This is a genomic window from Pectobacterium actinidiae (assembly GCF_000803315.1).
GTDB lineage: Bacteria > Pseudomonadota > Gammaproteobacteria > Enterobacterales > Enterobacteriaceae > Pectobacterium > Pectobacterium actinidiae.
Genome location: NZ_JRMH01000001.1, coordinates 1957749 through 2073091 on the forward strand (window position 1 = coordinate 1957749; position 115343 = coordinate 2073091).

The following is a 115343-nucleotide window of genomic DNA, read 5'->3' on the forward strand; positions in this document are numbered from 1 at the left end:
AGGCCGCCGGCGACAAATTGCAGACGAGCCTGTTGAGCATTCAGGATGCGATTATGAATAATCCGCATAATCTGGAGTTTGTCGACAAACTGGTGTTTGACCTGCAAAACAAACTCGATCGCATTGTGAGCTGGGGACAGCAGACGATAGATTTGTGGATTGGTTACGACCGCCACGTACATAAGTTTATCCGTACCGCGATTGATATGGATAAAAACCGCGTCTTTGCCCAGCGGTTGCGTCAGTCGGTGCAGAGCTATTTCGATAGCCCTTGGGCGCTGACGTTCGCCAACGCAGATCGGTTGCTGGATATGCGTGACGAAGAGCTGACGCTGCGTAATGAAGAAGTAACGGGTGAACTGCCGCCGGAGCTGGAATACGAAGAGTTTAGTGAAATGCGCGAGCAGCTGATCGCGCTGGTCGAGCAGGCACTACATAAATATAAAGCACAACAGATTCCGTTGGATTTGAGTGAAGTGATGCGTGAATACCTCGCGCAGCATCCTCGCTCGCGGCATTTTGATGTTGCCCGAATCGTGGTCGACCAGGCAGTACGTCTGGGCGTAGCCGAAACAGATTTCACCGGATTGCCTGCATTGTGGCAGGCGATCAATGATTACGGAGCCAAGGTGCAGGCCCATGTCATCGACAAATATTGAACAATTTATGCCAGTGAAACTGGCGAACGCGCTGTCGAATAATCTCTTTCCTGCGCTGGACAGCCAATTGCGCGCCGGGCGTCATATTGGCATTGAAGAGCTGGAGAACCACGTATTTCTGATGGATTTCCAGGAGGTGCTGGAGGAGTTCTACAGCCGTTACAACGTGGAGCTGATCCGCGCGCCGGAAGGGTTCTTCTATCTGCGTCCGCGTTCCACCACGCTGATCCCTCGCTCGGTGCTGTCTGAGCTGGATATGATGGTAGGGAAAATTCTCTGCTATCTCTATCTGAGCCCGGAGCGTTTGGCGCACGAAGGGATTTTCAGCCAGCAGGAGCTGTATGAAGAGCTGCTGAGTCTGGCGGATGAAAGCAAACTGCTGAAGCTGGTTAACCAGCGTTCAACCGGTTCCGATTTGGATCGCCAAAAGTTGCAGGAAAAAGTCAGAACTTCACTTAACCGCTTACGTCGGTTAGGGATGATCTACTTTATGGGCAATGACAGCAGCAAATTCAGAATTACTGAATCGGTGTTCCGCTTCGGGGCTGATGTACGCAGCGGTGATGATGCCCGCGAAGCACAGCTACGCATGATTCGCGATGGTGAAGCGATGCCTGTTGAAGGTACGTTGTCGCTAAAAGATGACAGCGACGACAATGATCGCACCGATGATACCGCGCCAGAAACGGGCGAGGATGAATAAGAGCGTATCCCATTCCTACTGGGGTAGGCTCTGTGTTGAGGATGAACAGGAATGATTGAACGCGGTAAATTTCGCTCACTAACGCTGGTCAACTGGAACGGCTTTTTCGCCCGCACCTTCGATCTGGATGAACTGGTTACCACGTTATCTGGTGGTAACGGTGCTGGGAAATCCACCACGATGGCCGCCTTTATTACGGCGCTGATCCCTGACCTGACGCTGTTGCACTTCAGGAATACCACCGAAGCGGGCGCCACCAGCGGTTCACGCGATAAAGGTCTGCACGGTAAATTGCGCGCAGGCGTCTGCTACTCCACGCTGGATGTGGTTAACTCGCGTCATCAGCGCGTGCTGGTTGGGGTTCGCCTCCAGCAGGTTGCGGGACGTGACCGTAAAGTCGATATCAAGCCTTTCACCATTCAGGGATTACCGACGGCCATCCAGCCGACGCAAATTCTGACACAGGTGGTCGGCGATCGTCAGGCGCGCGTGCTCTCATTGCAAGAGTTGAAAGATCGCGTCGAGGAGATGGAAGGCGTTCAGTTCAAGCAGTTTAACTCCATCACTGACTATCACTCGCTGATGTTTGATTTGGGCGTGGTACCACGGCGTCTGCGTTCCGCATCCGATCGCAGCAAGTTCTATCGCCTGATCGAAGCATCGCTGTACGGCGGTATCTCCAGCGCGATTACTCGCTCGCTGCGTGACTACCTGCTGCCGGAAAACAGCGGCGTGCGTAAAGCGTTTCAGGATATGGAAGCCGCGCTACGTGAAAACCGCATGACGCTGGAAGCGATCCGTGTCACCCAGTCCGACCGCGATCTGTTCAAACACCTGATCTCTGAAGCGACGTCCTATGTGGCCGCTGACTACATGCGGCACGCCAATGAACGCCGTATTCATCTGGATGGGGCGTTGGAGCTGCGTCGTGACCTGTTCTCCAGCCGTAAGCAACTGTCGACGGAGCAATATCGTCATGTAGAAATGGCGCGGGAACTGGCAGAGCAGAGCGGTGCCGAAGGCGATCTGGAAACCGATTATCAGGCGGCCAGCGATCACCTGAATCTGGTGCAGACCGCCATGCGCCAGCAGGAGAAAATCGAGCGCTATAACGCCGATCTGGAAGAATTGAGCTATCGCCTCGAAGAACAGAACGAGGTGGTGGAAGAAGCACGGGAGCAGCAGGCGGAAAACGAAGAGCGTGCCGATGCTGCCGAGCTGGAAGTGGATGAACTGAAAAGTCAGCTTGCCGATTATCAACAGGCGTTGGACGTGCAGCAAACGCGCGCCATTCAGTACCAGCAGGCGCAACAAGCGCTGGAGCGCGCCCGCACGCTGTGCCAGTTGCCGGATTTAACGGCAGACAACGCGGATGAGTGGCTGGATAGCTATCAGGCGAAAGAGCAGGAAGCGACAGAGATTCTGCTGATGCTGGAGCAGAAACTGAGCGTGGCCGATGCGGCGCACGGCCAGTTTGAACAAGCCTATCAGTTGGTGAGCAAGATTGCCGGTGCAGTGAATCGCAACGAGGCCTGGCAGGTAGCGCGCGATTTGCTGCGCGACAGCTCTTCACAACGTTATCAGGCGGAGCGAGTACAACCGCTGCGGATGCGTTTGTCTGAGCTGGAACAGCGCCTGCGTGAGCAGCAGGATGCCGAGCGGTTATTACAGGATTTCAGCAAACGCAACGGTCAGGATTATCAGCCGGAAGCGCTCGAATCACTCCAGCAAGAACTGGAGGCTCGCATAGAAACGCTATCATCGCTGGTGGCGGAAGCGGGTGAGCGTCGCATGGCGCTGCGCCAGGAGTTGGAGCAAACCCAACAGCGCATTCAGAAGCTGACTGCGCGTGCGCCAGTTTGGCTGGCCGCGCAGGAAATGCTGACGCAACTGAGCGAGCAGAGCGGCGAAACGTTCGAAGATAGCCGCCAGGTAACGGAATTCATGCAGCAGTTGCTGGAGCGCGAGCGTGAAACCACGGTTGAACGTGACGACATCGCGGCTCGCAAGCGGCAAATCGAAGCACAGATCGAGCGGCTGAGTCAGCCCGGTGGTTCAGAAGATCCACGCCTGAACGCGCTGGCGGAACGCTTTGGCGGCGTGCTGCTGTCTGAAATTTATGATGACGTGACACTGGATGATGCACCGTACTTCTCGGCGCTTTATGGGCCTTCCCGCCATGCGATAGTGGTGTCCGATCTCTCGCTGGTGCGCGATCAACTTGCCGGTCTGGAAGATTGCCCGGAAGATCTTTATCTGATCGAGGGTGACCCGCAGTCGTTTGATGACAGCGTGTTTGCCGTTGAAGAGCTGGAACGTGCCGTCGTGGTGAAAGTCGCGGAGCGTCAATGGCGTTATTCGCGTTTCCCGGAAGTGCCGCTATTTGGCCGCGCCGCGCGAGAAATGCGTCTGGAAAGCCTGCGTGATGAGCGCGAAGCACTGGCTGAACAGTACGCGACGCTGTCGTTTGATGTGCAGAAAACGCAGCGCCTGCACCAGTCTTTTAGCCGCTTTATCGGTACGCATCTGGCTGTGGTTTTTGATGACGATCCCGAAGCGGAAATTCGTACGCTTAGTTCTCGTCGTGGCGAGCTGGATCGTGCGATGGCTAGCTTTGATGGCGAAAACCAGCAGCAGCGCCAGCAGTATGAGCAGGCGAAAGAAGCCAGCGCACAGCTGAATAAACTGATTCCGCGTATTAGCCTGCTTTGCGATGAGACATTGCAGGATCGTGTGGAAGAGATTCGTGCGGAACTGGATGAAACCGAAGAGTCTGCCCGTTTCATTCAGCAGCACGGTGTAACGCTGGCTAAGCTGGAACCGTTGGTGTCTGTCCTGCAAAGCGATCCGCAGCAGCACGAGCAGTTGCAGGAAGATTATACTCAGGCGCAGAACGCACAGCGGCAGGCAAAACAGCAGGCGTTTGCATTGACTGAGGTTGTGCAACGTCGCGCGCACTTTAGCTACGCCGATTCGGCTGGAATGCTGGGTGAAAATGCCGGTCTGAATGACAAACTGCGCCATCGTTTGGAACAGGCTGAGGCAGAACGGACAAAAGCGCGTGAGCAACTACGCCAGCATCAGGCTCAGCTGACGCAGTACAGTCAGGTTCAGGCTTCGCTGAAAAGTTCTTACGATGCTAAACAGGACATGCTGAAGGAACTGACGCAAGAGCTTCAGGATATCGGCGTACGTGCTGACGCGGATGCCGAAGCGCGCGCCCGTCAGCGTCGTGATGAACTACATGCTGCATTAAGCACCAATCGCTCGCGGCGTAATCAGTTAGAAAAACAGATTACCTTCTGTGAAGCGGAAATGGACAGTTTGCAGAAGAAACTGCGCAAGCTGGAACGTGATTATCACCAGATGCGTGAGCAGGTTGTTACGGCGAAAGCGGGCTGGTGTGCGGTTATGCGTTTGGTTAAAGACAACGGCGTTGAGCGCCGTCTGCACCGCCGTGAACTGGCGTACATGGAAGGCGATGAACTGCGTTCCATGTCGGATAAGGCGCTGGGTGCGCTGCGTCTGGCGGTAGCGGATAACGAACATCTACGTGATGTACTGCGGCTTTCCGAAGATCCGAAACGACCAGAGCGCAAAATCCAGTTCTATATTGCCGTTTACCAGCATCTGCGTGAGCGTATCCGTCAGGATATTATCCGCACCGATGATCCGGTAGAAGCCATTGAGCAGATGGAGATCGAGCTTAACCGTCTGACTGAAGAACTGACGGCGCGTGAGCAGATGCTGGCCATCAGCTCACGCAGTGTGGCAAACATCATCCGTAAAACGATCCAGCGTGAGCAGAACCGGATTCGGATGCTGAACCAGGGGCTGCAAGCGGTCGCGTTTGGTCAGGTGAAGAGTGTTCGTCTCAACGTCAACGTGCGCGAAACGCATACTACGTTGCTCAACGTCTTGTCCGAGCAGCAGGACATGCATCAGGATCTGTTTAACAGTAACCGTCTGACCTTCTCGGAAGCGTTGGCGAAACTGTATCAGCGCCTGAATCCTGAAATCGATATGGGGCAGCGCACGCCACAAACGATCGGTGAAGAACTACTGGATTACCGAAACTACCTTGAAATGGAAGTTGAGGTTAACCGTGGCGCGGATGGCTGGCTACGAGCGGAAAGTGGGGCGCTGTCCACCGGGGAAGCGATTGGTACTGGGATGTCGATTCTGGTCATGGTGGTACAGAGCTGGGAAGAAGAGTCTAAGCGCCTGCGTGGCAAAGATATTATTCCGTGTCGTCTGCTCTTCCTCGATGAGGCGGCGCGTCTGGATGCCAAGTCGATCGCGACGCTGTTCGAACTTTGCGATCGTCTGGAAATGCAGTTGGTCATCGCAGCACCGGAAAATATCAGTCCCGAGAAGGGAACCACCTATAAGCTGGTGCGTAAAGTCTACCAGAATAACGAGCATGTCCATGTGGTCGGGCTACGTGGTTTCGGAACGGAAGCGCCAGAGACGCAAGAACAAGCTTCGTAGTGCAGCGCGATAAATATTATCGTTGCCAGCGTGGTAGCACTTTTCCTCTATAATGATAAAGCCGCTTTTTAAGCGGCTTTATTTTTTTCGTAAATCGTTGCGTAAAGAGAAGGCTGACAGGGAATAGCTTCATCAAACACGTAAGATAATAACCAGAAGAAGAAGCAAAAATATTTTTCTCTTTATATACTGACGATAAAACGATTGCAGGCCGCAGAAGGATTTACGGTTTTATGTTGCAAGGTGGCGACCGTAATAACGGACGCTATATAAAAATGATCATATTTCATTCTTCATCGTTTTCTACAATAGAAAGCGAAAGAATGTGCTTACGCAGTGTGACCGTTTACGAGCGAATTCGGTTTGTTATTTCCACATCCAACGTGGATTGTCGTGAAGGCATAGTGATTAATGAGTACAGGGGATAAATGGATGTTGTTACATAAACGAAAAATGGTCAGGCTGCTGTTGCACGTGGGTTGTATTTGGGTTGGAAGCCTGTCTCCTTCGTTTTCGGTGCTGGCAGCCTCTCCGACGGTGTTATCAGGCTTATCGCAAGGCTCAGGTGTGGTGTCTGTAGAAAATAGCCGAGCAGGGCTTCTGGCCGCGCTGCCGCACGGTATGACGTTACATTATCTCTCTGATTTATCATCGCTTTATGCCCAACATCAGATGCAACCTATGTGGGCAGATAATCGCGCAGTTCAACAGTTTCAACAGCAACTGGCCGAATTGGCGATCGCCGGCGTACAGCCGCAGTTCACCACGTGGGTGACCTGGTTGACCGATCCGCAATTGACTGGGTTTGCACGTGATGTCGTGCTATCGGATGCGATGCTGGGTTATTTGCAATTCGTCTCTGGTGTCGAGCGTAGCGGTAACGACTGGCTGTACAGCAGCGTGCCTTACCGTTTGCAATCGCCAGCGCTCAATATCGTTTCTCAATGGCAACAGGCCGTAAAATCTGGCACCAGCGCAGCCTATGTCGTTTCGCTGGCACCGCAGCATTCGCAGTACGCCAAAATGCATGAGGCGCTGAAGACGATGCTGACGGACAATCGTCCGTGGCCGAGTCTGAATATGACGGAATCTCTGCGCCCGGAACAGCAGAGTCGGGAACTGGCGGTACTGCGTGAAATTCTGCAACGTACCGGTATGCTGTCGTCAACAGAGAGCATTACGCTGTTTAACGAAAATGCCGCCGCGACGACAGTCTCGACGGGACAGGCTCCGCTGGTCGATGGCAGCGGTACTATCGACGATCGTTATACTGGCGCACTGGTTGACGCGGTTAAACGCTTCCAGCATTGGCAAGGGCTCGATGATGATGGCGTTATTGGTAAACGTACGCGCGATTGGCTTAATGTGTCCCCGCAAATGCGCGCAACGCTGCTGGCGCTGAATATCCAGCGTCTGCGCCTGTTACCGGACAATGTTCATACCGGTATTATGGTGAACATCCCCAATTATTCCCTGATCTATTATCAGGATGGCGCTGAGCGTTTATCGTCGCGCGTCATTGTTGGGCAACCCAAGCGTAAGACACCGTTGATGAGCAGCTCGTTGTATAACGTCGTGGTCAATCCGCCGTGGAATGTTCCGACGACGCTGACTCGTCAGGACATCATTCCTAAAGTGGTGCGTGACCCAGGCTATCTACAGCGCCATGGCTACACGGTGTTGTCTGGCTGGAGTCAGGATGCTGAAGCGATCGATCCTTCAATGATCGATTGGCAGATGGTGTCAGCGGAGCGCTTCCCCTATCGCCTGCGTCAGGCCCCAGGTGCGAATAACTCGCTGGGACGCTATAAGTTCAATATGCCGAACTCAGAGGCGATTTATCTGCATGACACGCCTAATCACAATCTGTTCCAGCGCGATATCCGGGCGTTGAGCTCCGGCTGCGTGCGGGTTAATAAAGCATCGGAACTGGCTAGCATGCTATTGCAGGATGCGGGATGGAATAATAGTCGTATTTCTTCCACGCTGGATCAGGGGAATACCACCTTTGTGTCAATGAAACATCGGATTCCGGTCAACCTCTATTACCTGACCGCGTGGGTGGCTGAAGATGGCAGGCCGCAGTTCCGAACAGATATTTACAATTATGATGATACCGCTCGTGCCGGAACGAAAGTGCTGTCCAGAGCAGGGCTGTTGCTTCAGTAAGTATTGAAAATACGGGTATTAGTGGCATTACTATTTTATTGTTTTGCGGGGGATCGATGCGATCTTCCGCAAACCCCTTAGCAAAGCGGGTTGACTCACTTTTCTCTGGCAGTTAAGGTTCAAGGCGGTGCGTTTTGTGCCTCCTTTTATACCGTTTTTTAGCCAGGGTACTTGCTCTATGGATCACATTGACAATCATCGCCGTAAGTGGCTTGCACTGGGTGGTGCCGCGCTGGGCATCGCACTGCTTCCTGGTCAGGCATTTGCGACGTTATCTACACCCCGACCACGAATTTTGACGCTGAATAACCTGAATACCGGAGAGCGGCTGAAAACGGAATTCTTTGATGGTAAACGGTATAACAAGTCAGAACTTTCCCGCCTGAATCACTTTTTCCGCGATTATCGCGCAAATAAAGTCAAAACGATTGACCCCCAACTTTTTGATCAGCTTTATCGCTTACAGGTTATGTTGGGCACCAACAAGCCCGTACAGCTGATTTCTGGTTATCGCGCGATAGATACAAATAATGAATTACGTGCGCATAGCAGAGGTGTGGCAAAGCAGAGCTACCACACGAAGGGGCAGGCGATGGATTTCCATATTGAAGGCGTTCAGCTGGCCAACATTCGTAAAGCGGCAATGAAAATGCGTGCCGGCGGGGTTGGCTACTACCCACGCAGTGATTTCGTTCACATCGATACCGGCCCGGTCCGCACCTGGTAATTCGCTATCCCAGCGTTACTTTTTTGATACGGCTCGCGAATACATAGCGAGCCGTTCAGTTTATTCAACATGGAGTGATATGAAATATCAAATAGTCCCGGTGACGGCCTTTAGCCAGAACTGCACGTTGTTATGGTGCGAAAAAACGAATGAAGCGGCGATTGTCGATCCCGGTGGCGATGCCGAAAAAATCAAACGTGCCGTTGCGGATGCAGGGATTTCGGTTAAACAGATTTTGTTAACGCACGGTCATTTGGATCATGTCGGCGCGGCGGCGGAATTGGCTGAGCACTATCAGGTAGCAATTATTGGCCCGCAGATTGAAGATGCTTTCTGGCTGGAAGGGCTACCGGCACAGAGCCGCATGTTTGGTCTGGAAGAATGTGCGCCGCTGACTCCATCGCGCTGGCTACAGGAAGGTGATGAGGTTAGCGTGGGCGAGACGACGCTGGCAGTTTTCCACTGTCCGGGTCATACACCGGGCCACATTGTTTTCTTTGATGCAGAATCGCGTCTGGCACAGGTCGGCGATGTTATTTTTAACGGCGGCGTAGGGCGTACCGATTTTCCACAGGGAGATCATCAGGCATTGATCGCGTCCATCAAAAATAAGCTGCTGCCACTGGGTGATGATGTGACGTTTATTCCAGGACACGGTCCGATGTCAAACTTAGGACATGAGCGTAAAACCAATCCGTTCCTGCGTGAAGATGCCGCGATGTGGTAGTTTCTGTATTTCTTATCAGTAAAGGTCAGAAATGAAAAAGCCGACACGCTGTGTCGGCTTTTTTGATCGCAGAACGATCAGAGTACGGCAACAATCGCTTCGCAGAGCGGAGCCATGTTTTCTGGCGTCATTCCCGCAACGTTGATACGGCCAGAGTTCACCGCGTAAACGCCAAATTCATCACGCAGACGCAGAACCTGCTCTTTGGTCAAGCCGCTGAATGAGAACATCCCATTCTGGTTAATGATGAAGGAGAAATCCTGCTGCGCGCCTTTTTCCTGCAAGGTATTGACGAACAGTTGACGCATGCGTTGAATTCGCTCACGCATCGCCGTCAATTCCTGCTCCCAAATCGCTTTAAGTGCATCGTTGCCCAGAATGGTCGCAACAACGGTCGCACCGTGTGACGGTGGGTTAGAGTAGTTTGCGCGAATAGCGGCTTTCACCTGGCTGAATGCTTTGTCTGCTGTTTCGGCATTAGCGGCAACCAGCGTACAGGCACCGACGCGCTCATTGTACAAGCCGAAGTTTTTAGAGTATGAGCTGCATACAATCAGTTCATCGTGTTTTGCAGCGAAGAGACGCAGACCTTCCGCATCTTCTTCTAGCCCGCGGGCAAAGCCCTGATAGGCGAAGTCAAACAGCGGCAACCAGCCTTTCGCTACCGACAGTTCGGCCAGTGTTGCCCACTGCTCAGCGGTAGGATCGATACCGGTTGGGTTGTGGCAACAGCCGTGGAACAGCACCACATCACCTGCTTGTGCGGCGTTCAGGCTGTTCAGCAGGCCATCAAAATCCAGCGCATGGTTCGCTGCATCGTAGTAGTCATACTGGCATACTTCCAAACCGACAGCAGAGAAGACGTTATGGTGATTTGGCCAGGTTGGGTTGCTGATCCAAATGCGTTTCGCAGACGTTTGATTGGCAATGAAATCAGCGGCTACGCGCAACGCACCGGTTCCGCCTGGAGTTTGCGCCGTGCGGGCACGTTTGTCGGCAATAATGGCATTCTGCTTGCCAAACAATAACTCCTGCGTGCACTGACCGAATGCTGGCAGACCGTCAATGCCCAGATAGTTTTTGGTGGTTTCATTTTCCAGCAGATAGTGTTCTGCTTTTTTTACGCTGGTCAGAACCGGCGTTTTACCGGTTTCATCTTTATAGACACCAATACCCAGATTGATTTTATTCGCGCGGTCATCGGCGCGGAAGAGATCGGTCAGCCCGAGAATAGGATCGGCCGGTGCGGCAGAGATATTTTCAAACATTGCCAGAATGTTCCATAACTGAGATGAAATAAGAATTCTCAGAGTACCGTCAGTAAAAGGCTTTGCCAACCGTTGATGTTAAAAAGAAAGGGAAATAACAGGGAGGAGGAGAGAGACGAAATAAAAGACTGGTTAGGTGGGGATAATTGGCGCAGCGTGGCGTAAAGCAGAAACAAAAAAATGCGGGGAGCATTTTTCACTGGCGCTGGCTATGGACACTAAAGGGTTATCTGTGCGCAATAAAAAAGACAGAGCAAAGGCTCTGTCTTTTCATGCAATACGAACGATTAACTCGTTACGTTATGCTGCGACAACTTAGAACTGGTAAGTCAGACCCAGAGCAACAGTATCGTCATCGTTGACGCCGTATACGTTGGTGTCTTTGATCAGGTTGATCTGGTAGTCAACATAGGTGGACATGTTTTTGTTGAACGCATAGGTAGCGCCAACGCTGACATATTTAGTGATGTAATCATTTTTGTTGTTTACATCATCTTTAGCTTTGCCAGAAACATATGCTAGAGATGGAGTCAGACCGAAATCGAAGTTGTATTGTGCAACAGCTTCAAAGATTTTGGTTTTGTCTGCGAAACCATCAGTCAGAGCAACACCAGCAGGACCTGAAGTTTGACCGATATAAGATACGTTACGGTATTCACCGTAGGTAGCAGCCAAGTAGACAGCATTGGCATCATATTTCAGACCAGTTGCCCAAGCTTCAGCATTCTTACCACGGCCAGTGGTCGCATTGTTGTTCTGATTATCAGTGCGGTTAACTGCAGCATAAGATGCTACAACACCCAGACCGATATCTGAGTCGTAAGAAGAGGAGATACCCCAGCCGTCACCATTTTGCTCGTTAATGTTGCCACGGCTGTTAGTGCTATCGCTGTTGTTTTTACCTTGGTATTGAACAGCGAAGTTCCAGCCGTCAACCAAGCCGAAGAAGTTGCTATTACGGTAAGTTGCAACGCCAGTAGAACGACCGGTCAGGAAGTTATCGGAGTTGGATTGATCGCCACCAAACTCTGGCAGTACGTCGGTATAAGCGATACCGTCATATGCAACGCCCAGATTACGACCGTAGTCGAAAGAACCAGCATCAGCAAATTTCAAACCAGCAAAGGCATAACGAGTTTTATCGGAGTTAGAAGAACCAGAGCTTTCAGCTCTGTTGCCTTGGAACTGATATTCAAAACGGCCAAAACCAGTCAGTTGATCAGCGATCTGAGTTTCACCTTTGAAGCCCAGACGAGCATAGGTTTTATCGCCATCATTACCGTTGTTATCAGAGAAGTAGTGCAGACCAGTGATTTTACCAGTCAGATCCAGCTTGTTGCCGTCTTTGTTATAAACTTCAGCAGCGTTGGCTGCGCCAGCGACTAACAGAGCTGGGATTACTACTGCAAGAATGTTGCGTTTCATCATTATTACCCTCATTGGTGTTATTTAGACACCTGCCACTGCCATAAATAATTCTTTACGGAACTATTCCTGAAAGTTTGGTGTCTTCCTGTGTCTGAACGCAGTTTTCCATTCGCTCGCTAGTTAATCCACCCTAAAGATGCTACAAACTTCGCAATCGAGTAACAAATAGAAATAATATGTATCTAAATGTAAAATACAGGGAACTTTGTGAGACATAACAAAAATTAAAAAAAAAGAGCCGGGAAACCCGACTCTTCTTTTCTACATATTTGTTTTACTTATATTAAATTTTTATTTAGAAACTGGCATTCCGTGGAGTACGCGGGAAAGGGATCACGTCGCGCACATTCTGTACACCGGTAACATAAGCAATTAATCGTTCAAAACCTAAACCAAAACCGGAATGGGGAATGGTGCCGTAACGACGTAAATCACGATACCACCAGTAGTCTTCTTTATTCAGCCCCATCTCTTCCAGACGGCTATCCAGTTGAGCCAGACGCTCTTCACGCTGAGAGCCCCCGATGATCTCGCCGATTCCCGGTGCCAGAACATCCATTGCGGCAACTGTTTTACCGTCTTCATTCATACGCATGTAGAACGCTTTGATGTCTTTCGGATAGTTTTTAACGACGACCGGTGCTTTGAAGTGTTGCTCTGCCAGATAACGCTCGTGTTCGGAAGAGAGGTCAACGCCCCAGTAAACTGGGTTTTCGAACTGCTTCCCACAGTTCAGCAGGATCTCGACGGCTTCGGTGTAATCTACCTGTGCGAAATCGGAGCTCACGAATTTTTCCAGTCGAGTGATGGCTTCTTTATCAACACGTTCGGCGAAGAACGCCATATCATCGGCACGTTCGTCCAGCACGGCCTGGAAAACATATTTCAGCAGGTTTTCCGCCAGACCGGCCACGTCATCCAGAGAAGCAAACGCAACTTCTGGTTCGATCATCCAAAACTCGGCCAGATGGCGGCTAGTATTGGAGTTTTCTGCGCGGAAGGTTGGACCAAAGGTATACACGTTGGACAGCGCACAGGCGTAGGTTTCGCCGTTCAACTGGCCAGATACGGTCAGGAAGGCTTCTTTACCGAAGAAGTCTTCGCTGAAATCCACTTTACCTTGTTCGGTACGCGGCAGGTTTTCCAGATCGAGCGTGGAAACGCGGAACATTTCACCCGCGCCTTCGGTATCGGACGCGGTAATCAGCGGGGTAGACACCCAGAAGTAGCCGTTCTCATGGAAGAAGCGGTGAATGGCCTGTGCCAGCGTATGGCGAACACGTGCCACGGCACCGATCAGGTTAGTACGCGGACGCAAATGCGCGACTTCACGCAGGTATTCGATGCTGTGGCGTTTTGCCGCCATCGGGTAGGTATCGGGATCGTCAACCCAGCCGACGACGTTGACATTAGTGGCTTGCAGCTCGAAGCTCTGGCCTTCACCCGGAGACGCGACGACATTCCCCGTGATTTCTACGGAGCAACCGGTAGTCAGGCGCAGCACGTCATCCTGATAATTGGAGAGATTATTATTAACGACAGCCTGTAATGGATTAAAGCAGGAGCCGTCATAAACGGCGATAAAGGAGATACCGGCTTTAGAATCTCTCCGGGTACGTACCCAGCCGCGCACGGTGACTTCGCTGTCAACGGCGACACGGCCTTGCAGTACATCGACTACAGGCACTACGCTCATAAAATTCTCTCTTTAATTAATCGTGTTTAAGAAATATATCGTGGTTAAAACGCCAAATGGCCCAATCCGAGCCATTTGCTATGTTACTTGCGATGCAACAGGACACAAGCAGAAATCACCGGAATGGCGCGAAGTTTTCGCTCATGCTGGTGAATCTGCTGCAAAGTTGGTCAATACCCGCCATACTTCAAGTTTCATGTGCGTTGTCTGCGTTCAGTCACCCGAATCACTTACCTAAGTAAGCTCATCGGGATGCCTTCTCTTGCCGCCTTCCTGAAACTCGAATTATTTAGGGTATTAGGGGAGGGGGAGACGTTTCAACTGGCCTTTTTCACGCGGGGTAAGTCAAACGCTTTGCGTAACTCACACACGAAGTTCTGATCCTGACAGATGGTTTTACCCGGACTATCGGAGAGTTTTGCCACCGGCTTGCCATTGCATTCCACCAGTTTGATGACGATATTTAACGGCTTCACGCCGGGGATGTCACACGTCAGGCGGGTGCCCATGCCAAATACCAGATTCACGCGCTGCCAGAAATGACGATATAGCGTTAGCGCTTTATCCAGATTCAGATTGTCGGAGAAGACCAGCGTTTTGCTCATTGGATCGATGTTCAGACGCTGATAATGCGCAATGGCTTTCTCTCCCCACTCAACCGGATCGCCGGAATCGTGACGCAGCCCTTGGTAGGCTTCGGCGAACGACAAATCGAAATCGCGTAAGAAGGCATCCATAGTGATGCAATCGGTCAACGCAATCCCCAAATGTGTGGGATATTCACGTAGCCACATTTGTAGTGCGGCACGCTGGCTGTTTGCCAGTGTCGGACTTATCTGTTGATGGGCCTGAAACCACTCGTGCGCCTGTGTACCGACAGGTGTGATGCCTAAACGGCGCGCCAAATCGTAATTGCTGGTGCCGATGAGGTTAGGGAAATCGGCTCGCAGCGCCGTCACAATAGTCTGCTGGATATCGCGAGAAAAACGTCGGCGCGTGCCGAAATCCATTAGCTTGAATCGGCTGAGATCCACATCCGCGCTGTTCTGGTGGAAACGCTTCAATGAGGCAGACAGTTGGGCGAGCGCCTGCTCAGTCGTGACGTCAGACGAACGATCCCGATGTACGACTTCACTGATCACGGCCAGCAAGGGAACTTCCCACAAAATCACCTCACGCCACGGCCCGGTGATGCGGATATCCAGTTTACCAGCATGATTCTTGATCGACACCTGCTGCGGATTGAAACGGAAGTTCCGTAGCCAGTGGAGATAGTCCTGTTTAAAGAACGGCAGAGAAGAAAGATAGGTGAACTCATCGTCACTTAATGACAAGAAACGCATCAGATCGACCTGGTGGGCTATCTCATCAGCGTAAACGCCTAATAATTCATCACCGCGACAGCGAAATTCAGCCGCAACGTCGACATCATAATAATGATGATAGACCGCCTGTTGCATGTGCAGCTTGTAGGCGTCGGTATCCAGCAATGAGTGCAGAATCGGGGAAGTGTGCAAAGTCATAATGCGTTACAGCATCCTTGTAAGATGCTTATCCACCATCGGGACAATCAGCAATGTCCGGTCAGTATACCTTGATTATCCGTTTATTACATTACGACAACATAGCGAGACGTGCGGGAGTGAACCACGGTACGATGATTATCCTCATTATTTTGTCGTGGTAACATTAAGATAACAGGCTTAGACTTGATCTTTGATGCTTATGACGAGGTGGAAACTTTAAATGAATCAACAGCCGCAAATAAAATATCGCCATGACTACCGTGCGCCGGATTACACCATTACTGACATTGCACTGGATTTCGATCTCCATGCTGAAAAAACTCACGTAAAAGCGGTTAGCCAGGTGGTGTTGCAGGGCGACGCTGGCGCGCCGTTGAAGCTGGATGGCGAAGGGTTGACGCTGATTAACCTGAGCGTTGATGGCCAGCCGTGGACACATTACCAGCAGCAGGACGATGGCCTGATTCTGACGCAATTGCCCGCGCGTTTCACGCTCAGCATTGAAACGCAAATCAATCCTGCCGCCAATAGCGCGCTGGAAGGACTATATCTCTCTGGCGACGCGCTCTGTACGCAGTGTGAGGCCGAAGGATTCCGCCACATTACTTATTATCTCGACCGACCAGATGTACTGGCGAAATTCACGACGCGCATCACAGCGGATAAAGCGCGCTATCCTTATTTACTCTCTAACGGTAATCGTATCGCCCAAGGTGAGCTGGAGGGCGGCCGCCACTGGATTGAATGGCAGGATCCGTTCCCGAAACCGGCTTATCTGTTCGCGCTGGTTGCTGGCGATTTTGATGTCCTTCAGGATCGCTTCACGACGCGTTCTGGCCGCGATGTTGCGCTGGAGCTGTATGTTGACCGTGGCAACCTCGATCGCGCTGGCTGGGCGATGACCTCGCTGAAGAATTCGATGAAGTGGGACGAAGAGCGTTTCGGTCTGGAATACGATCTCGACATCTATATGATCGTCGCTGTTGATTTCTTCAACATGGGAGCGATGGAAAACAAAGGGCTGAACGTATTTAACTCCAAATACGTGCTGGCTAAGGCAGAAACCGCGACGGATAAAGACTATCTGAACATTGAAGCGGTGATCGGCCATGAATATTTCCACAACTGGACGGGCAACCGCGTCACCTGTCGCGACTGGTTCCAGCTTAGCCTGAAAGAAGGGCTGACGGTGTTCCGCGATCAGGAGTTCAGCTCCGATCTGGGGTCGCGCGCAGTGAACCGTATTGATAACGTGCGTGTGATGCGCGGTGCTCAGTTTGCCGAAGATGCCAGCCCGATGTCGCATCCGATTCGTCCCGATCAGGTGATCGAGATGAATAACTTCTACACGCTGACGGTCTATGAAAAGGGATCGGAAGTGATCCGCATGATGCACACGTTATTAGGTGAAGAGCGCTTCCAGGCCGGTATTCGTCTGTATTTTGAGCGTCACGACGGCAGCGCGGCGACCTGTGATGACTTTGTGCTGGCGATGGAAGATGCCTCCGGTGTCGATCTCACACAGTTCCGCCGCTGGTATAGCCAGTCAGGCACGCCGGTACTGACCGTGCGTGATGATTATGATCCGCAAACGCAACAATATCTGCTGAGCGTGAGCCAAAAGACCCCGGTCGGCGCCGATAAACAGCCGAAGCTGCCGCTGCATATTCCGTTGGATATCGAACTGTACGATCCGCAAGGGCAGGTCATTCCGCTACAGAAAGACGGCCAACTGCTGGCGTCGGTGCTGAATGTAACCGAATCCGAACAGACGTTCATTTTCGATCAGGTGCCTTGCCGCCCGATTCCTTCTTTATTACGTGAGTTCTCTGCGCCAGTAAAACTGAACTATGCCTGGAGCGATGAACAGCTGACGTTCCTGATGCGCCACGCGAGCAATGCCTTCTCCCGCTGGGATGCGGCACAGAGCCTGCTGGCTAACTATATCCGTCTGAATGTTTCTCGCTATCAGCAGAAACAACCGCTTTCTGTACCGATGCATGTTGTCGATGCTTTCCGTGGCGTGTTGCTGGATGAAAAACTGGATCCGATGCTGGCTTCTCAGATTCTGACATTGCCGAGCGAAAACGAAATTGCCGAGCTGTTTGATATTATCGATCCGACGGCGATCGCGGCTGTGCGAGAAAGCATGACGCGGACGATGGCGAAAGAGATGGCGGATGAATGGCTGGCGGTATATCACGCGAATCACGCGCCGCAATATCGTATCGAACACGCGGATATGGGCAAACGCGCGCTGCGCAACATCTGCCTGCATTATCTGGCATTCAGCGATGCGGATCAGGCGGACAAATTGGTGCAAGCGCAGTTCCGTCAGGCGGATAATATGACGGATTCGCTGGCGGCGCTGGCGGCTGCAGTTGAAGCGCAACTGCCGGTGCGTGATGAATTGCTGACGCAGTTTGATAACCGCTGGCATCAGGATGGCTTGGTTATGGATAAATGGTTTGTGCTGCAAGCCACCAGCCCGGCAGCCGATGTGCTGACCCGCGTGCGTGAGCTGCTGCAACACCGCTCGTTCAGCCTGAACAACCCTAACCGCCTGCGTTCGCTGGTGGGGGCGTTTGCGGCCTCGAATCCGTCGGCTTTCCATGCTGAGGACGGCAGCGGCTATCGTTTCCTGACGGAGATTCTAACTGACCTGAACACGCGTAACCCGCAAGTCGCGGCTCGTATGATCGAACCATTAATCCGTCTGAAACGTTATGATGCCAAACGTCAGGCGCAAATGCGTCAGGCGCTGGAGCAACTGAAGACGTTGGAAAATCTCTCTGGCGATCTGTTCGAGAAAATCAGCAAGGCACTGCAAGACTAATCCTGCCACGGTCATTCTTCTGTCACACGCGGTAGCTTGCCGCGTGTGACATTCTCCCTCGCGCTAATTTCTTACTTCCGCAAACGTTTTACTTTCCGTAGAGATGGCACTACCATCACCGACCGTGAATTCATAATCTTAGATTGTGACGATTATTTTTTGCGGAATGATAACGGTGGTAGGGGATAGAAGAGTAAAGCGTCCGCGCCAGGGATGGCGCGGCTCGAGCTTACAGGGAGGTACTTGCAGCGTCTTTACGATCTATCCCATACCACAGCGTGACGTACGTTATTATCAAGCGCTAATCCACTATTGCTTACTTCCAGCGTAGGCAAGATACCTTTGCGATAGGGATCTCAGGAGACAATATGTTCTATCCCGTTATCAAAAAAGCCCTGTTTCAGCTCGATCCAGAGCGTGCACATGAGCTGACCTTCCAACAATTACGCCGTATTACCAACACGCCTTTTGAATTTCTCGTCCGCCAATCCGTTCCGACTAAACCGGTTACCTGCATGGGGTTATCTTTTAAAAACCCACTCGGTTTAGCGGCGGGATTAGATAAAGACGGCGAATGTATCGATGCGTTAGGCGCAATGGGATTTGGTTTTATTGAAGTGGGAACGGTAACGCCGCGTCCACAATCCGGTAATGACAAACCGAGATTATTCCGCGTAGTGGAAGCGGAAGGATTGATCAACCGGATGGGTTTCAATAATAAAGGCGTGGATTATCTGGTCGAGAATGTAAAGAAAACACGCTTCGGCGGTGTATTAGGGATCAACATCGGCAAGAATAAAGATACGCCGGTTGAGCAAGGTAAAGACGATTATTTGATTTGTATGGATAAGGTTTATCCTCATGCTGGCTATATCGCTATCAACATTTCGTCACCCAATACGCCGGGATTACGTAGCCTGCAATATGGTGAAGCGCTGGACGATCTTTTGCTGGCGATAAAGAACAAGCAGACAGAATTAAAAGAGAAGCATCAGAAATATGTTCCCGTGGCGGTAAAGATCGCGCCGGATCTTTCTGAAGAAGAATTGATCCAAATTGCCGACAGTCTGGTTCGCCATAACATCGACGGTGTCATTGCCACCAATACGACGCTCGACAGAAAACTGATTCAGGGATTAAACCACTGCGGGCAAACCGGAGGATTAAGCGGACGTCCGTTGCAGACAAGCAGCACGGAAATTATCCGCCGTTTGTCACAGGAATTAGCGGGACGTTTGCCGATTATTGGCGTTGGCGGAATTGATTCTTTGGTTGCCGCACGCGAAAAAATGGAGGCTGGCGCATCGCTGGTACAGATATATTCAGGCTTTATTTTCCACGGTCCTCGCCTGATTAAAGATATCGTTACACATATTTAATCCGAAATGCCTTTCATTTTTAGCTGGGGGTTTATTTATCCCCCCAGCTAGTCTATATTTTATCCGTTTGCGTAAATAATCTATCAACCGATGTCTGATCTTCTTACCGCAACGTTTATGACGACGAACGATTATTGCAATGTAAGAAAACACAATCAGTCATTTCTGATATTTCTACTGTGAAGGCGAAGGGTAAATAATATGAAGTTAAAACCTGACGATAACTGGCGCTGGTATTTTGATAGTGAACACGATCGCCTAATGTTGGATTTGGCTAACGGCATGTTATTCCGTTCTCGTTTTCCGTCTAAAATGTTAACGCCGGATGCATTCAATGAATGTGCATTCTGTGTTGACGATGCTGCGCTATTTTTTACCTATAACGATAAATGTCAGAAAGCGGCACTGCATCGTGACCTTCAAGGCGAATTAGTTCTGAATGCGCTGGTCGCAAGCCGATTCTTAAAACCGCTTATGCCAAAAAGCTGGCATTTCATCCAACAGTCGGATGTTGTGGCCTATTCACCGCAGGCGGGTGATGTTGTACAGGTACAGCTCACTGAAACCCATGAAACGGCCTGTTTCCTGGTGGCAGAAGCCGGGGATAAAGCCTGTCTCTGTCTGCTGGCGCAAGAACAGCTGTCATTAAGTGGAAAAACCATGGGGCTGGGCGACGCCATAAAAATCATGCACGACAGGCTAATGCCTGCCGTCGTTCAGAATAGCGCTGAGTGGGAAACCATGCTGGGTGAAGGGACGTCGGCATTTGAGTATGCCAAGGTCGTCTAAACCACCTTGTCATACTTCAAGCTGCATGTGCGTTGGCTTGTCTTCGACTATTGCAGATGAAGGTCACTCTGCGGAATACAGCTACAGCTAAGAATCTCGCCGTTTTCCCTGATGGCACTTTGCTTCAGTGCGGAAACCTCCCCGCTGACTAACGTCAATTTACAACAACCGCACAGTCCTGCCCGACAAGAATAGGGGATGCGAATACCCTGTTGTTCCAACTGCTCCAGTAAAATCTGCTGATTGTTCCCTTGTAACGATTTTCCCTGATAGTGGAGGGTGACGACCTGTTCGCTTTTTTCGGGAACGACAAGGCTTTCGGCCACTTGACCGGAACCATAAGGGCGCGGCGGTTTGGTCGCTAAGACTTCCAGCGTGTCGCCTACGCGAATGATACCTGTATTTCTGGCGACCAGATTTTGTCCAAAATCCACATCGCCGTTCTCGGCAGTACGGAACGATTGCAGCGTTGCTAGCGGTTCTCCTGACGGGTGCTTACGGCCACGTTCGATACTAACGGTGGTGAAAATGCAGCGGCTACAGGGTTTGACGACGTCAAAAATAACCTCGCCAATACGAATGGTCTTCCAACTGTCTTCGGCAAAGGCCTCTGCGCCCGTCACGACCAGATTGGGGCGAAACTGTTCGATTTTGATTCCGGCGGAACAGCGCTGGCGTAGCGCCTGAAATGAGGCATCATTAATTAACAGAAACGGATAGCCATCGGCAAACGCCAGGGGAACGTCTGGATAATGTTTCACTCGCCGCGATGGTTCATTGCCCACCCAGCGAAGCTGTACGGCACGCTGAAAATAGTGGCTTAACCAGACATTGATCGCATCGGGCGCAATAAGTGCCGTGAAATGCGTTCCCCAAACCTCAGTTGGCTGAGGTGTCTCGGTGAAGTCGGCAAAACGAATAGTGGCCGTTTGACCATCCGGCGCGGCAATAAACAGTCCATCGGGTAACAAGGCGGGAGTATATAACACCATCTGCGGATACTGGCGGGCGGTAATAAATGTGCCATCAGGTTCAGTAATCATGAAGGCACGATCGTTCGCCAAACCGCTGACAGACGCCATCGCATGGGACAGTTGCAGCCCCCGCATCGATTTTACCGGATGAATATAAAGCCGCGTTACGCCAATCACTGACCTGTTCCTTGCCAAAGTAAAACGGCAACTTTATGACAAGCGTCTCGGATTAGCTATAATGCGCCTCAATTTCTTTTATGAATCTATTTTTTGGTGATAGTGACGACATGAATGCTTTGTTTGCCAGTACGGCGCGGGGATTGGAAGAATTATTAAAAAGCGAACTCGAATCATTGGGTGCGCAGTCCTGTGCGGTTGTGCAGGGCGGTGTCCATTTTGAGGGTGACAATCGCCTGCTGTACCAGAGCCTGCTGTGGAGCCGTCTGGCATCGCGCATTCTGCTGCCGCTGAATGAATTCAAAGTACACAGCGATCTGGATTTGTATCTGGGCGTGCAGGCGATTGACTGGTCAACGATCTTCAGTATCGATAAAACCTTTGCCGTGCATTTTACTGGTACCAATGAAGATATCCGCAACAGCCAGTACGGCGCGTTAAAAGTCAAAGATGCGATTGTGGATAGCTTCACGCGCAAAACCGGGCAGCGTCCCGATGTGGCGAAACAACAGCCGGATATTCGCGTTAACGTCTTTTTACAGCGTGATATGGCCAGCGTGTCGCTGGATTTAAGTGGTGACGGCTTACATCAGCGTGGCTACCGCGATCTGGCTGGGCTGGCACCGCTGAAAGAGAATCTGGCGGCGGCGATTGTGTTGCGCTCCGGCTGGCAGAGCGGCACGCCGCTGGTCGACCCGATGTGTGGTTCCGGTACGTTGCTGATCGAAGCGGCGATGATCGCGTCCGATCGCGCGCCCGGTTTGCATCGTACGCACTGGGGATTTAACGCCTGGTTAAAGCACGATGCCGAACTGTGGCGCGAGGTGACCGCAGAAGCTCAGGTGCGTGCTCGTCAGGGTTTGCAGGCGACGACGTCACGCTTCTTCGGATCGGATAACGATCGTCGAGTGATTGAGATCGCGAAAGCTAATGCGCGTCGCGCAGGCGTTGCCGAACTGATTTCTTTCGACGTGAGGGATGCCGCACAGCTAAAAAATCCACTGCCGGAAGGCCCGAAAGGTACGGTTGTCAGCAACCCGCCTTACGGTGAGCGTCTGGAAAGTGAGCCCGCACTGATCGCCCTGCATAATATGCTGGGTCGTAAGATGAAAAGCGACTTTGGTGGTTGGCAGCTCTCGTTGTTCAGCGCATCGCCGGAGCTGCTGAGCTGTTTGCAACTGCGTGCTGAGCGCCAATTCAAGGCGAAAAACGGCCCGCTGGACTGCGTACAGAAAAATTATCAACTGGCGGAAACACCGGGTGGGGCTGCTGGGCAAATCGCAGAAGACTTTGCCAACCGTCTACGCAAGAATCTGCGCAAGCTGGAAAAATGGGCGAAGCAACAGGGGATTGAGTGCTATCGCATCTATGATGCTGATCTGCCTGAATATAATGTGGCGGTTGACCGCTACGGCAGTTGGGTTGTCGTACAAGAGTATGCGCCGCCAAAAACCATTGATGCGCAAAAGGCTCGTCAGCGCCTGTTTGATGTGATCAATGCGACGCTGAGCGTACTGGAATTGCCGTCGAACCGTCTGGTGCTGAAAACGCGCGAACGTCAGAAAGGTAAAAACCAGTATGAGAAACTGGCGCAGAAAGGTGATTTCCTGCTGATGGAGGAGTTTGGCGCCAAGCTGTGGGTCAACCTGACCGACTACCTTGATACCGGTCTATTCCTTGACCACCGCATCGCCCGTAAAATGCTGGGTGAGATGAGCCGTGGCAAAGATTTCCTCAACCTGTTTGCCTACACCGGCACGGCGAGTGTGCATGCCGGACTGGGTGGCGCACGTTCGACGACTACCGTCGATATGTCACGCACCTATCTGGAATGGGCTGAGAAAAACCTGCGGGTGAATGGCCTGACTGGCCGTCAGCATCGCTTAATCCAGGCGGATTGTCTGTCATGGTTGCATAATGCCACTGAACAGTTTGATGTGATCTTCATTGACCCGCCGACCTTCTCAAACTCAAAACGGATGGAAGAGTCGTTTGATGTTCAGCGCGATCATCTTGCGTTGATGAAAGATCTCAAACGCCTGTTGCGCCGTGGCGGCACCATCATGTTCTCGAATAATAAACGCGGCTTCCAGATGGATAGTGCTGGCCTGACCGCGCTGGGCCTGAACGCCAAAGAAATTACCGCGCAGACCCAATCGCAGGATTTTGCTCGTAATCGTCAAATTCATAACTGCTGGCTGCTGACGCACGCCGGTGAGGAAAAGTAACCGATGTCTTTAATCAGTGTTTCAGGTGCGTGGCTGTCGTTCAGCGATGCGCCGCTGTTGGATAACACCGAACTCCATATCGAAGAGAATGAACGCCTGTGTCTGGTTGGCCGCAACGGCGCGGGCAAATCGACGCTGCTGAAAATTCTGGCCAAAGAAATCCCGCTGGATGATGGTCGTATCACCTATGAACAGGATCTGATTGTCGCACGCCTGCAACAGGATCCCCCGCGTGATGTTGCCGGTAGCGTCTTTGATTTTGTTGCCGAAGGGGTCGCCGCACAGGCGGATCACCTGAAAAACTATCACGCCATGTTGCGTCTGGTAGAAAGTGACCCGAGCGAAAAGAACCTGAATCAACTGGCTAAGTTGCAGGATATTCTGGAACATCAGGGTCTGTGGCAACTGGAAAGCCGCATTCACGAAGTGCTGGAGCAGCTTGGCCTGTCTGCCGATGCACCGCTGGCGTCACTTTCCGGTGGCTGGCTGCGTAAAGCTGCACTCGGTAGAGCGCTGGTGAGTTCACCGCGTGTGCTGTTGCTGGATGAACCGACCAACCATCTGGATATTGAAACGATTGACTGGCTGGAAACTTTCCTGAAAACGTTCCAGGGCAGCATTATCTTTATCTCCCATGACCGTTCGTTTATTCGCAACATGGCAACGCGCATTGTCGATCTTGACCGCGGTAAGCTAGTTTCCTGGCCGGGTAACTACGATAAATATCTGGAAGGTAAAGAAGAAGCGCTGCGGGTGGAAGATCTGCAAAATGCGGAATTCGATCGCAAACTAGCACAGGAAGAAGTGTGGATCCGTCAGGGCATTAAGGCGCGTCGTACCCGTAACGAAGGCCGCGTGCGGGCGTTGAAGGCTATGCGTCAGGAACGTGCGGAGCGTCGTGAAGTGATGGGCTCGGCGAAAATGCAGGTTGAAGAAGCCGCCCGCTCCGGCAAGATTGTGTTTGAGCTGGAAGATGTGAACTATCATGTTGATCAGGGTTCTCTGGGTGAAAAGAAAGTACTCACGCGCAATTTCTCCGCTCAGGTACAGCGTGGCGACAAGATTGCACTGGTCGGGCCGAATGGCTGCGGTAAAACCACACTGCTAAAATTGATGCTGGGTGGGCTAGAACCAGTCAGCGGCCGTGTGCACTGTGGCACGAAGCTGGAAGTTGCCTATTTCGATCAGCACCGCGCTGAACTCGACCCAGAACGTACGGTGATGGACAATCTGGCAGAAGGCAAACAGGAAGTGATGGTCAACGGCCGCTCACGTCATGTGTTGGGCTATTTGCAAGACTTCCTGTTCCATCCGAAACGCGCCATGACGCCGGTAAAAGCACTGTCGGGTGGGGAGCGTAACCGCCTACTGCTGGCGCGTTTGTTCCTCAAGCCCAGCAATCTGCTGATTCTTGATGAACCGACTAACGATCTGGACGTGGAAACGCTGGAGCTGTTGGAAGAGTTAATTGAGAGCTATCAGGGCACCGTTCTGCTGGTCAGCCACGATCGTCAGTTCGTCGATAACTCGGTTACCGAATGCTGGATCTTTGAAGGCGAGGGCAAGATTTCGCGTTTCGTCGGCGGGTATTACGATGCGCAACAGCAGCGTGCCACGGCAACGCCACTGCGAACGACGGCCGCTCCGACAGTCACCACGACAACGGCAGCAGCGAGCACCGCACCGTCCGCTAAACGCAGCACGGGGAAATTAAGTTATAACCAGCAGCGCGAATTAGAGCAACTGCCGCAGCATCTTGAGCAACTGGAACAGGAAATTGAGTCGCTACAGGCGCAAATGAATGACGCTGGTTTCTTTAACCGCCCACGCGAAGAGACGCAGCAGGTCTTAAGCGCTCTGGCGGAGGCCGAAAGCGCGCTGGAAACCTGTTTTGAACGTTGGGAAGCGCTTGAAGCACAGAAAAACGGCTAATCCATTCCGATTTCTGGCAAGCTTATTTCTCGAACGAGAACGGTGATAATGGGATAGAAGAGTAAAGCTTTTTTACGATCTACCCATTATCACCGCACGATGTACTTTACCTGTTCACTTATGGCATTGATGACGATGCTTTCAGTCAGAAGCTGACGAATTTTGAAGGAGAGGACGCGTGTGTTCCCTACACGATCGGCATGACTGTAATGCTCAACACGAGCATCGCCATGATGACTACATGCTTTGCCCGCAGTGCGACCTGCTGGTGGAGTTACCTGAGCTGTTACACGGCCAGAAGGCGACCTGCCCACGTTGCAAAACCGCACTAACCAGTCGCCAGACGGAACCGCGCAAGCGGCCTGTTGGCTATGCTGTGAGCGCACTGTTCATGCTATTGCTGGCAAACCTCTTCCCCTTCGTTTCTATGCGGGTGGCGGGTATCACCAGCGAAATCACCCTGATACAAATTCCCAAAGTGATGGTGGCCGAAAACTACGCCAGCGTCGCGACGCTGTTTATGCTTTTTGTCCAACTGGTTCCTGCTTTCAGTATGGCGACCCTCATCCTGCTTTGCCTGCACGCCTCGCTGCCGCTGGCATTGAAAAAAAGCATGGGCAAGATACTGTTTCATCTCAAAAGTTGGGGCATGGCGGAGATTTTCCTGGCTGGCGTGCTGGTCAGCTTTGTCAAACTGATGGCCTATGGTGATATCGGCATCGGCACCAGCTTTATACCTTTTGTCCTATTCTGTCTGTTGCAACTTTTGGCTTTCCAAAGCCTCGACCGCCGCTGGCTGTGGAATGACATCGTGCCGCCCCCCGCGCTACCCGCGCCACCGGTTCTGGGACAAAGCGGGCTATCACAAGGGTTGCGTTCATGCGCATGCTGCACCGCCATTCTGCCAGCCAACCAGTTAATCTGTCCGCGTTGCCACTCACGCGGACATGCTCGTAAGAAGCACAGTCTGCAATGGACGCTAGCCCTGCTGATTACCTCCATAATGCTCTATATCCCCTCGAATCTGATGCCGATCATGGTGACTGAAGCCTTCGGCGATCGCATGGGATCGACGATCATGTCGGGCGTCATCCTGTTGTGGGGTATGGGGTCTTACCCTGTTGCGATGGTGATTTTTGTCGCTAGCGTCATGGTGCCATCGCTAAAGATGCTGGCGCTAGGCTGGCTTTGCTGGCAGGCCAATGGCAAAACCAAACAAACGAAAGACAGTGAGCGGATGCATGTCATCTATGAGATGGTTGAGTTTGTTGGACGCTGGTCAATGATTGATGTGTTCGTTATTGCCGTCCTGTCTGCGATGGTACGTATCGGTCGTCTGATGAGTATTTATCCCGCCATTGGGGCGGTATTGTTCGCGGCCGTGGTGATTCTGACCATGTTTGCCGCGATGATGTTTGATCCCCGCTTGTTGTGGGATCGTCGCGATGATGTTCTTCATAAGGAGCCTGCCGTTGGCGAAAGATAACCATGCCATTGCGGATGTAGAAACGATTAAACGCTGGTCGCCGGTCTGGATTGTGCCGATTGTCACGGTACTGATCGGTGCCTGGATACTGTTTTACCATTTCAGCCATCAGGGGCCGCAAATTACGCTGATTACCAGCAACGCCGAAGGTATTGAAGCGGGAAAAACCGCCATCAAAAGTCGTAGCGTAGACGTTGGAGTGGTAGAGAGCGTGGTACTGAGCGACGACCTTCATCAAGTGGAAATCAAAGCGCGCTTGAATGACGGTATGGATAAACTGCTCAAACAGGACTCCGCTTTCTGGGTGGTGAAGCCGCAAATTGGTCGGGAAGGCGTTTCCGGTCTGGGGACACTGTTATCCGGTGCTTACATTGAGCTACAGCCCGGAGCCAGTAAAGATGATAAAAACGAGTTTACCCTGCTGGATGCGCCGCCGCTGGCGTCGCCGGATGCGAAAGGCATCAGGGTGATATTAGACAGTGAGCAGTCTGGGCAGTTGAATGCGGGCGATCCCGTTCTGTTCCGCGGCTATCGGGTGGGCTCGGTGGAAACCAGCGAATTCGATACGAAATCGCGTAAAATGCACTATCAGCTGTTTATCTCAGCGCCGTATGATGGTCTGGTCACCAGTAATGTCCGTTTCTGGAAAGACAGCGGCGTCACCTTTGATATGTCGGCACAGGGCATGCGCGTCGAAATGGGCTCGCTGACGACGCTGTTTAGTGGCGGCGTGAGCTTTGACGTTCCCGCTGGTTGGGAACTGGGTGAGCCAGCTAAAACGATGGCGCAATATCAGCTCTTTGATAACCAGCGTAGCATCCAGGATTCGCTGTATACCGAGTATAAAGAATTCCTGTTGTTCTTCAACGAGTCGATCCGCGGCTTGCAGGCTGGCGCCCCGGTGGAATTCCGAGGCATTCGTTTGGGTACGGTGGCTGAGGCGCCATTCTTCCCACGCAATATGCAACAGGATTTGGGCGATGACTACCGCATACCTGTACTGATTCGTATTGAACCAGAGCGTTTCGCGAAAAGGATAGGCGGGTCATTTGATATAGAGCAGCACTTGAAAGATGCTCCCTCACAGGGGCTACGTGCCTCAATGAAATCGGCCAATCTGTTGACGGGGGCGCTTTACATCGATCTCGATTTCTATCCCAAAGAAAAAACAGATAAAAAGATGCTCGTGATGGATGGTTACCCTATTTTGCCTACTATTGACGGTGGCCTCTCACAGATTCAGCAGAAGCTGATGACGGTGCTGGATAAGGTGAATAACCTGCCGCTGAATCCGATGGTCAATGAAGCCACGAAGACGCTGACGGAAAGCCAGGCAACGTTACGTGAAATGCAAAAAACGCTGGCGACGCTGAACAAGCTGACATCCAGCAAAGCAATGCAGGATCTGCCGGAAGATATGCAAAAAACGTTGCTTGAGTTGAATCGTAGTATGAAAGGCTTCCAGCCCGGTTCACCGGCGTATAATAAGATGGTGGCGGACATGCAGCGGTTGGATCAGGTGCTGCGCGAGCTACAGCCTGTGCTGCGTACCCTGAACGAGAAGAGCAATGCATTGGTGTTTGAGGCCTCGGGTAGTCAGGATCCTCAGCCGAAGAGGGCAAAATGATGATGAAAGCATGGACACTGGTTCTGGCGCTGGCATTGAGTGCGTGCAGCAGCAGTAATACGCAGAAAACGTACTATCAGCTGCCGACAATCGCGGATACCAACACGATGCAGGCTGCGGTGACTCAGGGGTATCCTCTATGGGTTGAACATGTCAGCGTGGCGGATTACCTCGTCAATGCTGGCTTGGTTTATCAGACTAACGATGTGCAGTATGTCATTGCCAGTAACAACCTGTGGGCCAGCCCGTTGGATCAGCAATTACAGCAGGCGTTGGTGACTAATCTAGGGAGTAAACTACCTGGCTGGGTCGTCACCACGCAGCCGCAGGGAAGCGAACAGGCTGTCCTGAACGTGGCTGTCACGGGCTTTCATGGCCGTTATGATGGCAACGTTATCGTTCGTGGCGAATGGATGCTGACCTATCAGGGAAAAGTGATTAAACGTCCCTTTAGCGTAGTGCTGCCACAAACGGAAGATGGCTATGACGCGCTAGTAAGAACACTGGCGCAAGGCTGGCAGCAGGTTTCCCAGTCGATTGCCCAGCAGGCTGGTACGCTGAAATAACGGTTACAGATGGTCGGTATTCTCCGGCCACGGTTTGCCACAATCACCGTTCTAAAAAATCAGGCCTCTAAAGATGTAATGTTGTGATTGCATTACGTTTTTAGAGGTTTTTTATTGTTTTCAACGAGTTAAGGTTCTGCTTTTTGAGTGGGGAAAATTCCTATTTTGGATCACAAATATGACATTGGCGTGAATTTTGCGCCTTGACCTTTGGCGTTAGAATCGGTATTGATAGTCTGTGGTTGCTTATAAAGTAATCATTGTTTTCTTTCCACCAGATAAATAATGAGGGAAATAAGGCATGAAGAGACAGAAACGCGATCGCCTGGAACGGGCTCATTCACGTGGTTATCAAGCCGGTATTGTCGGTAGACCAAAGGAATTTTGTCCTTATCAATCAATTAATGCCCGGTCTTACTGGTTGGGAGGCTGGCGAAAAGCCATGGAGGACAGGGCTGTTACCGCTTAGCGCGCCTTGTCATTAAAGGGAACGCCTCCGCTTCTGTGGAGGCTTTTGTTTTTAGGGGCTAAATACCCTGATTTTGCATCTCTCTCTGTTCAATCGACACAGAGATCAACTGGCGGAATCGATCGGTAAATACATGGCTTTGGATGACGAACCGGGCTTTATTGCTTCAGTAACGTCATTTACGCATTTATTTCGCTTTCGATCATTTTTCCCCAATTCCTTAGTCGTTATTGCTCGATTGTGGTTTTAAATTGAGCGAATAAGGTAATTGTTCATTATTTATTGTTAAAAAATCTATCATTACTACCTGAATGGTATGGCTCAAGGCGTCAATGTAGTGTAATTTTTTCTTCGGAATTTTCTGAAAATCAGTTAGGGATTAGAGAGAATAATATAGTGAAATTACGAACCAGAATTGCACTGCTATGCGGTACGACCTTGTTAGGAATGCTAATTTTATCTGCGGTGGCGCTGAATACACTCTATAACACGATGATGAGTGAACGCACCGGCCAGCTCTCTACGCTGGTTGAACTGGCTCATTCTGCTGCACAGAAGGCGTATGAGCTGGAGAAAAGTGGCCAACTGTCACGCGATGAAGCGGAGAAAGAGGCCAAACAGACGATTAGCCGTTTCCATCAAGGCGATCGCTATTTTTTCGTGCGTGGCTACACCAATGACGTGAACTATGTGCACCCGAATCCTAAGCGTATTGGCATCGTCGATGCGAATGGCGGTAAGGAAGCCGGAGAACGCTATCGCGCGTCACTTCAAGGCCATACGATCGGTACCGTGATTGCAGAAGGGACGCGTCCAGGGCAGCAAAATAAGGTTGAGAAACTTTATGCCGTCATTAAATTCGAGCCTTGGGACTGGACGATTGGCTACGGTGATTACATTGACGATATTCAGCAGACGTTCTGGCACAATGCGCTGATCTTGCTGTCTTTAGGTCTGATTTTGCTGTTAATCATTTCCGCGTTTGCATGGAATATGTTGCGTACGCTGCTGCGCCAGCTTGGCGGAGAGCCGCAATATGCGGTTGATGTCGTACGCGAAATCGCAGAAGGCAATTTACGCGTTGATGTTGAAACGAAACCGGGCGATCAAACCAGTATTCTCTACGCTATCCGCGCGATGCGCGACAACTTGTCACACTTGGTTAATCAGGTTCGCAGCAGCACAAACTCTATTGCCACGGCTTCGACGCAGATCGCCTCGGGCAATGGTGATTTGTCCGCCCGTACCGAGTCGCAGGCCAGCGCATTAGAGCAGACGGCAGCGGCGATGGAACAACTGACCGCAACGGTGAAACAGAATGCGGATAACGCGCGCTACGCGAATGAACTCGCCGTGTCAGCATCGGATGTGGCAGTACGCGGTGGGGATGTCGTCAGCCGGGTTGTCGTAACGATGGATTCCATTAGCTCATCATCGCGCAAAATTGTGGATATCATCGGCGTTATTGACAGTATTGCTTTCCAGACGAACATTCTGGCGTTGAATGCGGCGGTGGAAGCCGCGCGGGCGGGTGAACAGGGGCGTGGTTTCGCTGTGGTCGCGAGTGAAGTGCGCACGTTGGCGCAGCGCTCGGCATCCGCTGCCCGAGAAATTAAAAGTTTGATTGATGATTCTGTTGCTAAGGTGGGTGAAGGCACGGATTTCGTGAAGCAAGCTGGTGATACCATGAGTGAAGTGGTTGAAAGTGTGCATCGTGTCACGTCGATGATGGGCGAAATCAGTGTCGCGAGTGCAGAACAGCGTTCTGGTATTGAGCAGGTTAATCTCGCGATCTCGCAGATGGACCAGAGTACTGAACAGAATGCGGCGTTGGTTGAAGAAGCGCTGGCCGCCGCAAGATCGCTGAGCGAACAGGCACAGGATCTGTCACGCACGGTTGAACAGTTCCGCGTCGATGAATCGGCGGGCAACTATCTGGCGTTGGGATCAAGATAACAGGAACAAAACGGCAGGGTTCAATAATAGAGTGAACCCTGTCAACGCTTCTCATCCGTTCCAACGATATAAAAGAAAACGCCCTTAACTTACGTTAAGGGCGTTTTCTTTTATATGGCGGTGAGGAAGGGATTCGAACCCTTGATACGTTTTCACGTATACACACTTTCCAGGCGTGCTCCTTCAGCCTCTCGGACACCTCACCGGGGTCTCGCTGTATCGCATAGTAGCGGACGGCGCTAATGTAGGGAAATTGCCGAACAGCGTCAACAAACTTCTGCATCCAAGGCGCGCAATTAGCTAAAGTTAACGCAATTTGTTGCTTTGCTCACCGTTTTTCGTTCTTGCTCTCGTACATTCCCCTACCATGAGTCAAATGCTTATGTTTCGTTTGTGTTAACTATTGGTTGTGATTTTGCTCGCTGGCTGCGGAATACCCTTAAAAATGGTATGCTGATTTGCAAACGTTGACTCAGGAGAACCTATGTATCCCGTCGATTTACATATGCACACCGTTGCCAGCACACATGCTTATAGTACTCTGCATGATTACATCGTCGAAGCACAGCAGAAGAATATCCGACTGTTCGCCATTACCGATCATGGCCCGGATATGGCGGATGCGCCGCATTACTGGCACTTTATGAATATGCGCGTATGGCCGCGTCTGGTTGATGGTGTCGGTATCCTACGCGGTATCGAAGCGAATATTAAAAACACCGAAGGCGATATCGACTGTACTGGCCCCATGTTGGATCAGGTGGATGTGATCATCGTGGGCTTTCATGAGCCAGTTTTCCCACCGCAGGATAAAGACACGCATACTACGGCGATGATTGCGACCATGGCTCGTGGCGACGCGCATATCATTAGCCATCCTGGTAACCCGAAATTTCCCGTCGATATCCGCGCCATTGCGGAAGCTGCGGCGAAATACAACGTGGCGCTGGAGCTCAATAACTCCTCTTTTATGCATTCGCGTCAAGGCAGTGAGCCAAACTGTCGTGCAATTGCGGAAGCCGTTCGTGACGCGGGTGGGTTACTTTCTTTAGGTTCTGATTCCCATATTGCCTTTTCTCTGGGAGACTTTACCCACTGTGAACGCATTTTGCAGGAAGTGAATTTCCCGCAGGATCGGATATTAAACGTAAGCCCTCGGCGCGTGTTGGATTTCCTCGAACAGCGTGGAATGCCGGTTATTGCTGAGCTTGCTGATTTGTGACGGTGTCACTTGAAAACATTGTCACTTAAAATAAATAGGACTATGAATGAACGAGTTTTCTCTTGTGTGCCGCCTATTGGGCACGCTGTTTTATCGCCAGCCACAGGATCCTTTGCTGACACCGCTATTCACGCTGATTAAAGACGGGAAACTGGCGCAGCACTGGCCGTTAGAGCAGGATGCATTGTTGGCCCATTTGCAAAAGGGGCTGGATTTACCCGCAATGGCGGCGGATTATCAGGCGCTTTTTGATAGTGAAAATGGTGCGGTTTCACCGCTGCGTTCGTCCTATGAAAGCGACGCTGATGACGCGGAAATTCGTACCTTTTTACAACAACGTGGCATGCCGTTAAATGACGGCACGGTTGGTCATTTTGGTAGCTTGTTGCTTGCTGCGTCATGGTTGGAAGATCAGGCACAAGAAGACGAAACGGCGGCACAGATTACCCTGTTTGATGAGTATCTCTTACCCTGGAGCGATCGTTTCCTTGGTAAGGTGGAAAGCCACGCCACCACCGCATTTTATCGTACGCTGGCGATAGTGTGCCGTGAAGCGCTGGAAGCCATGCGAGATGAACTGGGCGAAAGCGAAGCAGAAGACGATGAGTCGGAAGCGGAAGAATAATACCGTGGTATGAAACCTATTGCGCCGATAGCAGACATGCGTGTGCTATCGGCGAGTTAGCGTTAGTCAGTAAACAGGATAACGATCTGGCCGGGTTTGATTTCGATGCCTTTCGCCATCTTCTTCGCCATCGACTCCGTTGTGCTCTTATCCGCATTCAGCACGTAAGCTGGTTTTTGGTCAAAATAGCTTTTTAGCGATTGATTAAGATACGGGCTTAGCGTTTTCATTACCGTCTGCATTTTTTCCGGCTGTACGGTGTAATCAACCAGTTCCATGTCTTTCAGGTAAATCGCGCCCTGCGTTTTATCAAATACCGGCTGTGCTTTCAGCGTAAGCTTCATGTCGGCAGCCTGATTGCCCAACAGGGACGAAATATCGACCTTGGCGTTACCCGTCAGTGTAACTTTCCCCGGTTCTGCCCGACCAATCTGGCTGGATAGCTCGGTCAACACGATATGGGCATCCACCACGCCAGGCACGCCCAGCTGTTTCTGATAATCATTGTGTTTTTGCAGGTACTCATTTACTTCCTGTTCACTCAGCGTGTATTGCGTGAGTTTATTACAGCCGCTGAGTGTAAAGGCCAGCAGCACTGCCGCTGTTGCCATCCATCCTGATTTTTTCATTATTCTGACCTCGTGATACTATTGACGCGCACACGAATTAACCGGTGGCGTGTGTTCATACGGGCAATCTGCTTGTGCTAGCAATCAACACAATTCCGCAGCGGCAGCGTGCGCCTGATGCATTGGGTAAACAATAGGATAGCACTGAAACAACAGAGAAACGCCGCTTCAGAACGAAGCGGCGGAGTAAAATCGAAGGGTTAGATTGCCAGACTGCTGAGTAGCGTTACCTGAGTCTGTTTTGCCATGTTATCTCGATAATCCGCAACGCGGGAAGGAGGGGTAACACCCGCAACGATGGACAACGAACGGAGTAACGGGAAGAGATCGATATCATCTGTTGATAGCACGCCGTTGCAGGCGTTTGGCTGAACAATTAGCGGATCCAGATCCTGTAAATCATTGTTCAATTTCTTAATCAGCCCCTGTGAATGGCTCAGGTGGTCAGCGAAATTACCTAGCTGGGCTTCCTTCTTATTAACAAAGTATTGCCGAGCGGAAGCGGAGGCAAACTCTTCAAAAGCCGCCTGAGCAAAACGGGGGATAATTAGGCGCGGTGTATACTCGGTGACTTTACGCAACCAGGCGGCGATGGCCGGATTGGTGGAGCCAGTTAGCAGCGGTTTACGGTCGTAGTGATCGATGTAATGAACGATGTCCATGCTTTCTGGCATGTAGCTACCATCGTCTTTTTGTAGAATGGGCACCATTTTCTGGCCGATCAGTCTCTCTGGCGTCGCCGCGTCATCATTCGCCAGTATTTGCAGTTCGACAGGGAGATTTTTAAGACCGAAGATCATGCGCGCTTTGACGCAGTAGGGACAGTGATCGTAAATGTAGAGCTTCATACGTCGTCTCCTAATATCACAAGGTATAGACAAAGGCCGCTGTGCGACCAAGCGTGTAACCCATTATCAAACAAGATCGGTCGAATGTACGAAAAGGCTTACGACGATAACAATTGTTTGAATGTATTAGGAAAGTATAGAAGGGCTTTACCGACGAGATCAAACTCGTCGGTAAAATTCGGACTAATGACCACCCAGCATCGCGGGCTCAATGCGGCGCTGATTGAACTGCCAATACAGTGCGGCTAACGTCAGGAACCCGATGGTGCCTAGCATGAACCACGGTAGTTCGGGTTGATTCAGCGCGTGTCCGGTATCGAATAACCAGCCGCCGCCGCTGTAACCAATCGCGCCACCGAGTGCTAACCCAAGTCGGCTGAAACCCATATAACTCCCTCGGGCTCTGGAATCCGCCAGAGAAGCGCTCAAGGTTTCGCGTGCAGGTTCGGCAATAATTGAACCTATGTAAAACAGGCTGATAAGCAGTAGCAGGGTTTGCAGTTCCGTTGTCATCCCGATCGGGAACATACTGACGGACATAATGAAAAGCCCGGCCATTAGACGTTGTTCCAGCCGGAAGCGCTTCTCGCTCCAGCGGGCGATAGGGTACAGCAGCGTTAACGACAGCGCCGCTTCAATGGCGTACATCCATTTCACCGCAGATGGCGTTCCGGAGATTTCGTTGACCATAATGGGCAACATCAACAGAACCTGCACGGCCAACATGTAGTAGCCCGTTAGCGTTAATACATACATCAGGAAACGGCGGTCGCGAATGACACGCGTCAGACCTTCCAGTATTGGCGTCTTGACCGTCGAGATGCGATAGGCCGGCAGCAGCCAGGCATTGAGTGCAGCGGCAAGCACAAAGATGACCGCGCCCGCCCAGCAGACGATCTCGAAATCATACTGGAGCAGCCAACTGCCGATGAGCGCACCGATAACGGCGCCAGCGCTGTCCTGCATCATTAACAGAGAGTAAAAACGACCGCGCTCTTGCGGACGAACCAGTTTGATAACCAGTGCGGTACGCGGTGGATCGAATAGCGTGCCGCCAAGGCCGGATAGCGCACAAGACAGCCAGAGCAGCCAAGGTTCATCGGCAATCGCCATGAACACAAAACCGGAGGCGCGCAGCAGCATCCCGGTAATAATCATCGGTTTGGCACCAAAACGATCAGCAATAGCCCCGCCGAAAATACCGAGCCCTTGCTGAATAAACTGGCGCAATCCTAATGCGATACCGACTAATAATGCGGCCCAGCCGAGATCGTCGACAAAACGAATGGAAATAAGGGGAAAGACAACGAAGAATCCCAAAACCACCAGCATATTGTCGAGCAATAAAAAATATTTACCCAAGCTCCGAGCTTGCGACATCAGAGGCATGTTTCACCACAACGAAGAAAGGAGGAAAATAACAGACGTGACTATTTTGTACTCTAATTAGACTTTGGTATAGCCCATTGTTGGATAATATTTTTTTATCGATTTAACGTTATGCGAGTAGCATTTCGGTGAGAAAAAATGGCTTTCCTGACTCAACTGCGCAATAACTCGGCGACGGGGATTTTACGTCTCTGAATTTATGTGGTTATAGTAAGGATTATCGGAAATACCGATATTTTCTGCTTATACAAAGCAGTCACTTTTTCAGCGGCGATGAATTTTACTTATCGATAACATGCAGAGACAGGGGGAAAAATGTTTGGCTATCGTTCAACGCCGGCAAGAGTGCAATTGACAACTGACAGGCTGGTGGTGCGTCTGGCCCATGAACGCGATGCCTGGCGTCTGGCCGAATACTATTCTGAAAACCGTGATTTTCTTAAGCCGTGGGAACCGGTAAGAGACGCGAGCCATTGCTATCCATCAGGCTGGCAGGCGCGGCTGAGCGTGATTAATGATATGCACAAGCAGGGCAGCGCCTACTACTTTCTCCTGTTGGATCAGAATGAAAACGAAGTGTACGGCGTGGCGAATTTCAGCAACGTGCTGCGGGGCTCGTTTCACGCCTGCTATCTGGGCTATTCGCTTGGTCAGAAATGGCAGGGGCAGGGGTTGATGTATGAAGCGTTGCAACCGGCAGTACGTTATATGCAGCGTCAGCAGCATATGCATCGCATCATGGCTAACTATATGCCACATAACCAGCGTAGTGGGAATTTACTGGCACGTTTGGGGTTTGAACGTGAAGGCTATGCGAAGAATTATCTGCTCATTGATGGCAAGTGGCAGGACCATGTATTAACCGCGCTGACCAACGCCGAGTGGAAGTCTCCGCGTTAAGGAAAAATGATGAAATACCAATTGGATGCTCGTGAAGCCCGCGTGATTGGTTGCATGCTGGAAAAGCAGATCACCACACCGGATCAATACCCGATGTCGTTAAACGGCATTACCACGGCCTGTAATCAAAAAACTAACCGCGAACCCGTGATGGAACTGAGCGAAAGCGAGGTTCAGCAAACGCTGGATTTACTTGTTAAGAAGCATTTCCTGCGTACGCTCAGCGGATTTGGTAATCGAGTCGTGAAGTATGAACATCGTTTTTGCAATTCTGAATTTGGTGATCTCAAGCTCTCGCCTGCGGAAGTGGCGCTGGTGACGACGCTTTTTCTGCGCGGCCCGCAGACGCCAGGCGAGCTGAGGACGCGTGCGGCGCGATTGTATGAATTTTCAGATGTCGGTGAAGCCGAGTCTACCCTTGAACAATTGCAACAGCGTGAGGATGGGCCGTTTGTCGTCCGGCTGGCGCGTGAAGCAGGGAAACGGGAAAGCCGCTACCAGCATCTTTTCAGCGGTGAGGTCAGTGATGCTGCCGCGCCCGAAGCGGACAGCGCAAGTGACAATTCACCGCTGGTCGAGCGTGTTGAGGCGTTAGAAAAAGAAATGGCTGAACTTAAACGCCAGCTTGCCGCGCTGTTAGCGTAATGAATCTGTATCAGGGAGAAAACGCGCCATGAGACCTCAGTTTACGCCTGTGGAACGTGTTGCAGAACATAGCATTTCAGAAAATAGTATTTCAGAACAGAGCGTCTCCACCCGACGTCCTCGTCTCGGCATCGTTGGGCTGGGCTCTATCGCGCAGAAAGCCTATTTGCCGATTCTCAGTCAGGCCGAGCGCTGGGAACTGGTCGGCGCGTTTTCTCCCGATCGGCAAAAGACGCAGCGAATTTGTCAGCACTACCGGATGACGAGCTTCTCGGCGCTGGATGCGCTTGCTGCGCAGTGCGATGCGGTCTTCGTCCATAGCAGTACTGCCAGCCATTTTTCCGTTGTGAGCCAACTGCTTAATGCCGGTGTCGATGTTTATGTGGATAAACCGCTGGCGGAGACGCTGGAGCAGGCGGAAGCACTGGTCGAGTTGGCAGAGCAACAGCAAAAAATCCTGATGGTTGGTTTTAATCGTCGTTTCGCGCCTTGCTATCAGCAGCTAAAACAGCGGCTGGATCAGCCAGCGTCGTTGCGCATGGATAAACACCGTATTAATGGCGTTGGGCCGCGGGATGTCCGTTTTACTCTGCTCGACGATTATCTGCACGTAGTGGACACCGCACTTTGGCTGGCGGGCGGCGACGCTCAACTGATTGATGGTGTGTTGCATGCGAATGCGGCCGGCCAATTGCTGTATGCCGAGCACCATTTCCAGAGCGGCGGCTGTCAGGTGACGACCAGCATGCACCGCCAGGCTGGAAGCCAGCGGGAGTGGGTTCAGGCCGTCACTCATGGCGGGCTCTATCAGGTGGATGAGATGTGTGAATGGCGTGAAGATCGCGAAGGAATAACGATCCGTCCGGCCGTGCCATCCTGGCAAACCACGCTGGAACAACGCGGATTTGTCGGTGCGGTACAGCATTTCATCACGGCCGTTGAACAACGGAAACCAGCGGAAACATCAGGTAACCAGGCATTACTGTCCCAGCGCATGATTGAAAAATTGCTGGGAAAAAGCTGAAAAGTTCGGCGGTTATGACAATGTTCGGTAGCTATTACACGCGCAATGCGTAGACTAGTCGCACCTCGCAATCAGGATGACCTCAACGGGTTAATAATCAGTCCTGAACCGTTCAGAACATAATCGATGAATTTACTTAAATCACTGGCTGCCGTCAGTTCTATGACCATGCTATCGCGCGTTTTAGGGTTTGTCCGCGATGCGATCGTCGCCCGTATTTTTGGTGCAGGTATGGCGACGGATGCCTTCTTTGTGGCGTTCAAGCTGCCTAACCTGCTGCGACGAATTTTTGCGGAAGGCGCATTTTCACAGGCTTTTGTGCCGATTCTGGCCGAATACAAAAGCCAGCAGGGTGACGAAGCCACGCGAACCTTCCTCGCTTATGTCTCTGGCATGCTGACGTTGATTCTGGCGTTAGTCACCGTGGCGGGGATGGTCGCCGCACCGTGGGTCATCATGGTGACCGCTCCCGGTTTTGCCGCGACGCCAGAGCGCTTTGAGCTCACTTCGGATCTATTAAGAGTCACGTTTCCCTACATCCTGCTGATCTCACTGACCTCCATGGTGGGGTCGGTGCTAAACACTTGGAACCGTTTCTCGGTTCCTGCGTTTGCACCGACATTGCTTAATGTCAGCATGATCGGCTTCTCGCTGTTTGCTGCCCCGTATTTTAATCCACCGGTGATGGCGCTGGCCTGGGCGGTGTTGGTTGGCGGTTTACTGCAACTCGGCTATCAGCTACCGCATCTGAAAAAGATTGGCATGCTGGTATTGCCGCGCCTGAAGTGGCGTGATCCGAGCGTCTGGCGCGTCATGAAGCTGATGGGGCCTGCGGTTCTGGGCGTCTCGGTGAGCCAGATTTCGTTAATCATCAACACCATTTTTGCTTCCTTCCTCAGCGAAGGGGCGGTGTCATGGATGTATTACGCCGACCGTTTGATGGAGTTTCCTTCCGGCGTTCTGGGCGTGGCGTTAGGGACGATCTTACTGCCGTCTCTGGCGAAGAGTTTTGCCAGTGGCAATCATGACGAATACTCCCGCCTGATGGATTGGGGGCTCCGCCTGTGTTTCCTGCTGGCGCTGCCGAGTGCGGTGGCATTAGGGATTTTGGCTAAGCCTTTAACGGTGTCGCTGTTCCAGTACGGCAAATTTAGCGCTTTTGACGCGTTGATGACCCAGCGTGCGCTGATTGCCTACTCAGTTGGGTTGATGGGATTGATTGTCGTCAAAGTGTTAGTGCCTGGTTTTTATTCCCGGCAGGATATCAAGACACCCGTCAAAATAGCGATAGTCACGCTGATCCTGACGCAGGTGATGAACCTGATCTTTATCGGCCCGCTGCAACATGCCGGTCTGGCGTTGTCTATCGGTCTGGCCTCCTGCCTGAATGCCGGACTGCTGTATTGGCAACTGCGTAAGCAGGATATTTTCCAGCCACAGCCGGGTTGGCGGGGTTTTCTGGTTCGCCTGCTGGCTGCCGTTATTGTGATGTCGTTGGTTTTGCTGGGCATGCTGTGGTGGATGCCCGCATGGGATGACGGCAATATGACGATACGTATTCTGCGTCTACTGCTGGTCGTGGTCGCAGGGGCGGGTTCCTATTTTGCCACGCTGGCGCTGTTGGGATTCCGTCCTCGGGATTTCGCCCGCCGTAGCGTGTGACAACGCTGAGTATTACGGAATAAAAAACGTAGGGAACGTTTTTCAATGTTGCACAGCAACGGCCCGTAGGGTGATGGACAAGGAGGTCCGTCATAAAAAAAACGCCATTGGTGGCAGCACCAATGGCGTTTTTGTTGTCACTTGATGGAGAATTACATCTTCTCGACGGTTTCGATGCCCAGCGTATCCAAACCTTGCTTCAACGTTTTCGCAGTCAGCAATGCTAGTCTCAGACGGCTTTGACGTACGTCGTCACTGTCGGCATTGAGAATTGGACAGTGTTCGTAGAAACCGGAGAACAGGCCTGCCAGATCGTACAGGTAGCTACACATCACATGCGGCGTGCCTTCACGGGCGACGGAGGTGATGGTTTCTTCAAATTGCAGCAGACGCGTGGCAAGCGCAAATTCTCGCTCATCGCTCAGCGTAATCGGCTGCGTTAAGCTGTCTTCCTGTATGCCTGCACGCTTGAAAATAGACGCGACGCGCGTATAGGCGTACTGCATATACGGCGCGGTGTTGCCTTCAAACGCCAGCATATTGTCCCAATCGAAAACGTAGTCTGTGGTACGGCTCTTCGACAGGTCGGCGTATTTGATCGCGCCGATAGAAACCACTTTCGCCAGCGCGGTTAATTCATCGCTTTCCATCTGTGGATTTTTCTCTGCGATGAGCTTCAGGGCGCGATCGTAGGCTTCATCCAACAACTCAGACAGTTTGATCGTTCCGCCTGCGCGCGTTTTGAATGGCTTACCGTCTTTGCCCAGCATCATGCCGAACATATGGTGTTCGAGGCTGACAGAATCAGGCACATAGTCGGCTTTGCGCACGATAGTCCAAGCCTGCATCAAATGCTGATGCTGACGAGAATCGATGTAGTAAAGCACGCGATCGGCGTTCAGGGTTTCATAACGGTATTTGGCGCAGGCGATATCCGTTGTGGTGTAGAGGTAGCCGCCATCCTTTTTCTGGATGATAACGCCCATCGGTTCGCCTTCCTTATTTTTATATTCATCAAGGAAAACGACCGTTGCGCCTTCGCTCTCAACTGCCAGACCTTTTGCTTTCAGGTCGGCAACGATGCCCGGCAGCATGTTGTTATACAGGCTTTCACCCATTACATCCTGTTTGGTCAGCGTGACGTTGAGGCGTTCATAGTTGATCTGGTTCTGCGTCATGGTGATATCGACGAGCTTGCGCCACATCTGACGGCAATACTCATCCCCACCTTGCAATTTCACCACGTACGCGCGCGCACGTTCGGCGAAATCGGCATCTTCATCGTAGTGTTTCTTCGCTTCACGATAGAACGCTTCGAGATCGGACAGGTCCATCTCGCTGGCGCTTTCGTTTTGCATTTTTTCAAGGTAGGCAATCAGCATACCGAACTGCGTACCCCAGTCACCGACGTGGTTGGCACGAATCACGTTGTGGCCTAAAAATTCCAGCGTACGGGCTGATGCATCACCAATAATGGTCGAACGCAGATGGCCGACGTGCATTTCCTTAGCGACGTTAGGGGCAGAGTAGTCAATCACAATCGTTTGTGGCTCAACTGGGGTTAACCCCAGTTTTGGTGCATTCAGGGCATTTTCAACCTGGTTCGCAACCCACTGCTTATCAAGAAAAATATTAATAAATCCCGGGCCTGCGATTTCTGTTTTTTCCGCAATGCCCTCCAGCGCCAATAATTGGACGACTTTTTCGGCCAATTGTCGCGGCGGCATGCCCAGTTTTTTGGCTACGGCCATAACGCCATTGGCCTGATAATCACCAAACTGTGCTTTTGCCGACTGACGAATCTGAGCTTCGCTGTCTGCTGGCGCGCCCGCGGCGGTTAACGCCTGGCTGACTTTTTCGGAGAGAAGAGCCTGAATATTCACCGGTTTACCTTAAATAAAAAATTAAGCCTTGCTTATACCATATTTGCCTTTCCTCGTCAGCAGACGGGGCGAGGCAACGGGATGTTCAGAAGAAAAAAACGGGTAAGCGGGAGATAAAGAGAGGAAACGATATGATAAAAATGGATAAGGAGAACACGACAAAAAAGAGAAAGTAGTTTTAAGTAGAATAAAAATAAATCAAATCGCGATCTTAACGTTTTTTTGACCGGCTATTTGAACCAATTTTATGTGAGTCTCTGGTTTTAAAATGACGAAAAATAGCATATGTCGCAACAGCGATAAGTGCGATGAATATAATGAGTAAAACCATGATGATATCTCAGCGTTATTATTTGTTTCCTTAATTTATACGTTTTCTTTTCGGCGTTCAATGGGGTGCGCTTTATTTAAGATTCCTCCCAGAATAGATTGCGATAAGTATCGCAGATTAACACTGGGTAAAAACGTTTCCGTTTATTAATCAAACGGTATCGTTGTCTTTTCTTTGCATTTAATGCGTTTCATGTAATGAAGGTGTAAATGAATGTACATGGAGAAAAATAGAATTTAATTAGGATATGTAATGGGTGTGATATTCTCACCGTGCAAATGGTGATTGATAATGTGAGATGCAGCGAGGAGTTGTACCCGATATGTTACCTGATGATTTGATAACGGATTTAACACGTTTTGAGCAGGAATTACAGGAATTGGCTGCTGTGCTACAGCTGGATTTAGGTGCATTTCATGCTGATCATATTTCGCTGCGCTGTCATCAGAACACGACGGCTGAATCATGGAAGGCGGCGCTGCTAAAGGTTGGCAGTCTGCTATCTGAAAACCAAATCAATGGCCGCACAATCTGCTTGTTTATACTGGATAATGCCATTTCGGTCGGCCCCTGGCAGATTGCCTGTATCGAACTGCCGTGGCCGGGTAAAAAGCATTATCCGCATGAAGGGTGGGAGCATGTGGAACTGGTGCTGCCCGGTGAGGCAGAAACGCTGCATCAGCGTGCGCTGGCCTGCTTGTCTGATGATGCGCTGCGTACGCCGGGAATCAAACTTAAATTCAGTTCTCCGCAAGGCGAAAAAGAGCGAATACCTAATCCGACACTGGCGGTAACCAACGGGAAAGTGACAATAAAATTTCATCCGTTTGATATACGCGATGTTGTCGCAAGCGAAATGTCGACGCTATAAAAATAGTGAAGAGTGCGTTTGTAGATCAATCAGAAAGACAACATTGGCTGAAAGGTAAAATGGCATGTCACGTTATTCAAGCCATTTTCTTTTACAGTGGAACAGATTAATAAAACTGTGGTTTATGTCATGTTTATTTCGGTAATGTATCGCGTTCATTGTGACTCCTGTCTCCTCACGATATGAATGCGAATGCCATAGTTATTACTTTAGTCGACGTGATGATTCGTCGACTTTTCGATCATTAAGAAAAGTGGTCTGGGAGTTTACATGGAGGAGCAGCGATGACGAAACTGGAAGTATGCTGTTATAGCGTTGATTGTGCGGTAACAGCAGCGCAGTCTGGTGCTGACAGAATTGAGCTCTGTGCAGGACAGCGGGAAGGTGGGTTAACGCCATCTTATGGTGTGCTGCGTGGTGCGCGTGAAAAGATCGCGATTCCTGTTCATCCGATTGTGCGCCCGCGAGGGGGCGATTTTTGCTATAGCGCGACGGAGTTTGCTGCCATTAAATATGACATCGAGCAGATTCGTGAGATGGGTTTTCCTGGGGTTGTTGTCGGTGTGCTCAGTGAGGAAGGGCATATTGATTTGCCTAAAATGCGTGAAATCATGGCGGCTGCTCAAGGGATGGCGGTGACTTTTCATCGTGCGTTCGATATGTGCCTGAATCCTTACATTGCACTGGAACAACTTACTGAACTTGGTGTATCGCGCATATTGACCTCTGGACAGCAGCAGACGGCGGAAAATGGGTTACGATTATTACGTGAACTAACACAGGCCAGTCGCGGTCCAATTATTATGGCGGGTTCCGGCGTGCGCTTGACTAACGTGCATAAATTTCAGCAGGCCGGTATCCGGGAGCTACACAGCTCCGCTGGCCAGTGGACCGCTTCACCGATGCGTTATCGCAAAATCGGCGTGTCGATGTGTTCGGATACGGAATTAGATGAGTTTAGCCAGTATTGCGTGGATGGCGATGTGGTGGAAGCAATGAAGCGGGCGGTCAGCCCTGATCATGAAATGCAGTACGTGTCATGACGTAATGAATTTCACGGTGTAGGGATAGATCGACAGCGTTGTTATAAACACCACATCGTCATTCTTCAATTTTGCCGCGCCGCATACCTTAAGGTGTGCATGGCAAGTACCAAGCCCCAGCGTGTTGTTGGGGCTTTTTTTGTCGAGAGCGGTAATTTAGCGTTGGTAGATGCCGGGTTTGCGGGCAACGAGTACGGCACGTACTGGTGCGGGGTAGCCTTCCACCGTTTTCGTTGGATCCTCAGGGTCGAGGAACTCGGCCAGCGACTCTGTAATCATCCAGTCTGTCCGGCGCTGTTCCTGCGTTGTCGTGGTGCAGATATCGACGACGCGGACATCAACAAACCCGCATTTCTCAAGCCATGTGGTCAAGGCCGCGGCAGAAGGGATGAAATACACATTACGCATTTGTGCGTAGCGTTCTCCCGGTACTAGTACCTGATTTTCATCGCCTTCAATGACCAGTGTTTCCAGCACCAGTTCGCCACCCTCCACCAGCTGATTTTTCAACTGCCACAGGTGATCGAGCGGGGAGCGACGGTGGTATAGCACGCCCATAGAAAACACAGTGTCAAACGCAGCAAGTTCGGGTAGTTGTTCAATACCGAGCGGCAGAACGTGCGCACGCTGATCGTCGCCAAGTAGCTTACGCACGGCTTCAAACTGGCATAAGAACAGCTGCATGGGATCGATACCCACTGCCATCGTCGCGCCTTCACCCACCATCCGCCACAGGTGGTAGCCACTTCCGCAGCCTACATCCAGAATCAGGCGATTCTTCAGCGGGCTGATATGCGGGAGAACACGCTGCCATTTCCAGTCAGAACGCCATTCTGTGTTGATATCCACGCCGTAAAGCGAAAAAGGGCCTTTACGCCAGGGCATCAGGTTACGCAGCAACTTTTCAATGCCTTCACGCTGGCCGACGGAAATATCGGGTTCCATGCGCGCCGTGACGCTGTCGTTCAAATCCAGGGCGGTTGGCGTTAACGACGGGAGGTGTTCCAGTGAGTTAAACCAGAGTTTGAACTTACCGTGCAACGATTCCTGCTGCCAACTGCTGAGCTGTGAAGGCAACGTGTTAAGCCAGTGGCTGAGCGGACCTTTTGCGATTTGCTGGTAAAAATTGCCGAAATCGATCACGCCTTTTCCTCTGCTTTCACGGCTAATAACGAGCCAAAATTAAAACACTGAAACCAAATCTCGCTGTGCTCAAAACCGGCATCTGCCAGTCGAGCCTTATGGGTTTCTACTGAGTCGGTCAGCATGACGTTTTCCAGCATACTGCGCTTCTGACTGATTTCTAACTCGCTGTAGCCATTTGCCCGCTTGAAATCGAGATGCATGTTGAACAGCAATTCACCGACATCTTTGTCCGCGAAATTGAATTTCTCAGAGAGCACCAGCACGCCGCCGGGATTGAGTCCTTGGTAAATACGCTTGATGAGCACCTGACGCTGGGAAGGTTCCAGAAACTGAAGGGTAAAGTTCAGCACCACCATCGACGCATTTTCGATATCAATGTTCAGGATATCGGCTTCTATAATCTCGACGGGCGTATCGGAACGGAAAGCGTCAATGTGGCTACGGCAGCGTTTCACCATTGCCGGAGAATTGTCTACCGCGATAATTTTGCAGTCTGGGACATGAATATTACGTCGCATAGACAACGTGGCCGCACCCAGCGAGCATCCTAGATCGTAAACGTGGCTATCCGGGCGGACGAAGCGTTCTGCCAGCATGCCAATCATCGAAATGATGTTGGAATAGCCGGGCACAGAACGTTGGATCATATCGGGGAACACGTCGGCAACGCGTTCGTCGAATGTCCAGTCGCCTAAGTTGGCAATTGGCACAGAAAAAAGCATATCGCGGTTTGGCATGGCAGAAAGTGTACTGAGAGTAATAAAGAGGCGCGCATTCTAGCAGAATACACCGTGGTCTTCACCTTCCACAGGCTGTGGACGCGGTTTTTGATTCCCGGACGCATCAATATCCGTGTGCCCGGGAGTGAATGGCCTCGTTCTTGTTTCACGCCATCAATACAGCGTGAAAACCAGATCCCAGGGGAGATAATAGAGGTTTGCGGCAATCATCAGGATGAGCGAGGCATAGGTTGCCGCCATACCTGAACGGCGCCAGCGGAATTCGCGATGCCGAAGGCCGTAGTAGTGAACTAAACGTCCAGTGATCAATAAAATACCGCAGAAGTGGATCATGATGATTAGGGCGCCGTTCATTTCCATCAGCACCAGCAGAATCGCCGCAATTGGAATGTATTCTACCGCATTGCCATGTACCCGGATCGCCGTTTGCAATTCATAAAATCCGCCGTCGCCATAAGCCACGCGATACTGCATTCTGAGTTTCACAACATCAATAGACAGCTTTATCAACAAGATTGCGCCAAGCACGATATAGAGCGCACTTACCATGTTTTACTCCGTAACCTAACCGAAAACGGCTTGCAGAATGATAGCTTTACCTAACGCAACTGTCGCCTGTAAAGGCGGATTTTTTTAGCGGAAATAGATTGCGTTGCAAAATTCTTTATAACCAAATGGGCTAACACATGGCTGTAGAGGATGGTTCAAAAGAGCGTCGCCTGCTGTGGCCAATCAGGTTGCGGCGGCAAGGTCGAGTCGATCTCAGCGAGCAAGGGCCAAAGCTGCTGCGCCAGCGGTGGGGCATCACCGATATCCGGCGTGTGAATAAAGAAGAAGGGATTTGCCTCGCGCCACTGCGGCAATTTGTTACGCCATGACTCGAACCAGCGAAGATTTTCTTCCAGCGTTTCACTGCCGATAAAACGAATCAGCGGCTGTGTGGCCGTCAGCACCGCGTGTACCGGCACACGAGGCTTCTTCCGCTGGGCCTCACGCATGGCGGCGCTCTCTGGTGCGGCGTGGTGAACCGGACGGCTATCGAGGATCACGCGGTTAATACCACGCTGCTGTAGCCCCTGATTCAACGCGCGTTCTTCATCACCCTTAGCAAAAAATAGCGGGTGGCGTACTTCTACACCGTAGCTAAACCCTCGCGGCAAGGTATCAAGAAAGCGCCACAAAACGGGCAACTGCGCGGGGCTGAAGGTGGCAGGGAGTTGCAGCCACAATTGTCCGATACGGTGTGCAATGGGTTCAAAGCATTGATAAAAAAGCCCGACATCGCTATCACAGTTCTGCAAGGCGGCTTTATGACTGATCGTTGAGGGAAACTTGAAGCAAAAGCGGAAGTTATCATGTGTCATATCACGCCAGCGTTCCACAACCTCGCGTGAAGGCAACGCATAAAAGGTCGTATTACCTTCAACACAGGTAAAATAGCGGCTGTAGTCGGCAAGATCGTTTAACCCCAACCGACTCCAGGCGGAATGCTGCCATTGCGGTAATCCGATGTACATCATCGCACCATCACGTCATTAAACCTCAATAGGATGGTGCAGATTATCGCGTAATTGTCAGCGCTGTGCGAGTGAACAAAGAGATCTCGTTTATAAAATCTCATCTGCCCACTGTGTTGCTTCCATGATCATGCTAAAGAAATTTTTCTCATCAATACCTAATTGGATTAACAGTTGCTCAAGTTCTTCCCATTCTTGCTGTTCGTATTTAGAGATTAACGTCAAATACACTGCAAGCTCGCCGGTATGATCCAATAAGCTCTGGTTGATTTTTTCCGATAGGGCGATTTGTGATAGCAGCAGCGGCATCGGGGAATCTAATACGGCATCAAGCAGCGACAATAATCCGCAGAGAAACGCCTCGGTGGTATCGTCCTTTAGGTTGAAGGAGGCATGCAATAACTCGAAGAACCTGGCGCGAATTAAGCTGGTGCGATAAAGCTCGCTGGGTTTATTTTCATTACTGTTGGTAATGCTAATTAAGGATACGAAACGTTTAAGCTCTCGCTGTCCAAGCAGCATCGCCATGGCGCGGAAAGACATCGAGGTTGTGGTGATACCAAAGCGAGTGTTGTATTTGATATTGGTGATGTGGCGCATCAATTTATAATAAAGCGACAGATCGGCACAGACCAATTCTTCGATCGTGGCATAGTTGATCTCAGGTTTATTGACCTCTCTTAGTAGCCTGACGGTATTGCTGGAGTTATTGACCAATTTTTTCGATTTGATCATTTCAGGTCGGCTGAAAAAATATCCCTGAAACAGTGAGATACCCAGCTTTTTACTTTGCAAGTATTGTTCATGCGTCTCTACTTTTTCAGCCAGATAGATTAATTTGCGCTGTGTGGTTCGTTTGATGAAGTTTTCAATGTCACCAAAGGTCGACAGGGTTAAATCGAATTTGATGATATCAATGTAAGGCAAAAATCGATCCCACTCTGAATCCATCGAAAAGTCATCCAGTGCAATTCTGAAGCCCTTTCTTTTTAGCTTTTTTACGGCAGCAAAGAGATCGTTGTTGGGGATCGAATTTTCAAGAATCTCAATAACGACTTTTTCCTGTGGCAATACTTCAGCTTGACCATTGATCAGCATCTGATGGGGGAAATTAATATAGTAAGGCTGTTCTTCAACCACAGATTTTGTCAGTGGATTGGTTAAGAACTGATCGGAGATAAGCTGTGCGGTTGCAAATTCAGGGCTGACGTCAGGAAATCTATTGGTGACGTCCATGCGAAAAAGTAACTCATAAGCAACGGTTTGGAGGTGTTGATTTAAAATGGGTTGACGGGCAACAAATGAATACATAGTTGTTCTCCATGTAAACCATACGCATTTGCCAGCAATAGGAACGCGCTTTTTATTAAAATTTTTATAAAAATAAGCAGTTACTTGGTAATTTTAGCAGGTTTTATTAAAAGGGAAGCTGGGGTCCACAAATCCTCACGCGATGTGTGTCGGTAAGTTCTGCCTCTTTGGACTGATGAGTGGGGTTTCCTCAGGCGTTCAGTTTTGCAACAACTCTATGCGGATTAGTGAACATTCCGTTAACCGAAACGGAAATTTCGTAAAAAGAGTAGGCGACAGCGTCGCAGAGCGTTACCTTCATGCTTATCGTTCGGGCGAATATCCTTTATAATAGCCGCCTTTTTTCATCGGACAGTAACCCAGAAAAACCATGCCGTGCAGCGAAAATGCCACTGTTTTTGCACTGTGATCTACCGTGTGAACGTGTGAGCTGGCGGGTGAGTAAAAGGACATCGTGATGCGTACTAATTATTGCGGGCAGTTGAATTCGTCCCATGTGGGCCAGGAAGTGACATTGTGCGGTTGGGTTAACCGCCGCCGCGATCTGGGTGGTTTGATTTTTATTGATATGCGTGACCGCGAAGGACTGGTTCAGGTGTTTTTTGACCCGGATCGTCAGGACGCATTTAAACTGGCATCCGAGTTGCGTAACGAATTCTGCATTCAACTTACCGGTGTCGTGCGCGCCCGTCCAGAAAGCCAAATCAACAAAGAGATGGCGACGGGCGAAGTCGAGATTTTTGCCAACGCACTGACGATCGTTAACCGTTCTGAAGCGCTGCCGTTGGACTCCAACCAAACCAATACCGAAGAAGCGCGTCTCAAATTCCGCTATCTGGATTTGCGCCGTCCTGAAATGGCGCAGCGCCTGAAAACGCGTGCGCGTATCACCAGTTTTGTGCGTCGTTTTATGGACGACCATGGCTTCCTGGACATCGAAACCCCGATGTTGACGAAAGCGACGCCGGAAGGCGCGCGTGACTATCTGGTGCCGAGCCGCGTACATAAAGGCAAATTTTATGCGCTGCCGCAGTCCCCACAGCTGTTCAAACAGCTGCTGATGATGTCCGGTTTTGATCGCTACTATCAGGTAGTCAAATGCTTCCGTGACGAAGACCTACGTGCTGACAGACAGCCAGAATTTACCCAGATCGATGTGGAAACCTCTTTCATGACCGCGCCACAGGTGCGTGAGGTGATGGAGAAGTTGGTGCGTGAACTGTGGCAGGACGTGAAAGGCGTCGATCTGGGCGATTTCCCGATCATGACGTTTGCAGAAGCCATGCGCCGTTTCGGTTCCGACAAACCCGATTTGCGTAACCCGCTGGAACTGGTCGACGTTGCCGATCTGGTTAAAGACATCGAGTTCAAAGTCTTCTCTGGTCCGGCAAATGATGCCAAAGGCCGCGTTGCCGCTATTCGCGTACCGGGCGGCGCACAGCTGAGCCGTAAGCAGATTGATGAATACGGCAAGTTCATTGAAATCTACGGTGCGAAAGGGCTGGCTTACATCAAGGTCAACGAGCGTTCCAAGGGTTTGGAAGGCGTTCAAAGCCCGGTAGCAAAATTCCTGAGTGAAGACGTTCTGTCTGCCGTGTTGGAGCGTACTGTGGCACAAGATGGCGACATCCTGTTCTTTGGTGCGGACAGCGCGAAAGTGGTGACCGATGCGCTGGGCGCGCTGCGTCTCAAGCTGGGTCGCGATCTGAGCCTGACGAAAGACAACAGCTGGGAACCGCTGTGGGTCGTCGATTTCCCAATGTTTGAAGAAGATGGCGAAGGTGGTCTTGCTGCGATGCACCATCCGTTTACTGCGCCGCGCGACATGCTGCCTGCTGAATTGGCGGCTAACCCGGTTTCGGCGATCGCCAACGCCTATGACATGGTCATTAACGGTTATGAAGTGGGCGGCGGTTCCGTGCGTATTCATAGCGGTGAGATGCAGCAAACCGTGTTCAGCATTCTGGGCATTGCCGAACAAGAACAGCGTGAAAAATTTGGCTTCCTGCTGGACGCACTGAAATATGGTACGCCGCCGCACGCGGGTCTGGCGTTTGGCCTTGACCGTCTGGTGATGTTGCTGACGGGCACCGATAACATTCGTGACGTTATCGCTTTCCCGAAAACGACGGCAGCAGCGTGTCTGATGACGGAAGCGCCAAGTTTCGCCAACCCGGCCTCGCTGGAAGAGCTTGCCATTGCGGTTGTTGTGAAAGGGAAAGCAGCTCAGGATGGAAAATCCGAGAACGAATAAGATGGTATACAAGCGACCCGTTTCGGTTCTGGTGGTGATCTATGCCCGTGATACCGGGCGGGTGCTGATGTTGCAGCGGCGTGACGATCCTGAATTCTGGCAGTCGGTAACGGGCAGTATAGAAGAAGGGGAAAGCGCGCCGTATGCCGCACAGCGTGAAGTCAAAGAAGAAGTTAACATTGATATTTCCGCGGAAGCGTTATCACTCTTTGACTGTCAGCGCTGTATTGAGTTTGAGCTATTTGCTCATTTGAGACGTCGCTATGCGCCGGGGGTCACGCACAATACCGAACACTGGTTTTGTCTGGCGTTACCTGCTGAGCGCGAGGTGCAATTATCCGAGCATCTTGCTTACCAGTGGCTGGATGTGCCCCATGCGGCGCAGTTGACCAAGTCCTGGAGCAACCGGCAGGCGATTGAGGAATTTGTTATTTATCCGGCCTGAACAGGCTTTTTTCGGAGATTTTTATGGCAGGTCATAGTAAGTGGGCTAACACAAAGCATCGTAAAGCAGCACAGGACGCCAAGCGCGGTAAAATCTTTACCAAGATTATCCGCGAACTGGTCACCGCAGCCCGTCTGGGCGGTGGCGATCCGGGGTCTAACCCACGTCTGCGCGCCGCGATCGATAAAGCACTGTCCAACAACATGACGCGCGATACGCTGAACCGCGCGATTGCCCGTGGCGTCGGCGGTGATGATGATGCCAACATGGAAACCATCATTTATGAAGGCTACGGCCCTGGCGGTACCGCTGTCATGGTGGAATGCCTGAGTGATAACCGTAATCGTACTGTTTCCGAAGTGCGTCACGCGTTTACGAAAACTGGCGGCAACCTGGGTACCGATGGCTCCGTTTCATACCTCTTCACCAAGAAAGGCGTCATTTCTTATGCGCCGGGTCTGGATGAAGATGCGGTGATGGATGCTGCGTTGGAAGCCGGTGCCGATGACGTTGTGACGTATGACGACGGTGCGATTGACGTCTTCACGCCGTGGGAAACGTTCGGTGATGTGAAAGATGCGTTGGATGCGGCAGGCCTGAAAGCAGAATCTGCGGAAGTGTCGATGATTCCGTCTACCAAAGCGGATATGGATGCAGAAACGGCACCGAAATTGATGCGTCTGATCGACATGCTGGAAGACTGTGACGATGTGCAGGAGGTTTACCACAACGGTGAGATCTCCGATGAGGTGGCTGAACTGCTGTAATGGCAGATCGATAATGCAAAGTAGAAACAGCTATCCACACGGGCGGAGCGGTACGATGACAGTCGTAGCACCATGGTAATCGTAGCACTATGACAATAATAGTAGGCATCGACCCCGGCTCGCGCGTGACGGGCTACGGCATCATCCGCCAGCAGGGGCGTCATCTGACGTACCTCGGTAGCGGCTGTATCCGTACTGTAGTGGATGATATGCCCACGCGCCTGAAGCTGATTTATGCTGGCGTCAGTGAAATCATTACGCAATTTCGTCCAGACTGTATGGCGATTGAGCAGGTTTTCATGGCGAAAAACCCGGACTCAGCCTTGAAGCTGGGGCAGGCGCGGGGTGTAGCTATTGTTGCCGGAGTGAATCAGGATCTGCCCGTGTTTGAATATGCGGCGCGGCTGGTGAAACAAACGGTGGTAGGAACGGGCGCGGCGGATAAAAAGCAGGTGCAGCATATGGTTCGCTCACTGCTGAAACTGTCAGCCAGCCCGCAGGCGGATGCTGCCGACGCATTGGCGATTGCCATTACGCACTGCCACTTTAACCAAAGCCTGCTGCGAACAACGGCGGTGAAAGTGAACCCGCTGGCAGGAAGACTGCGCTGAAACAGGAGGCTGGATATTCATCCAGCCTTTTTTATGTTATATACTCGTCATACTTCAAGCCATTCATTCCCTATGTAAAAGGAAGCGCAACGTGATAGGTCGTCTCAGAGGCATTATTCTGGAAAAACAGCCGCCGCAGGTGCTGATAGAAGCTAATGGCGTGGGTTACGAAGTCCATATGCCGATGACGTGCTTTTACGAACTTCCTGAACTCAATCAGGAAGCGATCATTTTTACCCAGTTTGTTGTCCGCGAAGATGCACAACTGCTGTTCGGTTTTAATGATAAGCAAGAGAGGGCGCTGTTCCGTGAGCTGATCAAAGTGAATGGCGTTGGGCCGAAACTGGCGCTGGCGATTCTCTCTGGGATGTCCGCGACGCAATTTGTCAGCGCCGTTGAGCGAGAAGAAATCGGAGCATTGGTTAAACTCCCTGGCGTAGGTAAGAAAACGGCGGAAAGGCTGGTTGTTGAAATGAAAGATCGCTTTAAGGGCTTGAGCGGCGATCTGTTCAATCCGGTCAGTGATATCCCGTTGGCATCGCCTGCTACGGCAGACAGTCGTGCTGGCGATCCCGAAGCAGAAGCCGCTGCGGCGCTGGTTGCGCTGGGTTATAAACCGCAAGAAGCCAGCCGTATGATCGCCAAAGTTGCGCGTCCTGATGCTGACTGTGAAACCCTGATCAGGGATGCATTGCGCGCGGCGCTGTGAGGTATTCATGATAGAAGCCGATCGTTTGATTTCTGCTGACGCTGTTCCCGAAGAAGAGTTTCTTGACCGTGCGATGAGACCGAAGCTGCTGAGCGAATATGTAGGGCAGCCACAGGTACGTGAGCAGATGGAGATTTTTATTCAGGCCGCCCGTAAACGTGGGGATGCGCTGGATCACCTGCTTATTTTTGGTCCTCCCGGTCTGGGTAAAACGACGCTGGCGAATATTGTTGCTAACGAGATGGGCGTGAATATGCGCACGACCTCGGGTCCTGTGCTGGAAAAAGCCGGCGACCTCGCGGCACTGCTAACCAACCTCGAACCGCATGATGTGCTGTTCATCGATGAAATTCATCGTCTGTCGCCCGTTGTGGAAGAAGTGTTGTATCCGGCGATGGAAGATTATCAGTTGGATATCATGATCGGTGAAGGGCCTGCTGCCCGTTCGATCAAACTCGATTTGCCCCCTTTTACGCTGATTGGTGCAACGACGCGAGCAGGTTCATTAACCTCACCGTTGCGCGATCGTTTTGGCATCGTGCAGCGTCTGGAATTTTATAATGTCGCCGATTTGCAGTATATCGTTGGCCGCAGTGCACAGTGTCTGGGGCTGGATCTGACGTCTGATGGTGCACTTGAAGTGGCGCGTCGCTCGCGGGGGACACCACGTATTGCCAACCGATTATTACGGCGGGTACGTGATTTCTCCGAAGTTAAGTCAGAAGGGGCGATTACTGGCACTGTGGCGACGCAGGCGCTGGATATGCTGGCGGTGGATACCGAAGGTTTTGACTACATGGACCGTAAGCTGCTGTTGGCAATTATCGATAAATTCATGGGCGGCCCGGTCGGTCTGGACAATTTAGCCGCTGCGATTGGCGAAGAGCGCGAAACGATTGAAGACGTGCTGGAGCCGTTTCTGATTCAGCAAGGGTTCATTCAGCGTACGCCGCGCGGTCGCATGGCGACGCAGCATGCCTATCGGCACTTTGGCTTAACGCGAGAAGAGTAGTGCCATCAGCGCACGTTTTCCTACAGTGTTTATATTCAGGGAGACCACGCGGTCTCCCTACGTTTATGTGATTAGAACCAGGCCTCCCACATTGCCCCAACGTTGAACGAATCGAGCTGCGTGTTGACGCCAGTCGCTGTCCGCGCGGTGTGTTGGTTATCGACTTCGCCGCCGGTGACGTAGAAGCGCAGCATTGGTCTGAACTCCGGCCCCATAGCGATCGAGACATTCTGGGACAGTGTCAGCTTCCACCCTTTGTTATCACCCCCCTGACCGTAATCTACATGTTGATAGCCTGCTTCAAGCCAGGTGGAATGCACATCATTCCAGAAATACATCGGGCGAACGATGGCATTGTAGTTACGACGATCGTCCTGACTGGCTGAATCATTCGAGTAGTCATGGTAGGCCAGGAGGTATTCGACCTGTGTTTGCGGTGTGAATGTGTATTTACCTTCAAAGCTGGCATAGAAGGTTTTCAGGTTATTCGTTTTGTTGTAAACGCTATTATCCGCATTGTCCGAATAGCGAGTGATAAACTGATTGAGGCTGTTCTTTCCCGTGTGGCTCAGAACCGCACCACCTTGCCAGGCTTTCAGACGCGCATCGCTATCTACCGCTTTCGAGTCAAACCCGTAGTTGGCGTACAGTGCAAGATCCAACGGCCCCAGCTTGATGCCGTGCACTTTGGATGTCAGTGCGTAATTGCCTTTATCGCCCGTACCGGAACTGCCGGTACAGCTGATGCGTGAGGGATTCGAATTATCGTCTATCACTTCAGGGTTACAAGATTCTACGGCACCGACGGCCGCCACATCGAATTGAATACCGCCAAGATCAACATTCTTTATTCCCGCGCCCTGGCCGTCATGGTTCATCCAGAAGTAGTCGTTAATACCTTGCTGTGGGCGCTGATGGAAATCACGTCCGGCCCAGAGATAGGCGTTTGGCTGAGAAGCGAAAAGGTTGGTGACGCCTGCGTAGGCTTTTTTCAGGTTAACCTCATCGCCCCAGTGGTCAATCATCACGACGACATCCCAAATTGCGCCGTTGTCACTCTTGAAAGCTTTGGAAAGCTGGAATTCACCGCCATTGCCTTCGTTGCCCAAACGGCCCAGTGCGGAGGCACCGTTATAGGAGCCGTCAACCGCGACATATTTCTGGTCACCGCTTTGGAATTGCGCACCGTAACGCGCATAGCCAGTGAAGTTGATGCCATAAGGTATCGCCATGTCAGGCGTCTTAGGGGCGTCCGGCGTGGTCAGCGGATCGACCTGTTTACTGGCAATGACGTCTAATTTAGCCTGACGCTCTGCCAGTGCTTTTTCTACGGCCTGAGCAACGATACGATCTAATTGCTCCTGAGTAATGGTTTCTTGTGCGAATGCGGAACCGGAGCAAAGCGCAGCCAGCACCGCCAGCGTAACGGGCAGTTTTTTAGAATTTGTCATAGTCATCTCAATTCGGTACGTTATTTTCAGACAATAACCATCTCGCTCTGATTGACGTGAATAATGACACGATGCTCAGAACAAGGTGATTGTTATTTTTTAAATGGGTACGGCGTAATTAAATAACTGACGTAATCGACCCTCCCTATAAGGGTATTAAAATGAACTATTACCTCTGGTAAAGATGAATGATTTCTTCTGATAATTCGCGAGCGAGCAGTGATGTCATTAAATGGTCTTGGGCATGCACCATAATTAATGTCATCGGCTGTCTGGCCTCTCCCGCATCCTGTTCGATCAGTTGAGTCTGCATATGGTGGGCTTTACGCGCATAACCATCGGCTTCCTTCAACAGATTTTTGGCGTCATCAATGTTACCTTTTCGCGCAGCCTGTAGCGCTTCAAAACACAGACTGCGCGATTGTCCCGCATTGACGATAATTTCCATTACTGCATCTTCTAATGTAATCATCATATGGCCTATTTTTATGTGAACGACTCTTCGCAGCATGTATTTTCTATGCCGCGTTTTTGAATGTCGTCTAGGTCGGGAAGTGCGAATAATAAAAACACTCCGACCCTGAACGATTTATTTGCTTTCTTCTATTTAATATCTGTCGTTGTTCTTATTAACCTCATTAATTACTGCTGGCTGTTTTCGGCAATGACAGATCGCCCTGTATTTTTTGCTCCTCACTTTTTATTAATGTGCGTTCATAAGCACGCAGGAACGGCAAATACATCAGCGCGGAAAACATCATGCAGAGCAGGCACATGATTAACGGGCTGAAACTCCAGTTTGCGGCCCACGATGCACCAATGGGGGCCGGTGTTGTCCACGGCGTTAACGACACCACCTGTGCCAGCCATCCCATCTTGGTGGCGGTGTAAGCCAGCACGGCGTTAACCATCGGTACAAGGACAAAAGGGAGGAACAGCATCGGGTTCATAATGATGGGAGCACCGAACATGATCGGCTCGTTGATGTTAAAGAAACTGGGTACGATGCCCATTCTGCCGATGGTTCGCAAGTGCGTGACCTTGCTGCGTAACAGCAGAAAGGCCAGCGGTAGCGTCGAACCGACGCCGCCAATCAACAGATAGTGATCCCAAAAGCCCTGTAGATAGATATGTGGCAAGACGTCGCCCGCTGCCAGCGCGGCCTGATTTACGGCTAGATTGGTCATCCAGAATGGATTCATGATACCCGTGACAATTAGCGAGCCGTGGATCCCTGAAAACCAGAAAAGTTGGCACAGAAGCACAGACAGAAGAATGGCGGGCAGCGAGTCTGAGGCGGAAACCAGCGGTGCCAGCAGGTGCATAATCGCTTCGGGAATGATCATGCCCGTTTGCGCTTCAATGAAGAGGTTGAGCGGATGCAGCGTCGCGACAATCACCAACACGGGGATGAGGATTTCAAACGAGCGAGCGACCCCAGTCGGCACTTCTTTCGGTAAGCGAATGGCAATGTTGTGCTGTTTCAGCGCCGCATAAACTTGGGTGGCGTAGATGGAGGTCAGCAAGGCGGTGAAGATTCCTTGTCCTGACAGATATTCGGTGGAAATTTTGTCATCGGCGTAAGGTGCGGCAACAAGCAGAAAAGCCATAAACGCCAGCAGACCCGACATCACGGAATCGAGATTAAGCTGTCTTCCCAGACTGGCACCCACGCCCACGGAAATGAAAAATGTCATCAAGCCCATGCTGAGCTCGAAAGGCAGCATCAACTGCTCGCGGTAGGTAATAGAAAAATCCAGCCAGGTTCGGGCAAATCTGATGGTCGTATCGGCAGAAAACGGAGGGAAAATAAACACCAGCATAAACGAACCGATGATCATAAAAGGTAACGCGGCGGTAAACCCATCGCGGATAGCGATCACATATTTTTGCTGCCCCAAACGCCCTGCAAACGGGGTAATCGATTGTTCGATAGCGGCAATCATGGATTGATATAAGGAACGCATGTGAACACCTTTTTCGTGTGTCGCCGTAGCAGTGACAGCTCGTCATCCAGTATGTTATCGCCACGATTTTCGCCGTAACTCGTTGTATATAAATACATTACGGAAATGTCGCGTGTGGCGGCCAGTGATTAATGTGAGCCTATGCCTGTTATTTTTCTTCCGCTGCGGACCGCATTTTCCGCCAAGCAGAATGTAAAAACTTATTGCTAAGATGATTGGATATCATATGGAAACCGTTTTCCATGCAAAGAAAAGAGAAGTGTGATGACCGTCAATATGTGATGATTTATGACGGTGTTAATTAGATTTACATCACATCTTATTGGCAGAAATACGCAATGGATGTTAAACGGATAATCGGTTTCCATGCTAGATGGAAACGGTTATACTGCGAAGCAGCGCAATGCGCGGTTGGTATTTAGGGTTTTGAGTCGGATTTAGCGTTTTCCAGGGGCAAATGATGTCTACAATCAACGATGTATCGCGTTTAGCTGGGGTGTCCAAAGCCACAGTCTCCCGGGTGTTGAGTGGTTCGCGCGGCGTAAAGGAAGCTAGCCGTCTTGCGGTGTTAAAAGCCGTTGATGAGCTTAAATATCGACCGAACGTCATCGCCCAGTCTCTGCTGAGTCAATCAACCGGATGTATTGGCGTCATTTGTGCTCAGGACAATATCAACCAGACGACTGGCTATCTTTATGCGCTGGAAAAACACTTTAGCCGACACCAAAAGCATCTCTTATTGCGGTTCGCCAGCAGCAGAGCAGAAGTGCTGAGTGTGCTTGATGAGCTTTCTAGCGGCCTGTGCGATGACATTTTAATTATCGGTGCGCGCTTTCCGCTGAATCTGCCCGATAAGGACGTCATTCTGATCGATTGTATGGAGGCTGATGCCACAAACAGTCTGCAATTTGATCACGCTTTCGCTACGGAAACGGCGTGTAATTACCTTATTCGGCAAGGAAGACGGCAAATTGCGCTGATCAACCCAGCCGCGAGCAGTTCAGCGGAACAGGTGCTTTTAGGGTATAAGCGTGCGCTGGAAAATAACTTCTTGCCGTTTAACCGCAACTTGATTTTTATGGATGCGTCTTCATCGTCATCGGTGGCGCTGCAAGTGCTGCTCAATAACAGCACGACGCTGAATTTCAATGCGCTTCTGGTGGCGGATGAGCTGGAAGCCAAACGTGTTATCACGCAGCTTCAGGCGTTTAATAAATCCGTGCCAAAAGACATCATGGTATTCAGTCTGGCAGGGTCTCTCGATATCCCGGGCATTCCTGCGATACCAGCCATTGAATATTCGATGGATGCGGTGGCGGCCAGAATTGTGTCGTGGCTCAATGAGAAAACACAGGATGTGCTGGGGTCGTATGTTTTGCGGGGGGATTTAATCATCCCAGATATGGCGAACCGGAAATAAACGCTATTCGTGCAGTCTTCAAAAGCCCTTCTGAATCATGTATTCGGAAGGGCTTTTTGCTATTGAGTTTTTGTACTATTGAGTGATTGATCGGCTAGACGGGTTGTCGCTTAATCAGGCTGACAATAAACAGCAGCGATGCGCACAGTACAACAGATGGCCCTGCGGGCGTATTGTAGCCCGCCGAGAACGCTAAACCGCCTGTTACGGCAATCATTCCAACAATAATCGCCATACCCGCCATTTGTTCCGGCGTCCGTGCGAAGCGTCTGGCACTGGCAGCAGGAATAATCAGTAGCGACGTAATGATCAGTGCACCCACAAATTTCATGGCGATACCAATCGTCAATGCGGTGGTCAGCATCAAGAGCAGCTTGGTGCGCTGTAGTTTTATGCCATCAACGTGCGCCAGCTCTGGGCTGATTGTCATAGAAAGGAGTGCGCGCCATTGCCAACACATAATGGCAATAACAACGATCACACCAGCAGCGATGATCCACAGATCCTCTGTCGTGACGGAGAGCAAATCACCAAACAGGTAAGCCATTAAGTCTACGCGCACATTATTCATCAAGCTGACGACAACCAATCCCAGCGACAGGGCGCTGTGTGCCATGATGCCGAGCAACGTATCGACGGCCAGATAGGGGCGTCGCTCCAGCCAGACGAGACCCAATGCCAGAATGAGCGTCACGGCAATAACGGCAGCAAACAGATTGATGTTCAGCAGCAGGCCGAAGGCAACGCCGAGTAAAGATGCATGCGCCAGCGTGTCACCGAAGTAAGACATCCGTCGCCAGACGACGAACGCACCAAGCGGGCCAGCCGCAATCGCCAGCAAAATCCCCGCCAGCCAGCCGGGAAACAGCAGTTCTATCATGCGTCGTTTCCACCTTGTCTTTTCAGAATGATACGTCCCTGTAGATCGTGACGATGATTATGATGATGGCGATAAATTGCCAGTTGTTCTGCGCCGCGGTGACCAAACATGGCTAAAAATTCGGGATGAAGCGAAACCACTTCAGGCGTGCCGGAGCAACAAACATGTTGGTTAAGACAAAGGACTTCATCGGTTTTGGCCATCACCAAATGCAAATCGTGCGATACCATCAGCACGCCGCAGTGGAATTCTTGCCGCAATTGGTTAATGAGGTCATACAGCGCCAGTTGCCCATTGACGTCGACACCCTGTGTCGGCTCATCCAGTACCAATAGTTGGGGCTGGTTAAGCAGCGCGCGTGCCAACAGCACGCGCTGGGTTTCGCCACCGGAGAGCTTTTGCATCGGCTGTTCCAGCAGGTGGGCGGCCTGAACCCGCTTAAGCGCCGGTAAAATATCCTGCTTTTTCACGCCGGGGCGCAGTTGCATAAAACGGTTGACGGTTAAGGGCAGGGTGGTATCCAAATGCAGCTTCTGCGGAACGTAGCCGATACGCAGAGTGGGATCCCGTACCAGCGAACCGGAGGTGGGGGTAAGTAGCCCCAATACCACGCGTACCAGCGTCGATTTCCCTGCGCCATTCGGTCCGAGCAGCGTCAGAATTCTGCCTGCCTGCAAGGTAAGAGAGATATCTGACAGCACCTTTCGGCTGCCAAATGTCACTGAAATAGTATTAAGTGATACCAATGTGGACATATAATTCGGTTTGCATAACCCATGTAACGTTATAATATAACAAACAACACAGCAAAAATCGATGGGATCGACTTTCATGCAGCAATCTATTCAGCAAAAAAAATGGTTAAAAAGTGTGTTTGTTGCCAGCGCACTACTCGCAAGCGGGATGTCAATCAGCGCGGCATCCGCTGCGGTCATTACATCAATTCGTCCTTTAGGATTCATTGCGTCGGCTATTGCCGATGGCGTGACGCCAACGGAGGTGTTGTTACCTGATGGCGCGTCGCCCCACGATTATGCCCTGCGCCCGTCTGATGTCCAGCGTTTACAGTCTGCTGAACTGGTGATTTGGGTTGGGCCGGAAATGGAAGCCTTTCTCGGGAAGCCGCTAGCGAAAGTTTCACCCGCAAAGCAGATTACACTTTCCGCGCTGCCCGCGATTAAATCTGAGCTGGAAAAAGAGGCCGGACACGATCATGAGGAGGGGCATGAACAGGCGCATGATGCCCATGAAGAAGGCCACGATCATAGCCATGCTGCCCATGATGACGACGACGATGGTCACCATCATGGCGAATATAATATGCACATTTGGCTGTCGCCGGAGATGACAAAACAGGCGGCAATTGCCATTCATGCAAAATTATTGGAACTTATGCCTCAGAATAAGGACAAACTAGACGCGAATCTGCTTTATTTCACGGATAAAATCGGGCAAGCAGATGAAAAAATTGTTAAGATGCTAGCGCCTGTGCAGGGTAAAGGCTATTTCGTGTTTCATGATGCCTATGGCTATTTTGAAAAACACTATGGATTAAGCCCCTTGGGTCACTTCACGGTTAACCCTGAAATCCAACCTGGAGCACAGCGTTTACATCAAATACGAACACAGTTGGTTGAGCACAAAGCCGTATGCGTTTTTGCTGAACCACAATTCAGGCCAGCCGTTATTAATGCTGTTGCCAAGGGAACCGACGTGCGCTCGGGTGTGCTCGATCCATTGGGAAGCAATATTGCACTGGGTAGAGATAGTTATGCCGATTTTTTATTGCAGCTATCGAACCAGTATGTGAGCTGTCTGGAGGAAAAATCATGAGGATACGAATAAGTGCAGCAGATAGTCCGAACTATCGCTCTGGCGTATAACAGCTTACCTCGACCCCATCGCGTCATGCTGGGGTCGCTTACCGTTGTCACATTGGCCGTTGCTGTTTGGCGGCCTTTTGTTTATCCCCACGTCGATGATGCCCCTGTCATCGTGAAAGATATCGATCTGGAAACCAGCCAACTGAGAACGTTGACGCCTGAAGCCAGTGAACCGATAGACCAACCCTCGCCAGATGACGAGATTCCACAAGATGAACTGGATGATAAGGTTGCCGATGAAGGCGGCGTACATGAGTACGTGGTCTCTACGGGCGATACCTTAAGCAGCATTTTGACGCAGTACGGCATTGATATTGCGGATGTCACCCAGCTTGCGGAACAGAATAAAGATTTGCGAAACCTGAAAATTGGTCAGCAAATTTCATGGGCTCTGGCAGAAAACGGCGACCTGCAAAGTTTGACCTGGCAGATGTCCCGCCGCGAAACACGCATTTATGAGCGTGTGGGTGCCGATTTCAAAGAGCGTATTGAAACGCTGAAAGGTGAGTGGCGCAACAGTGTCCTGAATGGCCGTGTCAGTGGTAGTTTCGTTAGCAGCGCAAAAAGCGCCGGTTTAACCAGCACGGAAGTGCGTGAAGTCATTAAAGCCCTGCAATGGCAGCTTGATTTTCGTAAATTACGCAAAGACGATACCTTCTCTGTCCTGATGTCCCGTGAAATGCTTGATGGTAAAAGTGAGCAGAGTGAGCTGGTCGGTGTTCGTCTGAATACGGGTGGAAAAGACTATTACGCTATTCGTGCAGAAGACGGTAAATTCTACGATCGTGAAGGTTCTGGCTTGACGCGCGGCTTTATGCGTTTCCCAACCATGAAACAATTCCGTATTTCCTCCAACTTCAATCCACGTCGTCTGAATCCGGTGACAGGGCGCGTCGCACCACATAAAGGTGTCGATTTTGCCATGCCAGTCGGCTCACCGGTTCTGGCCGTCGGTGATGGCGAAGTCGTGATCGCAAAACGCAGCGGTGCCGCGGGGAACTATGTTGCGATCCGCCATGGTCGTCAGTACACCACGCGCTACATGCATATGCATCGCATCCTGGTTAAACCGGGACAGAAAGTGAAACGTGGCGATCGTATCGGGTTGTCTGGTAACACCGGTCGTTCTACCGGCCCGCATCTGCACTATGAATTCTGGATTAACCAGCAGGCGGTAAACCCGTTAACGGCTAAACTGCCGCGTTCTGAAGGGCTGGCGGGTAAAGAGCGTCGTGATTATCTGGCACTGGTGAAGGACGTGGTACCGCAGCTTAAGTTTGATTAATTCGACTGAGCGTATGTTATGCCGGTGGCTTGCTGCCGGCATTTTCATTTATAGAGCATCTTACAGAATATGGGTTCCTGATTTTTTATCATCGAGCAGACGCGTTTTTGCGTAATTGTTGTTGGTGTTGCTAAACGCCGAACGGCAATTATGATTATGTTTATTGATTGATCTGAAGAGTTTAGGCATGGAAAAAGAAAAAAAATCGAACGCTGAATTTGTTCCCCAGTTTCAACGCGCCTTTTTTCATCCGCGCTATTGGGGCGTTTGGTTAGGCGTTGGTGTGATGGCGCTCGCTGCCTATGTTCCCGCGCGATTAAGAAATCCGGTTCTGGGTGGGCTAGGGCGTTTTGTTGGGAGAATATCAAAAGGCGCACGACGCCGAGCCCGTATTAATCTGCTGTATTGCATGCCGGAATTAACGGAAGCAGAGCGCGAAGCTATCATCGATGACATGTTTGCGACGGCTCCTCAGTCGATGATCATGATGGTGGAAGTGGGCATTCGTAATCCGAAGAAAATTGAGAAATATGTTCGCTGGCATGGCGAAGACATTCTGGATCGTATTAAAGCACAAGAAAAGAACGTGATCTTTCTGGTTCCGCATGGTTGGGGGGTTGATATCCCCGCGATGTTGCTGACCTCGCGCGGTCAGCGTATGGCGGCGATGTTCCACAATCAGAAGAATGCGTTGGTGGACTACTGGTGGAATCGGTTACGTCGTCGTTTTGGTGGCCGCATCCATGCGCGTAACGACGGTATTAAACCGTTTATCAGCTCCGTGCGCTCTGGGTGCTGGGGGTATTACCTGCCCGATCAGGATCACGGCGCTGAACACAGCGAGTTCGTTGACTTCTTTGCGACCTATAAAGCAACGCTGCCAGCTGTCGGACGGCTGATGAAAGTGTGCCGTGCTGATATCGTGCCGCTATTCCCGGTGTATAACGCTAAAGACGGCTGCCTGGATGTGTTTATTCGCCCACCGATGGACGATCTGGCGGATGCGGATGATGCATACATTGCACGGCGTATGAATGAAGAAGTAGAAATTCTGGTCAAACCGAATCCTGAGCAGTACACCTGGATTCTGAAGCTGTTGAAAACCCGCAAACCGGGTGAGATTGAACCGTACTGTCGGGATGATTTATATCGCAACTAGTTGATACTGTGTTACTAAGCGCGAGATGAATGGCAGGTAGTAGACTGACAGAAAGAGCGATAAAAAAGCCGGGCGAGAAATCGTCCGGCTTTTTGCTTGTATGACCGTCCACCACTTCAGCAGCAGAGCGGTTATAGCACTGATTATTCCACGCGCAGGATGCGGATCGTGTTGGTGGTGCCCACCGTGCCCATGATATCGCCCTGTGTGACGATGACCAGATCCCCAGACATCAGGAATCCTTTGTCGCGCAGTCGGATCACTGCATCATTGGCAGCGGCAACGCCGTCCGTGTAGCTGTCGAAATGTACGGGGGTGACGCCACGGTACAGCGCGGTCAGGTTCAGCGTATGTTCATGACGAGACATGGCGAAAATCGGCAGACCGGAACTGATACGGGACATCATCAGGGCGGTACGGCCAGATTCCGTCATGGCGATCAGCGCCGTAACCCCTTTCAGGTGGTTAGCGGCATACATGGAAGACATCGCGATGGATTCTTCCGTATTATCAAACTGCACGTCAAGGCGGTGTTTGGAGACGTTGATGCTTGGGATTTTCTCCGCGCCTAAACACACTTTCGCCATCGCCGCGACGGTTTCAGCCGGATACTGGCCCGCAGCGGTTTCTGCTGACAGCATCACGGCATCGGTGCCATCCAACACGGCGTTGGCGACGTCCATCACCTCGGCGCGCGTAGGCATCGGGTTGGTGATCATCGATTCCATCATTTGCGTAGCGGTAATGACCGCACGGTTCAACTGACGGGCGCGACGAATCAATTTCTTCTGAATACCCACCAGCTCCGGATCGCCGATTTCAACGCCCAGATCGCCCCTCGCCACCATCACCACGTCGGAAGCCAGAATAATGTCATCCATGGCAGCATCTGAGCAGACGGCTTCAGCACGTTCAACTTTTGATACGATCTTGGCGTGACAGCCCGCATCACGCGCGAGGCGGCGTGCGTAGTTAAGGTCTTCACCGGTACGAGGGAAAGAAACGGCCAGATAGTCGACGCCAATTTTTGCGGCAGTAATAATGTCGGCTTTATCTTTTTCCGTCAGCGCTTCGGCAGACAGACCGCCGCCGAGTTTGTTGATGCCTTTGTTGTTAGACAGCGGACCGCCAACGGTGACTTCGGTATAAACTTTCAGTCCTTCAACCTGAAGGACTTTCAACTGCACTCGGCCATCATCCAGTAACAGGATATCGCCAGGTACCACATCGCTCGGCAAGCCCTTGTAATCGATCCCGACTTTTTCTTTATCGCCTTCGCCTTTTGCTAAGCTGGCATCCAGCAAGAATTTATCGCCGATATTCAGGAAAATTTTACCTTCCTTGAAGGTAGATACACGAATTTTTGGCCCCTGTAGATCGCCAAGAATGGCAACGTGGCGGCCTAATTTAGCCGCAATTTCACGAACTTTGTTGGCACGTAATAGATGGTCTTCTGCTGTGCCGTGAGAAAAATTCATGCGTACTACGTTCGCGCCCGCACTGATAATCTTTTCGAGATTATTATCACGGTCGGTAGCGGGCCCCAGGGTGGTGACAATTTTGGTTCTTCTGAGCCGTCTGGACATGTATAACTCCATTCACTTGTGAAGCTGTAGTGTTGCGATTAAGCGTCGAATAACGGTGCAAAATGTCACTTTACAACAAAACTATTTCACCTGCGTTATCCGAACATCGTGTTGAGTCTGATTATCATACTGTACAGGTAATCCCCGCCATCTTTCCATGCCTGTAATCTGTGACCCTATCAAGATGAAACAGGTTGATGATACCGCTCATTTTTCATTACCCGTCATACTTCAAGTTGCATGTGCGTTGGCTACGTTCAGTCACCCGAATCACTTACTTGAGTAAGCTCACCGGGATTCCTTCCCTTGCCGCCTTCCTGAAACTCGAATTATTTAGGGTATTAGATATGACTAAAAACAAAGCATAACGTAAAACTTATCTATTATCTGAAGGGGTTAATCAATCGCTCGTCTTTATCAAAGCGTGACTCACGTAGTGCTTCTTTGACCCGTTTCAGGTTATCACGAAATTTTTCCCCGCGACGCAGTGTGAAGCCCGTCGCCAGAACATCGATCAACGTCAACTGAGCGATGCGGGACACCATCGGCATATAGACATCGGTGTCTTCAGGCACATCAAGCCGCAAAGCCAGTGACGCCTCACGCGCCAACGGCGTGCCGTCCGAAGTAATAGCGATAACGGTCGCATCGTTCTCGCGTGCCAGTTGCGCCATTTCGACCAGACTTTTGGTTCTGCCTGTGTGGGAAATCAATACCACGACGTCGCCGTCGCTGGAGTTCATACAGCTCATGCGCTGCATAACGATGTCATCGAAATAAACCACGGGGATATTGAAGCGGAAAAATTTGTTCATCGCATCGTGTGCGACAGCAGCGGAAGCGCCCAGACCAAAGAACGAGATTTTCTTCGCCTGTGTCAGCAAATCCACGGCGCGGTTGACGGCGGTGACATCCAGACTTGATTTCACCTGCTCTAAGCCAGCCATCGCGGATTCAAAAATTTTACTGGTATAGGCATCAACGCTGTCATCTTCTTCAACGTTACGGTTCACATACGGAGTACCGTTTGCCAGACTTTGTGCCAGATGTAGTTTAAAATCGGGAAAACCTTTAGTTTCAAGGCGGCGGCAGAAACGATTAACCGTTGGCTCGCTGACATCGGCCATTTTGGCTAAGGTCGCGATGCTGGAGTGAATGGCCGTCTGCGGAGTGCTCAGGATCACTTCAGCCACTTTTCTTTCTGATTTGCTCAAGAGTTCTAAGTGACTCTGGATTTTTTCCAGCATATTCATACGACAAGAGCCATGTAAGTTTTTTCCAATTTCAACTAAAGGTGCACTGGCATGCATTACGTGAAAAAATGCACGTCGTGAAAATATACTACGACCCTGTAGTGGTTGGCAGAGGGCAACAGGCTAAGTTGGGTCCCTTTTTTGCCAGAACATGACATGTGTCTAACTTTCAGAAAAGTAATCGGCTGTCAGAAACGACGAAAAATTTCGTTTTAGGGCGAATGCATAAGTGGCTTCAGCCACTGCACAGACCGATTTATGCATCGTTTTCAGTCAATACCGGCCAGTATTTAGCATTTTTATGATGGGTTTACTGGCTGTAGTCAAAAAGAGTACATTATCGCTGTAATAAAATTACAGCATCCTGCAACGAGGAGATGAACATGGCGGTAACTTCAACAGCCCAAGCGTGCGATCTGGTTATTTTCGGTGCTAAGGGCGATCTGGCACGCCGTAAATTGCTGCCCTCCCTTTACCAGTTGGAAAAAGCAGGTCACATCCATGCGGACACCAAAATTATCGGGGTGGGCCGTGCGGATTGGGATAAAGCGGAGTATACCCGAGTCGTGCGTGAAGCGCTTGACACCTTTATGAAAGAAGCCATCGACGATAAGTTGTGGGAAACGCTAAGCAGTCGGCTGGATTTTTGCAATCTTGATGTGGAAGACACCAAAGCCTTCAACAAACTGGGCAAGATGCTTGACCAGAAAAACCGTACCACCATCAACTATTTTGCGATGCCGCCCAGTACATTCGGTGCAATCTGCAAGGGGTTGGGAACCGCAGGGCTGAATAAAGAGCCCGCTCGCGTGGTCATGGAAAAACCGCTGGGTACCGATCTGGCGTCTTCTCGCGTCATTAACGATCAGGTCGCGGAATTCTTTAACGAATGTCAGGTTTACCGCATCGACCACTATCTGGGTAAAGAGACCGTTCTGAACCTGTTGGCGCTGCGTTTTGCCAACTCGCTGTTCTCCTCAAACTGGGATCACCGGACGATCGATCATGTGCAGATCACGGTAGCCGAGGAAGTTGGGATTGAAGGGCGCTGGGGCTATTTTGATAAAGCCGGCCAGATGCGCGATATGATCCAGAACCACCTGTTACAGATTCTGACGATGATTGCGATGTCGCCGCCGTCTGATTTGACGACTGACCGAATCCGTGATGAAAAAGTGAAAGTGCTGCGTTCACTGCGTCGTATCGACCGTTCCAACGTGCATGAAACGACGGTACGCGGCCAATATACTTCTGGTTTTGTTCAGGGACATAAAGTGCCGGGCTATCTGGAAGAAGAGGGGGCGAATAAAAGCAGCAGCACGGAAACCTTCGTCTCTATTCGTGTGGATATTGATGACTGGCGCTGGTCTGGCGTGCCGTTCTACCTGCGTACAGGTAAACGTCTGCCGACCAAATGTTCAGAAGTCGTCGTGTACTTTAAGAACCCTGCATTGAACCTGTTCCATGACTCTTACCAGCAGTTGCCGCAGAACAAGCTGATCATTCGCTTGCAGCCGGATGAAGGTGTGGAAATTCAGATTCTGAATAAAATTCCGGGATTAGAGCACAAGCACCGTCTGCAAACGGTGAAACTGGATCTGAGCTTCTCAGAAACCTTTAATCAGCAGCATTTAGCGGATGCTTACGAGCGTCTGCTGTTGGAAACCATGCGCGGAATTCAGGCGCTGTTTGTCCGTCGTGATGAAGTTGAAGAAGCCTGGAAATGGGTGGATTCCATCATGGATGCGTGGGCGATGGACAACGATGCACCGAAGCCTTATCAGGCTGGAAGTTGGGGACCGGTGGCATCTGTGGCGATGATTACCCGCGATGGCCGTTCCTGGAATGAGTTTGAGTAATTCTTTAATAATGCGTCAGTAATTAAGATGCTGAGAACGTTCGGCATCACACAGTTTTTAATGTATGGCTCACGGTGCGGTCGGACATCTGCGGTGACGCAGATCCCTGTGGCAGGGGCGCGCTATATAATTAATGATGCCTTCGGGCATGACTGGAGATAACTTTTGATGAAAAACTGGAAAACGAGCGCGGAACAGATTTTGACAACGGGTCCCGTTGTTCCTGTGATTGTGGTCAACAAACTGGAACACGCGGTGCCGATGGCAAAAGCGTTAGTCGCGGGCGGCGTTCGCGTTCTGGAACTGACATTGCGTACCGACTGCGCCATTGACGCGATTCGTGCGATTGCGAAAGAAGTACCGGAAGCCATCGTGGGTGCGGGCACGGTAACAAATCCTGAGCAACTGGCTGCGGTCGTTGAAGCCGGTGCGCAGTTTGCCATCAGCCCTGGCCTGACCGAGCCTCTACTGAAAGCGGCGACGGAAGGCAACATCCCGTTGATCCCGGGTATCAGCACCGTGTCTGAACTGATGCTGGGTATGGATTACGGCCTGCGTGAGTTCAAGTTCTTCCCGGCGGAAGCTAACGGCGGCGTGAAAGCGCTCCAGGCGATCGCAGGTCCGTTTGCTCAAATTCGTTTCTGCCCAACCGGTGGCATTACGCCGAATAACTACCGCGACTATCTGGCGCTGAAAAGCGTGCTGTGCGTAGGTGGTTCCTGGCTGGTGCCGAACGATGCACTGGAAAGCGGCGATTACGCGCGTATTACGGAACTGGCGCGTGAAGCGGTTGCAGGCGCGAAAGCGTAAGTTTGCTGGTTACTGAATGACGAAGGCCACTCACTGCGAGTGGCCTTTTTTATGACGGACATCCTTGCCCGTCACCCTGTGGGCCGTTGCTTTGCAACGTTGAAAAACGCTTCTGCGTTTTTTTATGGCAGGCATTTTATCTGTCGTCAGTGACGTCTGATTTCACTCCGTCAGCAATGGAACGTATCAGCCGCTAACTTTTACACCTGCCGCGACGCGCTTGGCGATTTCAACGGCATCGTCCGTGGTTTCCGCACTGGCTAACGCGACACCCATACGACGTTTGCCGCCGATATCCGGCTTACCAAATAGGCGAATTTGCGTATGAGGGATCAGTGCGTTTTCCAGCCCCTGATAACGCACGTTGTTGCTGTCCAGTTCCGGTAAAATCACGGCGGAAGCTGATGGGCCATATTGGCGAACTGCGCCAATCGGTAGCCCCAGAAACGCACGGACGTGCAAGGCAAACTCGGACAGATCCTGAGAGATCATTGTCACCATGCCGGTATCGTGCGGGCGAGGGGAGACTTCACTGAAAATAATCTCATCGCCGCAGACGAACAGCTCAACGCCGAACAGACCATAGCCGCCGAGTGCTTTCACGACATCGCTGGCTATCTTCTGTGCGCGCTCCTGCGCCAGTGCACTCATCTGCTGTGGCTGCCAGGATTCACGATAGTCGCCGTCTTCCTGACGATGCCCGATAGGCGCACAGAAATGAATGCCATCAACCGCGTGGATGGTGAGCAGTGTGATCTCAAAATCAAAATTAACCAATCCTTCCACGATGACGCGGCCGCCGCCTGCACGTCCACCCTGTTGGGCGTAGTTCCACGCCTGATCTAACTGCTCAGCAGAGCGAATCAGGCTTTGCCCTTTGCCAGAGGAACTCATGACCGGTTTAACAATACAGGGATAGCCAATCGCGTCGACAGCCTGACGAAAGCTCTCTTCGCTGTCGGCAAAACGGTAAGTGGAAGTGGGAACGCCGAGTGTTTCAGCCGCCAGACGACGGATACCTTCACGGTTCATCGTCAGGCGCGTCGCTTCGGCACAAGGAACAACATGGTGACCCTGCTTTTCCAATGTCACCAGCATGTCGGTTGCGATGGCTTCAATTTCCGGCACGATGTAATCAGGGCGTTCGGCTTCCACCAACGCTTTTAATGCATCGCCATCCAACATATTGATGACGTGGCTGCGATGCGCAACCTGCATGGCCGGGGCATCGGCATAGCGATCGACAGCAATCACTTCTATTCCCAAGCGCTGACACTCAATCGCCACTTCTTTACCTAATTCACCGGAGCCAAGCAGCATCACTCGTGTGGCATCCGCACGCAGGGCGGTTCCAATCGTTAACATAACCTTATACCTGATCGGGTTGTGAAAAATGGCCGCAGTATAAACGAAAACGTTTGCGTGCGCATTAAAGAGGGCATGCATTGGAATGCGGTGCGCAAAAGCGCACCAAGAAATAATGACGTGGCTTGGCATTGCTGGGCAATCGTGCCACTCTTCTTGCAAAGCGAAAATTTTATGTCAAGACAACGAGATCCGACGCCATGAAGACACCTCAAGCTGAAAAAAGACCCCATGCGCTAAGTACACATGGCGATACGCGTATCGACAATTATTACTGGCTGCGTGATGACCAACGTACCAATCCGCAGGTGTTGGACTATCTGAAGCAGGAAAACGCCTACAGCGAAGCCGTCATGGCACCCCATGAAGCACGAAAACGGTCGTTGTTTGACGAAATGGTCAAACGGATCCCGTCGACGGACATGTCTGTGCCGTATGTCAGAAAAGGCTATCGCTACCAAAGTCGCTATGAGCAGGGGAAAGAGTACGCCATCTATCTGCGTCAGCCTGAGCAAGCAACAGACGCGTGGGAAACGCTGCTGGATGGGAATCAACGTGCTGAGGGGCATGAGTTTTATAGTCTCGGCACGCTTGAGGTTAGCCCTGACAATTCGCTGCTAGCGCTCTCAGAGGATTTTTTATCACGTCGGCAGTACACGCTTCGTTTTCGCGATCTGAACAGCGGTGAGTGGCTACCGGATGTGATCGAAAATGTCACAGCGGGTGCGGAATGGTCGGCGGATTCGACGGTTTTGTATTACGTGCGCAAGCATGAACAAACGCTATTGCCGTATCAAGTCTATCGCCACCGTCTGGGGAGCGATCCGGCGCTGGATGAGTTGGTCTATGAAGAGAAAGACGACACCTATTACGTTAGCCTGAGTAAAACCACATCAGAGCACTACATCACCATTTATCTCAGTAGCACCACGACGACAGAAGTATTATTGCTCGATGCGACGCGGCCGGATGCCGTGCCGCAGGTATGCATCCCACGCCGGAAAGATCATGAATATGGCCTCGATCACTATCAGGACACGTTTTATCTGCGCTCCAACCGAGAAGGAAAGAACTTTGGCCTCTACCGTTCGGGCAGACCTGATGAGCAAACGCTGGAAACGCTGATTGCACCGAGCGAAAGTCGCGTGCTGGAAGGTTTTGAGCTATTCCGTGATTGGCTGGTGGTTGAAGAACGGGAGCGCGGTTTGACCAGCTTGCGCCAGATTCACTGGCAGACGCGGGAAGAAAAAGCGATCGCCTTTAATGATGCGAGCTATGTGACGTGGCTGTCGTACAACCCTACGCCAGAAACGACATTGATGCGGTATGGCTATTCATCAATGACGACCCCCAGCACGCAGTATGAATTGAATCTGGATACGGGCGAGCAGCAGTTACTTAAACAAGCTGAAGTGAAAGATTTCTCCCCGGATAATTACCGGAGCGAACGCTTGTGGATCACAGTTCGAGATGGTGTCGAGGTTCCCGTTTCTCTTGTTTATCATCGCGATCATTTTAGCCCAGGTAAGAACCCGATACTGGTTTACGGCTATGGGGCGTATAGCCATAGTATGGATCCGGATTTTAGCGTTAGCCGGCTGAGCCTCCTGGACAGAGGGTTTGTCTTCGCCCTAACGCACATTCGTGGTGGTGGTGAGCTGGGTCAACAGTGGTATGACGATGGCCGCCTGCTCAATAAAATGCACTCCTTCACCGATTTCATCGATGTGTCTCAGGCATTGATAGAAAAAGGTTATGGCGACAGGGACAACATGTTCGCCATGGGGGGCAGTGCGGGCGGACTATTGATGGGCGCGGTAGTGAACATGGCTCCCGATCTATTTAAGGGCGTTGTTGCTCAGGTTCCATTTGTTGACGTGCTGACGACAATGTTGGATGAATCTATCCCGTTGACGACCGGAGAGTATGACGAGTGGGGCGATCCGAATGAACAAATCTATTATGACTACATCAAGCAATATAGCCCCTATGACGGCGTTACCGCCCAACGCTATCCGCATTTGCTGGTGACTACTGGGTTACACGACTCTCAGGTCCAATATTGGGAACCGGCGAAGTGGGTGGCGAAATTAAGGGAAGTGAAAACGGACGATCGTTTGGTGCTGCTATACACCGATATGGATGCTGGGCACGGTGGAAAATCCGGCCGCTTCAAACGGTATGATGATATTGCGTTGGAATATGCTTTTATACTGATGGTGCTTGAAATGGCTGAGGAAGCGCGCGAATAAGGGCAAAAAACGATGTTATAAGGGTAAACCCACTTTCGGGTTTACCCGATCGACATGGGACATACTTAGGTTACATCATAACTCAGGTAATATCCGCCTGTGGTTTCTTCGCCCGTTTATCGGCTCGTTTTTCAGCGGCCGTTTTCAGGGGCTTCTTCTTACTGTTTTTTTTGCTATCCAGACCTTTACTCATATCTTGCCTCGCGTGATAAAAGGGTAGGTTGCCACTCCATTAACCTCCTGTGCGGGCCGAGATGCAAGCAGAAAATTGTTTTTGCTGTGTAAGAATGTAACCCGTGGAAAGGGATGTTTTCCACGGTACAAGCGGCATAGACTGGAATGAGGGGAGGCTATTTAGTCTTGGGTTCGTAGGGTAAACGAGAGAACTGCAGCGACCGCTGGCGGTAAAACATCACGCGTTCGCGAAAATAGTCACGCAAATGTTCAGGTTGTTCCCTCTCAACCACCTCTGGTATGACCGGCATATTGTAACGTTCTTTGAAGGCAACGCCTGACGCCGTCAAGTCTACGTTAATTTTATCCATATCTTCTTTGGACAATTCTGCCAAATTATATCCCATACCATTTTCTCCTGCCTATTGGCCACAGACTGATGCGTGTCACGGTAAAGTAGTGACAGGGAAATGGCAAGCGTTCACCTTATCATGTGGATGTTTATTATTCTCATTGCGAAATGGGAATCATTTTTAATACCAGTACGTCATAAATGATATAGCTTGTGGTTGTTATTTCTGATAATAAAAATGATTCGCAATAATATATTTACCCTAAGGGTTAAGTGATAATAAATATCAATAACATAAGGCATAATGAATTGATTTAATTGTGTTTTTTATTTGCTGATTATCAATGTTAATAAAGTGTTTTTTATTTTGTTTTTTCAGGCATAATGCCCTGAATAATTTCACCTGCCGGGAAAATAGGGAGTTAACATGTTAAAAAAAGAAATGATTCAGAAACTGAATGAACAACTTAATCTGGAGTTTTATTCCGCGAATTTGTATCTGCAAATGAGTGCATGGTGCGGTGACAAAGGTTTTGAAGGCGCATCCAGTTTTCTGAAGACGCATTCTCAGGAAGAAATGCAACACATGCAGCGCCTGTTTGACTACCTGGACGACACAGGAAGCCTGCCTATATTAGGCGCGATTGCTGCACCGCCGATTGATTTCGATTCACTGGCTGATGTCTTCAAGTTGACCTATGAACACGAACAGCTGATTACAGCAAAAATTAATGAGCTGGCACATGAGGCAATGGCGCAGCAGGATTACTCTACCTTTAACTTCCTGCAATGGTACGTTGCTGAGCAGCACGAAGAAGAGAAACTGTTCCGTTCTATTCTGGACAAACTTGCGTTAGTCAAAGCCAGCGAAGGCGGTCTGTTCTTCATCGATCAGGACCTGAAAAAAATGTCTGCGGCGGCACCGTCAGCCTAACGACAAGCGATGCTTCTGTCGGCCAATGATTGCTTGAATGACGCGGGATAATATTCTCCTTATCCCGCCATTTTCTCCTCCCGAACGACCTTTCTGGCAGTATCAAACTACCGATATTATTCCTGAAATCCGCACTCGACTTCACCTTCCTCAGTCGCTATGATCGCATCAGTCGTGATATACAACGTTATGTTTTATAAGGTTTGATGCTGTCTTTCTCTGGTTCGGATAAGGCTGCAAAACCCACACATCATTGTTTGAATACGCCATGTCGGGAATACATGATGAAGAAATTTTTGCTATCTATCGCGCTTACTTCACTTTCTGTGAATGCTTTTGCTGCCGCTAAACTGGCAAATATCAGCCGGTTTGAATACGGCGAACGCTGGGCTTTCACGCGTGAAGAAGTTCAACTGATTTGCCGCCCTGGCAATGCGCTGTATGCCTTACATACCGGGACGCTGATGCAATATCCGCTAAATGATGTTGCTATTGCGCAAATGAAGTCTGGGCAGGTGAGTGCGCAACCGATAGACGCGATCTGGCTGGACGATCCTAAGCATCCCGGACAGAAAAAAAGCCTTCAACCATTTATTGAACGTGCAGAGCAGCTTTGTCAGTCAGACGCTAAACCATGAAGTGATTGATTTACTTATTGATGTTAAATAATTACTTCTTTATGGTTAAGATAAAGTGTGAAATCTGTTCCATTTGTGATGATTGCGAATGGGTTAAGGCTGGAAAACGCGAGGGAGTTGGCTAAGCTTAAATCTACAGGGCTAGTACAGCTTGTATAAATGCCAACTTTTAGCGCACGGCTCTCCCAAGAGCCATTTCCCTAGACTGAATACAGGAATCGTATTCAGTCTTTTTTTTGCTTCGAAAAGCACTGAAATAAAGTAGCTAACCTTTCCTGTCTCTGACTTACCCCGTACGTTGTATGTTCTCATAAAATAGTGCCGGTGGGACTTCATATGACGGCTGTTTTTCTGATGCATTGGTTGGCTATCCTTGCCAATTAAGATGTCGGGGAGAGGCGAGTTTCGCCTCTGTGGGCGTTTTAAAGGTTTTTAAAAATAAACGCTTGCTAAAGATATTTATACATGCGTTAATGAGTGGTCGGTTTGATTCGCAGACCTAAAAAGCAGTTTAGTAAAGCAGTTCTCATTTCAAAGTGTTATCCATAGATATCCCTTCTTTTGAGCCTCCCTTATTGTTGCTAATTAAATTCTGTGCACAGGCCCTATTTGCCGGAAGGCGCTATAAAATTAAGGTAATTTCTATGTCTAATAAAATGACTGGTTTAGTAAAATGGTTTGACGCTGGTAAAGGTTTTGGTTTCATTACTCCTGACAACGGTAGCAAAGATGTATTCGTACATTTCTCTGCTATTCAGAGCAATGATTTCAAAACGTTGGACGAAGGCCAAAAGGTTGAGTTCACTATTGAAAATGGTCAGAAAGGCCCAGCAGCTGGCAACGTTGTCGCACTGTAAAAGTCGCGCGCAATAAGCCAAGTGAATTAATGTTTCTCTTGCGATAGCGATGATGGTTTAATCCGGAGCAGTCAAGAAAAGCACTCAGAACCCCTAGCATAACGCTGGGGGTTTTTGTTTTTATATCTCATAGCCGCTTACTGCATTTTATGTTCAGCACTCAGCAGCCTATATTGTTTTATTCCTCATCATCCGTAAGCATTCAGCTTCATTAATTTGTTGTATAGCGAACGGACATAATTCCTCTACCTTCATTATAAAATGGCTTTTATCACAATCTAATCGACAGGTTCATATCTCGTTTATGCAGTTATCGACTAAATTTATAGAACACGATGTGATAGGAGGACGCGATGACTGAGAAAAATACGGGTACGGGACACAAGGATGAAAACGATCATCCGGCAAAAGATGCGCCGAAAGATCAGGGTGAGATTCCGCGCAAACGTGATGACAGCAAAGACGATGTCGAAGATCCGTTTGATGCGAATAAGGATTAATTGGTTGGCGACAGGTTTCTGTCGCCAATGTACAGCGAAAGATTAGTGCGTTTTAGACGCTACAGTGACTGCTGAATCGGGAGTGAAATAATCGCTATCATCCACAATTGGAATATAAATCCTGACCCATTCAGTTCCTTCAACCATCTCCCAGCTATGTCCTTCTCCCTGCGTATCGGCGGCAATCAAGACTGTCCCGGGAGAAAGCAGAAAAGTGGAACCATCGCTGACCCGAAATTTCAATGTGCCTTTCAGCGTGATGACATATTGTTTGCGCGGTGCAGGGTGAACGTTCATTTCCCAGGCTTCAGTGGAATTACTGAGCCAAAATTTTTGTGCGGTGATTTTTTCCAGAGCAGGTACGCTGCCTGTTACGAAGGCCGAGTGATTGTCTGGTGTATTGATCAGTTTGATGGCCGGTATTCGGGTTTCCTCTGAATGAGTGGGAGAAGGCGTTGCGGAATAAGCAGTAACGGAAATCAATAATCCGGCAAGCGCCAGAAGAAAACGCGATGTCTTTTTCATTTAAATAAAATCCATATATTTACGCCCGATAGATGGGCGACTCTGTCTATGTCAGCCGTCTGTGCACACGTCTTACAATATCGTGGATGGTACTGTTGGAAGATATTCGTCACCAGATGATTAGAGCAATCACACTGATTGGTATATTGCTTGATTTGTTTATATTTTATTCATTCCGGTTCCGCAGTAGGATGAAACCTGTGATGAATAAATCAGTAGATGAAGGGAAGAGGTATGCAGATTTCAGCCAGCCGTTTGATGGCCACGATGCAAAGCGTATTGCAAAAAGCGGGATGTGAAGAAAACGAAGCTCGGACTGTCACCGAACACCTTGTGGCTGCTAACCTGAAAGGGCATGACAGCCATGGCGTGGGGATGTTGCCACACTATGTTGAGTTCATCGAGAAAGGCATCATGCAGCCGAATACTCCTGCGCGTTTAGTGCGTGATAGTGGGGCGGTGCTGCAATTTACCGGCGATCGCGGTTTTGGTCAGCGTACGGGTAAAGAAGCGATGCAGGCGGCTATCGATCGGGTAAAAACGACGGGCGTGTGTTTAATGACGCTGTCGTCTACCTGCCATTTGGGACGTATCGGCACTTATGGGGAAATGGCGGCAGACGCCGGACTGGTGTCGATACACTTCGTCAACGTTAACGATCTCGACCCCATCGTGGCTCCTTGGTGTGGCAGTGAAGCCCGTTTCGGAACGAACCCTATCTGCATTGCGTTTCCACCGACGGATCATAATGCGGCTTTTGTTCTGGATTTCGCCACCAGCGTGGTTGCACTGGGGAAAACGCGGGTCGCGTATCTGGCAGGCAAAACGTTTGATGAAGAAGTCATGCTGGATTGCCACGGTGTTTCCACTAACGACCCGAAAGTCATGTGGGAAGGTGAAAAACACGGAGCGTTGAAACCCATCGCGAAACATAAAGGTGGCGGGTTGATTTTAGCGGCGGAAATGCTGGCCGGGCTGTTGTCTGGCGGCGGAACGATTCAACCGGAGAATGCGCGTCAGGGGGCGATAGTGAATAACATGACGACGATTGTTATCGATCCCGCCAGTATGGTTTCTATGGCGTGGTTGCAGAAAGAATATGACGCGATGCTGGACTACGTTCGCACTTCAACGGCACCCGATCCGACACAGCCTATTTTAATCGCCGGTGAACCGGAACGTATTTCGCAGGCACAACGTAGTGTTGATGGTATTAACTTGTCCGATCAGGAGTGGCAGAAAATTGTGGAAGCAGGAATCGCTTTGGGGATGAATCCAGCCGAATTCGCGTTAATAGCATAATATTATTCAGGAGAAGACAATAATCGGGAGGGGGTACTGATGCGGGGATGGGTAATCGTTGTGGTGATATTGGGGGCGTTAGTCGCTCTGGCACCCTGGATCCAACGTCAACTCCCGCCCGGCTACGATCCCCTTTCTCCGCTGTCTGTCGATGACCCACCTACGTTTATTACCCGGCTAAAAATGAAGTCTGTCGCCAACGATCCTGAGGCCTGTCTGGCAGTATTAAAGCAGGCGCAGGTGAGCGGGCGCCTACGATTCTCCGAGGCCAATGACATCAATGGACAATGTCCGGTCGCGTCACCCGTACGGATACAAGGCTTTGGTGCGGTCGCGCTCAGTTCCAGTTTTCTTGCCAGTTGCCCGCTGGCGCTGAGTAGCACCATGTTTGTGGTGCAGGTTGCGGTGCCGCAGGCGCAGTCGCTTGGCACGTCGCTAGCGCGTATCGACCATATGGGCAGCTACGCCTGTCGAAATGTCTATCATCGACCGGAAGGACGTTTGAGCGAGCATGCGACGGCGGACGCGTGGGATATTGCCGCTTTTCGTCTCTCTGATGGACGGCAGATTAGCGTCCTGAATCAGTGGTCAGAAACCGACGATCGTGGCAGCTACTTGCGTACTACGTTCAGGGAAAGCTGCCGTTTTTTCGGTAACTCGCTGGGGCCGGAATACAATGCCGCACACGCTAATCACTTTCATTTTGGCATGCGCGGTTTTGGCGTGTGTCGATGAGAATACTCAGGCGGGAAAACTAAAAATCAGCGTACTCCTGGGCGGGGATCCAGAAGCCATCAATATACTCTTCAATGGGGAAGCAACCCGCGCGACGCAGGCGTTGTTCATCCATCGCTTGCAGACATTGCGCTTCGGTGTTGTAGGCACCGACGACCAAATCGTCACAGCCATGCCCGAGATAACAAACAAATATCACTAACGCAAACATGCCGCTCTCCAGACATTACCGATGTTCTTCTGTCAGAATAATTGTAGATGAAAATCAGTGAGGAAAGGGAGATTGGGCGGTTCATCAGGTGGTTTTATCGCCACCTGATGTAGAAACCGCATTTATTCTTTGGAAACAGGCTGGGCGGAGGCTGCGCCATCGCGCACTAAATCGCGCGGTAGGCTGTTTTTTATCCGGCTACTGATGCGTTTTGCTAGGCCGACAGGGGTGTTTTGGTAGGTTAAAATCAGCTCATCCGCAGTAGGAAGCGGTTCCGGATAGCTGTCTTTACCTTGAAACCACTCGCAGGCGATGTGTTCGGTCAGGGCGTAGGCATTGTCTGCGTTCGGATCGGCCAGCGCGACAATCGCTTCATGTTGCCAGCGGAAGCCTTTAGAGAAGCGTTCAGCAAGCTTAATACCAATACGTGAGAATTTGATATTGCCAAAAGCGGACGTTAGCGCAGTAGGGAAGAGCCAGATCTCGCTATCACGCTGCCACAGTTGAAGTACCGTCTCATCCCAGTGAATACCCTGTTTACCTGCCGCCTGTGTGAGTAATACAGAATCTTTGGGGGCAACGGGAGAAAACGGAAACTTGCCGACTTTATAACCCGGACGCGGCAGAGGGGGCACGCTGGTGGTTTTCCGTAATCGGGCAACAAAGAAGCCTTCGCTGTCATAAATCTGTGGGAAGACGTGCAGGAAGCCTTCTTCCGTTGTGGCGCGTTCGGCGTCGACGAAGAGATCGTGTAGCGATTCAAATTCGCACGCATCAGGAAACTGTGCCTGTAGCCAATGGCAGACCTGCTGGTTTTCGTGCTGATTCAGCGTGCAGGTAGAGTAAATCATCACGCCGCCGGGCTTAAGAGCATGAAACGCGCTCAGAATCAGATCGCGCTGTGTGTTAGCAATATCGGTAATACTCTCTTGCGACCAGTGGCTCATCGCCGCTGGATCCTTACGCACTACGCCTTCACCCGAACAGGGGGAATCCAGTAGAATCGCGTCAAAATACTCGGGCAGCGCCGCGCCGAAAACTCGCCCGTCGAAGTGTGTAATCGCGGTATTGCTGACGCCGCAGCGGCTGATGTTGGCATGCAACACTTTTACTCGGCTGGCTGAATACTCGTTGGCGACGATAGCGCCTTTATTATTCAGTCTAGCCGCAATCTGCGTGGTCTTAGAACCCGGCGCCGCCGCGACATCCAAGACCGTTTCCAGCGCATCGTTACGATGGAACAGGGCGCTGACGGGCAGCATGGAGCTGGCTTCCTGAATATAAAACAGCCCGCTCAGATGCTCCAGCGTATTGCCTAGCCGCGTATTTTCCTCTTCCGCATTTAACAGCCAGAAACCTTCCTGACACCAGGGAATCGGCTCAAGCTGCCAGCCATAGGGTTGCACGAGCTGAAGAAAGGCATCAACGTCGATTTTTAACGTATTCACGCGGATGCTCCGACGCAGCGGACGCTGGCAGGCGGCAATAAACTCCTCCATCGAAAGGGAGGAAGGCATGATGTCCCGCATTGTGTCGAGAAATTCAGCTGGCAGGCTGGCTGGGGTAAATTTTGCCACGGCGTGGTTCCGTACAGGTTATTCAGTAAAACGAGGGGAAGAAGCGGCGAAGTGTAGCACGGATCCTTCATACATCATGTGAAAACGGCAAAGGGTTGAGTGAAAACGACAGGGCGATTGTCGCCGCCCTGTCAGGTGATCGCGTTAATTATTCGGTGTCGGAATCGCCGTACCCCATTGCCGCCACTCTTTAGGCTCTTCGTTCCTCAGCAGGAAATGTTTTCCTTCCTGTGCCTTGGGGGAGAGCGGCGTGCTAGGTGGCGTGGCAAAAGCGATACCGCCGCGAATGAACTGCTGGAAGGTTCCGCTTTTGATGACGCCACCCGTTAGGCCGAATTCCAGATTGTAACCCGAAGCCAGCCAGAAGACGGAATTGTCGCGTACCAGATGCTGATAGCGTTTGCTAATGCGCAGCGACACAGCGATACGATCGGAAAGTGTGCCCAGCGACAGCCCGGTTACCGTGCCGACTTCAATACCGCGGAACAGCACTGGCGTACCGACCTGCAATGCACCCGCTTCCGGCGCATCAACGCTGATATTCAAGCCGTCCTGATAGCGAGAATCAGAGATCGTTGCCTGTTGCAGCTCAAAATTGCGCGTTACGCTGCCGTTACCCGGTTCGACGTTGATGTAAGGCTGGAATAGCGTCTCCAGATGATTCACACCGGCGGCGGAAATTTCTGGCGTGACGACCGAAAAACGCGTCCCTGAGCGGGCGAAGTTACGTACGTATTCAGGGTAGAGCACGGCCTGCACCAGCACTTCATTACGCTGTTCGGACAGCTTCAGCGAATCCAACTGACCGATATCGATCCCCAGATAGCGGATCGGCATGCCTGGCGCGAGTTTGCTGGCATCGTAGGTACGCAGAATGATGCGACTCCCCACGGCGCGTGCCGCTGTTTCGTTGTTGTACAGGACGCGCTTACCGCCTTTAATTTCCGGTGCGCCTTCCAGATTATCAAAACTGATCGCCCCCTTAAGCGCTCGGTTCAGCGGGGAAGCTTGCACGGTCAGACCCGACGTATTCAACTGCACACGAGCGCCGCCTTCTGCCCAGAACACGCTGTTTTCCGTCAGCAGTTTGCGGTGTTCAGGGCGAATATAAACCTCAACCTCAAAAGTGTCCGCCTTTGGCCGCACCCGCATGATTTCGCCTACCTGGAATTTACGGTACAGCACGATGGAGCCATCCTGAATATCCGGCAGGCTATCGGTCACTAAGGTGAGAGTAGGGGAAGGCGTGGCACCGCGAATGCCTTCCTCGGCTTTTTCAAGATCGCTAAACAGCGGGTAACGCGCCTGAACGTCACCTTTGCTGCCCGGTAAAACCTGAATACCGCCGCTGACCCATTCTTGCGCGCTGGCACCCAGCACTTGAATCCCATCCAGCCCCATCTTCACATTGACACGGCTGTTCACGATGAATTTGCTATCGCGGTGTAATAGCTGGCGATATTGCGGCTCGATCACCAAAAGGAAGCTGACACCCTGTTCGTCCAGCGTGCGCTTCACTACCTGACCAACCTGGACGCCGTGCAGTAGCACGGGTTGACCGCTATCGATGCCATAGCTTTGTGCGGCTGTGAGTTGAATAGAAAGCGCACCGGGCTGGGTGAGCTGCTGTTGCCCGCTGTCCAGCACGTTAAAATGCTGGCGTGGTTCGCCTTCACCGGGGATGAGCGTCAGCGTTGGGCCGCTCAGCAAGCGCGAAACATTCAGGTCGCTAAGCGAAAGCTGAGGTTTACTGAGTTCGATACGCGTGCCTTCGCGCATCAGAGACACTACGGAAGGATCGAGGATTAACTCTCCGCTGACCTTACCGTCGTTCGGGTTCAAGGTGATTTTATTCAGGGTACCGACCTCCAGCCCCTGATATATCAGCGGGGTGCGGCCTTCGGATAGGCTATCACCTGAAGGTAAGTCCAGCGTAATTTTCACTCCGCGCTGGCTTTGAGACAGATCGGGGTAGAGGCGGTAGGATTGCTCAGCGCCAGCACCTTCTCCCTCTTCCGGTGAATCGAACGCAATCGCGCCGTTAACCAGTGCCGCCAGATTTTCCATCTCAATTTTTGCGCCGCTGACGCTGATGTCCGCATTAAAACCAGATACATTCCAGAAGCGGCTATTTTTCTTCACCAAATGGGTGAAACGTCGCTCAACCAGAACGTCAATCATCACGCCGTTGCGATCCTGAGAGACCGTATAGTCGTAGACTTTCCCCACAGGAATTTTACGGTAGTAAACCAGTGAGCCGGTATTCAGTGAACCCAGGTCGTCCGCGTGGAGATGAATCATCAATTCTCCGGTATTCACACGGTATTTGGGCTGTGTATCCAGCGCGGAGAAGTGCTCTTGCGGCTCGCCAGAACCGGGCATCATCCCGATGTAGTTACCCCCTACCAGCGCGTCTAATCCTGAAACGCCGGCGAGAGAGGCTTTCGGGGTAACCAGCCAGAACTGCGTGCCGCTACGTAACGCTTCCTTCATATCGCTTTTGATACTGGTTTCGACCTGTATGGTGCGCAGATCTTCACTCAGCTTGATATTTTGTACCGTGCCGACTTCAACCCCTTGATAGCGCACGGGCGTACGCCCGGCGACAATGCCGTCAGCGGAGACAAAATCGATGGTGACCGTGGTGCCGCGCTCCTGCTGATTGGTGTAAATCAGCCAGCCAGCAATCATCAACGCAATCAGTGGCAGCAGCCAAAAGGGCGACAGGCGACGTTTGTTCTTCACAGTAGCTTCAGTTGGTGTCCCAGACATATTATCTTGCATTGTTATTCCACATCAGTGTTATCCCACATCAGTCGGCTATCCAGCCATTCAACGGCAAGGATAGTGAGAATCACCGCCGCGCCAAAGTAAAAAGCAGCAGGCCCCATGGTGAAAGCGAGTAATTGATCGCGGTTGACGAGCGACATCGTCAGAGCAATCACAAATAAATCGAGCATGGACCAGCGACCGATCCAGCGGATAACGCGCAGCATCTTCATACGCATCATTATGTTGCCTTCCGATCGGAGATGGATACTCACCAGCAGCCCGAACAGCACAATAACCTTAGTAAGCGGCACCAGAATACTGGCGATAAAGACCACCAGCGCGATCGGAACATTGCCTGATGCAAGCGAAAGAATACCGGAAAAAATCGTGTCCTCCGTACGAGTGCCGTTGACATAAATAATCGATATGGGCAACAGGTTAGCGGGGAACAGTAAAATTATAGAAGCAATGAGCGCAGCCCAGGATTTTTGCAGGCTTTGCCGCTGACGCAGGCGAAGTGGAATATGGCAACGGGGGCAGCGCCCCCGGTTGTCGGGTGAACTGGTAAAATGACAGGAAAGGCAGATTCGGTAGCGATCGGGTGAAATCAACGGCCTCATGCGCGGATAAAACCGCTGCCAAAGCTGGTCGGTATTTAAGTGAATCAGCGTCAATAGGCTTAAAATCATGAGCGCCAGAAAGGCGACCAGCCCGATTCCTGCCTGGACATCCGCGAACTCACGGACTTTGATAGCGGCAACGGCCATGCCGACCAGATAGATATCCAGCATCATCCACTCCTTTAGCCGTTGCAGCATGAGCAGGATGGGGCGCAGATTCATTCCGATTCGGGGCGCAAAAAACAGGTATAGCAGAGAAAAAACCAGTGTCAGCGGTGCGCCAACGGTACAAAAGGCGACCATACTTGCCGTGATCGGATGCCCTTGACGGGTGATTTGCCAAATGCCTTCAAACAGGCTGGCATTGATGGTGACGCCCAGCAGTCGAATACTGATCAACGGTTCAGTGAAGGCAAATGGCATCAGTACCAGCATGGCGACGGCCATCGCAGCCAGACGAGAAATACTCCAATCTCTGCCTGAACTGACTTTGGCATCGCAGCGTGGACAATTCGCCGTTTGGGTTCGCTTCAACTGCGGTAGCGCAAAAAAGGCATCGCATTCCGGGCAGCGATGATAGCGATCGACAAGCGGTACGGTACTTTTTGCCCCCTCGGTTAACGGCGGCCGGGGAGAAGGAAACGGCGCAGGGCTGGCTATACTGTGTATTTTCATCTTTCCTGCGATCCGATAGAAGGTGTTAAGTCTACGATGGATAACGTATTCACTGCTATTCAGTGTAACTGAATGATAAATTCATAAAAGGCTCTACCCGTCATCTTTCAAGTTGTAGGTGTGTTGGCTTCCCTTACTTACCCCAGTCACTTACTTGAGTAAGCTCTAGGGGATTCCTGCGGTTGCCACCTTCCTGCAACTCGAAATCTATAGGGAATCTGATCTCTGACCGATATTATTTTACAGGTGGAAATAGCACGATATGCACGACAACGGTACAGTAAAGCGGATGATTCTTCGCGCGAAGGCGCTCATCTTATGGCATTCTGTAACCGATGCTAGTGCAGTCTGTGTGCAAACTGTTCGCACTGTTTTGAAAAGACAACGATATACTTTATGAATAAAACAAGTATGAATAAACCAGAATTTTATCAGGATCTCATTCGTGACATGTCATCGCTTATTGCGGATGAAAACCGTTTTATTACCATTTTATCAAACAGTAGTGCGCTGCTGTTTGAACGTTTGGATGGGGTTAACTGGGCAGGGTTTTACCTGTTGGATAACGACACGCTTTTCCTGGGACCGTTTCAGGGCAAGGTTGCTTGTGTGCGTATTCCGGTTGGCAAAGGAGTATGCGGTGCGGCGATAGCTGAAAATCGCATTCAGCGCGTGGATGATGTCCATGCGTTCCCTGGTCATATCGCCTGTGATGCCGCGAGTAATGCTGAAATTGTGCTACCGCTTGTCGTTAACGGGCAACCGATTGGCGTTCTGGATATTGACAGTACCCTTTATCAGCGTTTTGACGCCGATGATGAAGAAGGGCTGAAGGCCGTAGTGAGCGTACTTTGTGCTCAACTGGAAGCGAGCGATGTGATGACATTCATCAATTCTCTCACGTTGAGACAAGGTTAACGTGGCAATTGCCGATGGCGTCATTATAATGACGCCTGTTCATGCCTGCGCCGGTTGGCAAACCCGTTGTAATCAGGAAATTTCATGGAAAATCAACCTAAGTTGAACAGTAGTAAAGAAGTCATTGCCTTTTTGGCAGAGCGGTTCCCGCTTTGTTTCACCACTGAAGGTGAAACTCGTCCGTTAAAGATCGGTATTTTTCAGGATCTTGTTGAGCGTGTGCCGGAGTCCGATAACGTCAGTAAGACGCAATTACGCTCTGCGCTGCGTCTTTACACCTCAAGCTGGCGATATCTGTATGGTGTAAAATTGGGTGCCCAACGTGTCGATCTGGATGGTAACCCATGCGGTGAGTTGGAACAGCAGCATGTCGATCATGCTCGCAAGCAATTGGAAGAAGCAAAAGCGCGAGTTCAAGCCCAGCGTGCTGAGCAACAGGCGAAAAAACGTGAAGCGGCCGGAGAATCGGCAGACGCGGCACGTACCCCTCGTCCCGCTCAGAAACGTGCGCCGCGCCGTGATGCTTCAAACAATGCATCCCAAAACCGTGCATCTCAAAACCATGCACCGCGTAAACCACGTCAGCCTTCTTCCGGCCAATCGCAGTCCTCTTCTCAGCAATCTGCTAATGCTCAAGCTCGTCAGGCAAAGCCTGCCAGCAATGAGCGTCAACGGGTTGCGGTTACGGATGTTTCCAAACTGCAAATCGGTCAGGAAATCAAAGTCAGAGCCGGCAAAGACGCCATGGATGCCACCGTGCTTGAAATTGCCAAAGGCGAAGTCAGAGTACAATTGGCTTCTGGACTGGCAATGATTGTACGCGCAGAACACTTGCAGTTCTGATACGGAGGCCAACCTGGGCATGAACAACTTAGTCAGAATAACCGCCATCGCAGGCTTACTGCTGGCGGGCACAAGTTTTGCAAATGAAAACATTACGCGTGTTGAACAGATTCCTCAGCTACATCAGGAGCCTCAACATGCTACCGTGAGCGACAGGGTGGCCTCACGTTTCCTGCGTTCGCACTATCGCCAGTTTATGCTGGATGCGCAGTTCTCTGAGAAAATTTTTAATCGCTACCTCAATATGCTGGACTACAGCCACAACGTGCTGTTGGCCTCTGATGTGGCTCAATTTTCTGGGCAAAAAGCCCAGTTGGGCGACGCGCTGAAATCCGGTCAACTGGATATGCCGTACGCGTTGTACAATCTGGCGCAGAAGCGTCGGTTTGAGCGTTTTCAATATGCACTGTCGCTGCTGGATAAACCGGTCGATCTGACGGGCAATGAGTCGTTTGAGCTCGATCGCAGCAAAGCCCCTTGGCCGCAGAACGTGGGTGAACTTAACCGCCTGTGGGATGCCAAGGTAAAATATGACTGGCTCAGCCTGAAGCTGACCGGTAAAGATGATAAAGACATCAAAGAGACGCTGACCAAGCGTTACCAGTTTGCTATTCGCCGCCTGGCGCAGAGCAACAGCGAAGATGTTTTCCAACTTGTCATGAACGCCTTTGCGCGTGAAATTGACCCGCATACTAGCTATCTGTCACCGCGTAACACCGAGCAATTCAATACCGAAATGAGCCTGTCGCTCGAAGGGATTGGCGCGGTGTTGCAGATGGATGACGACTACACCATGATCAATTCTATGGTGCCCGGTGGTCCGGCAGCGAAAAGCAAAAACATTACCGTCGGTGACCGCGTGGTTGGCGTCGGCCAAAACGGCAAGCCGATGGTGGATGTTATCGGCTGGCGTCTGGATGATGTCGTTGCGCTGATTAAAGGGCCGAAAGGCAGTAAGGTACGTCTGGAAATCCTGCCGGCTGGCAAGGGGACGAAAACCCGTATTGTCACGCTGACGCGTGAACGCATTCGCCTTGAAGACCGTGCGGTGAAAATGTCCGTCAAGACGGTCGGCAAGGATAAAGTCGGCGTGCTGGATATCCCCGGTTTCTATGTCGGCCTGACGGATGACGTGAAAGTTCAACTCCAGAAGCTGGAAAAACAGAACGTCAGCAGCATTGTGATTGACCTACGGACTAACGGCGGCGGTGCACTGACGGAAGCGGTAGGGCTTTCTGGCCTGTTTATCCCCGGCGGCCCGGTGGTTCAGGTGCGCGATAACAATGGCAAAGTGCGCGAAGACAGCGACACCGACGGTATTGTGTATTACAAAGGCCCGCTGGTGGTGCTGGTAGACCGCTTTAGTGCTTCCGCTTCTGAGATCTTCGCCGCAGCAATGCAGGATTATGGCCGCGCTTTGATCGTGGGTGAACCGACGTTTGGTAAAGGCACCGTGCAGCAGTATCGCTCGCTGAATCGGATTTACGATCAGATGCTGCGTCCTGACTGGCCAGCGCTGGGTTCCGTGCAATATACGATTCAGAAGTTCTATCGTATTGACGGCGGCAGTACGCAGATGAAAGGCGTGACGCCTGACGTGATGATGCCAACCGGCACGGAAACGGTAGATACTGGCGAGAAGTTCGAAGACAATGCGCTACCGTGGGACAGTATCAAAGCGGCCAACTACACGAAGAGCGGCGATCTGAAGGCGCTGATTAGCCAACTGAATGAACATCATCAGGAGCGTATCGCCAAAGATCCTGAATTCCAGTATGTCGCGCAAGATATTGCCCGCTACAATGCGATGAAGGATAAGCGTAATCTCGTCTCGCTCAATCTTGTCCAGCGCGAGAAAGAGAATGACGATGATGAAGCGATGCGTCTGAAACGGATTAACGATCGGCTGGCGAGAGAAGGTAAAAAACCGCTCAAATCGCTGGAAGATCTGCCGAAAGACTATCAGGCTCCCGATCCTTATCTGGATGAAACGGTGAAAATCGCTAACGATTTGGCACAGGAAGAAAAAGAGTAATACGCTAAAATCGTTCTGATCACCTGAGATCATCAAGCGCCTTGTAGGTTTATCCCACAGGGCGCTTTTTTTGAACAGAGTCGTTGTTTCTGACGATGATGGTTGTTAAGCGTGACGGAACAACTGCGCTGTACCGTCAATGACGGATTAACGAATCTTGGTTGGCGAGCAGCCAAAACGGGTTTTAAACCGTTCGGAAAAACGCGCTGAGGATTTATATCCGCAGGCTTCGGCCAGACGCTGCATACTCCATGATGTCGTCTGTACCAGCATCATCGCGTGTTGCATACGCGTCTCCAGTAACAGTACTTCGAAACGTGTTTGCTCGGCAGATAGCCTCCGGCGCAGCGTAGCCTCGCTCATTGCCAGTAATCGACCCGCAGACTGCGCGGTCCAGTGGCGATCCGGCTCTTCGCTGATAAGCGTACGCAGTTGTGCCGTAATACCAGGATGCGGCGGTGCGCCAAAGCGGTATCCCCGTTCCGACAGTGCCAGCAGCATATCCATCAGCCGCAGTTCGAGGCGCGATTCATTAAGCTTGTTGCCTGTTATCCCTTCAACCAGATGTTGTAATGCGCTGATAAGATCGTCATCTAATTCGAGAGTAGTGAAGGGGCGTGGAGGATAAGTCAAAGCGCATTCATCAGGATAGCGATGATAAAAACGCGCCAGAAGCGTGGGGGAAAACGTCAGAAAGATCGACCGGAAAGCGGAGTCGTGACCACCGGGTATTTTCGTTAGATCGGCACTTGCGTCAGGCGTAATCAGGCAGAGCTGAGACGGCGTATCGATAACCGTCGCTGTATCCTGCTCAAGAATGGTTAATTGACCAGAGAGAACCAGCAGAAGCGTGGCCTCATAGAAAGGGAAACGCGTTGTCTGCTGCGGCGTACGCAAGTGGGGTTGAGCGAGCGCGCACAGGCCATACCGCTGTAGCGGCTGGCCTGATGGCAATCGCCAGTCCGCCTCTACAATGAGAGACGGAGAAGTGGGGCGTAAAGCGGTCACGCTCATAGCCCGCTATTCTTATAACACGTCATTATCATCGCTTATTATCACAACAATGCGGGATTCAGCGTATACAGCCCGGTGAGTGTCGCTTCTGCCAACACTGGCGCGTTAGCCAGTGCAGCACGGACATTTGCCCCGTTAAGTTCACCTTCTATTGCTAAAGAAGGCGTCGCGAGAGCATAAAGTGTGAAGATGTAATGGTGGACGATCGCATCGTTCCACGGCGGACAAGGGCCATCATAGCCATAGTAAGTGCCTTTCATCTGGTCGTCCGTGGCAAACCAAGCCGTGTAATCATTGATGCCGTGTCGGAGCCCTGTCGGCGCATCTGGTCCCGCTTTACCACGTGGCGTGATCCCAGTGGAATGCGAGGCGGCAGGAATTTCATTAACGCTGGCAGGAATGTCGATCAATAGCCAATGGTAGAAATCGACACGCGGCAGAGAGGCGCTCACCTCGCGGCCTTCCTGATTCACATCGTCACCCCGGCTGGGTACATCCGGATCGTGGCAGATCAACACGTAAGACTGTGTCCCTTCGGGTGCGCCGTGCCAGGCAAGGTGGGGATTGTGGTTAGAAGACAGTGCAATGTGGCTAGTTGCGTCCGGTACGGCAAAGGCAAATTCGCCCGGGATAGTGTCGCCGTCCTGAAAACTGTGGCTGGAAAGTTGCAGCATGGTGGTACTCCTTATCGTGATTCCGGTGGGTGTGGAATCATTATAGAAGAAGCTGCGCGCAATTATTTTCCTAATGCCGTCAGGATAATGCTTTTAGCTGTCAATTTGATGGTTTTAGATGCTTTGAAGCAATAAGGCTGCTAAAGCTGCCGATAAAATTATCTGTGAAATTAAAACGGTGGTAATGGAATAGAAGAGTAAAGCGTTTGCGCAATGGACAAAAACGTCAGGAACGTTTTTGAACGTCGCTTGCGACTGCCCTGAAAGGGTGAATCTCAGGGATGAGATTCATATCTGCGCAACCCGAGCGTACAAGGACGTATTCACAGCGTCTTTACGATCTATCCATTACCACCGCTCGCCAGGTGATAATGGACGCTGTTGTGATTAATCGCGATTAACGACCCGCTTTTAGCTGCTGGAAGTAGGTTTCATACAGCGTGCTGGCGCTGCCGACGTCGTTCTGCCATTCGCCTTTCGCGATGGTTTCATCATCCGGGTACAGTGTTTTGTCCCCTGAAACCTCTGGTGGCAGTAATTTTTTCGCTGCCAGATTTGGCGTTGGATAGCCGATGGTTTCCGCAACCTGTGCCGCCACTTCCGGGCGCAGCAGGAAGTCGATCAGCTTCATCGCGCCGTCAACGTTTTTGGCATTGGCCGGAATCGCCAGACTGTCCATCCAGAAGATACCGCCTTCTTTCGGCCAGATGACATCCAGCGGTGTCCCTGCCTGACGCGCCACGTAGGCAGAACCGTTCCACACCATACCCAAATTGACTTCACCCTCAATGAACGGGTTGCCGGGGTTATCTGAATTGAAGGTCAGTACGTTCGGCATCAGGGCCTGTAGCTCTTTATAGGCTGCTTCAATCTCTTTAGGGTCGGTGGTATTCGCAGAGTAACCCAGTTTACGCAGAGCGATTTGGAACACCTCACGTGCGTCGTCTGTAAGCAGCAGGCTGTTTTTGTACTTCGTATCCCACAAATCGGCCCAACTGCTGACGCTGGCGGGGTCAATCATTTCATGGTTAATGCCAATCGCCGTTGCGCCCCAGATGTAGGGAATGGAGTAGTCGTTATTCGGGTCGAAGGATTTGTGCAGCAGGTTCGGATCGAGATTATGGAAGTTGCTGAGCTTGCTGGTATCAATCTTTTGCAGCATACCTTCTTTGCTCATCTTGGAGATGAAATAAGTTGAAGGTACGACCAAATCGTAAGCGCCATCCTTATAGGTCTTCAGCTTGGCGTACATGCTCTCGTTGGATTCATAGGTGGAGTAAATCACCTTGATGCCCGTTTCTTTAGTGAACTGTTCCAACAGACCTGGCGGCACGTATTCGGTCCAGTTGTAGAAATAGAGTGTTTTGCCATCGTTGGCGTTGGCGGTGCTGATGCCAAACGCCATCGCGCAGGCTGCCAGTAGGTGTGGCCACTTTTTCATGATGCTTACCTCCTAGTCCCAAAGGAAATACCTGCTGATGTCAGCAGATATGAAAAAACGATGTTCATCGCGTAAGCCGCCACCTTATTTTCCGGTGCGATCGCGTAAAATCAGCTGGCTACTGATCACCAGCACGAGCGACAGAATGAGCAAAATCGTTGCCAGCGCGTTGACTTCAGGGGAGACGCCGACCTTCACCATCGAGTAAATCTTCAATGGCAGAATCTCATACGCGGGCCCGGTGACAAACGAGGACACGACTACATCATCCATCGACAGTGTAAAGCTGAGCAGCCAACTGGCGGCCACGGCCGGCATGGCCAGCGGCAGAATGATTTTGCGCAGAATAATAACTTCACTGGCACCTAAATCGCGCGCGGCTTCCAGCATCCGTACGTCAAACCCTTTCAGGCGTGAATAGACGGTGACCACCACAAACGGCAGGCAGAACGTAATGTGGGAAAACAGCAGCGACCAAAATCCGAGCGATATCCCCAGCAGCATGAAGAGCACCAGCAGCGAGATCGCCATTACGATATCCGGCGACATCATCACCACGAACAGCATGCCGCCGACAAAAGGCTTGCCGCGAAAGCGGTAACGATATAGCGCGACGGCCGTCAGGGATCCTATCAGCGTGGCGAACGTGGCGGAAAAAACGGCCATCGTCAGTGAGTGTTGCGCGGCCTGAAGCAGGCTGTCGTTGTTTATCAGCAGCCGATACCAGTCCAGTGTAAATCCCTGCCAGTTGATGCCGAAACGCGCCTGATTAAACGAGTTCACGATCAGAATGACGATCGGGATGTACAGGTAAGCGTAAATGATGGACATAAATCCACCGCGGATTAAGCGTCCGGTCATTCCAGCTCTCCTTTTTTATTCATCAGGCGAGCTGTACGGTAGTAGATAAAGAGCAGCACGCCCATGACCAGCGTCAGGCAGATGCTGGTGGCTGCACCAAACGGCCAGTCGCGGATATTGAGGAACTGGCTTTTAATGACGTTACCGATCAGCAAATTCTTGGCACCACCCATCAGATCGGCAACGAAGAACAATCCCATTGCAGGCAGTAGTACCAGCAGGCAGCCCGCGATAATCCCTGGCATGGTCAGCGGGATGACGACGCGAATGAAGGTTTGCCATTTATTGGCACCCAGATCGCGGGCAGCTTCAAGGTAGGATTTATCAAGTTTTTCAATGCTGGAGTAGAGCGGTAGCACCATGAACGGCAACAGGATATAAATCAGGCCGAGAATCACCGCTTCCGAGGTATACATAATCCGCAGTGGCGTATCGATAAGGCCTGTCCAGAGCAGAAATTCATTCAGGTGGCCGCGTGTACTCAGAAAGATTTTCAGGCCGTAAATGCGGATCAGCGAGTTGGTCCAAAATGGCACAATTAGCAGGAACAGCATCAGCGGCTGAATTTTTTTCGGTAAACGCGCCAGAATAAAGGCAAACGGATAGCCGAGCAGCAGACAGCAGAGCGTGGCGATAATGGCCATGTTCAGCGAATGCAGCAGCACGGAGGTATAAAGCGGATCGGCCAGTCGCGTGTAGTTTTCCAGCGTAAAGACCAGGCTGACGAAGTGGGTGTCATCGCGCGTCAGAAAACTGGTACCGATGATCATCAGGTTGGGCAGGAAAACGAATAGCACCAGCCAGGCCACGATGAGTGTGATAATGATATTTTGAAAGCGTTTACGCGACTTCTTCATCGTGCAGGACGACCTCCCAACTTTCCACCCAGGTGACGTCTACTTTCTGGTTGAGTGAATGGTCGAAGTCGGGATCGTCTTCGTTAAAGAACTCGCTGACCATGACCATCTTGCCGTTTTCCAGCTCGATGTTGGATTCCAGCGTCATGCCTTTATAGTTGCGTTCGCGCACATAGCCCACCATGCCTTCTGCCTGCATGCCGTCGCCCAGCTCTTCGACGCGCAAATCTTCCGGTCGCAGAAGCACGTTGAGGTGTTGGCCGATGTTGACCGGAAAGCTGACGGTGATAACACATTGGTGGCCTTCGACCTGCGCGCGCACCCGCTGTTCGTCCAACAGCTCCAGCACCACAGCATCAAAGATATTGATTTCACCGATAAAGCTGGCGACGAACAGATTTTTCGGCTCTTCGTAGATTTCACGCGGTGTGCCGTCTTGCTCGATCCGTCCATCGCGCATTACCACGATGCGGTCGGACATGGTCAGCGCTTCTTCCTGATCGTGCGTGACGAAAATAAAGGTGATACCCAGTTTACGTTGCAGCGCCTTCAGTTCGTTCTGCATCTGTTTACGCAGTTTATAATCGAGCGCGGACAGGGATTCATCCAGCAGCAAAACTTTCGGTTGATTGACGACGGCGCGGGCGATGGCCACGCGCTGTTGCTGTCCGCCGGACAACTGGTGCGGGCGACGCTGCGCCAGCTCCTCCAACTGCACCATTTTTAGCGCATCAATCACGCGTGGCGCAATCTCTGCGGCGGGCGTTTTCTGCATGCGCAGGCCGAATGCCACGTTCTCAAACACGCTGAGGTGAGGGAACAGGGCATAGCTTTGGAATACGGTATTAACGTGCCGCTGCTCGGCGGGCTGATGGGTGATGTCCTGCTTTTCTAGCATGACGTTGCCGCTATCGACCGTTTCCAGACCGGCAATCAAACGCAGTACGGTGGTTTTGCCGCAGCCGGATGGCCCGAGGATCGTCAGAAACTCACCATTATTAATGGTGAGATTAAAATGTGAAATGATGTCTTTACCATCAAAGCCTTTGTGGACGTTGAGCAATTCAACGACCGGCACAGTCAGGGAGTTTTCTTTCATTAAGGTATAGCTCTATTTCCTGATTTGGCCGATCAACGGCATCTCCGTTGCGATCGTACCAAGGGTTATCACCTTTCAGCCAGCGTGCGCAGTTAAGGGCGGCATTTTACGGGAAACGCTCCCTAACGCCAACTTGTGTGGCTCCACTTCTACCAATCGATGTGTGAATGGTGACAATTCAGTCAATGAATCCGCGCACATGTTTCCTGATTGTTATCTGATTTCGATGTTCTTCGTGACGCGGCCGCTACTTTTTGGCCTGAATTCTGATCTGACAGTTTGTTAAATCGGGAAAAAACTGACCTGACGCAATATCTACTGGGTTAGCCCTATCCATAATGCTTTTCAGGGTTCAGGGGGTATAAATAAGATGGATAAATTACTCGACAGATTTTTGAATTACGTTTCATTTGATACACAGTCTAAATCCGGCGTTCGGCAGGTGCCGAGCACCGACGGTCAGTTGAAACTGGCGCGAGCGTTGCAGCAGGAACTGCTCGAATTGGGGTTTGAGCAGGTTGCACTGAGCAAGCAGGGTTGCCTGATGGCGACGCTTCCGGCAAACGTTGCCTGGCCCGTCCCTGCGATTGGCTTTATTTCTCATATGGATACGTCACCGGATTTTAGCGGTAAGAATGTTAATCCGCAGATTCTGGAAAACTACCGCGGCGGCGATATTGCTTTAGGCGTGGGGGATGAAGTGCTGTCACCCGTGATGTTCCCGGTGCTGCACCAACTACTGGGGCATACGTTGATTACCACAGACGGCAAAACCCTGCTGGGAGCGGATGATAAAGCGGGGATCGCGGAGATTATTACTGCCCTGGTGCGTCTGAAAAAGAGCCAGCTACCGCACGGCGATATTCGCATTGCCTTTACGCCTGATGAAGAAATTGGCAAAGGGGCGCAGTTTTTTGATGTCAAAGCGTTTAACGCACAGTGGGCCTATACCGTGGACGGTGGGGGTGTAGGCGAGCTGGAGTATGAGAATTTTAATGCCGCGTCGGTTCAGGTGAAAATCGTGGGCAACAATGTGCACCCCGGTAGCGCTAAAGGCGTGATGGTGAACGCCTTGACGCTGGCCTCGCGCTATCACCAGCAGGTACCAGAGAGTCAATCGCCGGAGCAGACGGACGGTTATCAGGGGTTCTATCATCTTCACAGCATGAAAGGCTCTGTGGAGCGTGCAGACTTGCATTACATCGTCCGCGATTTTGACCGCAACGGCTTTGAACAGCGCAAACAGACGATGCTGGATATTGCGGAAAAGGTCGGCGTGGGGCTGCACCCTGATTGTTATATTGATGTCACGATTACCGATACTTATTACAACATGCGTGAGCAGGTTGAGCAGCATCCGCACATTATTGCGTTGGCGCAGCAGGCGATGCGGGATTGCGGTATTGAGCCGAATATGAAGCCGATTCGCGGCGGCACCGACGGCGCACACCTGTCATTTCAAGGGCTACCGTGCCCAAATCTGTTTACCGGCGGCTACAACTATCATGGCAAACACGAATTTGTCACGTTGGAAGGTATGGAAAAGGCGGTGTCTGTGATTATGCGTATTGCTGAACTGACGGCACTGCGCGCGAAGCCGTAAGTGTTTCCATTTTGCAGAGATGAATAAGGCGGGACATTCCCGCCTTCTCTTTGTACTGACCCGTATTCAAGATGGGTCTTAATCCGCGAAGTACCAGTAACCGCTGTTGATCAACACCGTAAGCTGCGCGAGGAAAGAGGGATCTTCCAGCGCGTCGCCCAGCAGTTCTGCGCCAATAGCAGGGTGTTCAGCCAGCGCAAACAGCGCCGCCTTGTGCGTACTGTTCACCTTTTCCCCGTTAACGAAGCAGCTATCGCCAACACAGATGACCCGCAGGCCACCTAAACGACGCAGCGGTTCACCCTGTTGCAGATAGTCATATACTTCGCCAGCCTGATAAGGCGGCTCCGGCGGTGAGAGATCGAGCTCGTGACGGGACTGGGAAATAAACTCGCCAAACCAGTTCTGGAAATGCTCTGGCTGCTGCACCAAATCCAACATCATTTTTTGCAGCGCATCCAGCTCTTGCGGCAGTACGCTGGCGATATGATCGCGGGATGGCACATCAGGATCGCTATAGCGATAGCTGCCGAGTTCACGGGAAAGCACATAATCCGCAAAGCCACTCACCAGTTCGCGAGCGTTCGGCGCACGGAAACCCACTGAGTAGTTCAGCGAGTTCTCCAGCGAATAGCCTTCGTGCGGGAAACCCGGTGGAATGTAGACGATATCACCCGGTTCCAGCTCCTCATCAATAATGGCGTCAAACGGATCGACCTGAAGTAGGTCAGGATGAGGGCAGTGCTGCTTCATCGGTATTTTTTCACCGACACGCCAGCGGCGACGTCCCGTACCCTGAATGATGAAAACATCATACTGATCCAGATGCGGTCCTACGCCACCGCCGGGAACGGAAAACGAAATCATCAAATCATCGGTACGCCAGTCCGGCAACTGTCGAAAAGGCTGCATCAAGGCAGAAGAGGGCTCATGCCAATGATCGACGGCCTGCACCAATAGCGACCAGTTGCTTTCCCCCAGATGATCATAGCTCTCGAAAGGGCCGTGGCTTACCTGCCAGCGTCCGTTCTGATGGCTGACCAGACGGCTATCAACCTCATTTTCCAACGCCAGGCCGGCGAGTTCATCGGGGGAAATCGGATCGATAAAATGCGTGAAACCGCCTTTAATCAGGAGCGGACGTTTTTGCCAGTAGTTCGCTAAAAAATCCTGCCAGTCGAGATTGAGCTGATAGTCCATACTGTTTTCCAGAAACGTGTTTTGAGGAAATGACTGTTCTTGAAGATATGATTTTTCTTGAAATAATCAGTATTTTAAAACAATCAGTATTTTGGCGATAAGTATATACTCTAAATAATTCGAATTTCATGCAGGCGGCAAGAGAAGGACAAATTCGTCAGGAACGAATTTGACCAGCCAACGGCTGGCCTTCGGTGAGAGACAGGATGTCTCTCATTTCATCCCGATGAGCTTACTCAGGTAAGTGATTCGGGTGAGTGAACGTAGCCAACGTACATGCAACCTGAAGTATGACGAGTATAGCGGAAGCATCGCGCGCTGTACCGCCTTTCACGCCTCATTCTGGCTCAGGTTCTGGCGGGAGAAGATGGCTTCGACTCGGGCACCACCCAGTGCGCTGTCGCTGATGAGTATCTCACCCTGATACTGTTCGATAATGTCGACGGCAACGGCAAGGCCGATACCTTGTCCGGGGCGCATACGGTCGGCGCGTTGTCCACGCAGGAAGATCATTTCGCGCTTGCTTTCGTGAATGCCGGGGCCGTCATCATCGATAATCAGATGCAGTTTGTGATCGGAGTATTGCACGCTAATTTCGACAAACTCCAGGCAGTACTTACAGGCGTTATCAAGAATATTGCCCATGACCTCCATAAAATCATTCTTCTCGCCCACGAAGGTCAGTTCTGGCGGAATATCGAGCGTTAACACCACGCCCTTGCGCTGATACACCTTATTTAATGCAGAACACAGGCCATCCAACAGGGCTGGAACGGAGTGTACTTCACGTATCAGTAGATTGTGTTCGGATCGCACGCTGGCGCGATGCAGGTAATAGCCAATTTGCTGCGAAATGCGGCTGATCTGGGACAGCATAATAGGCTCTGCCTGATCGATAGTGATCTCTTTGCCGGTTCGCAACGCACGTAACGTGGTCTGTAAAACCGCCAGTGGCGTTTTTAAACTGTGGGTAAGGTCGGTGAGCGTTGTACGGTATTTATGGTAGCGCTGGCGTTCATTATTCAGCAGGATATTCAGGTTTTTTACCAGGCTGAACAATTCGCGCGGCGGATTCTCATCCAGTTGATCGCGCGTCCCTTTTTCCAGCTCGGCGATCTGTCTGACCAGATGCTGAATAGGACGCAGGCTCCAGTGAGCACCCAGCCACAGCAGGGGAAGTACTAGCAGAAGGTTGGCGATCAACACATAGCTGAACCATTCCCACACCATATCTTCCTGCTGGAGTTCTTGAGGGATGCGATCGACCACCACAATCGTGATGGAAGGGAGATGCTCGGTCTTTGGGTAAACGTTCACGGCGATGGAGTGTGTTAACGCATTGCTATGCGCGCCATTCAGCGCCCGCAAGCTGCTCAGCAGTAACGTATTGCCCGTTAATACCGCGCTACTGGTGTCAGTATCGGTATCCAACTCGTGATAGGCCGTCTTGCTCAACCACTCCGGCTTGATTAGCGCTTCTAGTTCAGGAACGTGCTTTTCGCGCCAGAGCACGTTGCCATGCTCATCGTATATCAACACCAGCGTGGGGAAATTGATATCAACGTCGGGGGGCGTGACGATATTCAACTGATTATCACGCCACTGTGCGAGGCTGTAATAGAGATTACTTTCACCGCGCAGCAGGCGGAATGAGGTTTTATCAAAGTTGACGCTGTAACCGATAATCGCGACGACGCCATAGGCGAGCGACAGCGCCAGTACGATGGCCGCTGTCGCAAGTAAAAAACGAATACGAAGCGAGAAGGGCGGCTTCTTATTGCTCATACTGAGCCTGAGGGGGTATCAATATCAAAGCGATATCCTTGTCCGCGCACGGTAGTAATCACATCCGGTGCCTCTGCCTGCTGAATTTTCTTGCGCAATCGTCCCATCAGCACATCAATGGTATGACTTTCGCGCAGTTCAGCATCTGGGTACAGTTGCAGCATCAGCGACTCTTTGCTTACGACTTTTGCTTTGTTGCGAATCAACGTTTCGATAATCGTGTATTCAAACGCGGTGAGCTTGATAGGCGATCCGTGGATCATCAGCTCGCGGCGCGATAAGTCTATCTCAAAGGGTGGCAGGCTGATGACTTGCGATGCTAGCCCGCTGTTGCGTCGCATCAGTGCCTGCAAGCGCGCCACGACTTCTTCCATATGGAATGGCTTGGTCACGTAATCGTCCGCACCGGCTTCCAGCACCGCGACTTTGTCCTGCCAGCCTTCACGGGCGGTCAGAACCAGAATCGGGAGCTTGACCTGGTGAGCGCGCCAGCGACGGATCATGCTCATGCCGTCTTCATCGGGCAACCCGAGGTCGATAATCGCGATGTCCGGCATATTCTCATGCAGAAAATAATCCGCTTCTTTGGCGTCAGACGCTGCGTCAACCTGATGCCCCATTTCGTTCATCTGAACGGTTAAATGGTGGCGCAATAATACATTATCTTCAACGACCAGAATTCGCATCGCTATATCCTCTGTCGAATAGAAATGGCCATGTTTATCGAAATACTGCTATGTACCATGTCTTTCATGTCTGTCGCTCCCACGTATTCAACATTATACGCAGGGAACGTTATTTATTTTATTTGTTAAATTATCCACAGAGAGGGTAAACCGGGTTTAAACGGGCTGGAAATGACAGAGAACGGGCGGGCAAGATGCCCGCCGGAGAGTACAAACAGACGTGAGGGGGCTTATTTCAGGTCGTCGACCATCGCGATAGCACGGCCGATATAGTTGGCGGGTGTCATCGCCTTCAGGCGTGTTTTTTCTGCTTCTGGCAATTCAAGACCATCGATAAATTCCTGAATACCAGCGGCATCAACGCGTTTACCACGCGTCAGTTCTTTCAGTTTTTCGTACGGTTTTTCAATCCCGTAGCGACGCATCACGGTTTGGATTGGCTCTGCCAACACTTCCCAGTTGTGATCCAGTTCGTCAGCCAGACGATCGCGGTTCACTTCCAGTTTGCTAATGCCTTTCATCGTGGCCTGATACGCAATCAGCGCATAGCCCACGCCAACACCCAGATTACGCAGCACGGTAGAGTCGGTAAGGTCACGCTGCCAACGGGAAACCGGTAACTTGCTAGCCAGATGCCCCAGAACGGCGTTCGCCAGACCCAGGTTGCCTTCCGAGTTTTCGAAGTCAATTGGGTTAACCTTATGCGGCATGGTAGAGGAGCCGATTTCACCAGCGATGGTTTTCTGCTTGAAGTGATTCAGGGCAATGTAGCCCCAAATATCACGGTCAAAGTCGATCAAAATGGTGTTGAAACGCGCGATGCAGTCAAACAGCTCGGCGATGTAATCGTGCGGTTCGATCTGCGTAGTGTACGGGTTCCAGTTGATGCCCAGCGAGGTAACAAAACTTTCGCTGAACTGGTGCCAATCCACTTCCGGATAAGCCGCTAGATGAGCGTTATAGTTACCGACGGCACCATTAATCTTGCCCAGAATCTCAACCTGTTGCAGTTGGCGATATTGGCGATCCATACGGTAAGCCACGTTAGCGAACTCTTTACCGATGGTGGATGGCGTAGCGGGCTGGCCGTGCGTACGGGAAAGCAGCGGGATATCGCGATATTCCTGTGCCAGCGTTTTCAGCGCATCAATGATTTGACGCCAGTGTGGCAGGATGACGTCGCGGCGAGCGGTATCCAGCATCAGCGCATGAGACAGGTTATTGATGTCTTCTGACGTACAGGCGAAATGGATGAATTCGTTGACGGCGTGCAGCGCCGGAACAGCGGCAACTTTCTCTTTCAGAAAGTACTCAACGGCTTTCACGTCGTGGTTGGTTGTACGCTCGATCGTTTTGATGCGCGCTGCATCTTCTTCGCTGAATTCGGCGACAATTTTATCAAGGAAAGCGTTTGCGTCAGCATCAAATGCAGGAACTTCCTGGATCTCTGCACAGGCTGCCAGTTTTTGCAGCCAACGTACTTCAACCTGCACACGGAATTTCAGCAAACCAAATTCGCTGAAAATGGTGCGCAACGTGCTGACTTTATCGCCGTAGCGTCCATCAATAGGGGAAACGGCGGTCAGTGAGGATAATTCCATCGCAAGCAACTCCTGAGATTGGTTTCAATAATGATTAATTCGATAAGGACAATGAATAAGTAACAATAATCAATTTCATGACGCTGGCGCGAATCACACCAGCGTCGATCATAGCGGCAAGAATACCATCAAACGGATGGGCAACGCGCCAATATCTGTTTCGCTTCTTTGACCAACTGGCTGCGTGAAAACATCAGTTGCAAGCGTCCGCCGCCAATCTGTTGCCAGAGCACCGTAGAGCGGATGCCGGCCAGTAGCGCAGCACGCACTTTAGCCTGCACCTGGCTGTTTTTCAGCACGTCCGGTGAACCGGTAACCTGAATACGTGGCCCCAACGTACTGATGACATCCACATAAATTGCAGCCAATGCGCTCACAATCGTCTCGGAAAGCAGGTCGAAATGCTCCAGTTGGCGCTCCAACTGTCCGATGCGCTTGCCCAATTCGTCAAGTGCGGCCGACTTCGCATTCAGCTTGCGTTCTAACGCAATCAGGCTGAAAGCGTAGCGCGATAGCTCGGCCCCCGCGCCCTTATTGCTGCTGCTATTCAGAATGCCTAGCAGTGTTTCTAGCCCAACTTTCAGGTTTTGCTCGTCATTACCGTAAACGGCCAGCGTAGACACTGGATTGAGATTCAAAACGCTGTTCAGCGAGGTATGCAGCACGTCGTTATTACAGCTCCCCGTGTGGGCCAACTGTTGGACTAAGTGTGCCGACTGACAAACGCCCGCGAGTGCTAGCGTGATTTCATAATAATTCTTAGCCACGGTTACTCCTGTAAGCGTTCTTCGATGATGCCGCCGCCAAGGCAAACGTCGTCCAGATAAAATACGGCAGATTGGCCTGGCGTCACGGCTGCGACGGGCTCATCAAAACGCACAGTAATGCGATCGTCGCCAAGTGGAGTGACGGTGCAGGGGATATCCGCCTGACGGTAACGGGTTTTCACCGTACAACGTAATTCTGCGGTGAGCGGCTGACGGTCGACCCAGTGTAGCTGCTGTGCGATTAAACCGTACGACATCAGACGAGGGTGTTCGTGACCCTGCGCGACATAAAGAATATTGTTGGCGACATCTTTATCCACCACGTACCAGGGATCTTCGCCGCCATCTTTGACGCCGCCAATACCCAGACCTTTGCGTTGCCCCAACGTGTGGTACATCAGCCCTTGATGCTGTCCCATCGGTTTGTTGTCGTCGACGGACAGAATCGGGCCGGGCTGTGCAGGTAGGTAACGCGCCAGAAAATCAGTGAATTTACGCTCGCCGATGAAGCAAATACCGGTAGAGTCTTTCTTCTTCGCCGTTGCCAGTTCAAGCTCTTCGGCAATTTTACGTACCTGCGGCTTTTCCAGCTCGCCGACAGGGAACAGACTTTGTGCGATCTGTTCGTGGCTCAGCGTATAAAGAAAATAGCTCTGGTCTTTGTTGCCGTCCATGCCGCGTAGCAAACGGCTTTTACCGTCAACGTCGTGACGACGGACATAGTGGCCTGTCGCGATATAGTCTGCGCCGAGATCCTCGGCGGCGAATTCTAGGAAGGCTTTGAATTTGATTTCTTTATTACACAGGATATCGGGATTGGGGGTACGACCGGCTTTGTATTCTTCAAGGAAGAGTTCAAAAACGTTGTCCCAATATTCGGCGGCGAAGTTGACGGTATGTAATTCGATACCCAGCTTGTCGCAAACAGCCTGTGCATCGGCAAGGTCTGTGGCCGCTGAGCAATATTCCGTATCGTCGTCCTCTTCCCAGTTCTTCATGAACAGGCCTTCAACATGATAGCCCTGTTGCTGTAACAGGTAAGCGGAAACGGAGGAATCAACACCGCCGGACATACCGACAATCACTTTTTTCTGGCTGTTATCTGACATGGGAGTCTCACGAACTGAAATTTACTAACGCATTGATGCGAAAAACAAGCGGCATATTTTAGCATGTTGAACCGAGCGCTGCATCGCTATTCCTGCCGGGCGTGGTGAAGTCCACTCACGGCAGGAATAGCAAGGTGCCTAAAATGGCCAGTTAAACGCGCCCAATACGGTTAACGGATAGCGTTCTGGCTGCTGGTAGCAGCGAATGCTTTCGGCCACCAGCGGTGAACGAAGCTGATGAGAATGCAGAATGTCCTCGGCGGTCAGCCAGCGGCAGCACTCGATGTCGCTGTCGTGCGGCTCGGTATCGACCCGTGCAGGCAGATCGAGCGCGAAGCAAAAGCGCAGAAACGGTGTGCTGTCGGGGGCGATCCATTGGTGCAGACGCAGGAAACTTTGCGGCGTGGCCTGAATGCCCGTTTCTTCCCACAGCTCACGGCTCGCAGCCTGAATCAGCGTTTCGTCGGCTTCCAGATGGCCTGCAGGCTGGTTCCACAATAATTTGCCGTTAATCAGCTCTTCAACGACCAGAAAATGGTTTTCTGCCTGTACTACACAGGCGACTGTTACATGAGGCTTAAACATCCGTTATCTCCTTCCATTCTCCGGGTAACAGGTTTTCTATGGTTTGATTGGCCATGCCGTATCGAATCAAACGCAGTGTAGGATACCCGATATTCGCCGTCATACGACGGACTTGCCGATTACGGCCTTCATACAGCGTGATTTTTAACCAGCAGTCGGGAATGCTTTTACGCTCGCGTATGGGCGGATTACGCGGCCACAGCCAGTCTGGCTCCGGTACGATCTCCGCCCCTGCGGGCAGCGTTTTTCCGTCATTCAGGTTGAGACCGGTACGAAAGCGCGTCAGTGCGGCGTCGTCAGGAATACCTTCGACCTGTACATAGTAAATTTTGGCTGTTTTCTTCGTCGGTTGGGTTAGCTGTGCCTGAAGTTTGCCGTCATTGGTGAGAATCATCAGGCCTTCGCTGTCGCGATCCAAACGCCCGGCGGCATAAATACCGCTAACCGGAATGTAATCTTTCAGCGTTTGGCGTCCAGCCTCGTCAGTGAATTGCGGCAACACATCGAAGGGCTTATTGAATAAAACGATGCGGCGCGGCGTGTTGTCAGGCTGCCTTTTTCTTGCTGGCTGTGAGCTGAATCGTTTAACTTTGTGATTTTTAACAGAGAATTTATTCATCATCTTTATAGTCGCGGATAACAAAAGCATTATACTCAAATGGTTTGCGATTGGCGCGGGCTAAATATTCAAGTAGTATTGACACGCATCTTACAAGTCATTAACAAAATTGCGCTCGAAGGAGAGGTTAATGGAAAGCAAAGTAGTTGTACCGACAGAAGGTCAGAAAATCACGGTTGATGCTCAAGGTAAACTGGTTGTTCCAAACAACCCGGTCATTCCGTTTATCGAAGGCGACGGCATCGGTATTGATGTAACGCCAGCCATGATCAACGTCGTTGACGCCGCCGTGAAGAAAGCCTATCAAGGCAAGCGCGCGATTTCCTGGATGGAGATCTATACGGGTGAAAAATCCACGCAAGTCTACGGTAAAGATGTCTGGCTGCCGGAAGAAACACTGGATTTGATTCGTGAATATCGTGTGGCGATTAAGGGCCCGCTGACAACGCCAGTCGGCGGCGGTATCCGTTCTCTGAACGTTGCACTGCGCCAACAGTTGGATCTGTACGTTTGCCTGCGTCCGGTACGCTACTACGAAGGTACACCTAGCCCGGTTAAACAGCCTGAGCTGACCGACATGGTGATCTTCCGAGAAAACGCTGAAGACATCTATGCAGGTATCGAGTGGAAAGCGGGTTCTGCTGAAGCAGACAAAGTGATCAAATTCCTGCGTGAAGAAATGGGCGTTAGCAAAATCCGTTTCCCTGAGCAGTGTGGTATCGGCGTGAAGCCGTGTTCTGAAGAAGGTACCAAACGTCTGGTTCGCGCTGCTATCGAATACGCGATCACCAACGACCGTGATTCCGTCACGCTGGTGCACAAAGGCAACATCATGAAATTCACCGAAGGCGCGTTCAAAGACTGGGGCTACCAGTTGGCGCGTGAGGAATTCGGCGGTGAGCTGATCGATGGCGGTCCGTGGGTGAAAATCAAGAACCCGAACACTGGCAAAGAGATTATTGTAAAAGACGTGATCGCCGATGCGTTCCTGCAACAAATCCTGCTGCGTCCTGCTGAATACGACGTGATCGCTTGTATGAACCTGAACGGTGACTACATTTCTGATGCTCTGGCAGCACAGGTTGGCGGTATCGGTATTGCACCGGGCGCGAACATTGGTGACGAATGTGCACTGTTTGAAGCTACACACGGTACCGCACCGAAATATGCGGGTCAGGATAAAGTGAACCCTGGTTCCGTGATTCTGTCCGCTGAAATGATGCTGCGTCACCTGCAATGGTTCGAAGCGGCTGACCTGATTGTTAAGGGTGTTGAAGGCGCGATCAAGAACAAGACCGTGACTTACGATTTCGAACGTCTGATGGAAGGCGCTAAGCTGCGTAAATGTAGCGAGTTCGCGCAGGACATTATCGATAACATGTAATCTGCTGTTCAGCGCAGATGAATATCAGGGGCCAATTTGGCCCCTTTTTCTTTATGGATGGCCAATGCTCTGTGAACCGGGAATAAGCCGGAAGTACATGTGTTCGGGAATCGGGCTGTCCCAACCACCGATGTACATCGCAAAGCCGATCATACCGAAAAGAATGCCGAGTACCAGTACTGTCATCGTGATACCGGACAGTGCAGTTTGTCGCCATAGCGGTTTGGTTGTTTCTCGGCCTTTTTCCTGCGAACATGAGGGCTTCATCAGCGAGAAATGGAGCGTTGATGCTACCGGGCAGGATTCGACGCAGGTCATGCAGGCCGTGCATTCTGCCGTTCTCACCTGAATCAGTTTATCCACCGGAATGTTAGATGGACAGGCTTTGGCGCACTTGCCACAGTCGATACAACGGGCGGCATTGCGACGAATCTTGAAGGGGGACAGCAGCGAAAATACCCCCATGAGCGCACCGTAAGGACAGAGGTAACGACACCAGAAATGGTGGACAAACAGGCTGGCAAAGATGAAGAGAAAAACGCAGACCAGTGTGATGGTGCCGATATTGCGGAAGAAGCCGAGCATTTTGACGTCGGCGATCATGCCGTAGGGCGACATCAGGAACATATAAATCCCCTGTGCCGGCATCGATAAGGCGATATAGAGGAAAAAACCTAATAATAGATATTTTAGGCTGCGCAATGGAATATCCAGCCATTTTGGGAGAATGAAATGGCGGCCAACTATTTTTTTCCCCAATACACCTACCCACTCGGAAATCGTGCCGATAGGGCACAACCAGGAGCAGAACGATTTTTTCAGCAAGAGGCTGGTGAGAATAAATGCGAGAAGTAATAGCATTGACGCAAGGTGGATAGGGGGGAAATCACCCGTCTCCCAGGTGAACTTCACATTCATCAATCCGGCAATTGGCAGCCAGCCTTCAATACCACCGGGCCTCGACATATAAAGGCTCGTGCCGCCGGTTTCAAAGTAGCGTACCCAAAAATAGAAGGTGATGCCGATATAAACGTTGATCGCCAGTAGCAGGATTTGCGTTGCTCTGCGCCAGGTCAGTGCATTGCGCCAGTCATTCCAGGGAAGTTTACCGCCAGTGGTTCCGGGGCGGCGTTGCCACCGCTTTCTTGCTTTCTCGCTCATTGCTCTCAATTGCCCCATTTATTTTTTTCACTCGGCGTTTTCAATACACCAAAGGGATCGTGGGGCAACGTTATCACGCTCGGAATGGTGAAAAATTGATTTATGCATTGTAAATGCATGTTTGTGATTTTTTTTAGTTGATTGATTTGAATAAAAAACGCGGAAAGCGTGCGGGAGAGTGATGTTTATAAGAGCAATACGTTAGAGATATAAAAAAGAATGGATACGCAAACGTATCCATTCTATTAATTACCAGACGGTATTATCTTTGAATATATCGGTCATACTTCAAACGGGGTATGTTTCCCAACGTCAGCTTGTAAGAATACCTTGTTACATTCGCACAATTATTTTGATGTAGGTTATTTTTATTAAAAACAAAGATTATAGTTATTATTAAATTATCTATTTTTTATTTTAATTAGCGCCTGAGGTTTTAAATCATGGTTTTTTGCATTACGCTTGAGTGTGCTGTTTTGCCTGTAGTTCCTCTTTTCGCATCGTTCTGACAATTTTATAAATCCATTGCAGTGAGACATTATATTTTTTAGCCAAAGCGCTGTGATTGCGTCCGTCAAACTCTTCATAAATTTGAAGATCGCGTTGAGACGCGCGCCAGGAAATTCCCATCGGGAAATAAACGTTTTGCCCGCCCCATACGGTCATCATATGTTTGGCAACGGCATTGCCGACTAACTCGGCGGTTTGTGGATCTAACTCCGTGACGTTTTTGACCGTATCGGCAACGTGTTGAGAAAGTTCGACCAGAAGCTCAGGACCTTTACTGCGAAATTGTGGTTCAGTCATAAATCACCCTATTGTTATGTGTGTTGTTACTGACGTGAAAACTGGGTTGTTACTTTTGCAGGTATGTCCTGCTGTTATGTGTTCATTTAAAACTATAGTTGTTTTTATGTCAACATCTTTAGTTTTAATTTGAGTTGTTTTGGGTTGTAAAAAGAAATGACAATCCGCGAGGCTATACGCAAAAGAGGCCAGATGAGGGGCAAAAAAAATCCCGCCACAGGGCGGGAAATAAACAACATAGACAGGATGAATAACACAACATCAACAAGGGTTGATGAAACAATAGCACGGGGATTGTATAAAACTGTTGTGCGCAGGTAAGGTTACTTGGGCGGGGGTAAACCTTTTTTAGCGCTGAAACGTTTAGTGGTGAAGCGGTTACTGGCAACTCTTTTATTGGCAAAACATGTATTGATAAAACAAGCCGGTGTCCGTATTGGTTCACCGGCTTTGATGAGAGAAAAAGAGAGTGCGTGCTATGGCGCGTGATATCGCCAATATCGGGCTACAGCAGCACCGAATACCAGAACACGCGGCCAATGATCTCGACGTCGGATTCGTAGGCTTCTTCGTCAGCCTCGCGATTGAAGCTATGGATGACGAGAAGACCGCCGGGTTTGCGGTAAAGCTGTTTGATTCGTTTTAGTTTGTCGTTGCCGCCGCCTTCCTGAGCGATGGCATAGAGCTTTCCATCAATGATGCGTTTGTTGTTGGTATCAACTGCGACAGTCGTTCCATCAGGGATGATGGGTTCCATGCTGTCACCGGCAGCCGGGAAGCAAAGAACGCCTGAACCGTCGGTATTTGCCCCAACCTTACGCAGCGTTGCTTTAGAGAAACGGAGCTTAAAGCCGTTGTAATCCTCACTTTGAATGCGTCCGTCGCCGCAAGCAAACTCAATATCCTTTAAAAAAGGCACTTCCACCTCGTCCTCTGATAGTTCTGTCGTGCTGTCCCAAGCTGATACGGTGCCCCATTCGGATTTTGGCGGAATGCTTGGTTCCTGGAGCGAACGAGCTACTTCGCTGCTACGCATTGGGTCTTCGCCGTTTGCCAACCATTCAGGACGAACATGTAGTGCATTGGAAAGCTCAACAATCTTGGTTGTCTGCGACGCTTTCCCCACCTCGATCTTCTGTATGGCGGCCTGAGATACGCCAATCATGTCGCCAAGTGCTTTTTGGCTAAGCCCTTGTGCAGTTCTGGCGGTCTTTAATCGTTCTGCAAGTGTCGTTTTCATCCGTTCAATGTACAACCTAGGTTGTCATTTATCAAGCGGGTATTAATCTTGTTTAAAAAAACTAAGGTTATTTTACATCGCTGTGTGCAAAAAATACGCATAAATGCAACATTGAAAACAATTTAAGTTGTTTTTTCTGGGCGGACGCATCCTGGATTCAGGAGATAACATCAAAGTAGGCGCTATCGCTCTATTATCAAAAATCCTAATAAGTATCAGGCAGTCATAGTATCGTCTTATTCCACCCCTGATTTGCTTTAAACGTGAGCGTCACTTGATCTAAATCACAATCTTAACGTATGCATTTTGCTTTTATGGAAATCCCGTTGTGGGAAATATAACCAATAAATTCGTTTCATTAAGCATACGCATGACTGCGTGTCGCGGAGGATGTATGTTTGTAATTCGCACGTGTTTAAGTCTGTTTGGTGGTGATACAGTAATTATCCGGTGTGCTAATACATTTGAAGTGCAAATGAGCAATGGTGAACAGGACGCGATGACCGAAGAAAATAGTACGACGCAGGACTCTATTTGCTGTCATGCGGAAGGCGAAGTGTATTTAACGGTGCCTTATACAGGGATTTGGGATGTCGTGATCCGAGCGAAAAATGATACGCCTGAGCATTCAATAACCTATTTCCCCGCCTGATGATTTTTTGGGTTGGTTATATTCTGTTAATAACTTGATAATATGTTGTCGTTATCCGGTAGCGAGTATTTGAATATACCAACCATTCTTCCTTTCTTTTCTGACCGTATCGCTCAACGCTGTGAGTACGTCGGTATCTTTCTATTCCGCTTTTCATCTATTATCTTAATCTATGCTTCCACTTGTTATTATTCATGATTTGCAGGGAGGATAGAGTCTGGATCTTTTGCCATACTCATACTCAGTTACCACGCATTTTGACTCTTGGCAAGATAGGGGGCTGTGGTTTGCTAACGTTGGCTTGCTGTTCTTATCGTGCTCATTGCTGCAATATTTTGGATTTATCGCTAAATTTTTGTCTAATTTGAACATTAATACGGTGGGAGGGGGGAACCCATGAGTCGTGCCCCAATAAGCAAAGATGAAGACAAACGTCTTGCTGCTCTTCGTGAGTATGGAATTAAGAACGTATTATTTGACCCGAGTCTGAGCAACCTGATTAGTCTGGCCGCTAACATTTTCAGCGTGCCTATCGTTTTGGTGTCATTGGTAGAGGCAGAGCGCCAACTGTTTGCCGCCAGTGTGGGCGTTCCTTTTTGCGAAACGCCTCGCGATATCTCTTTTTGTGCACATACGATCCTAAAGAAAAAAATCATGGTCGTGCCCGATGCACTTAAGGATGCGCGTTTTAAAAATAACCCACTGGTTGTGGGCGTTCCCTATATTCGTTTTTATGCGGGCATTCCATTAATTACGCCGTCGGGGCATGCCATCGGCACCTTGTGCGTTGTCGATTTAAAACCCAGAACGACATTTACCAAACGTGATGAGCACAATTTGCAGGATCTGGCTTCATTAGTCATGGACAAGCTGGAAATGCGACGTCTGGAACTGGCGCGCAAAGCCAGTCAGGTACGTTTTGAAAATATTGCCAATACCTCGCCTGATACCATTTTGTGCGTTAATGAGAAGGGGATGATCACCTTCTGGAATACCGCAGCGGAACATATGCTGGAATATACCGACGAGGAGATTATTGGTCGCAGTATTAATACCATCGTGCCCGATGCCTTTGTCGTACAGCTCAATCACCTGGTCACGGATCGGGATTCGCTGATGAAAGGCGTAACGCTGGAACTCAATGTACAAGCTAAGGGCGGTAGCCTGGTTCCAGTCGAATTGTCGGTCTCTATGTGGGAAGACAACGACAATATTAGCTATGGTGCGATATTGCGTGACATTACAGAACGGCGGCGCAATGAAGAACGGCTGTTTTTGCTGGCGCATCTGGATCCGTTAACCGGGTTGGCAAACCGGACGTTGCTGACATCTAATCTGGAAACCGCGCTCAAGAATGAACCTGCGGTTTGTATCATGATGGTCGATCTGGACGGGTTTAAAGATGTGAATGACAGTCTGGGGCATTCCAGCGGCGATAATATTCTGGTGCATGTCGCAAAAAAAATAAAAGCCACGGTTCGCTCCGGTGATGTTGTGGCGCGAATGGGCGGTGATGAGTTTGCGCTGCTGTTTCCCGGTCTGAATGACAAAAAGGTTGCGGGCAAAATTGCCGAGCAAATTATCCATGAAATTTCGCAGGCGATGATTATTGACGATCATCAAATCAATATTAGTGCCAGTATTGGCGCGGTGCTATACCCAGAATATGGGTTGACCGTGCAGGATCTGTTGACCAGCGCGGATTTAGCACTGTATCAGGCGAAATCTGAAGGTCGAAACTGCTACCGCTTTTTTACGCGCGAACTGCTTGAGATCTTTCAGGCCAAGCATGCTTTCCAGTTAGAATTTGTGCGCGCTTATGAGCAGCATGAATTTGAGATGTTTTATCAGCCACAGGTCAAATTGGCGACAAATGAGATTGTTGGTGCAGAGGCGCTGTTGCGCTGGCGTCATCCGGAAAGAGGGCTGCTGAGCCCTGCTGCATTTATTACTGCACTGGAAAACGGCCCGTGGGCAGAACGAGTCGGGGATTGGATCGTCGAAACGGCATGCAGGCAGGCGGCGGAATGGTGCCAAGCGAGCAACAGCTATTTTCGTATCAGCATTAATCTTTTCAGCGCACAGTTTCGTACTGGTATGTTGGCGCAAAAGATTATGGATATTCTTGCGCGTACAGGGTTACAGCCAAGTTCGCTGGAACTGGAAATCACGGAAAATATCATCCTGCGGTACGATGAAAGTATGCTGCAGCCGTTAAATACGTTGCGTGAAGCGGGAATCGGTATTGCCTTTGATGATTATGGAACGGGCTATGCGTCGCTCAGTATGCTGAAAAACTACCCAGTGACCCGGCTGAAAATCGATCAAACTTTTGTCAGGACGATGTGCGAGTCTCCGCCGGATGCGTCTATTGTCCGGGCGATCTTGTATCTCGGGAAAAGTTTCGGTCTGGGGGTGATTGCAGAGGGCGTGGAAACATTAGAGCAGAGTGAGCGTCTGCGGGGTAAAGGATGTGAGGAGGCGCAGGGGTATCTGTTTGGGCATCCGATGCCTGCGGAGGAATTTACCCAGTTACTGAAACTGAATAAGCCAACAGACGTTTAAGCAAGATAAACGAGTCACCGCTGTACCATCCCGCCTCCCCAGAAAGCCAGCGTCCGCTGGCTTTCATATTTTGCGTTCCCCACGCGGTTCACAGACTAAAAAGTGGAATCCGGATCACATTTTTTCTATAGTGCTGGCTCGTAACCCTGTACCGGATGTCCCGTGCACGAAATATTTGAGATGCTCCTTGCGGTCTTCGACCGCGCCGCGCTGATGCTGATTTGTCTGTTTTTCCTGACAAGAACGAGTCAGTTCCGGCAATTACTGCAAAAAGAGCAACACTCGCCAAGAGAGCGGGTGACGGTGACGGCTATCTTTTCACTGTTTGCGCTGTTCGGTACGTATTCCGGCATTAATGTTGAAGGGTCGCTCGTCAACGTACGCGTGATTGCCGTGATGTCCGGCGGTATTCTCTTCGGCCCTTGGGTGGGGATTGCGACCGGTATCATTGCGGGAGTGCACCGTTATCTCATTGATATCGATGGCATCACCTCCGTACCTTGTCTGATTACCAGCATCATCGCTGGTATCACTTCCGGCTACATCAATAAGAAAGTTAAAAAAGAGCAGCAGTGGAGCATCGGGATTCTGGGCGGCATGCTGTGTGAATCGTTAACGATGCTGCTGGTCGTCGCATGGGCGACACCAATCGAATTAGGGCTGGATATTGTTTCAAAAATTGCGGTGCCGATGATTCTTGGCTCCGTTTGTATTGGCCTGATCGTCCTGCTGGTGCAAAGTGTGGCGAATGAAAAAGAGGTTATTGCCGCCAGACAGGCCAAACTCGCGCTGGATATCGCACATAAGACACTGCCGTATTTCCGCAATATCAACAGTGATTCGCTGACGGCTATCTGTAGGATCATTCGCACTGAAATTAATGCAGATGCGGTGGCGATAACAAACACGCAGCACATTCAGGCGTATGTAGGGATTGGGGAAGAAAAGTATAATATTGGTCACGATATTATTAGCCCGATGACACAGCAGGCGATTCATGACGGGAAAATCATCATTAAAAATAATGATGAACAGCATCTGACGCCGGAAATCCATTCGATGATTGTCATCCCTCTGTGGGAACATGGGCAGGTGACCGGCACGCTGAAAATCTATTATCGCCATGCGCATAAAATTACCTATTCATTACGCGTAATGGCCGTGGGTTTATCGCAAATCATGTCAACGCAAATTGAAGTGTCACGCACCGAACAACTGCGTGATATGGCAAATAAAGCGGAGTTGAGAGCGCTGCAAAGTAAGATCAATCCGCACTTTCTTTTTAATGCGCTGAATGCGATCTCCTCGTCTATTCGTATTAATCCCGATACCGCGCGGCAACTGGTGATTAACCTGTCTCGCTATTTGCGCTACAACCTCGAACTCAACGACGATGCG

Annotated in this window: 96 protein-coding genes and 1 tRNA gene (2 of these 97 cut by a window edge); 51 read left to right on the forward strand and 46 right to left on the reverse strand. The window is 50.8% G+C overall.

The features are described from left to right. From mukF to KKH3_RS08265, 6 genes are all read left to right on the forward strand, one after another. Positions 1–659, forward strand: the 3' end of a protein-coding gene (mukF, locus tag KKH3_RS08240; protein ID WP_039357999.1) for a chromosome partition protein MukF. 667 nt of this gene lie to the left of the window's left edge; 659 of the gene's 1326 nt are visible here — the last part of the coding sequence; its start codon lies beyond the left edge, outside the window; the stop codon is at positions 657–659. Next, entirely contained in the window at positions 640–1362 is a 723-nt protein-coding gene (gene mukE, locus KKH3_RS08245) for a chromosome partition protein MukE (protein ID WP_039358002.1), read from the forward strand. Before mukF ends, mukE begins: the two co-directional genes overlap by 20 nt. Before the next feature lie 51 nt (positions 1363–1413). Continuing rightward, positions 1414–5853, forward strand: a complete 4440-nt coding sequence (gene mukB, locus KKH3_RS08250) for a chromosome partition protein MukB (RefSeq protein WP_039358005.1) — start codon at positions 1414–1416, stop codon at positions 5851–5853. Between the two features lie 432 nt (positions 5854–6285). Then, positions 6286–8022: a L,D-transpeptidase gene (gene ldtD, locus KKH3_RS08255; RefSeq protein ID WP_039358008.1), complete on the forward strand. Its 1737-nt coding sequence runs from the start codon at positions 6286–6288 to the stop codon at positions 8020–8022. Positions 8023–8200: 178 nt separating this feature from the next. Then, positions 8201–8749: a peptidoglycan L,D-endopeptidase MepK gene (mepK, locus tag KKH3_RS08260; protein WP_010277035.1), complete on the forward strand. Its 549-nt coding sequence runs from the start codon at positions 8201–8203 to the stop codon at positions 8747–8749. A gap of 79 nt (positions 8750–8828) precedes the next feature. Next, positions 8829–9476, forward strand: coding sequence for an MBL fold metallo-hydrolase (locus tag KKH3_RS08265; protein WP_039358012.1), 648 nt, complete (start codon positions 8829–8831; stop codon positions 9474–9476). Positions 9477–9553: 77 nt separating this feature from the next. On the opposite strand, the gene KKH3_RS08270 is transcribed toward KKH3_RS08265, so the two are convergent. The 4 genes from KKH3_RS08270 to pncB all read right to left on the reverse strand — a co-directional run bounded on the left by KKH3_RS08270 (position 9554) and on the right by pncB (position 15391). Beyond that, complete coding sequence (locus KKH3_RS08270) at positions 9554–10744, reverse strand: amino acid aminotransferase (protein ID WP_039358014.1); 1191 nt, start codon at positions 10742–10744, stop codon at positions 9554–9556. Positions 10745–11059: 315 nt separating this feature from the next. Next, entirely contained in the window at positions 11060–12172 is a 1113-nt protein-coding gene (locus tag KKH3_RS08275) for a porin (RefSeq protein ID WP_039358017.1), read from the reverse strand. A 295-nt stretch (positions 12173–12467) separates the two neighbouring features. Beyond that, positions 12468–13868, reverse strand: coding sequence for an asparagine--tRNA ligase (gene asnS / locus KKH3_RS08280; protein ID WP_039358020.1), 1401 nt, complete (start codon positions 13866–13868; stop codon positions 12468–12470). Between the two features lie 317 nt (positions 13869–14185). After that, complete coding sequence (gene pncB / locus KKH3_RS08285) at positions 14186–15391, reverse strand: nicotinate phosphoribosyltransferase (RefSeq protein WP_039358022.1); 1206 nt, start codon at positions 15389–15391, stop codon at positions 14186–14188. 223 nt (positions 15392–15614) lie between these two features. On the opposite strand from pncB, the gene pepN reads away from it, so the two are divergent. From pepN to KKH3_RS08300, 3 genes are all read left to right on the forward strand, one after another. After that, a complete protein-coding gene (gene pepN, locus KKH3_RS08290) occupies positions 15615–18230 on the forward strand; it encodes an aminopeptidase N (protein ID WP_039358025.1) in 2616 nt (871 codons plus the stop codon). 368 nt (positions 18231–18598) lie between these two features. After that, on the forward strand, positions 18599–19609 hold the full coding sequence (pyrD, locus tag KKH3_RS08295) for a quinone-dependent dihydroorotate dehydrogenase (RefSeq protein WP_039358028.1): 1011 nt from the start codon (positions 18599–18601) through the stop codon (positions 19607–19609). A 201-nt stretch (positions 19610–19810) separates the two neighbouring features. Further along, positions 19811–20398 carry a cell division protein ZapC gene (locus tag KKH3_RS08300; protein ID WP_039358029.1) on the forward strand — a complete coding sequence of 196 codons (588 nt, stop codon included), beginning with the start codon at positions 19811–19813 and terminating at the stop codon, positions 20396–20398. Between the two features lie 47 nt (positions 20399–20445). Here KKH3_RS08300 and KKH3_RS08305 read toward each other — a convergent pair whose 3' ends face one another. Then, entirely contained in the window at positions 20446–21549 is a 1104-nt protein-coding gene (locus tag KKH3_RS08305; protein ID WP_039358031.1) for a YcbX family protein, read from the reverse strand. Positions 21550–21659: 110 nt separating this feature from the next. Here KKH3_RS08305 and rlmKL point away from each other — a divergent pair, with 110 nt between their 5' ends. The 7 genes from rlmKL to KKH3_RS08335 all read left to right on the forward strand — a co-directional run bounded on the left by rlmKL (position 21660) and on the right by KKH3_RS08335 (position 31813). Continuing rightward, entirely contained in the window at positions 21660–23777 is a 2118-nt protein-coding gene (rlmKL, locus tag KKH3_RS08310; protein WP_039362286.1) for a bifunctional 23S rRNA (guanine(2069)-N(7))-methyltransferase RlmK/23S rRNA (guanine(2445)-N(2))-methyltransferase RlmL, read from the forward strand. 3 nt (positions 23778–23780) lie between these two features. After that, positions 23781–25709 (forward strand): ABC transporter ATP-binding protein, encoded by a 1929-nt coding sequence (locus KKH3_RS08315; protein ID WP_039358033.1) that lies wholly within the window; start codon positions 23781–23783, stop codon positions 25707–25709. A gap of 178 nt (positions 25710–25887) precedes the next feature. Next, entirely contained in the window at positions 25888–27195 is a 1308-nt protein-coding gene (pqiA, locus tag KKH3_RS08320) for a membrane integrity-associated transporter subunit PqiA (protein WP_072034517.1), read from the forward strand. Further along, positions 27155–28822, forward strand: coding sequence for an intermembrane transport protein PqiB (gene pqiB / locus KKH3_RS08325; protein ID WP_412458868.1), 1668 nt, complete (start codon positions 27155–27157; stop codon positions 28820–28822). The genes pqiA and pqiB overlap by 41 nt, the downstream gene beginning before the upstream one ends. Next, positions 28822–29388, forward strand: coding sequence for a membrane integrity-associated transporter subunit PqiC (gene pqiC, locus KKH3_RS08330; protein ID WP_039362287.1), 567 nt, complete (start codon positions 28822–28824; stop codon positions 29386–29388). The genes pqiB and pqiC overlap by 1 nt, the downstream gene beginning before the upstream one ends. Before the next feature lie 301 nt (positions 29389–29689). Next, positions 29690–29857 (forward strand): ribosome modulation factor, encoded by a 168-nt coding sequence (gene rmf, locus KKH3_RS21675; protein ID WP_010276992.1) that lies wholly within the window; start codon positions 29690–29692, stop codon positions 29855–29857. A 396-nt stretch (positions 29858–30253) separates the two neighbouring features. Further along, on the forward strand, positions 30254–31813 hold the full coding sequence (locus tag KKH3_RS08335) for a methyl-accepting chemotaxis protein (protein WP_039358039.1): 1560 nt from the start codon (positions 30254–30256) through the stop codon (positions 31811–31813). A gap of 115 nt (positions 31814–31928) precedes the next feature. Here KKH3_RS08335 and KKH3_RS08340 read toward each other — a convergent pair. Continuing rightward, positions 31929–32018, reverse strand: a tRNA-Ser gene (locus KKH3_RS08340). A 279-nt stretch (positions 32019–32297) separates the two neighbouring features. Between KKH3_RS08340 and KKH3_RS08345 the strand changes: the two genes are divergently transcribed. Both KKH3_RS08345 and KKH3_RS08350 read left to right on the forward strand, forming a co-directional pair. Further along, complete coding sequence (locus tag KKH3_RS08345; protein WP_039358041.1) at positions 32298–33035, forward strand: phosphatase; 738 nt, start codon at positions 32298–32300, stop codon at positions 33033–33035. Between the two features lie 46 nt (positions 33036–33081). Beyond that, entirely contained in the window at positions 33082–33660 is a 579-nt protein-coding gene (locus KKH3_RS08350) for a TorD/DmsD family molecular chaperone (protein ID WP_039358043.1), read from the forward strand. 62 nt (positions 33661–33722) lie between these two features. Here the strand turns inward: KKH3_RS08350 and KKH3_RS08355 are convergent, their stop codons facing one another. The 3 genes from KKH3_RS08355 to mdtH all read right to left on the reverse strand — a co-directional run bounded on the left by KKH3_RS08355 (position 33723) and on the right by mdtH (position 36526). Next, on the reverse strand, positions 33723–34289 hold the full coding sequence (locus tag KKH3_RS08355; RefSeq protein ID WP_039358045.1) for a lipoprotein: 567 nt from the start codon (positions 34287–34289) through the stop codon (positions 33723–33725). 200 nt (positions 34290–34489) lie between these two features. Beyond that, entirely contained in the window at positions 34490–35137 is a 648-nt protein-coding gene (gene grxB / locus KKH3_RS08360; RefSeq protein ID WP_039358047.1) for a glutaredoxin 2, read from the reverse strand. 183 nt (positions 35138–35320) lie between these two features. Then, positions 35321–36526 carry a multidrug efflux MFS transporter MdtH gene (gene mdtH, locus KKH3_RS08365; protein ID WP_039358051.1) on the reverse strand — a complete coding sequence of 402 codons (1206 nt, stop codon included), beginning with the start codon at positions 36524–36526 and terminating at the stop codon, positions 35321–35323. A 315-nt stretch (positions 36527–36841) separates the two neighbouring features. Between mdtH and rimJ the strand changes: the two genes are divergently transcribed. From rimJ to murJ, 4 genes are all read left to right on the forward strand, one after another. Further along, a complete protein-coding gene (gene rimJ, locus KKH3_RS08370) occupies positions 36842–37426 on the forward strand; it encodes a ribosomal protein S5-alanine N-acetyltransferase (RefSeq protein WP_010306801.1) in 585 nt (194 codons plus the stop codon). A gap of 9 nt (positions 37427–37435) precedes the next feature. Then, a complete protein-coding gene (locus tag KKH3_RS08375) occupies positions 37436–38071 on the forward strand; it encodes a YceH family protein (RefSeq protein ID WP_039358054.1) in 636 nt (211 codons plus the stop codon). Positions 38072–38099: 28 nt separating this feature from the next. Beyond that, positions 38100–39095: a Gfo/Idh/MocA family protein gene (locus tag KKH3_RS08380; protein WP_039358055.1), complete on the forward strand. Its 996-nt coding sequence runs from the start codon at positions 38100–38102 to the stop codon at positions 39093–39095. Positions 39096–39221: 126 nt separating this feature from the next. Next, a complete protein-coding gene (gene murJ / locus KKH3_RS08385; protein ID WP_039358058.1) occupies positions 39222–40757 on the forward strand; it encodes a murein biosynthesis integral membrane protein MurJ in 1536 nt (511 codons plus the stop codon). Positions 40758–40909: 152 nt separating this feature from the next. Here the strand turns inward: murJ and argS are convergent, their stop codons facing one another. Continuing rightward, positions 40910–42640, reverse strand: a complete 1731-nt coding sequence (gene argS, locus KKH3_RS08390; RefSeq protein WP_039358062.1) for an arginine--tRNA ligase — start codon at positions 42638–42640, stop codon at positions 40910–40912. Between the two features lie 653 nt (positions 42641–43293). Here argS and KKH3_RS08395 point away from each other — a divergent pair. Together KKH3_RS08395 and cutC are read left to right on the forward strand one after the other, a co-directional pair. Continuing rightward, positions 43294–43842 (forward strand): VOC family protein, encoded by a 549-nt coding sequence (locus KKH3_RS08395; protein ID WP_039358065.1) that lies wholly within the window; start codon positions 43294–43296, stop codon positions 43840–43842. A gap of 284 nt (positions 43843–44126) precedes the next feature. Next, positions 44127–44885: a copper homeostasis protein CutC gene (gene cutC, locus KKH3_RS08400; protein ID WP_039358068.1), complete on the forward strand. Its 759-nt coding sequence runs from the start codon at positions 44127–44129 to the stop codon at positions 44883–44885. 156 nt (positions 44886–45041) lie between these two features. Here cutC and cmoB read toward each other — a convergent pair whose 3' ends face one another. The 5 genes from cmoB to KKH3_RS08425 form a co-directional block, all read right to left on the reverse strand. Beyond that, complete coding sequence (gene cmoB, locus KKH3_RS08405) at positions 45042–46028, reverse strand: tRNA 5-methoxyuridine(34)/uridine 5-oxyacetic acid(34) synthase CmoB (RefSeq protein WP_039358071.1); 987 nt, start codon at positions 46026–46028, stop codon at positions 45042–45044. Next, the gene (gene cmoA, locus KKH3_RS08410) at positions 46025–46768 is read right to left on the reverse strand and encodes a carboxy-S-adenosyl-L-methionine synthase CmoA (protein ID WP_010306764.1); all 744 of its coding nucleotides are present in this window, start codon (positions 46766–46768) and stop codon (positions 46025–46027) included. Before cmoA ends, cmoB begins: the two co-directional genes overlap by 4 nt. Positions 46769–46924: 156 nt before the next feature. Beyond that, positions 46925–47320 carry an MAPEG family protein gene (locus KKH3_RS08415; RefSeq protein WP_014915147.1) on the reverse strand — a complete coding sequence of 132 codons (396 nt, stop codon included), beginning with the start codon at positions 47318–47320 and terminating at the stop codon, positions 46925–46927. Positions 47321–47475: 155 nt separating this feature from the next. Continuing rightward, complete coding sequence (locus KKH3_RS08420) at positions 47476–48288, reverse strand: DUF72 domain-containing protein (protein ID WP_080756525.1); 813 nt, start codon at positions 48286–48288, stop codon at positions 47476–47478. Between the two features lie 90 nt (positions 48289–48378). Then, on the reverse strand, positions 48379–49599 hold the full coding sequence (locus KKH3_RS08425) for an EAL and HDOD domain-containing protein (RefSeq protein ID WP_039358077.1): 1221 nt from the start codon (positions 49597–49599) through the stop codon (positions 48379–48381). A 457-nt stretch (positions 49600–50056) separates the two neighbouring features. Here KKH3_RS08425 and aspS point away from each other — a divergent pair, with 457 nt between their 5' ends. From aspS to ruvB, 6 genes are all read left to right on the forward strand, one after another. After that, the gene (aspS, locus tag KKH3_RS08430; protein WP_039358081.1) at positions 50057–51853 is read left to right on the forward strand and encodes an aspartate--tRNA ligase; all 1797 of its coding nucleotides are present in this window, start codon (positions 50057–50059) and stop codon (positions 51851–51853) included. A 1-nt stretch (position 51854) separates the two neighbouring features. Next, the gene (gene nudB / locus KKH3_RS08435; protein ID WP_010275904.1) at positions 51855–52298 is read left to right on the forward strand and encodes a dihydroneopterin triphosphate diphosphatase; all 444 of its coding nucleotides are present in this window, start codon (positions 51855–51857) and stop codon (positions 52296–52298) included. A 23-nt stretch (positions 52299–52321) separates the two neighbouring features. After that, positions 52322–53065 (forward strand): YebC/PmpR family DNA-binding transcriptional regulator, encoded by a 744-nt coding sequence (locus KKH3_RS08440; protein WP_010275900.1) that lies wholly within the window; start codon positions 52322–52324, stop codon positions 53063–53065. 89 nt (positions 53066–53154) lie between these two features. Next, the gene (ruvC, locus tag KKH3_RS08445) at positions 53155–53676 is read left to right on the forward strand and encodes a crossover junction endodeoxyribonuclease RuvC (protein WP_039358083.1); all 522 of its coding nucleotides are present in this window, start codon (positions 53155–53157) and stop codon (positions 53674–53676) included. Between the two features lie 91 nt (positions 53677–53767). Beyond that, the gene (gene ruvA / locus KKH3_RS08450) at positions 53768–54385 is read left to right on the forward strand and encodes a Holliday junction branch migration protein RuvA (protein WP_039358085.1); all 618 of its coding nucleotides are present in this window, start codon (positions 53768–53770) and stop codon (positions 54383–54385) included. 7 nt (positions 54386–54392) lie between these two features. Next, entirely contained in the window at positions 54393–55397 is a 1005-nt protein-coding gene (gene ruvB, locus KKH3_RS08455; RefSeq protein ID WP_039358088.1) for a Holliday junction branch migration DNA helicase RuvB, read from the forward strand. A 71-nt stretch (positions 55398–55468) separates the two neighbouring features. On the opposite strand, the gene KKH3_RS08460 is transcribed toward ruvB, so the two are convergent. From KKH3_RS08460 to KKH3_RS08470, 3 genes are all read right to left on the reverse strand, one after another. After that, positions 55469–56848, reverse strand: coding sequence for a carbohydrate porin (locus KKH3_RS08460; RefSeq protein ID WP_039358091.1), 1380 nt, complete (start codon positions 56846–56848; stop codon positions 55469–55471). 169 nt (positions 56849–57017) lie between these two features. Beyond that, positions 57018–57320, reverse strand: coding sequence for a PTS lactose/cellobiose transporter subunit IIA (locus KKH3_RS08465; RefSeq protein ID WP_039362288.1), 303 nt, complete (start codon positions 57318–57320; stop codon positions 57018–57020). Positions 57321–57486: 166 nt separating this feature from the next. Beyond that, entirely contained in the window at positions 57487–58815 is a 1329-nt protein-coding gene (locus KKH3_RS08470; protein ID WP_039358094.1) for a PTS sugar transporter subunit IIC, read from the reverse strand. Between the two features lie 460 nt (positions 58816–59275). Here KKH3_RS08470 and KKH3_RS08475 point away from each other — a divergent pair, with 460 nt between their 5' ends. Beyond that, positions 59276–60235, forward strand: a complete 960-nt coding sequence (locus tag KKH3_RS08475) for a LacI family DNA-binding transcriptional regulator (protein ID WP_039358097.1) — start codon at positions 59276–59278, stop codon at positions 60233–60235. 94 nt (positions 60236–60329) lie between these two features. Here KKH3_RS08475 and znuB read toward each other — a convergent pair whose 3' ends face one another. Next, on the reverse strand, positions 60330–61115 hold the full coding sequence (znuB, locus tag KKH3_RS08480; protein WP_039358099.1) for a zinc ABC transporter permease subunit ZnuB: 786 nt from the start codon (positions 61113–61115) through the stop codon (positions 60330–60332). Then, positions 61112–61870, reverse strand: coding sequence for a zinc ABC transporter ATP-binding protein ZnuC (gene znuC / locus KKH3_RS08485; protein ID WP_039358101.1), 759 nt, complete (start codon positions 61868–61870; stop codon positions 61112–61114). The genes znuB and znuC overlap by 4 nt, the downstream gene beginning before the upstream one ends. Positions 61871–61946: 76 nt before the next feature. On the opposite strand from znuC, the gene znuA reads away from it, so the two are divergent. The 3 genes from znuA (at position 61947) to lpxM (ending at position 65442) form a co-directional block, all read left to right on the forward strand. Next, positions 61947–62948, forward strand: coding sequence for a zinc ABC transporter substrate-binding protein ZnuA (gene znuA, locus KKH3_RS08490; protein WP_039358103.1), 1002 nt, complete (start codon positions 61947–61949; stop codon positions 62946–62948). Positions 62949–62960: 12 nt separating this feature from the next. Beyond that, complete coding sequence (gene mepM / locus KKH3_RS08495) at positions 62961–64283, forward strand: murein DD-endopeptidase MepM (RefSeq protein ID WP_039358106.1); 1323 nt, start codon at positions 62961–62963, stop codon at positions 64281–64283. Between the two features lie 187 nt (positions 64284–64470). After that, on the forward strand, positions 64471–65442 hold the full coding sequence (gene lpxM / locus KKH3_RS08500; RefSeq protein WP_039358109.1) for a lauroyl-Kdo(2)-lipid IV(A) myristoyltransferase: 972 nt from the start codon (positions 64471–64473) through the stop codon (positions 65440–65442). Positions 65443–65585: 143 nt separating this feature from the next. On the opposite strand, the gene pyk is transcribed toward lpxM, so the two are convergent. Both pyk and KKH3_RS08510 read right to left on the reverse strand, forming a co-directional pair. After that, positions 65586–67028 carry a pyruvate kinase gene (gene pyk / locus KKH3_RS08505; protein ID WP_039358110.1) on the reverse strand — a complete coding sequence of 481 codons (1443 nt, stop codon included), beginning with the start codon at positions 67026–67028 and terminating at the stop codon, positions 65586–65588. A 383-nt stretch (positions 67029–67411) separates the two neighbouring features. Further along, entirely contained in the window at positions 67412–68281 is an 870-nt protein-coding gene (locus KKH3_RS08510) for a MurR/RpiR family transcriptional regulator (protein ID WP_010275858.1), read from the reverse strand. A 383-nt stretch (positions 68282–68664) separates the two neighbouring features. On the opposite strand from KKH3_RS08510, the gene zwf reads away from it, so the two are divergent. Both zwf and KKH3_RS08520 read left to right on the forward strand, forming a co-directional pair. After that, positions 68665–70140: a glucose-6-phosphate dehydrogenase gene (gene zwf / locus KKH3_RS08515; RefSeq protein WP_039358113.1), complete on the forward strand. Its 1476-nt coding sequence runs from the start codon at positions 68665–68667 to the stop codon at positions 70138–70140. Positions 70141–70308: 168 nt separating this feature from the next. Further along, positions 70309–70950 carry a bifunctional 4-hydroxy-2-oxoglutarate aldolase/2-dehydro-3-deoxy-phosphogluconate aldolase gene (locus tag KKH3_RS08520; protein ID WP_039344379.1) on the forward strand — a complete coding sequence of 214 codons (642 nt, stop codon included), beginning with the start codon at positions 70309–70311 and terminating at the stop codon, positions 70948–70950. A 186-nt stretch (positions 70951–71136) separates the two neighbouring features. On the opposite strand, the gene purT is transcribed toward KKH3_RS08520, so the two are convergent. Next, on the reverse strand, positions 71137–72315 hold the full coding sequence (gene purT / locus KKH3_RS08525; RefSeq protein ID WP_039362290.1) for a formate-dependent phosphoribosylglycinamide formyltransferase: 1179 nt from the start codon (positions 72313–72315) through the stop codon (positions 71137–71139). A 200-nt stretch (positions 72316–72515) separates the two neighbouring features. On the opposite strand from purT, the gene KKH3_RS08530 reads away from it, so the two are divergent. Then, entirely contained in the window at positions 72516–74567 is a 2052-nt protein-coding gene (locus KKH3_RS08530) for a S9 family peptidase (RefSeq protein ID WP_039358116.1), read from the forward strand. Between the two features lie 350 nt (positions 74568–74917). On the opposite strand, the gene KKH3_RS08535 is transcribed toward KKH3_RS08530, so the two are convergent. Next, complete coding sequence (locus KKH3_RS08535) at positions 74918–75148, reverse strand: DNA polymerase III subunit theta (protein WP_039358118.1); 231 nt, start codon at positions 75146–75148, stop codon at positions 74918–74920. Positions 75149–75520: 372 nt separating this feature from the next. On the opposite strand from KKH3_RS08535, the gene ftnA reads away from it, so the two are divergent. The 4 genes from ftnA to KKH3_RS22250 all read left to right on the forward strand — a co-directional run bounded on the left by ftnA (position 75521) and on the right by KKH3_RS22250 (position 78022). Further along, a complete protein-coding gene (gene ftnA, locus KKH3_RS08540; RefSeq protein WP_039358120.1) occupies positions 75521–76027 on the forward strand; it encodes a non-heme ferritin in 507 nt (168 codons plus the stop codon). 281 nt (positions 76028–76308) lie between these two features. Further along, the gene (locus tag KKH3_RS08545; RefSeq protein WP_080756526.1) at positions 76309–76665 is read left to right on the forward strand and encodes a YebY family protein; all 357 of its coding nucleotides are present in this window, start codon (positions 76309–76311) and stop codon (positions 76663–76665) included. Between the two features lie 644 nt (positions 76666–77309). Next, positions 77310–77522, forward strand: a complete 213-nt coding sequence (gene cspG / locus KKH3_RS08555; protein WP_010275831.1) for a cold shock protein CspG — start codon at positions 77310–77312, stop codon at positions 77520–77522. A gap of 353 nt (positions 77523–77875) precedes the next feature. Continuing rightward, on the forward strand, positions 77876–78022 hold the full coding sequence (locus KKH3_RS22250; RefSeq protein ID WP_167371717.1) for a hypothetical protein: 147 nt from the start codon (positions 77876–77878) through the stop codon (positions 78020–78022). A gap of 42 nt (positions 78023–78064) precedes the next feature. Here the strand turns inward: KKH3_RS22250 and KKH3_RS08560 are convergent, their stop codons facing one another. Then, positions 78065–78547, reverse strand: a complete 483-nt coding sequence (locus tag KKH3_RS08560; RefSeq protein ID WP_039358128.1) for a cupin domain-containing protein — start codon at positions 78545–78547, stop codon at positions 78065–78067. Between the two features lie 234 nt (positions 78548–78781). Here KKH3_RS08560 and KKH3_RS08565 point away from each other — a divergent pair, with 234 nt between their 5' ends. Continuing rightward, a complete protein-coding gene (locus tag KKH3_RS08565) occupies positions 78782–79849 on the forward strand; it encodes a malate/lactate/ureidoglycolate dehydrogenase (protein WP_039358130.1) in 1068 nt (355 codons plus the stop codon). Between the two features lie 39 nt (positions 79850–79888). Further along, on the forward strand, positions 79889–80584 hold the full coding sequence (locus KKH3_RS08570; protein WP_039358133.1) for an extensin-like domain-containing protein: 696 nt from the start codon (positions 79889–79891) through the stop codon (positions 80582–80584). A gap of 19 nt (positions 80585–80603) precedes the next feature. Here KKH3_RS08570 and KKH3_RS08575 read toward each other — a convergent pair whose 3' ends face one another. The 4 genes from KKH3_RS08575 to yebS form a co-directional block, all read right to left on the reverse strand. Further along, complete coding sequence (locus tag KKH3_RS08575; protein ID WP_010302631.1) at positions 80604–80795, reverse strand: YdfD/YebW family protein; 192 nt, start codon at positions 80793–80795, stop codon at positions 80604–80606. Between the two features lie 122 nt (positions 80796–80917). After that, positions 80918–82372 (reverse strand): 16S rRNA (cytosine(1407)-C(5))-methyltransferase RsmF, encoded by a 1455-nt coding sequence (gene rsmF, locus KKH3_RS08580; protein WP_039358136.1) that lies wholly within the window; start codon positions 82370–82372, stop codon positions 80918–80920. 144 nt (positions 82373–82516) lie between these two features. Further along, on the reverse strand, positions 82517–85156 hold the full coding sequence (locus tag KKH3_RS08585) for a PqiB family protein (RefSeq protein WP_039358139.1): 2640 nt from the start codon (positions 85154–85156) through the stop codon (positions 82517–82519). Positions 85157–85158: 2 nt separating this feature from the next. Continuing rightward, on the reverse strand, positions 85159–86439 hold the full coding sequence (gene yebS, locus KKH3_RS08590) for a membrane integrity lipid transport subunit YebS (RefSeq protein WP_039358142.1): 1281 nt from the start codon (positions 86437–86439) through the stop codon (positions 85159–85161). Positions 86440–86850: 411 nt separating this feature from the next. Here yebS and KKH3_RS08595 point away from each other — a divergent pair, with 411 nt between their 5' ends. The 3 genes from KKH3_RS08595 (at position 86851) to prc (ending at position 90235) form a co-directional block, all read left to right on the forward strand. Further along, on the forward strand, positions 86851–87357 hold the full coding sequence (locus tag KKH3_RS08595; RefSeq protein ID WP_039362291.1) for a GAF domain-containing protein: 507 nt from the start codon (positions 86851–86853) through the stop codon (positions 87355–87357). Between the two features lie 84 nt (positions 87358–87441). After that, a complete protein-coding gene (gene proQ / locus KKH3_RS08600) occupies positions 87442–88200 on the forward strand; it encodes an RNA chaperone ProQ (RefSeq protein ID WP_039358144.1) in 759 nt (252 codons plus the stop codon). A gap of 19 nt (positions 88201–88219) precedes the next feature. Next, positions 88220–90235, forward strand: a complete 2016-nt coding sequence (gene prc, locus KKH3_RS08605; protein WP_039358147.1) for a carboxy terminal-processing peptidase — start codon at positions 88220–88222, stop codon at positions 90233–90235. 147 nt (positions 90236–90382) lie between these two features. Here the strand turns inward: prc and KKH3_RS08610 are convergent, their stop codons facing one another. The 6 genes from KKH3_RS08610 to potA form a co-directional block, all read right to left on the reverse strand. Beyond that, the gene (locus KKH3_RS08610; protein WP_039358149.1) at positions 90383–91249 is read right to left on the reverse strand and encodes a helix-turn-helix transcriptional regulator; all 867 of its coding nucleotides are present in this window, start codon (positions 91247–91249) and stop codon (positions 90383–90385) included. A gap of 41 nt (positions 91250–91290) precedes the next feature. Then, positions 91291–91923: a YbhB/YbcL family Raf kinase inhibitor-like protein gene (locus KKH3_RS08615; protein ID WP_080756527.1), complete on the reverse strand. Its 633-nt coding sequence runs from the start codon at positions 91921–91923 to the stop codon at positions 91291–91293. 397 nt (positions 91924–92320) lie between these two features. After that, a complete protein-coding gene (gene potD / locus KKH3_RS08620) occupies positions 92321–93364 on the reverse strand; it encodes a spermidine/putrescine ABC transporter substrate-binding protein PotD (protein WP_039358152.1) in 1044 nt (347 codons plus the stop codon). A gap of 84 nt (positions 93365–93448) precedes the next feature. Beyond that, a complete protein-coding gene (gene potC / locus KKH3_RS08625; RefSeq protein WP_039358155.1) occupies positions 93449–94225 on the reverse strand; it encodes a spermidine/putrescine ABC transporter permease PotC in 777 nt (258 codons plus the stop codon). Beyond that, on the reverse strand, positions 94222–95082 hold the full coding sequence (potB, locus tag KKH3_RS08630; RefSeq protein ID WP_039358158.1) for a spermidine/putrescine ABC transporter permease PotB: 861 nt from the start codon (positions 95080–95082) through the stop codon (positions 94222–94224). Before potB ends, potC begins: the two co-directional genes overlap by 4 nt. Next, positions 95066–96181, reverse strand: a complete 1116-nt coding sequence (gene potA, locus KKH3_RS08635) for a spermidine/putrescine ABC transporter ATP-binding protein PotA (RefSeq protein WP_039358162.1) — start codon at positions 96179–96181, stop codon at positions 95066–95068. The genes potB and potA overlap by 17 nt, the downstream gene beginning before the upstream one ends. 370 nt (positions 96182–96551) lie before the next feature. Between potA and pepT the strand changes: the two genes are divergently transcribed. After that, on the forward strand, positions 96552–97784 hold the full coding sequence (gene pepT, locus KKH3_RS08640; RefSeq protein ID WP_039358165.1) for a peptidase T: 1233 nt from the start codon (positions 96552–96554) through the stop codon (positions 97782–97784). 78 nt (positions 97785–97862) lie between these two features. Here the strand turns inward: pepT and KKH3_RS08645 are convergent, their stop codons facing one another. The 8 genes from KKH3_RS08645 to rluE form a co-directional block, all read right to left on the reverse strand. Next, entirely contained in the window at positions 97863–98984 is a 1122-nt protein-coding gene (locus tag KKH3_RS08645; RefSeq protein ID WP_039358168.1) for a ribosomal protein uL16 3-hydroxylase, read from the reverse strand. A gap of 330 nt (positions 98985–99314) precedes the next feature. Beyond that, positions 99315–100769 (reverse strand): two-component system sensor histidine kinase PhoQ, encoded by a 1455-nt coding sequence (phoQ, locus tag KKH3_RS08650; protein WP_039358171.1) that lies wholly within the window; start codon positions 100767–100769, stop codon positions 99315–99317. Continuing rightward, positions 100766–101455, reverse strand: coding sequence for a two-component system response regulator PhoP (gene phoP, locus KKH3_RS08655; RefSeq protein ID WP_039358175.1), 690 nt, complete (start codon positions 101453–101455; stop codon positions 100766–100768). Before phoP ends, phoQ begins: the two co-directional genes overlap by 4 nt. Positions 101456–101685: 230 nt before the next feature. Next, the gene (gene purB, locus KKH3_RS08660) at positions 101686–103056 is read right to left on the reverse strand and encodes an adenylosuccinate lyase (RefSeq protein ID WP_039358177.1); all 1371 of its coding nucleotides are present in this window, start codon (positions 103054–103056) and stop codon (positions 101686–101688) included. Positions 103057–103184: 128 nt separating this feature from the next. Next, positions 103185–103823: a high frequency lysogenization protein HflD gene (gene hflD / locus KKH3_RS08665; protein WP_039358179.1), complete on the reverse strand. Its 639-nt coding sequence runs from the start codon at positions 103821–103823 to the stop codon at positions 103185–103187. A gap of 2 nt (positions 103824–103825) precedes the next feature. Beyond that, on the reverse strand, positions 103826–104932 hold the full coding sequence (mnmA, locus tag KKH3_RS08670; protein WP_010275749.1) for a tRNA 2-thiouridine(34) synthase MnmA: 1107 nt from the start codon (positions 104930–104932) through the stop codon (positions 103826–103828). A gap of 138 nt (positions 104933–105070) precedes the next feature. Further along, positions 105071–105517: an NUDIX hydrolase gene (locus tag KKH3_RS08675; protein WP_039358180.1), complete on the reverse strand. Its 447-nt coding sequence runs from the start codon at positions 105515–105517 to the stop codon at positions 105071–105073. After that, a complete protein-coding gene (gene rluE / locus KKH3_RS08680) occupies positions 105510–106136 on the reverse strand; it encodes a 23S rRNA pseudouridine(2457) synthase RluE (RefSeq protein ID WP_234991516.1) in 627 nt (208 codons plus the stop codon). Before rluE ends, KKH3_RS08675 begins: the two co-directional genes overlap by 8 nt. A 130-nt stretch (positions 106137–106266) precedes the next feature. Between rluE and icd the strand changes: the two genes are divergently transcribed. Beyond that, positions 106267–107520 (forward strand): NADP-dependent isocitrate dehydrogenase, encoded by a 1254-nt coding sequence (gene icd, locus KKH3_RS08685; RefSeq protein WP_039358185.1) that lies wholly within the window; start codon positions 106267–106269, stop codon positions 107518–107520. Between the two features lie 51 nt (positions 107521–107571). Here icd and KKH3_RS08690 read toward each other — a convergent pair whose 3' ends face one another. The 3 genes from KKH3_RS08690 to KKH3_RS08700 form a co-directional block, all read right to left on the reverse strand. Next, positions 107572–108681: a 4Fe-4S binding protein gene (locus KKH3_RS08690; protein WP_039358188.1), complete on the reverse strand. Its 1110-nt coding sequence runs from the start codon at positions 108679–108681 to the stop codon at positions 107572–107574. 456 nt (positions 108682–109137) lie between these two features. After that, complete coding sequence (locus KKH3_RS08695) at positions 109138–109488, reverse strand: Mor transcription activator family protein (RefSeq protein WP_010297884.1); 351 nt, start codon at positions 109486–109488, stop codon at positions 109138–109140. Positions 109489–109993: 505 nt separating this feature from the next. Continuing rightward, the gene (locus tag KKH3_RS08700; protein WP_039358192.1) at positions 109994–110728 is read right to left on the reverse strand and encodes an XRE family transcriptional regulator; all 735 of its coding nucleotides are present in this window, start codon (positions 110726–110728) and stop codon (positions 109994–109996) included. Positions 110729–111122: 394 nt separating this feature from the next. On the opposite strand from KKH3_RS08700, the gene KKH3_RS08705 reads away from it, so the two are divergent. From KKH3_RS08705 to KKH3_RS08715, 3 genes are all read left to right on the forward strand, one after another. Then, positions 111123–111380 carry a hypothetical protein gene (locus KKH3_RS08705; RefSeq protein ID WP_039358195.1) on the forward strand — a complete coding sequence of 86 codons (258 nt, stop codon included), beginning with the start codon at positions 111123–111125 and terminating at the stop codon, positions 111378–111380. 396 nt (positions 111381–111776) lie between these two features. Beyond that, positions 111777–113945: a sensor domain-containing phosphodiesterase gene (locus KKH3_RS08710; RefSeq protein WP_039358199.1), complete on the forward strand. Its 2169-nt coding sequence runs from the start codon at positions 111777–111779 to the stop codon at positions 113943–113945. Between the two features lie 162 nt (positions 113946–114107). Further along, positions 114108–115343 carry the 5' portion of a sensor histidine kinase gene (locus KKH3_RS08715; RefSeq protein WP_039358204.1) on the forward strand. 510 nt of this gene lie beyond the right edge of the window, so 1236 of the gene's 1746 nt are visible here — the first part of the coding sequence; the start codon lies at positions 114108–114110; the stop codon falls past the right edge of the window.

What these genes read in the sequence shown, in the direction of transcription:
- ftnA (WP_039358120.1), top strand. Translation starts at nt 75,521, where the DNA reads ATGTTAAAAAAAGAAATGATTCAGAAACTGAATGAACAACTTAATCTG.
- KKH3_RS08545 (WP_080756526.1), top strand. Translation starts at nt 76,309, where the DNA reads ATGATGAAGAAATTTTTGCTATCTATCGCGCTTACTTCACTTTCTGTG.
- KKH3_RS08300 (WP_039358029.1), top strand. Translation starts at nt 19,811, where the DNA reads ATGAAGTTAAAACCTGACGATAACTGGCGCTGGTATTTTGATAGTGAA.
- KKH3_RS08315 (WP_039358033.1), top strand. Translation starts at nt 23,781, where the DNA reads ATGTCTTTAATCAGTGTTTCAGGTGCGTGGCTGTCGTTCAGCGATGCG.
- KKH3_RS08610 (WP_039358149.1), bottom strand. Translation starts at nt 91,249, where the DNA reads ATGAGCGTGACCGCTTTACGCCCCACTTCTCCGTCTCTCATTGTAGAG.
- KKH3_RS08595 (WP_039362291.1), top strand. Translation starts at nt 86,851, where the DNA reads ATGAATAAACCAGAATTTTATCAGGATCTCATTCGTGACATGTCATCG.
- KKH3_RS08470 (WP_039358094.1), bottom strand. Translation starts at nt 58,815, where the DNA reads ATGCGTTCCTTATATCAATCCATGATTGCCGCTATCGAACAATCGATT.
- KKH3_RS08675 (WP_039358180.1), bottom strand. Translation starts at nt 105,517, where the DNA reads ATGTTTAAGCCTCATGTAACAGTCGCCTGTGTAGTACAGGCAGAAAAC.
- KKH3_RS08575 (WP_010302631.1), bottom strand. Translation starts at nt 80,795, where the DNA reads ATGTTTGCGTTAGTGATATTTGTTTGTTATCTCGGGCATGGCTGTGAC.
- mepK (WP_010277035.1), top strand. Translation starts at nt 8,201, where the DNA reads ATGGATCACATTGACAATCATCGCCGTAAGTGGCTTGCACTGGGTGGT.
- ruvB (WP_039358088.1), top strand. Translation starts at nt 54,393, where the DNA reads ATGATAGAAGCCGATCGTTTGATTTCTGCTGACGCTGTTCCCGAAGAA.
- KKH3_RS08520 (WP_039344379.1), top strand. Translation starts at nt 70,309, where the DNA reads ATGAAAAACTGGAAAACGAGCGCGGAACAGATTTTGACAACGGGTCCC.
- purT (WP_039362290.1), bottom strand. Translation starts at nt 72,315, where the DNA reads ATGTTAACGATTGGAACCGCCCTGCGTGCGGATGCCACACGAGTGATG.
- znuB (WP_039358099.1), bottom strand. Translation starts at nt 61,115, where the DNA reads ATGATAGAACTGCTGTTTCCCGGCTGGCTGGCGGGGATTTTGCTGGCG.
- KKH3_RS08560 (WP_039358128.1), bottom strand. Translation starts at nt 78,547, where the DNA reads ATGAAAAAGACATCGCGTTTTCTTCTGGCGCTTGCCGGATTATTGATT.
- mdtH (WP_039358051.1), bottom strand. Translation starts at nt 36,526, where the DNA reads ATGCCTCTGATGTCGCAAGCTCGGAGCTTGGGTAAATATTTTTTATTG.
- cmoA (WP_010306764.1), bottom strand. Translation starts at nt 46,768, where the DNA reads ATGCCAAACCGCGATATGCTTTTTTCTGTGCCAATTGCCAACTTAGGC.
- KKH3_RS08265 (WP_039358012.1), top strand. Translation starts at nt 8,829, where the DNA reads ATGAAATATCAAATAGTCCCGGTGACGGCCTTTAGCCAGAACTGCACG.
- KKH3_RS08270 (WP_039358014.1), bottom strand. Translation starts at nt 10,744, where the DNA reads ATGTTTGAAAATATCTCTGCCGCACCGGCCGATCCTATTCTCGGGCTG.
- cutC (WP_039358068.1), top strand. Translation starts at nt 44,127, where the DNA reads ATGACGAAACTGGAAGTATGCTGTTATAGCGTTGATTGTGCGGTAACA.
- prc (WP_039358147.1), top strand. Translation starts at nt 88,220, where the DNA reads ATGAACAACTTAGTCAGAATAACCGCCATCGCAGGCTTACTGCTGGCG.
- KKH3_RS08510 (WP_010275858.1), bottom strand. Translation starts at nt 68,281, where the DNA reads ATGAATATGCTGGAAAAAATCCAGAGTCACTTAGAACTCTTGAGCAAA.
- KKH3_RS08350 (WP_039358043.1), top strand. Translation starts at nt 33,082, where the DNA reads ATGAACGAGTTTTCTCTTGTGTGCCGCCTATTGGGCACGCTGTTTTAT.
- KKH3_RS08355 (WP_039358045.1), bottom strand. Translation starts at nt 34,289, where the DNA reads ATGAAAAAATCAGGATGGATGGCAACAGCGGCAGTGCTGCTGGCCTTT.
- ruvC (WP_039358083.1), top strand. Translation starts at nt 53,155, where the DNA reads ATGACAATAATAGTAGGCATCGACCCCGGCTCGCGCGTGACGGGCTAC.
- KKH3_RS08570 (WP_039358133.1), top strand. Translation starts at nt 79,889, where the DNA reads ATGCGGGGATGGGTAATCGTTGTGGTGATATTGGGGGCGTTAGTCGCT.
- KKH3_RS08460 (WP_039358091.1), bottom strand. Translation starts at nt 56,848, where the DNA reads ATGACAAATTCTAAAAAACTGCCCGTTACGCTGGCGGTGCTGGCTGCG.
- KKH3_RS22250 (WP_167371717.1), top strand. Translation starts at nt 77,876, where the DNA reads ATGACTGAGAAAAATACGGGTACGGGACACAAGGATGAAAACGATCAT.
- potA (WP_039358162.1), bottom strand. Translation starts at nt 96,181, where the DNA reads ATGAAAGAAAACTCCCTGACTGTGCCGGTCGTTGAATTGCTCAACGTC.
- rlmKL (WP_039362286.1), top strand. Translation starts at nt 21,660, where the DNA reads ATGAATGCTTTGTTTGCCAGTACGGCGCGGGGATTGGAAGAATTATTA.
- KKH3_RS08530 (WP_039358116.1), top strand. Translation starts at nt 72,516, where the DNA reads ATGAAGACACCTCAAGCTGAAAAAAGACCCCATGCGCTAAGTACACAT.
- phoP (WP_039358175.1), bottom strand. Translation starts at nt 101,455, where the DNA reads ATGCGAATTCTGGTCGTTGAAGATAATGTATTATTGCGCCACCATTTA.
- potB (WP_039358158.1), bottom strand. Translation starts at nt 95,082, where the DNA reads ATGAAGAAGTCGCGTAAACGCTTTCAAAATATCATTATCACACTCATC.
- KKH3_RS08475 (WP_039358097.1), top strand. Translation starts at nt 59,276, where the DNA reads ATGTCTACAATCAACGATGTATCGCGTTTAGCTGGGGTGTCCAAAGCC.
- pqiC (WP_039362287.1), top strand. Translation starts at nt 28,822, where the DNA reads ATGATGAAAGCATGGACACTGGTTCTGGCGCTGGCATTGAGTGCGTGC.
- KKH3_RS08700 (WP_039358192.1), bottom strand. Translation starts at nt 110,728, where the DNA reads ATGAAAACGACACTTGCAGAACGATTAAAGACCGCCAGAACTGCACAA.
- znuC (WP_039358101.1), bottom strand. Translation starts at nt 61,870, where the DNA reads ATGTCCACATTGGTATCACTTAATACTATTTCAGTGACATTTGGCAGC.
- pyrD (WP_039358028.1), top strand. Translation starts at nt 18,599, where the DNA reads ATGTTCTATCCCGTTATCAAAAAAGCCCTGTTTCAGCTCGATCCAGAG.
- KKH3_RS08710 (WP_039358199.1), top strand. Translation starts at nt 111,777, where the DNA reads ATGAGTCGTGCCCCAATAAGCAAAGATGAAGACAAACGTCTTGCTGCT.
- KKH3_RS08345 (WP_039358041.1), top strand. Translation starts at nt 32,298, where the DNA reads ATGTATCCCGTCGATTTACATATGCACACCGTTGCCAGCACACATGCT.
- rmf (WP_010276992.1), top strand. Translation starts at nt 29,690, where the DNA reads ATGAAGAGACAGAAACGCGATCGCCTGGAACGGGCTCATTCACGTGGT.
- mnmA (WP_010275749.1), bottom strand. Translation starts at nt 104,932, where the DNA reads ATGTCAGATAACAGCCAGAAAAAAGTGATTGTCGGTATGTCCGGCGGT.
- KKH3_RS08425 (WP_039358077.1), bottom strand. Translation starts at nt 49,599, where the DNA reads ATGTATTCATTTGTTGCCCGTCAACCCATTTTAAATCAACACCTCCAA.
- KKH3_RS08645 (WP_039358168.1), bottom strand. Translation starts at nt 98,984, where the DNA reads ATGGACTATCAGCTCAATCTCGACTGGCAGGATTTTTTAGCGAACTAC.
- KKH3_RS08615 (WP_080756527.1), bottom strand. Translation starts at nt 91,923, where the DNA reads ATGCTGCAACTTTCCAGCCACAGTTTTCAGGACGGCGACACTATCCCG.
- KKH3_RS08535 (WP_039358118.1), bottom strand. Translation starts at nt 75,148, where the DNA reads ATGGGATATAATTTGGCAGAATTGTCCAAAGAAGATATGGATAAAATT.
- pncB (WP_039358022.1), bottom strand. Translation starts at nt 15,391, where the DNA reads ATGACTTTGCACACTTCCCCGATTCTGCACTCATTGCTGGATACCGAC.
- KKH3_RS08705 (WP_039358195.1), top strand. Translation starts at nt 111,123, where the DNA reads ATGTTTGTAATTCGCACGTGTTTAAGTCTGTTTGGTGGTGATACAGTA.
- mukE (WP_039358002.1), top strand. Translation starts at nt 640, where the DNA reads ATGTCATCGACAAATATTGAACAATTTATGCCAGTGAAACTGGCGAAC.
- ldtD (WP_039358008.1), top strand. Translation starts at nt 6,286, where the DNA reads ATGTTGTTACATAAACGAAAAATGGTCAGGCTGCTGTTGCACGTGGGT.
- murJ (WP_039358058.1), top strand. Translation starts at nt 39,222, where the DNA reads ATGAATTTACTTAAATCACTGGCTGCCGTCAGTTCTATGACCATGCTA.
- potC (WP_039358155.1), bottom strand. Translation starts at nt 94,225, where the DNA reads ATGACCGGACGCTTAATCCGCGGTGGATTTATGTCCATCATTTACGCT.
- KKH3_RS08585 (WP_039358139.1), bottom strand. Translation starts at nt 85,156, where the DNA reads ATGCAAGATAATATGTCTGGGACACCAACTGAAGCTACTGTGAAGAAC.
- purB (WP_039358177.1), bottom strand. Translation starts at nt 103,056, where the DNA reads ATGGAATTATCCTCACTGACCGCCGTTTCCCCTATTGATGGACGCTAC.
- nudB (WP_010275904.1), top strand. Translation starts at nt 51,855, where the DNA reads ATGGTATACAAGCGACCCGTTTCGGTTCTGGTGGTGATCTATGCCCGT.
- KKH3_RS08395 (WP_039358065.1), top strand. Translation starts at nt 43,294, where the DNA reads ATGTTACCTGATGATTTGATAACGGATTTAACACGTTTTGAGCAGGAA.
- KKH3_RS08690 (WP_039358188.1), bottom strand. Translation starts at nt 108,681, where the DNA reads ATGAGCGAGAAAGCAAGAAAGCGGTGGCAACGCCGCCCCGGAACCACT.
- asnS (WP_039358020.1), bottom strand. Translation starts at nt 13,868, where the DNA reads ATGAGCGTAGTGCCTGTAGTCGATGTACTGCAAGGCCGTGTCGCCGTT.
- potD (WP_039358152.1), bottom strand. Translation starts at nt 93,364, where the DNA reads ATGAAAAAGTGGCCACACCTACTGGCAGCCTGCGCGATGGCGTTTGGC.
- znuA (WP_039358103.1), top strand. Translation starts at nt 61,947, where the DNA reads ATGCAGCAATCTATTCAGCAAAAAAAATGGTTAAAAAGTGTGTTTGTT.
- lpxM (WP_039358109.1), top strand. Translation starts at nt 64,471, where the DNA reads ATGGAAAAAGAAAAAAAATCGAACGCTGAATTTGTTCCCCAGTTTCAA.
- phoQ (WP_039358171.1), bottom strand. Translation starts at nt 100,769, where the DNA reads ATGAGCAATAAGAAGCCGCCCTTCTCGCTTCGTATTCGTTTTTTACTT.
- cspG (WP_010275831.1), top strand. Translation starts at nt 77,310, where the DNA reads ATGTCTAATAAAATGACTGGTTTAGTAAAATGGTTTGACGCTGGTAAA.
- KKH3_RS08565 (WP_039358130.1), top strand. Translation starts at nt 78,782, where the DNA reads ATGCAGATTTCAGCCAGCCGTTTGATGGCCACGATGCAAAGCGTATTG.
- KKH3_RS08380 (WP_039358055.1), top strand. Translation starts at nt 38,100, where the DNA reads ATGAGACCTCAGTTTACGCCTGTGGAACGTGTTGCAGAACATAGCATT.
- KKH3_RS08375 (WP_039358054.1), top strand. Translation starts at nt 37,436, where the DNA reads ATGAAATACCAATTGGATGCTCGTGAAGCCCGCGTGATTGGTTGCATG.
- KKH3_RS08415 (WP_014915147.1), bottom strand. Translation starts at nt 47,320, where the DNA reads ATGGTAAGTGCGCTCTATATCGTGCTTGGCGCAATCTTGTTGATAAAG.
- yebS (WP_039358142.1), bottom strand. Translation starts at nt 86,439, where the DNA reads ATGAAAATACACAGTATAGCCAGCCCTGCGCCGTTTCCTTCTCCCCGG.
- pqiB (WP_412458868.1), top strand. Translation starts at nt 27,155, where the DNA reads ATGATGTTCTTCATAAGGAGCCTGCCGTTGGCGAAAGATAACCATGCC.
- KKH3_RS08440 (WP_010275900.1), top strand. Translation starts at nt 52,322, where the DNA reads ATGGCAGGTCATAGTAAGTGGGCTAACACAAAGCATCGTAAAGCAGCA.
- grxB (WP_039358047.1), bottom strand. Translation starts at nt 35,137, where the DNA reads ATGAAGCTCTACATTTACGATCACTGTCCCTACTGCGTCAAAGCGCGC.
- KKH3_RS08420 (WP_080756525.1), bottom strand. Translation starts at nt 48,288, where the DNA reads ATGTACATCGGATTACCGCAATGGCAGCATTCCGCCTGGAGTCGGTTG.
- KKH3_RS08465 (WP_039362288.1), bottom strand. Translation starts at nt 57,320, where the DNA reads ATGATTACATTAGAAGATGCAGTAATGGAAATTATCGTCAATGCGGGA.
- pepT (WP_039358165.1), top strand. Translation starts at nt 96,552, where the DNA reads ATGGATAAATTACTCGACAGATTTTTGAATTACGTTTCATTTGATACA.
- KKH3_RS08695 (WP_010297884.1), bottom strand. Translation starts at nt 109,488, where the DNA reads ATGACTGAACCACAATTTCGCAGTAAAGGTCCTGAGCTTCTGGTCGAA.
- rluE (WP_234991516.1), bottom strand. Translation starts at nt 106,136, where the DNA reads ATGAATAAATTCTCTGTTAAAAATCACAAAGTTAAACGATTCAGCTCA.
- rimJ (WP_010306801.1), top strand. Translation starts at nt 36,842, where the DNA reads ATGTTTGGCTATCGTTCAACGCCGGCAAGAGTGCAATTGACAACTGAC.
- zwf (WP_039358113.1), top strand. Translation starts at nt 68,665, where the DNA reads ATGGCGGTAACTTCAACAGCCCAAGCGTGCGATCTGGTTATTTTCGGT.
- proQ (WP_039358144.1), top strand. Translation starts at nt 87,442, where the DNA reads ATGGAAAATCAACCTAAGTTGAACAGTAGTAAAGAAGTCATTGCCTTT.
- mukB (WP_039358005.1), top strand. Translation starts at nt 1,414, where the DNA reads ATGATTGAACGCGGTAAATTTCGCTCACTAACGCTGGTCAACTGGAAC.
- KKH3_RS08275 (WP_039358017.1), bottom strand. Translation starts at nt 12,172, where the DNA reads ATGATGAAACGCAACATTCTTGCAGTAGTAATCCCAGCTCTGTTAGTC.
- icd (WP_039358185.1), top strand. Translation starts at nt 106,267, where the DNA reads ATGGAAAGCAAAGTAGTTGTACCGACAGAAGGTCAGAAAATCACGGTT.
- aspS (WP_039358081.1), top strand. Translation starts at nt 50,057, where the DNA reads ATGCGTACTAATTATTGCGGGCAGTTGAATTCGTCCCATGTGGGCCAG.
- pyk (WP_039358110.1), bottom strand. Translation starts at nt 67,028, where the DNA reads ATGTCCAGACGGCTCAGAAGAACCAAAATTGTCACCACCCTGGGGCCC.
- pepN (WP_039358025.1), top strand. Translation starts at nt 15,615, where the DNA reads ATGAATCAACAGCCGCAAATAAAATATCGCCATGACTACCGTGCGCCG.